Source organism: Pseudomonas sp. (assembly GCF_002796985.1).
Lineage (GTDB): Bacteria > Pseudomonadota > Gammaproteobacteria > Pseudomonadales > Pseudomonadaceae > Pseudomonas.
Window position 1 is genome coordinate 230,687 of the sequence record NZ_PEKX01000004.1, and the last position, 112,935, is coordinate 343,621.

Sequence of the window (112,935 nt, forward strand, 5' to 3'; positions counted from 1 at the left end):
CGCTCATGCCCGGCGATGGCCAGCGACAGCGGGCCCTGCGGCCCATCCGATGGTGGCGCGGTACGTACCAGCAGCTCGGGGCGGTGCTCGGGGCCGGCGACAGTGAATTCCCCGGCGGACGAGTACACCGTGGCCATCAGCGATGTGTCGGCCGGCGCCTGTTCCAGCGCTGTACGCAGGGCCGCGCGGATTTCCCCGTCGGCATGGCTCTGGCCGAACAGCCGCTGCGAGGCATTGCGCAGGCGCTCCAGGTGCAGGTCCAGGCCGCGAATGCCGCCGCCACGCACCTGCATGGCAGTGAAATGGGCGTAGCCGGCGAAGGCCAGCGGTGCGAGGTCGTCTGCGCTGGCGGGCTGGGCGTTGCGTTGGGTGATGTAGGGATGGATGGCGGCTGACATGGCGTTGGCTTCCTCTGCTCGGTGTTTCACTGCCTGGATATCTGCATATCCAGCATCAAGTGGAATCACTATCGGCCTTTGACAAAGCCAGGAGAAACGAGTATTTCTCGACGGATCATCAAGCAGGATTTGAAGATCGATGAGCCGCTCATTTCCCGGCGTCCGCTCCCTGCGCACCTTCGAGGCCGCCGGCCGCCACCTGAATTTCACTCGCGCAGCGGAAGAAATCGGCCTGACGCCAGCAGCGGTCAGCCACCAGATCAAGGAGCTGGAAGACCAGCTCGGTCTCGTGCTTTTCGTGCGCACCAGCCGCAGCATCCAGCTCACTCCCGGCGGCGCGCTGCTGCTGGAGGCGGCAGCGGAATCCCTCGGGCTGTTGCACCGCGCCACTGTGCGGGCGCGTCGGCTATCGCGGACCTCCGAACAGCTGCGGGTTTCGCTGACAGCGCGTTTCGCTACCCACTGGCTGCTACCGCGCCTGCCAAAGTTCCGCGCGCTGCATCCGGGGCTGAAGCTCAGCTTCGATGTCAGCGACGAGCTGCGCGACTTTGCCGTCGACGACATCGACCTCGCCATCCGCTTCGGCAGCGGGCGCTATCCGGGCCTGCTGGCCGAGCGCCTGTTCGATACCCAGATAGTCCCCGTGTGCTGCCCGAGCCTGCTGGAAGACGGGCCGCCACTGCGCGAGCCGCGCGATCTGCAGGCCCACACGCTGTGCCATGTAGTCTGCGAGACCGAAGGCGCGGCCTGGCCGGACTGGTCGCGCTGGATGGCGGCGGCCGGCGTAGCAGACTTCGACGCCAGCGGCTGCGTCACCTTCGAGGACACCAGCCACGTGGTGCAGGCGGTGCTCGAAGGCGGCGCGGTCGGGCTGGCCGACCACGCCATGGTCGCCCGCGAGCTGGAACAGGGCCTGCTGGTGCAGCCGTTCGAGCTGGGCGTGCGGGTTGCCGAGGACTACGCCTACAACCTGGTCTACCCGCAGGCCAGCGTGGACGACCCGCGCGTCAAAGCCTTCCGTGAGTGGATTCTCGGGGAAATGGCCGTTTGAGTTGGCGGTGCTATTCATCCACAGAGGTATTGTCGTAGGAACTATCCTGTTTACGCTGTGCGACGACAGAATCCGGGCTCTCCGGGTTCGGATTGCTCGGCGTACCGATGGGGAATATTCACGCATGACAGACAACATCGACACCGCCGCAGCCTTTGGCGCACCCAAGGCGACCGCCCAGGAAGGCCGACTCGGCTATCTGCCGGTCGCCCTGTTCGGCTCGGTCATGGGGTTGGCGGGGTTGTCCTCCGCCTGGAAGCTGGCCACGCTGGTCTATGGTGCGCCGCATTGGGTGTCCCAGGCCATCGGTCTGCTGGCGCTGCTGGCTTTCGTTGCCGTCGGCATCGCCTATGCGATCAAGGCCGTCACCGGGCCGCAGGCGGTGAAGGCCGAATTCCTCCATCCCATCGCCGGCAACCTGTTCGGTACGCTGTTCATCAGCCTGTTGCTGCTCCCCATTCCCCTGGTCGATTACAGCCTGCTGCTGGCGCGCGCAGCCTGGCTGATCGGTACGGCGGGCATGCTGCCCTTCGCCTGGCTGATCATTTCCCGCTGGCTCAGCCAACGCCAGCAGGCCGCCCATGCCACGCCGGCCTGGATAGTCCCGGTGGTGGGGCTGGCGGACATCCCGCTGGCGGTGCCGCTGCTGCAATGGCCAGGTGCCGCTGACCTTGCCTTCTTTTCCCTCGCGGTGGCGCTGTTCTTCGCCGTGCCGCTGTTCACCCTGATCCTGTCGCGGCTGCTGTTCGAGGAGCCCATCGGCGTTGGCTTGCAGCCTTCCCTGCTGATTCTCCTGGCGCCCTTCGCCGTAGGCTTTTCGGCCTACGTCAGCATCGTCGGCGAGATCGACCGCTTCGCCAGCGCGCTGTACATGCTCAGCCTGTTCATGCTCGCGGTGCTCGCCGGGCGCCTGCGCCACCTGGCGCGCAACTGCCCGTTTCGCCTGGCCTGGTGGTCGGTCGGTTTCCCGCTGGCTGCGGCAGCCGGTTGCGCGCTGCGCTACGCCGGCCATGCGCCGGGGCCATTCACCGATGGTGTGGCGCTGTTCCTGCTGGCCGCCGCGACGGTCGTCATCCTCGGCATGGGCCTGCGCACGCTGATCGGCGTGGCGACGGGCCAGTTGCGCAACCTCGCCACCTGAGTCACGCGGCTTGCCATTGGCGACGAATCCTGCGAAAACGCACGCCCTCGCGGCGCTCGTGCCGCAGCCGCCTCACCGGAGAACGCCATGAGCAGCGAACTGCAGATCGAAGATATCGTCGTCGGCGACGGCAAGGCCGTGGTCAAGGGCGCCCTGATCACCACCCAGTACAAGGGCACGCTGGAAGACGGCACTGTCTTCGACTCGTCCTGGGACAAGGGCCGCCCGTTCCAGTGCGTGATCGGTACCGGCCGCGTCATCAAGGGCTGGGATATCGGCCTGATGGGCATGCAGGTCGGCGGCAAACGCAAGCTCTTCGTGCCCGCGCACCTGGCCTACGGTGAGCGCCAGGTCGGCGCGCACATCCAGCCCAACTCTAACCTGCTGTTCGAGATCGAGTTGCTGGAAGTCCTTACCCGCGACGACTGATCCCTCTGTTCAGGTTCAGGCCGGCACGGTTTCCACGCTGCGCCGCAGCGCCAGGATCGCCGTCGGCCCCTGGGCCTTGCGGGTGAACCAGAACACCCGGCTCACGCCACGGGTGATCGCCACGTAGGCCAGGCGCAACTGCTCGTCGTGCTGGGCCTGGTCGTAACTGCTGGTGAAGAAGCCGCAAGCCGCGTACAGCGCGCTGCGCAGCGGGTGTTTCTCCGGCGGCGCGCAGTCGTCGACGATGATCGCCACTTCCGCCTGCAGACCCTTGGCGCGATGGATGGTCATGCCCTTCACCGGCAGTTTGCGGTCCAGCTCGCCGAGGATCGTCTGCAGGGTTTCATTGCGCCGGCTGAGCAGCAGCACGGCGGTCTTCTCCCGCGAGCCGCGCGCGGCAACGTGCTCGCATTGCTTGCGGATCTCTTCAAGCAGGAGCGGCAGGCTGTTGCGTGCATCGAAGCGCTGCACCAGCTTCACCCCGTGGTCGCCCGCCTCTGCCGTCTTGAACGCGCGACAGGTCTTGGCCTGTTTGTTGGCCACGCCTGCCAGCACCCGCTCGCCATCGCGGATCACCGGGTCGATGCTCCGGTAGTTGGTTTCCAGCAGCAGCACGCGGCTCTTGCGCCGGCCCTTGCTGGGAAAATGCCGGTCGAAGTCCATGAACAGCTCCGGCGAGCTGCCGCGCCAGGCGTAGATGGACTGCCAGTCATCCCCGATGGCCATCAGGCTGACCGCTTCGCCGCGCTTGGCGAGGTCGCGGTGCAGCGCCTGCAGCCATTGCACGATCTGCGGCGAGACGTCCTGGAACTCGTCGATCAGCAGGTGCTGGAACGGTGCCAGGGCCTCGGCCGGCAGCTTGCCGTCGCCGAGTTGGTCGGTCAGGCGCTGGAAGGCCAGGTTGAAGGTCAGCAGGCCCTGCTCCTGCAAGGCAGCGTCGAAGGCCGCCCAGAACAGTTGCAGCGCCTCGATGAACTGGCGCTCGCGTGGCGGGCAAGCGAGCCTCGATGGCTGCAACTGGTCAATGCGCAGGCCGATGCTCTCGATGAAGCCGGACTGGGCGTAGAAGGCCTCGAACAGCGGCAGCGCGGTGAATTCGCCGGCCAGTTTGAAGGCATCCAGCGGCGCCTTGCCGATGCGTGGCGGCTTGCCGTCTTCGCCGGCTTCCGGCGGTGGCGGCAGTTCCAGCAACTGGTGCACCAGAACGCGGAACGCCGGCTGGTCGGCGTAGCACTGCTGGTAGACCTGCTTGAGCAGGCGCTGCTGCGCCGGGCGCAGGCGGCCGGCGAGCAAGGGGTTGTCCAGCTCGCTGGCGGGGTCGCGATCGTCCAGTTGCTCGAACCAGCGCGGGTTCTTCAGCGCGACTTTCGCCAGGGTGCCCATGGCCGAGTGGAAGGTGCGCACGCACTGCCGCGCCTGCGCCGCATCGAGCGGATGGCCCCAGTAGCCGAGCACTTTCACCAACTGCTCGCGCAGCTGTGCGCAGGAGGCGTTGGTGAAGGAAATCACCGTCACCTTCTCGGCATCTATCCCTAAGTGGCAGAGCAGGTAGACCACACGCAAAACCAGCGTGGTGGACTTGCCGGAACCGGCGCCAGCGAAGATGCGGGTCAGCGGCTCGGGCGCGAGGATCATCGCCCACTGCTCGTCCGACGGCAGGCTGACTATGCCGTGGGCGGCGGCCTGGGCCACGCGCTGGCGCATATCGAGGGCGTGCTGCTCATCCGGCGCGCTGGCGGTGCCGTAGATGCCAGCAGCGGCCGGAGTGCGCGGGCGCTTGGGCGCCAGCGCGGCGCCGTCCTTTTTGGCCTTGGCGCCGCGCTTGGCCGGCGCCTTGGTTTCGTTCCTCGCCTTGCCCTTCGCCTTGCCGCGCGAGCCGGCCTTGGGCTGCGCCGCTTCGCGCTCGGCGCGCAGGTATTCGGTGGTACGGGGGAAATAACGCGCAAGGGCTTCGGCAACCAGCCGCTTGTAGCGTTCGACAGCAGACTCCATGGGCCCTACCAGATCATGTACGACGTTGAATCATAAGCGGTTTGCGACAGTGACAGGCAATCCATCCGGCGGTTCCGCAACAGCCTTGAAAATTGATAACCATTAGCAATTGGATTAGAGTCGGGCTCCCGCTTTTCCCGGCCACGCCGCCCCTACGGATGACCCCATGTTCGAACTGGAAAATGTCAGTTTCAGCGTCCCCGGTCGCACCCTCCTGCAACCGCTGAGCCTGCAACTGGCCGACGGCAACATGATCGGCCTGATCGGCCACAACGGTTCGGGCAAGTCCACCCTGCTCAAGCTGCTGGCTCGCCAGCAACAGGCCAGCGGCGGCAGCATCCGCCTGGACGGCAAGCCGCTGCAGGACTGGGGTCATCGCGATTTCGCGCGCCAGGTGGCGTACCTGCCGCAGCAACTGCCGCAAACCGACGGCCTGACCGTGCGTGAACTGGTCGCCTTCGGCCGCTATCCGTGGCACGGCGCGCTGGGCCGGGTCACCGGCGAGGACCGCCAGCAGATCGACCGCGCGCTGGACCTCACCGACACCCTCGCCTTCGCCGACCGCCCGGTGGACCTGCTCTCCGGCGGCGAACGCCAGCGCGTCTGGCTGGCGATGCTGCTGGCGCAGAACAGCCGCTACCTGCTGCTGGACGAGCCGACCTCGGCGCTGGACATCGCCCACCAGGTGGAAGTGCTCTCCCGCGTCCACGAACTCAGCCGCGAGCTGGGCCTGGGCGTGCTGGTGGTGCTGCACGACATCAACATGGCGGCGCGCTATTGCGACCACCTGATCGCTCTGCACGGCGGTCGCCTGCTGGCCCAGGGAACCCCTGCCGAGCTGATGCGCGGGGAGACGCTGGAGAATATCTACGGAATTCCCATGGGCGTGCTGAACAACCCGGTGGACGGGTCGCCGATCAGTTACCTACGCTGAGCCCCGCTCCAACAGGAACACGACGTGCCGTGCGGGTTCGCGAGCAAGCTCGCTCCTACCAGTGGCCCCGCAGCGGAGTGCTTGTGCTCTTCGTAGGAGCGAGCTTGCTCGCGAATCGCACTCTGCCGCCCTGCTCGGCGAGCCCTTGCGCAGGATGGCGTGGAGCGTAGCGATACCCATCGATCGATTCCCACGTACCGACAGCATGGGTATCGCAAGCTCCACCCATCCTACGTTCATGCTCCGCCTTGACGCTGGTGGGCGTTAGAGATCGCTCGGCTCCGGCGGCGGCTCATCGATCAAGGGGCAGTTGTCGCAATGGCCGATGGTGCCCAGCCGGTAGCGAATGCAGCAGGTCCGCCGCTGCCGCCATAGTCCGTCCGGCCGCTGCTCGCACGAAACCTCGACATACTGGATCGGCTTGAACAGCGGGTTGCGCGTACCGTCCGGGCGGCGTTCGCTCTCCAGCAATTCGCGGCCGTGGCCGAGCAGCGGGGCCAGCGGCGGCAGCCTGGCCATCTCGCCAATGAACCACTCGAAGTAGTTGCCGGCGTTGCTCCAGAGCACCTTGGGCGACAGGCGCGCCTCGGCAGCCAAGGCCTGGATGAAGGGTTGCAGGTGGCCTTCCAGCAGATGGGCGAAGCGCTGGAACGGATCGCCCGGCGGCGCGGCGAAAGGCTCGCCCTCCCCCGGCAGCTTGAATGCCTCGGGAATGTCCTGGGCATCCAGCACCACTTCCACCTCATCGAACGCCAGCGGCAGCGTGCGGCCGAGCACCAGCGCGGCAGCCACCACCGGTGGAATGAGGCGCACCAGGTACCACTTGGACCACTGCGAAGCCAGCGCGCGTCGGTCGCCATCAGCGTGCGGCGGGTCGAAGCGGCGTAGCACGCTGTCGAGCATCTCCCGTTCCAGCAAGACGCGCGCCGGGATCGAAGGACGGGGGTCGTCGCGGGTCACCAGCACTTCGCGGTAGCTGGCGAACTCGCCGAAATACAAAGGTGCGAGGGCTGCGATCACCGACAGCCCTCAGCCATTTCGGGAAGCGCTGTCAGCACAGGCCGCAGCGCTCGAAGAAGGTTTCCCGGCTCTGCACCATCAGCGCGGCGCGCTTGTGCGGGAAGTTGAATTCCTTTTCGCGCCAGAAGCCCAGGCGCTGCATGTGGCCGATCATCCTGGCGTTGTCGGCGCGCGGCTCGGCGACGATGCGCTGGGTGCGCGGGTCGTCCAGCAGCAGGTAGTGGACCAGGGCGGTCATCCAGCTTTCCACCTTGTGCGGGCCGCGATGGCTTTCCTCGCCCACCAGCATGTGAATACCACGGTCGTAATCACCCACTTCGTAGAACGGCGCGATGCGGTCTTCCTTGGCCCAGTAGGCTTCGTAGTAGGCGAAGGGCTCGTCGTCGATGCAGCCGATCAGGGTGGTGGTGTGCGGGTCGGCGGCGGCTTTTTCCAGGTAGGCGCGGTGCTGTTCCAGGGTGCCGCCTTCCTGCCAGAACTCCAGCACGCGCGGGCTGTTCTGCCAGCGGCTGAAGCGCTCCAGGTCCAGTTCGATGTCCAGGGTGCGCAGGGAAATCCACTGACCCAGCTTCACGTCGAAGCGGCGATAGACCTCGCCCTGCGGCTTGGGCGCACGCAGCGGGTGACGGCGACCACCGCTCATGCGATAGACCTGCGGGTAGTTGGCGCTGGCCAAACCCTTGTGCCAGGCGGCTCCCAGCTGCCAGAAAGCAGCACGCTCGATCTGCAGGCGCCCGCCGACTTCATCGAGGCTCACCAGCCCTTGCTCGAATACTTCGACCGGAACGTTGGCGGCGGCGAACTGCATGCGCTCGCTCTGCGCATCGCCAGCGAAGGTCCAGTAGGCCAGCGCCCACAGCGCTTCCAGGGTTGCAACGGAAGTCAGCTGCCAGCACTCGCCTTCGCGTTGCGCACTCAGCAGCGGCTGGCCGTCGAGCAGCAGGGTCAGGCCTTGGGTGCCGTGGTCGGCGGAGAGCTTGCGGCCATCGGGCAACGGCAGCGAATTGAGTTGGGACATGGAGGGCAACCTTTCGTGAATGCAACGACCCCGCTCGTATGACGAGCAGGGTCGGCAGAAATTTAGGCGGCCCGGCAGCGGGCTTTGATAACCGCGGCCGGGCCCTGCGGATCAGGCGCTTTCCGCGGTCAGCGGGCGTGTCGGCTTGTGCGCGGCTTCGTGCAGCGGCAGGTGCTCGAACATCGACGCGGCGATTTCCTGCGCGCGCATCGGCAGCACCGACAGCAGCGTGTCGCTCAGGCCGTGGCTGTCCTGGGTGAAGCCCTGCAGGTAGATGCCGGCATGCAGACGCTCATCCGCCCGTACGCGGTAGTCGCGGCCCACTTCGAAGTCGCCCAGGTAGTCCTGCAGCGGTGCGAGCAGTTCGCGATGGGATTTGCGCTCGTAGCCGGTGGCGAGGATCACCGCGTCGTAGCGGTGGGTTTCCACCGCGCCAGTGGCGCTGTCGCGCAGGGTCAGCTCGATGCCATCGGCGTCGGCCTTGGCGACTTCCACGTTGCGCCGGCAGAGGAAGGCGTGACGATCCACGCCGGCCACTTTCTGGCGGTAGAAGATGCCGTAGATGCGCTCGATCAGGTCGAGGTCGACCACCGAGTAATTGGTGTTGTGGAACTCCTGGATCAGCTTCTCGCGTTCGGCCTTGGGCTCGTTGAACACCAGGTCGGTGTAGCGCGGGGCGAAGATCTCGTTGACGAACGGGCTGTCGTCGGCCGGCTTGAGCACTGCCGCACGCAGGACCATATCGACCTGCACCGAGGGGAAGCTGTCGTTCAGGTCGATGAAGGCCTCGGCCGCGCTCTGGCCTCCGCCGATCACCGCGATGCGCATCGGCTCGTTCTGGTTGCAGCGCTGCTTGGCGATGCACTCCAGGTAGCGGGCATGGTGGAACACTCGCGGGTCGTCACGCAGGTGGCTGAAGGCCGACGGGAAGCGCGGCGTGCCGCCGGTGCTGACTACCACGCTGCGCGCCAGGCGGAAGCGTTCGTGACCACGGGCGTCGGTGGAGAGCACCTTGACCAGCTCGATGCCGTCCGGGCCCTGCACCGGCTCGACGCGGCTGACGGTCTCGCCGCACACGCGCTGCTCGGCAAACTGCTCGCTGACCCAGCGCAGGTAGTCGTTGTACTCCATGCGGCACGGGTAGAAGGTGCCCAGGTTGGTGAAGTCGATCAGCCGGCCCATGGCGTGCAGGTAGTTGACGAAGCTGTAGGGGCTGGTGGGGTTGCGCAGGGTCGCCAGGTCCTTGAGGAAGGAAATCTGCAGCTCGCTCTGCGCCACCAGGGTGTTGCCGTGCCAGCGGTAGTCGGCCTGCTTGTCGAGGAACAGTGCGTGGTAGTGGCGGCCCTCGCGTCGCGCCTGCTCCTGCAGGGCGATCGCCAGCGCCAGGTTGGAGGGGCCGAAACCGATGCCGAGCACGTCGTAGGTCGGGGTGATCATCTGGGTCATGGTGCCAATGTCCTGTATCGCGATGGCCGTGGGGCATAACGACGCGGGTGGCGGCGGCTTACTGCACTGCCCTGCCAGGAGTGCCCCGCCGATTGGCGGCCGGCACTCGTTCCTGCGTGTTGCCCATGATTTGCGCTGTCGATAGCGCGTTATCTGGAGAGACGAGACAGGCTTGGGGAAATTTAGAATGATTCTCACTAAGCCATGAAAATTTCAGAATGACAGGTGGAATCAGCGCTTGAAATCAGCGTGTGGGCCGCGTGGGACTAAATCCCGGCGCGAACCGTACGTCTGTGCAGATAAGCAGTTGGCTTGTGCCGTGCGGTTCGCGAGCAGGCTCGCTCCTACGCAGAGCACTCCGAGCGTCCTTGTAGGAGCGAGCTTGCTCGCGAACCCGCCCAGCGCCGGCCTTGCCGGCGAATTGCGAGGCTGGCCTTCTGCCCTGGCCGCCCCAGCCTTCAGGCGCAGCCGGCAAAGCTTCATCGCCTTGACGATGGGCTTCTCCACCCTGTCGCGGGAGGTGCCCAGGGTGTCGGCGATCTCGCCAAGGCTGCGATTGAGCTACCGGCCCCGCTCCTTGTCACAACGGAGGAACGCGCTTTCCACCTCGTCGGCATCCTATGAAAAACAGTCGCGGCGGTAGGCGCCTGCTGACAGTCGGAGTCAGGCTTATTTATAATCACTCGCATCAACGCGAAAAAGAAAGTGTGAGATCGGCCGCAAATGGCCTTACCGAGATCCCTGATGACCAGCTCCCCCACCCCGTTCGACGATGACCGCATCAGCGCCGAAGCTGCGCACTGGTGCGCGCGTCTGCACGACGAAGCGTGCAGCGATGCCGAGCGCGCCGAGTTCGCGCAATGGCTCGCCCTCGATGCGCGGCACGAGGTCGAATACCAGGCGATGCTGGAGATCTGGCAGCTCTCGGAACGGCTGCCACCGACGCCACAAATGACCCCGGCACCGATAGCACCGACGCCATTGAGCGACCGTCGCCCCCGCAGCAGCGTTCGCCGCCCGCGCAGTGGCAAGCGCATCGCCGCCGTGGCCGCTGGCGTGCTGGTGGCCATCGGCGCGCTGTGGTCAGCGGGCTGGTCCGCCGGCTGGCTTCCCTCGAAGGTTGGCTACTACGCCGCGCAGCCTGGCGCGCGCAAGGTTCAGTTGGCCGACGGTTCGAAGGTCGAGCTCAACAGCAATTCGCAACTGGTTTTCGCCGACTTCCGTGACCGTCGCAGTGCCTGGCTGAAAAGCGGCGGCGAGGCGTATTTCCAGGTGGCACACGACACCCTGCAACCCTTCTCGGTCTACACCGACAACGGCAGCGTGCGGGTCACCGGTACGCGCTTCAACGTCTGGACCGACCCGCAGCAGATGCTGGTCACGCTGCTCGAAGGTTCGGTAGTGGTCAGCCCGCCGGGCAGCGTCGACGGCAACAGCGCCCAGCTCACGCCGGGCATGCAGGCGCGCTACAACCGGGACAGCCAGCGCATCGAACTGGCCCAGGTCGCGCCCGCCGGCGCCATCGCCTGGATCGACGGCAAGCTGGTGATCGATGACCTGACGCTGCAGTCCGCGATCCCGCTGATCAACCGCTACCTCAAGCAGCCGGTGTTCGCAGGCGACGCCACCGTCGCCGCCATGCGCATCGGCGGCATCTACCGCACCGACGACCTGCAGGCACTGGTGGATTCACTGCCCAAGGTCCTGCCGCTGGAACTGCGCAAGGACAACCAGGGGCGCACCGTACTCGCCAGCCGGTACGCGCAGCTCTAGGGCGCGCGGGGCATCCGGAAACTGGCGTGCCGTGCGGGTTCGCGAGCAAGCTCGCTCCTACAGCCTCACCCTGACCTCGGAATGCTCTTCGTAGGAGCGAGCTTGCTCGCGAATTCCGACGCGGCGGAATTTGCGGTCACCGGCAAGCACCGCTCGCCAGCGCGTGTCAGCTAGCGCTTTCTTATTTGCGACAAATTCGCAAATTCTCTTCAGTTTTCTTCCGCCTCGTTCGTCTTGATAGGAACGATTCGGATTTGCCGATGATTTCCTGATTCGCGCGCCGTCTCGTCCCGTTTTACGGCTTGCCCCCTGGCAGGCCGGGTCCAGGAAAAGACGATGCCAACACCCGCGCCAAGCGCCTTTCGCGAGATGCTCAAACTGCTGCGGCCGCACTGGCTGCCGCTGACCGCCGCCACCCTGCTGGGAATTCTCGGCGGCTCTGCCATCACTGCGCTGCTCGCCACCATCAACTTCGGATTGCATTCTGATGGCGGCCTGCCCGCCGGCCTGCTGCTGGGTTTTGCCGGGCTGTGCGTGCTGGCGCTGCTGGGCTCGATCATTTCCGACATGGGCACCAACTACGTCGGCCAGCACGTGATCGCGCGGCTGCGCAAGGACCTGGGCAGCAAGATCATCTCCGCGCCCATCGAGCAGATCGAACGCTACCGCAGCCACCGGCTGATCCCGGTACTGACCCACGACATCGACACCATCAGCGACTTCGCCTTCGCCTTCGCGCCGCTGGCGGTCGCGCTGACCACCACACTCGGCTGCCTGGGGTACCTGGCCTGGCTGTCGCCGCCGATGTTCCTCACCACCGCCATCGCCATCGTCGTCGGCAGCGCCGTGCAGTACATCGCGCGGGCCAAGGGCATCAAGGGCTTCTTCGAGGCTCGGGACAAGGAAGACGAGCTGCAGAAGCACTACCGCGCCATCGCCGAGGGCGCCAAGGAGCTGCGCATCAGCCGCCCGCGCCGCTTCCAGCACTACAGCGAACGCCTGCAGGGCACCGCCGACGAGATCTGCGACATCCAGCTGCGCTCGATCAACCTGTTCAACGTCGCCAAGGGCTTCGGCTCGACGCTGTTCTTCATCGTCATCGGCGTGGCGCTGGCCTACCAGTCGCTGTGGCCGAGCACTGACCAGGCCACCCTGTCCGGTTTCATCCTGGTGCTGCTGTACATGAAAGGCCCGCTGGAAGGCCTGATCGGCCAACTGCCGGTGGTAACCCGCGCCCAGGTCGCGTTCCGCCGGATTGCCGAGCTGTCGGTGCGCTTTTCCTCGCCGGAACCGAATCTGCTGCTGGCCGATGACGGTCGCCAGCCGCTGGACTTCCAGTCCATCGAATTGCGCGACCTGGCCTACCACTACCCCACCGACGACGGCTCCCGTGGCTTCGGCGTCGGCCCGCTGAACCTGAAGGTCAGCCGAGGCGAAATCCTTTTCATCGCCGGCGAGAACGGCTGTGGCAAGACGACGATGATCAAGCTGCTGCTCGGCCTCTATGCCCCGCGCGATGGCGAGTTGCTGCTCAACGGCGAGCCGGTGACCGACGCCGGCCGCGACGATTACCGCCAGCTGTTCACCACCATCTTCGCTGACTACTTCCTCTTCGAGGACCTGCTCAAGGGCAGCCAGGACATCCCGGCCGAAGCCGGCCGCTACCTGGAGCGCCTGGAGATCGCCCACAAGGTCAGCCTGCAGGGCCAGGAGTTCTCCACCACGGACCTTTCTACCGGCCAGCGCAAGCGCCTGGCGCTGGTGCAGGCCTGGCTGGAGAAACGCCCGGTGCTGGTGTTCGACGAATGGGCGGCGGACCAGGACCCGGAATTCCGCCGGATCTTCTACACCGAGCTGCTGCCCGAGCTGCGCGCCCAGGGCAAGACGCTGATCGTGATCTCCCACGACGACCGCTATTTCGACGTCGCCGACCGCCTGCTGCGCATGCGCGCCGGGCAGATCGTGGAAATCGAAGACCACCGCACCACAGCGGGTTCCGGCATAGCCATGCATTGACGGCCCCGCGGCCTGGATGGCCGCTCTTGCAGCAGGCCGTCACTCAGCAACAGAAAAGATCGAACGAATTCTTCCGGTTTTTCCCGACCGGCGCGTCACACAAAGCTGAATCATTCTTATTAGAAACTGCATTACAAGATCATGCCTTCAAGGTAATAGGAGCTAACAAAGTGAGTCGCACCCGTACTGCGCTGCAATCCCCGCACAAGGTGAAGCCTCTGGCGCGCCTGGTCCGCGCCACCGCCCTGGGGATGGTCCTGGCGGCTTCCGCCGTCGAGGCCGCCCCGGTCCGCATCGACATCCCGGCCCAGTCCCTGGCCTCCGCGCTCACCAGCCTGGGTGCGCAGTCGAACCTGCAGATCGTCTTCAACCAGAGCCAGGTGCAGAAGTTGCGCACCCCCGGCGTACGCGGCGAAATGGAGCCCACCCAGGCGCTGGAACGCCTGCTGCAGGGCACCGGCATCCAGTACCAGGTCGAAGGCAGCCGCGTGACCCTGCTGGGCGCCGACTCCGCCAGCGGCGACACCCTGAACCTGTCCGCGCAGGTCATCACCGGCGCCATCGAAGGCGAAGACAGCTACGTGCCGCGCACCTCCAACAGCGGCAGCAAGACCGACACCCCGCTGCTGGAAATCCCCCAGTCGATCTCGGTGGTCACCCGCAAGCAGATGGACGCCCAGGGCGCCCAGACCGTGACCGAAGCCCTGCGCTACGTGCCCGGCGTCAAGGTGGAAGCCTATGGCCTGGACCCGAAAGGCTTCGACTGGATGTACATTCGCGGCTTCAACGCCCAGGCCACCAGCGACTACCTCAACGGCCTGCGCCAGCAGAACAACAGCTACGCCTTCTTTCGCAGCGAGCCCTACGCCTTCGAGCGCATCGATGTGGTCCGTGGCCCGTCTTCCAGCCTGTTCGGCATGGGTGACGCCGGCGGCATCGTCAACCGTGTGAGCAAGAAGCCCACCGCCAACCACATCAACGAAGTCGAACTGACCGGCGGCAACCACGACCGCAAACAGGGCCAGTTCGACCTCGGCGGCGCGCTGGACGAGCAGAACCAGTTCCTCTACCGCGTCGTGGGCCTGGCGCGCGACGCCAATACCCAGGCCGAGTATGACGACGGCCATGAGGTCGAGGACGACCGCTACTACATCGCCCCGTCCTTCACCTGGGCGCCGGACGAAGACACCAGCCTGACCGTGCTCACCGACTTCCTGCGCGACCGCAACTCCGGCTCGATCTTCGACTACAGCGTCAACGGCCACCCCACCGGCACCCTGCTGGGCGACCACAACTACAACCACTTCGACCAGGACCAGTACACCCTGGGCTACGAGTTCCGCCATCGCTTCAACGACACCTGGGAATTCCGCCAGAACGCGCGCTACGGCCAGGTCGACCTGATCTTCAACAACCTGCTGCCGCAACTGCAGGTGGGCCGGAACATCATCCGCACTGCGGACCGCTTCGACCAGCACATGGACACCTTCAACCTGGACAACCAGTTGCAGGCCAACTTCGACACCGGCTCCGTCAAGCACACCCTGCTGATGGGCACGGACTACAGCTGGCAGGACGCCAATATCGCCCGCTGGCGCACCCTCGGCCCGTCGCTGAACCTGGATAACCCGGTGTATGGCCAGAGCGTGCCGCGCCCGACCAAGGGCACCACCCTCCCCGGCCAGGCCATCGACTACGACCAGAACATCGAGCAGATCGGCGCCTACCTGCAGGATCAGGTCAAATTCGACGACCACTGGATCCTCACCGCCGGCGGCCGCTACGACTACGTGCGTAATGACCTGGACAACCACGTCGGCGCCCACAGCATGCAGAAGGACAACGCCTTCACCGGCCGCGTCGGCCTGACCTACCTGACCGACTTCGGCCTGGCGCCCTATGTCAGTTACTCCGAGTCCTTCGTGCCCAACACCGGCATCAGCTCCGACGGCAGCGCCTTCAAGGCCAGCGAAGCCCACCAGTACGAAGCCGGCGTGAAGTTCCAGCCGGACGAAACCCTGCTGATCACCCTGGCCGCCTACGAGCTGACCAAGGAAAACATCCTCACCAACCAGTTGAATGCCAACGGCGTGCCCACCGGCTTCAGCGAGCCCACCGGCGAGCAGCGTTCGCGCGGCATCGAGGCCGAGCTGAAAGCCAAGCTGGACCAGAACTGGGACCTGCTGGCGTCGTACACCTACACCAAGGCCAAGATCACCCAGAGCAACGACGCCAACGAGGGCAACCGCCCAGCCAACGTGCCCGAGCACATGGCCAACGGCTGGCTGAATTACACCTTCCACGAAGGCGCGGTCGACGGCCTCTCCATCGGCGGCGGCGTGCGCTACACCGGCTCGCTGTACGGCAACAACGCCAACACCTACCACGTCGACAACTACACCCTGTTCGACGCCGGCGTGAGCTACCCGCTGAACAAGAACGTGACCCTCTCGGTGAACGCCCAGAACCTGCTGGACGAGGAATATGCCGCGACCTGCGACAGCCCGATCTCCTGCTACCCGGGCCTGCGCCGCACCGTCATGACCAGCGTGAAGTACAGCTGGTAAGGCACAGGCGGAGACGGCCCGCGCCGGCTTCGCCTGTACTTTCCGGGCTCCCTGTTCGCAGGGGGCCTTTTGTTGTTTCTAGAGCAGGTTGCTTCAAGACCCTGTTGTTTCAGAAGCCTGTCGTTCCACGCGAGGAGTAGTGCATGTCCCTCACCCGTCGCCACCTGTTGCAGGGGTTCGCCCTTGGCGGGCTGGCCTGCGCTTCCGGCCTGCCGGTATTCGCTGGCGAGCGCCTGACGCGCATCGTCGCGCTCAACTGGGTGGCCGCCGAGACGCTGCTGACCCTGGGCGTGCCGCCCCTGGCGATCTCCGACGACCACTACTACCGCGTACGCATGCCCACTCAGCCGCTGCCCGAAAGCGTGCGCGACGTGGGGCCGTACTGGGAACCGAACCTCGAACTGATCCAGCAGCTGCAACCGCAACTGATCCTCAGCGACCCGATGACGCCGACGCTGGAGCGCCGTCTCAACGGCATCGCTCCCACCGAGCGCGTGGCCATCTACCCGGCCGTCAACGGCGCCTGGCGCGCCACCACCGAGTTCATGAGCGACCTGGCGCGGCGTCTCGGCGTCGAGCAGGTTGCCGCTGATTACATCGCCGCCGGTGAACGACGCCTGGCGGAACTGCGCGCCAAGCTGGCGAGCCGACCGCAGCCGCCAGTGTGCGTCGCCGTGCTCAACCAGGACGGTCGCCACGCCGCCGTCTATGGCAAGAACAGCATGGTGCAGGACGTGCTCGACCGCCTCGGCATCGAGAATGCCTGGCAAGGGCCCGTCGGCCCGGTGGGGCTGGCCATGGTCAGCATCGAGCGGCTGGCGGAGCGCCCGGACGCGCACCTGGTCTACGTCGACATTCCCACCACGTCCGCACGCCTGCAAAGCCTGCGGCAGCCCAACGACCTCTGGGCCAACCTGCCCGCCGTGCGCCAGGGCCACACCCTGACGCTGCAGCGCTTCTACCCCTACGCCGGTGCCGCTTCGGTGCTCGACCTCGCCGAACGCATCGCGGCCTACCTGGACAGCGCCACGGAGCTCGCCCATGCCTGAATCGACTCTCGGCCTCACCGCGCCGCGTAGCCGCCTGCCGCTGGGCCCGGCGATCTGCACGCTGCTGCTGGCGATCCTCGCCGCACTGCTGGTATTTCACGGCCTGCAGGGCGCCCTGCCCCGCGACCTGTGGTGGCAGGCGCTGTGGTCGCCGGACCTGGACGACGTGCGTCAGGTGCTGCTGCACTTCAGCTTCTTCCCGCGCCTGGCGGTGAGCCTGATGGCCGGCGCCGCGCTGGCCCTGGCTGGCACACTGTTCCAGCAGATCCTGCGCAATCCGCTGGCGGAGCCGGTGACCCTCGGCGTCTCCGCCGGTGCCAACCTCGCCCTGTCGGCTGCCACCATCTTCGCCCCGACCCTGCTGGTACATGGCCTTGAAGCCGTCACCCTGACCGGCGCGGCGCTGGCGGCCTGCCTGCTGTTCGCCTTCGCCTGGGGTCGCACGCTGTCGCCGCTGCGCTTCATCCTTGCGGGCATGGTCATCAGCCTTTACTGCGTGTCGCTCAACGCGCTGCTGGTGCTGTTCAACCACGACTACCTCATCGACCTGCTGCTCTGGCAGGCCGGCTCGCTGAACCAGAGCGGCTGGGACGGCGCGCTCTATCTCGCGCCGCGCCTGGCGGTGGCGATGGTCATCGCTCTGCTGATGGTGCGCCCGCTGGCGGCGCTGGGGCTGGAGGAAGAAGGCGCAGCCGCGGTGGGTGTGAACCTGCTGCGCACCCGTGTAATGGGCCTGGCCGTCGCCGTGGCGCTGAGCGCGTTCGTCACCAGCGCCGTGGGCATGCTGGCTTTCGTCGGTCTGGCCGCTCCGGCGATTGCCCGCCTGTGCGGGGCGCGCACGCTCAAGCAACGGTTGATCTGGGCGCCGTTGCTGGGTGCCGCACTGCTTTGCGTGGTGGACCAGATCGCCCGCGAGTTGTCGCGCTTCGCCGGGGAAATCCCCGCCGGCATCCTCACCGGCATCTTCAGCGTGCCGCTGCTGCTGTGGCTGCTCAGCCGCCAGCGCAGCGGCGGCATCGTCCCGCGCCCGGCACCGGCCAAGCCGCAGCGGGAGCATCCTTGGCGGCTGATCTTCGGGATGACGGCTGTGCTGGCCCTGCTGACGCTGCCCGCCATCTACTTCGCGGTGGACGCCAATGGCTGGCACTGGGGCGACGCCGGGCTGAGCGACGCCATCCTGCAATGGCGCCTGCCGCGCGTGCTTGGCTCGTTGGCCGCCGGCGCCATGCTTGCCGTGGCCGGCCTGCTGGTGCAGCGCCTGACCGGCAACCCCATGGCGAGCCCGGAAGTGCTCGGCGCCACCTCCGGTTCGGCGATTGCCGTGCTAGTGCTGTTCCTGGTGATGCCGCAGCCGCAGGCCTACATGGTCCCGGCAGCCAGCATCGGCGCACTGCTTACCCTCGGCCTGCTGCTGTGGTTCGCCTGGCGCAAGACCTTCAATGCCGAGCGCCTGCTGCTCACCGGCGTGTGCCTGACCACGCTGTTGCACTCGCTGAGCACGCTGCTGCTGGCCAGCGGCGACCCGCGCATGACCGCGATGATGAGCTGGATGACCGGCTCGACCTATCAGGTGGATGTGATCTCGGCGAGTACCGGGCTGGTGGTCGGTGCGCTGATGATTGGCGTCAGCCTGCTGCTGGCTCGCCCGCTGGACCTGCTGACGCTGGGCAATGGCACGGCGAGCGCGCTCGGGCTGCGGCTGCGTGCCAGCCACCTGGCGATCCTGCTGACCGCCGCGGTGCTCACCGCCACGGCGACCATCATCGTCGGCCCGCTGAGCTTCGTCGGCCTGATCGGCCCGCACATCGCCCGCCACCTCGGCGTGCGCCGCGCCGCGCCGCAGTTGCTGCTGAGCGCAGTGGCCGGGGCGCTGATCATGGTCGTGGCGGACTGGCTGGGGCGCAACATCGCCTATCCCTGGCCGGTGTCGGCGGGATTGCTGGCGGCGTTCATCGGCTGCCCGTACTTCCTCTGGCTGATGCATCGGGAGCGGCGGGGGTGAGCCTGTGCCTGCGATTGCGCGGACGTTGTCCACGGATCGCGGGCATTGGTTCCGCGCCCTACCGGTCCTGCCGGTGAGCGCGGGACTTATTTTGTGGGAACTGGCCACATCTGCGACCGCCCGAGCGCCGAGCCTTTTCGGACGCAGTTCGCGACGCGTTCTTCGTAGGAGCGAGCTTGCTCGCGAACCGAGTTTCCCCGCCGCTCCAGCGCAGGGAGGGTTCGCGAGCAAGCTCGCTCCTACAGGGTCTGCATCGCGTGGGAATCAGGCTTCCTGCAACGCGCGGGGTCGGTTGCTGCGGTCTTCTGCGTCGGTAGAAACGGCCTGCTGCAGCTGGAAGTCGAACTCGATCTCGGCGAAGCGCCCTTCCACACCGCGGGCATCAGCGGCCGCCGCGTCCTCGACGAAACGCACCTCGCCGATCAGCCCGTCGCGGGTCGCGTAGGCGAAGTCGTCCCACAGGTACTGGTCGCCCGCGAGGTTGATCTGCGTGGTCAGGTGGCGATGCCCCGGCGCGGAGATGAAGAAGTGGATGTGCGCCGGGCGCTGGCCGTGGCGACCGAGCTGGTTCAGCAGCTCCTGGGTCGGGCCGTCCGGCGGGCAGCCGTAGCCGCTGGGCAGGATGCTGCGGGCTTTGTAACGGCCTTCCGCGTCGGTAACGATGCGCCGGCGCAGGTTGAACTCGGATTGGGTGCTGTCGAAGTAGGAGTAGGTCCCGTTGGTGTTCGCGTGCCAGAGATCGACCACGGCGCCGGCCAGCGGCTTGCCCTGCGGGTCGAACACGCGGCCGGAGAGGAACATTACGGTGCCCGCATCCTTGCCATCGTCCATCCGCGCTTCGCCTTCGGACAGCGGTGCGCCGGCCACGTACAGCGGGCCTTCGATGGTACGCGGGGTGCCGCCGCCGATGCCGGCGGCTTCATCCTGGGCATCCAGCAGCAGGTCGAGGTAGTGCTCGACGCCGAGGCCAGCGACGACCAAGCCGGCTTCCTGGCGGGAGCCGAGACGGTTGAGGTAGTCCACCGCTTTCCAGAACTCGTCGGGGGTGACGTTCATGTCTTCGATGAGCTTGGCAGTGTCCTGCAGGATACGCAGGACGAGGTTCTTCACGCGCGGGTTGCCCGCATCGTTCAGGGCGCCGCTGGCTTCTTCGAAGAACTTCTGGATGTCGGCAGTCTGGGAAATCTTCAGGGTCACGATGCTTACCTCGTTCTTGTTGTTCTGGGGCGACAGAGACTCAGCTCGCGCAGCGCACGGCCTCACGGTCGACGCGGTGGAACACGCGGTTGAAGTACACCAGGCTGTCCTGGCTCTCGCGCACGGCAACCTTTTCCAGTTCAACGAACATCACGGTGTGGGAGCCGACTTCCTTGCAGTCACTGATGCGCCCCTCCAGGCTCACCAGCGCCTGGCGCAGCACCGGCAGGCCGGCGTAGCCGTCGTCCCAGAGGTCCCAGGCGAAGCGTTCTTCCATGGACACCTTGGTCATCCCGGCAAAATGCTTGGCCAGGTCTTCCTGCTCGCCGCACAGCACGTTGACGCACAGGTGGCCGTTGCTGCGGAACACGTCATGGGTGGCGCTGCCACGATTGACGCAGACCAGCACGGTGGGCGGCGAGTCGGTGACCGAGCAGACCGCGCTGGCGGTGATGCCGCAGCGGCCTTCCGGGCCGTTGGTGGTGATGATGTTCACCGCCGCCGGCAGTTGCGCCATGGCGTTGCGGAAGTCGATCTGGGTCTGGCTGAGGGTGTTGGCCATTTCTTCGCTCCTATGTTCTGGAGTGCATGTGCTGAGGTGGCCGGCACGCCCGGCCTTTCTTGTATGGGGCCAGCGTAGGGCAGCTCGCAGAGGCGTTATATTCAGACGATCACCACGCCAGAGGGTGATGGCCGCTAGTCATGTAGGTGGTTTCTTTATCGTCAGCATCAGCGAGTATGGGTATGCTCCGGGCCATGCCATTGCGGCGACCGGGGGAACGCCCGGCGTACGCGGCCTACGTGCAGCTCTACAACGATAAAAAAAGAAAGTGGCAAGCCTGATGGAAGCTCGAAAACCCGTGGTCTACATCGTCGACGACGATAAGGACCTGCGCACCTCCCTCGCCTGGCTGCTCGAATCGGTCAGCATCGAATCGCTGTGTTTCGGCGGCGCCGAGGAGTTCCTGCGCGAATACGACCCCAAGCTCCCCGCCTGCCTGGTGCTCGACGTGCGCATGCCCGAGACCAGCGGCTTCCAGCTGCAGGAGATGCTCAACGGCAAGGGCATCAACCTGCCGACCATCTTCGTCACCGCCCACGGCGATATCCCGATGTCGGTGAAGGCGATGAAGAACGGCGCGCTGGATTTCGTCGAGAAGCCCTACAACCCGCAGCAGATGCTCGATCGCATCCAGGCGGCGCTGAAAAGCGCGGTGCAGGTGCACGCGGGCCAGGAGCAGAAGCAGAACCTGCAGCACAAGCTCGACCTGCTTACCGGGCGGGAACGGGAAGTCCTGATGATGGTGGTGGACGGCAAGGCCAGCAAGATCATCGCCCGCGAGCTGAACATCAGCGTCAAGACGGTCGATGTGCACCGCACCAAGATCAAGGAAAAGATGGGCGTGAGCAGCATCGCCATGCTGGTGCGCGAAGTGCTCAACGTGCCGGTGGAAGAGTCGCGCCCCTGAGCGGGGCGCGTTCCTTTTCGGTCAATCAATCTGTCGGTCAGTCGACGCGCTCGCCGCACAGGTCGAGGGCGAACAGGCGCTCCACGTCCGCAGCCGGCAGGCCGCAACCGAGCAGGCTGAACAGCTTGCCCAGCGCCGCTTCGCGGGTCATGCCGCCACCGGACACCAGCCCGGCGTCGCGCAGGCGGCTGCCGGCGGCGTAGACATCGAAAGCCACATGCCCTTGCGGGCACTGGCTGATTGCCGCCAGCACCACGCCGCGAGCGCGGGCCTCGCGCAGCGCGGCCAGCAGGTCTTCGTTGTCCGAAGGGCCCGTGCCACTGCCAAAGCATTCCAGCAGCAGCGCCTGAACGCCGCTACCCAGCAGCGCGCGCAGGTGCTCGGCGCGCAGGCCGGGGAACAGCGGCAGCACCGCGAGGTTCACCGGCTGGCGCGGCTGGCGGTAACCCAGCTCGGCGGGCAGCGATTCCGCGCGCTCGCCATTACGCTCGCGCGGTAGCACGGCGAAAGCATCGAAAGCGTCGCTGCGCAGCTTGGTAACGCGGGCGCCATGCATCAGCCCGCCATTGAAATACAGCCAGACGCCCGGCTCGACGCCGGCTTCCAGCGCCTTCAGTGCACCCAGCAGGTTGCCCGGCGCATCGCTGCCCGGCGCGCCCATGGGCTGCATGGAGCCGGTCAGCACCACGGGAACGTCCAGGCCCAGCAGCAGGAACGACAGCGCGGCGGCGCTGTAGGCCAGGGTGTCGGTGCCGTGCAGCACCAGAACGCCGTCATGACCGCCCTGCTCCACCGCATTGACGATGGCGTCGCGCATGGCCAGCCAGTTGGCCTGGGTCATGTTGGCGCTGTCGAGCAGCGGCGCCAGTTCGGCGAAGGCCCAGTCGAGGCGAATCTCGCCGTGGCCCTGCAGTTGTTCGCGCATGCGCGCTTCGAATCCGCCAGCCGGCGCCAGGCCTTCGGCGGTCTGCAGCATGCCGATGGTGCCGCCGGTATAGAGGACGAAGAGGTTCTTCACGCGACGCATGCCAGTGCTCTTGTAGGAAAGTTCACAGGATAAACCGCGAGGCCGGGAGAAGTCCCGGCCTCGCGTGTCAGACCTTGGTCCGAGGTGGACTAGGTCAGAGGTGGATCAGCCCTGAGCCGGCAGGCTGCCGTGGGCCGGCGCGGTGGCATTGATCTTGTGGGCGTCACGCCAGGCATCGTGGTCGATGTCCAGGTCGGCGAACTTGGCGGCGTCGAACACCGGGCGCTCGATGCCGGCAGCACGCTGCTCGTCGTAGTCGCGCATCACGCGCAGGCCGGTCTTGATCAGCATCGCCAGGGCGACCAGGTTGACGAAGGCCAGGCAGGTCATGGTGATGTCAGCGAAGGCGAACACGGTGCCCAGGTTCTGCATCGAGCCCCAGAGGATCAGGCCCAGCACCAGCACACGGAAGGCGATCAGCGCGGAACGGCTGCGGCCGACGATGAACTGCAGGGCGTTCTCGCCGAGGTAGTAGTTGTAGGTGATGCAGGTGAACACGAACAGCGACAGCGCGACGCTGACGAAGATGCGGCCCCAGTCACCGACCACGGCGGCCAGCGAGTTCTGCGTCAGGGTGATGCCGTCGCCTTCGAAGCCGGGGGTGTAGAAGCCCGAGAGCAGGATCAGCAGCGCGGTGCAGGTGCAGATGACGAAGGTATCGAGGAACACGCTGAACGCCTGGACCACGCCCTGCGACGCCGGGTGACGCACGGCAGCGACGGCGGCCACGTTCGGCGCACTGCCCAGGCCGGCTTCGTTGGCGAACACGCCACGTTTCACGCCCATCACGATGGCCGCGCCCAGCAGGCCGGCGAAGGCCGGTTCCAGGCCGAAGGCGCTCTTGACGATGGTGGTCAGCATGCCCGGTACCAGTTCGATCTGGGTGACGATCACGTACAGGGTCACGGCGATGTAGGCCAGGGTCTTGACCGGCACCAGCAGGTCGGAGACCGAGGCAATGCGCTGGATGCCGCCGAAGAACACGATGGCCAGCAGCACGGCCAGGGCGATGCCCGAGTACAGCACCGGGATGTCGAAGGCGTTCTGCAGCGAGTGGGTCACGGTGAAGGCTTGCAGGCCGTTGAAGGCGAAACCGTAGGTGACCAGCAGCAGGACCGCGAAGGTCATGGCCATCCAGCGCAGCTTCAGGCCGTGCTGGATGTAGTAGGCCGGGCCGCCACGGTACAGGCCGTTGCCGTCACTGCGCTTGTAGACCTGGGCCAGGGTGCACTCGAAGAAGCTGCTGGACATGCCCACCAGCGCGGTGACCCACATCCAGAACACGGCGCCAGGGCCGCCCAGGGTCACGGCGATGCCGACACCGGCGATGTTACCGGCGCCCACGCGACCGGCCAGCGACAGCATCAGGGCCTGGAACGAACTCAGCTGGCCAGCCTGGCCGCGGATCGACTCCTTGAACACGCCGAACATGTGGCCGAAGTGGCGGAACTGGACGAAACGGGAACGGATGGTGAAATAGGTACCGAGTCCGACGATAAGGACGATGAGGACTTTTCCGGAGAGGAAATCGTTGATCGCGTCGAGCATGTGCTGGGGCCTCGATTGTTATTGTGGGAGCACGGACCGGGGGCTGGCCCGCTCACTGGGGGCGCATGGTTGCTCCCGAAGCGTCCCGAAACAATTTCGCGGCTTGCTACGAATTGATGCGACCTGACGCTATACTGGCGCCAGTCGCATCACTTGGACCTGGCACGAATGTCCGAAAATCTCGGCCCCAACCTCAAGCTGCTTTGCGCCCACTACCGCTCTATCTCGGAGGTCTGTCGCAAGCTGGCAATCAACCGCGCGCAGTTCAACAAGTACCTTGGCGGGCAGAGCCAGCCGACGGCGTACAACCTGAAGCGCATCGGCGACTTCTTCGGCGTCGAGGATTACGAGCTGCAACTGCCGCCGGAGCAGTTCGCCCGCCTGATCGGTGCGCGCGGCACTTCGCCGACCAACGTACAGCGCGACGACCCGCTGCTGGAGATGCTCCGCCCGCTGCGCGACCACGCGGGCAACCTGTCGCGCTACTGCGGCTACTACTTCGAGTATTCCAACTGCATGTCGGTGCCCGGCTCGATCCTGCTCTCGCTGGTGCACCTGTACGAGCAGGACGGCAACTTCCTCTTCGAGCGCCAGGAACGCCAGGAGCGCTCCAGCAGCACCGATGTGCAGGCCGAGGACTGGGTGCGCTGCCGCTACCTGGGCGCGGCCTTCCAGTTGCAGGACCGGGTGTTCCTGATGGACTACGAGTCGCTCACCGTCAACGAGATGAGCCAGACCATCCTCATCCCCAGCTTCAAGAGCCGCATCACCCGCCTGAACGGCCTGAAGACCGGCGTCTCCAGCGGCGACCGCCGCACCCCGGCGTGCACCCGCGTGGTCTGGGAATACCTGGGCCCGGAGATCAACCGGATCAACGCCTACCGCCAGGTGAAGCTGTACCAGCCGGACGATCCGCGCATCGATGACGACGTGCGCCAGCGCCTGCAGGTCGGGCCGATCCGCCATGGGCTGTTCGAAATCGAATAACGCCGGCTTTTCGTAGGAGATTCGATGCCTACCCCAGCGCCGGTCTCGCCGACGGGCCTCCAACGTAGGATGTGGTGGAGTGCAGCGCTACCCATGCTGTCGGTGCCCGGAATCGATGGGTATCGCTTCGCTCCACGCCATCCTGCGACGTGTTTCTCCTGACATTTCCGTGAAAGGCGACACCCTTCAATCAAACGCCGCAAACGCCTCCAGCTCGTGTAGTGCGCAGGCTACTTCCTCCGGCTCTGCAACCACGCCGCCGCCAGCCCGCTGCCGCAGATCACCGCGATACCCAGCAGCGCCGACGGCTCCGGCGTATGGCCGAAGATCACCAAACCCAGCAGCCCGGCGAAGACGATCTGGCAGTAGCTGAACGGCGCCAGCAGCGCCGGCGCGGCATGCTTGAAGGCCTGGGTGAGGAACAGGTGTGCGGTCATCCCGCAGGTGCCCAGGGCCAGCATCATCAGCCCGTGGACCAACCCCGGCCATTGCCAGAAGAACGGCACCAGCGCGCTGACGATCAGGGTGTTGCACAACCCGGCGAAGAAGTTGCTGGTGGTCGGGCTGTCCACCTGGCTGAGATTGCGCGTCAGCAACTGATAGAAGCTGAAGCACAGCGCCGAGCCGAACGGCAGCAACACCGCCGGGGTGAACAGGTCACCGCCGGGGTGGACGATGATCAGCACCCCGACGAACCCCACCAGCACCGCCGCCCACTGGCCGCCGCTGACGCGCTCCCCCAGCAGTGGCACCGACAGTGCAGTCACCAGCAACGGCGCCAGGAAGTTCACCGAAGTCGCCTCGGCCAGCGGGATGTACTGCAGGCCCGTGGTGAACAGGAAGCTGGTCCCCAGCAAACACAATGCCCGCGCCGTCTGCAGGAACGGGTGGCGAGTACGCAGCACGGCCAGGCCGGCGCGCGGCAGGAAGATGCCCGCCATCAGCAGCGTGTGCACCACATAGCGGGCCCACACCACCATGACGATGGGATAGATGCTCGCCAGGTACTTGGACAGCGCGTCATGGCTGGAGAACAGGAAGGTCGCCAGGACGATGAGCAGGATGCCCTTGAAGGGCTGGTGGACGCCGGACAACGGCGATTGGCTGGTACTCATCGGCTTACGGGATCACTAGGCAGAAAGGTTCGCGCACGAAGCTCGACAGCCTAGCAAGTTGCGCCGGAGAAAGAATCCACCGCACGGCCACGCCTGGACCTCGCGGGTCCGCTGCAAGGCCGCGCGCTGAAATCCCCCACAAAAATGTTCCATCCCGTTAATTCCCATTCGAACAGCCTGCACTTGCGCCTCCGGCGAATTGCGGTAGCTCAAGCGGGTGTACCGCCATGACCCCGCGGCTGCCTCGATTCAGGAATATCCCGCCACACCGACCACCCGTCGCCTCACCGCTCCTCTCAGTCGATCTGCCCCTCCCCCCTTCGACTATTCCTCAAAGGCAGGCGGCATCCGGCCGTTCGCCCAATCGCAGGAGATGAACGATGAACTATGTCGATGGCTTCCTCGTACCGGTCCCCACGGCCAAGCGCGAGCGCTACATCGAGGTCGCCCGCAAGGCGGCGGCGATGTTCAGGGAATATGGCGCGCTCGGCGTCGTCGAGTGCTGGGGCAACGACGTGCCCGAGGGCAAGGTCACCTCCTTCCCCATGGCGGTGAAGCTCAAGGAAGACGAGACCGTGGTGTTCTCCTGGATCACCTGGCCCAGCAAAGAGGCGCGGGACGTGGGCATGAAGAAGTTCATGGAGGACCCACGGATGAAGAGCGAGTTCAGCGACATGCCCTTTGACGGGCAGCGCATGATCTTCGGCGGCTTCGAGACAATCGTCCAGGCCTGACGCCGCTCTGCTTTTCGCAGGACCGAGGGGGACGCCTAGTCCTTGCTCGCGAACCGCCTGACTTCCTGGTCGCCGGCCAGCGGGGTTCGCGAGCAAGCTCGCTCCTACAGAATCCTGCAATTCCTCCGCAACAAATCCCTCACGAATGCGCATTTCCGTATCACGTCAGCAATTTTCAAGCACAGGGCGACGACCGGACGGCGTCGTACCTGAACGCTTCAGATAATCCACATTTCCTCTGTTTTCTACACATTTCGCCGACTTAACTCTCTTATTAGTGACTTTTACAGCCTGCGCGACACCCAGGAAACCCGCCAAAGCGATACCCAAACCAATTGCGACACATCATTTAGTGTTAGACATTCATTTCTGTATCATTTAAAAAGATAGCCATGGCCAAGGCCGTCCCACGAACAAGACAAAAGGCTGGAGACACAGCATGTACGCACAACTGGTTGAGACCGGCGTGAAGCGCATCAAGGCGCTGGAGGAGATGTCCCCCGAGGAACGCGCCTTCCAGGAAAAGATCGACGCCGAGGTGAAGATCGAAGCGAAGAACTGGATGCCTGACGCCTACCGCCAGACGCTGATCCGGCAGATTTCCCAGCACGCTCATTCCGAGATCGTCGGCATGTTGCCCGAGGGCAACTGGGTGACCCGCGCGCCGACCCTCAAGCGCAAGCTGCAGTTGATGGCGAAGATCCAGGACGAAGCCGGCCACGGCCTCTACCTCTACAGCGCCATGGAAACCCTGGGCGCCGACCGTGACGCCGAGATCGCCAAGCTGCATTCGGGCAAGGCCAAGTACTCGAGCATCTTCAACTACCCGACGCTGAACTGGGCCGACATGGGCGCGGTGGGCTGGCTGGTGGATGGCGCCGCCATCGTCAACCAGGTGGTACTCCAGCGCACCTCCTACGGCCCCTACTCGCGCGCAATGATCCGCATCTGCAAGGAAGAGAGCTTCCACCAGCGCCAGGGCTACGAAATCCTTTTGACCATGATGCGCCACGGCAACCAGGCGCAGAAGGACATGGTCCAGGACGCCATCAACCGCCTCTGGTGGCCGGCCCTGATGATGTTCGGCCCGAGCGACGCCGACTCCCCCAACAGCGCCCAGTCCATGGCCTGGAAGATCAAGCGGCAGAGCAACGACGAGCTGCGCCAGCGCTTCGTCGACCAGACCGTGCCGCAGCTCGAACTGCTCGGCTGCACCGCCCCGGACCCGGACCTGAAGTGGAACGAGGAACGCGGCCACTACGACTTCGGCGACATCCAGTGGGAAGAGTTCTACGAAGTGCTCAAGGGCAACGGCCCGTGCAACACCGAGCGCGTCGCCACTCGCCGCAAGGCCATCGAGGACGGCGCCTGGGTCCGCGAAGCCGCGGTCGCCTATGCCCGCAAACAACAACAGAAACAGGACGCTGCCTGAGCCGCGAGGAGAGAGAAGTCATGTCCGAGTGGACCCTTTTTGAAGTGTTTGTGCGCAGCAAGCATGGCCTGAACCACAAGCACGTTGGCAGCGTCCACGCCGCCGACGCCGCCATGGCCATCGAGAACGCCCGCGAGCTGTACACCCGCCGCAACGAAGGCGTGAGCCTTTGGGTCGTGCCCTCCGCGCTGATCACCGCCTCCTCCCCCGACGAGAAGGACCCACTGTTCGACCCTTCGCAGGACAAGGTCTACCGCCACGCCAGCTTCTACGAGCTGCCGCCCGAAGTCGGCCACATGTGAGATCGCGTGCATGAATCCGCATAACGACAAGATCGAATACCTGCTGCGCCTCGCCGACAGCGCCCTGATCCAGGGCCAGCGCCTGTGCGAATGGTGCGGCCACGCCCCGGCGCTGGAAGAAGAACTGGCGCTGATGAACGTCGGCCTCGACCTCGTGGGCCAGGCGCGCAACTGGTACGAGTACGCCGTGGAACTGCTGGACGACGGCCGCGACGCCGACGCCCTGGCCTTCCGCCGCGACGAGCGCGCCTTCCGCAACCTGCTGCTGGTGGAGCAGCCCAACGGCGACTTCGCCGTGACCATCACCAAGCAGTTCCTCTATGACGCCTGGCACTTCCATGTGCTGCACGCCCTGAGCGCTTCCAGCGACGAGCGCATTGCCGCCATCGCCGCCAAGGGCCTGAAGGAAGTCACCTACCACCTGCGCCGCTCCGGCGAATGGATGCAGCGCCTGGGCGACGGCACCGAGCAAAGCCATGCGCGCATGCTCGCGGCGATCCCGCAGGTGTGGCGCTTCACCGTCGAACTGTGCCCCCCTCAAGAGCAGGCCGACGACATCGAGCAGCGCCTGTTCGCCGAAGGCGTCGCGCCGAACCCGGAAGAACTCGCCGCCGCGTGGAAAGCCAAGGTCGCCGACATCTTCGCCGCCGCGACCCTGCCGCTGCCCGAACCTGCGGTGAACTTCTACCTCAGTGGCCGTCGCGGCGTGCACACCGAGCACCTGGGCATTCTCCTGGCCGAGATGCAGTTCCTCCAGCGAGCCTACCCCGATGCGACCTGGTGAGCTGATTACCAGCGACCGCGGCGCGCGCGCCGGCACGGCTGACGACCTCAGCCGCGCCTGGAACGTGCTCGGCGCGGTGATGGACCCGGAAGTGCCGGTGGTCAGCGTGGTCGAGCTGGGCATCGTGCGCGGGCTGGACTGGCAGGACGGGCACATTCACGTAGTGGTCACCCCGACCTACTCCGGCTGCCCGGCCACCGAGGTCATCGAGCAGGACATCCAGCACGCCCTGGAGCACGCCGGCTTCGCCGCGCCGCAACTGGAGCGCCGGCTGAACCCGGCCTGGACCACCGACTGGATCAGCGACAGCGGCCGCGAAGCCTTGCGCGTCTACGGCATCGCCCCGCCGGCCGGCAGCACCAGCAAGCGCAGCCTGCTCGGCGAGAGCCCGGAAGTCTGCTGCCCGCAGTGCGGCAGCGCGCACACCGAGCTGCTCAGCGAGTTCGGCTCCACCGCCTGCAAGGCGCTGTACCGCTGCGTCGACTGCCGCGAGCCGTTCGATTACTTCAAGTGCATCTGAGCGGCGCCGCCGCCGGAGAAGAACAATGAGCAAGTTCCACAGCCTGAAAATCAAGGAAGTGCGCGCGGAAACCCGCGACGCCGTGTCCATCGCCTTCGACGTCCCGGCGGATCTGGCCGACAGCTTCCGCTTCCAGCATGGCCAGCACCTGGTCATGCGCACCCAGCTCGACGGCGAGGAAGTGCGCCGCTCCTACTCCATCTGCAGCGGCGTGAATGACGGCGAACTGCGCGTGGCGATCAAGCGCGTGCCGGGCGGGCGCTTCTCCGCCTATGCCAACGAAGCACTGAAGGTCGGCGCCAGCCTGGAAGTCATGCCGCCGGCCGGGCACTTCAATGTGGAGCTGGACCCGGTGCGCCATGGCAACTACCTGGCGGTCGCCGCCGGCAGCGGCATCACGCCGATCCTGTCGATCGTCAAGACCACCCTGGAAACCGAGCCGAACAGCCGCGTCACCCTGCTCTACGGCAACCGCTCCAGCAACGCCGCGATGTTCCGCGAGCAGCTCGAAGACCTGAAGAACCGCTACCTGCAGCGCCTCAACCTGATTTTCGTGTTCAGCCGCGAACAGCAGGACGTCGACCTCTACAACGGCCGCATCGACGCCGACAAGTGCGGCCAGCTGTTCAGCCGCTGGCTCGACGTGAAGAGCCTCGACGCCGCCTTCATCTGCGGCCCGCAGGCGATGACCGAGACCGTGCGTGACCAGCTCAAGGGCAACGGCATGCCGGCCGAGCGTATCCACTTCGAACTGTTCGCCGCCGCTGGCAGCGAGAGCAAGCGCGAAGCCCGCCAGGCCGCCGCCGCGATCGACAGCGCGAAGAGCCAGGTCACCGTCATCAGCGACGGCCGCGAGCTGTCCTTCGAGCTGGCCCGCAACAGCGTCAGCGTGCTCGACGCCGGCAACGAACACGGTGCCGAACTGCCCTACTCCTGCAAGGCCGGCGTGTGCTCGACCTGCAAGTGCAAGGTGGTTTCCGGCGAGGTGGAGATGGACAGCAACTTCGCCCTGGAGGACTACGAAGTGGCCGCTGGCTACGTGCTGAGCTGCCAGGCGTATCCGATCAGCGACAGCGTGGTGCTCGACTTCGACCAGCTCTGATTTCGCTTTTCGTAGGAGCGAGCTTGCTCGCGAACCGCACTCTGCCGATATCCCGGCATGAAGCGGACCCCTGATCGCGGACGGAGTCCGCTCCTACGCGGAGATCAGCATACGTAGGAGCGGACTCCGTCCGCGATGGCCCCACCCCACGACGAATCGTTCATGTTTCACCGCCAACACCCCACAAGGACCCTGGCGGACCTTATCCGGCGGCCTAGCCCCGCCACCTAACTGTGCATCCAAAGAATGCGCCGCCGACGCCCACCCGGCGCGGCGGTCACCGGCACCCGCCGGCCCCCTTGTGTAGCGATCCGGAGGACAACAACCATGGCCCAAGAGCCTATCCTGCAAAGTTTCATCGGCGGCCGCTGGGTCGGCCAGCATGGCGCCCAGGCGCTGCGTAGCGCGCTCAACGGCCAGACGGTGGCGCGCACCCACGAAGAGGCGCTGGACTTCGCCGAAGCTGTCGCCCACGCCCGCGAGCAAGGCTTGAAAGAGCTGATGTCCATGGACTTCCAGCAGCGCGCCCAGCGCCTGAAGGCCCTGGCGCTGTACCTGACCGAGCGCAAGGAACAGCTCTACGAGATATCCCGCCACAGCGGCGCTACCCGCGCCGACAGCTGGATCGATATCGAAGGCGGCGCCGGCACCCTGTTCGCCTACGCCGGCGTCGGCGGCCGCGAGCTGCCCTCGGGCAACGTCGTCCACGAAGGCCCGGCCATGTCGCTTGGCAAGACCGGCAGGTTCGCCGGCAGCCACATCCTGGTGCCGCGCGGCGGCATCGCCGTGCACATCAACGCCTTCAACTTCCCCATCTGGGGGATGCTGGAGAAGTTCGCGCCGAGCTTCCTCGCCGGCATGCCGTGCATCGTCAAACCGGCCACCGCCACCAGCTACATCACCGAAGCCGCCGTGCGCGTGATGCACGAATCCGGCCTGCTGCCGGCTGGCAGCCTGCAGCTGATCATCGGCGGCACCGGCGACCTGCTCGACCGCCTGCAAGGCCAGGACGTGGTGACCTTCACCGGTTCGGCCGACACCGCCGCCAAGCTGCGCGTGAACCCCAACCTGATCCGCAATTCGGTGCCGTTCAACGCCGAGGCGGACTCGCTGAACTGCGCCATCCTCGCCCCCGACGTCACCCCCGACGACGAGGAGTTCGACCTCTTCGTCAAGGAAGTGGCCCGCGAGATGACCACCAAGGCCGGGCAGAAATGCACCGCCATCCGCCGCGCCATCGTTCCCGCCAAGCACATCGACGCCGTAGCCGAGCGCCTGCAGGCCCGACTGGCCAAGGTCGTGGTCGGCGACCCGTCGGTGGAAGGCGTGAAGATGGGTTCGCTCGCCTCCCACGCCCAGCAGGCCGACGTCGCCGAGCGCGTGGAAGCCCTGCTGAAGTCCAGCGAGCTGGTCTTCGGCGCCAAGGATGGCTTCGCCCCGCGCGGTGAAGGTGTCAACGAAGGTGCGTTCTTCGCTCCGACCCTGCTGCGCAGCCGTGACCCGCACGCCGAAGGCGGCGCCCACGACATCGAGGCCTTCGGCCCGGTGAGCACCCTGATGGCCTACGACGACCTCGACGAAGCCGTGGCCCTGGCCGCCCGCGGCAAGGGCAGCCTGGTGGCCAGCCTGATCACCCGCGACCCGCAGGTGGCGGCCAAGGTCGTCCCGGCCATGGGCGCGCTGCACGGTCGCCTGCACCTCCTCGACCGCGAATCCGCCGCCGAATCCACCGGCCACGGCTCGCCGCTGCCGGTGCTCAAGCACGGCGGCCCAGGTCGCGCCGGTGGTGGGGAAGAACTCGGCGGCCTGCGCGCGGTGAAGCACTACCTGCAGCGCACCGCCGTGCAGGGCTCGCCGAGCATGCTGATGGCGGTCACTGGCGAGTACGTGCGCGGCGCCAAGGTCTACGAGACCGAGGTGCACCCGTTCCGTCGCTACTTCGACGAACTGCAGATCGGCGAATCGCTGCTGACCCATCGCCGCACCGTCACCGAGGCCGACCTGGTCAACTTCGGCTGCCTGTCGGGCGATCACTTCTACATGCACTTCGATGAGCTTGCGGCCAAGGACTCGCAGTTCGGCAAGCGCATCGCCCACGGCTACTTCGTGCTTTCGGCAGCGGCCGGCCTGTTCGTTTCCCCCGGCGTCGGCCCGGTGCTGGCCAACTACGGCCTGGACACTCTGCGCTTCATCAACCCGGTGGGCATCGGCGACACCATCCAGGCGCGCCTGACCTGCAAGCGCAAGATCGACCAGGGCAAGAAGAGCCCCAAGGGCGAGCCGCAGGGCGTGGTGGCCTGGGACGTGGAAGTCACCAACCAGCTCGGCGAGCTGGTGGCCAGCTACGACATCCTGACCCTGGTGCTCAAGCGCGCGTGATGCGCTGAGCGCAGCGACTCCCGTGTCACCCTCGACCGGCCTTCGGGCCGGTTTTTTATGCCCGCTGACGATCAGGATCACCGGTAGGCGCTCTGACAGCCGGACACCATTACGCCCTGTTTCGTAGGAGCGGACGTTTCCCGGAGTCTGTTACCAGCCCGCGGGCGATGCACTCTGACAGCACCCGCCCCCTGGGTTTTCCGCAAAGAAAAACGGCGCCCAAAGGCGCCGTTCTTCCTGCTGCATCAGCCGATCAGAGCGCCGACCAACCGTCCATCTGACCACCCAGATCAGCGGAGTGCTCGGACAGCAGCGCGGCGTAGCCGCTGATGTGCTCGTGGCTGAGCTCCATCACCGGGTAGGCCAGGACCTGCCAGGGCAGCTTGTCGTTGCCGTCGTACTCGGAGTACGCCACTTTCTGCCCGTTCTGCAGCAGCATGATGGCGAAGTCCAGGGCGGACTGCTCATCCGGGAAGATCACCGCGAACTCCACCTCATGCTCGAGGGAGAGGTCTTCGCCGTCTTCCTGCAGGGCCCACAGGGCATCGCCGATTTCGTCTTCCGGGAAAAGCTGCTTGTCGCGGCTCATGTCACTGCTCCAATTCGATGAACAAAGTGCCCGGTGTGGGCATTCCCGCGCAGGATACCCGTCCTGCATGACAGATGCCGGAAAATCTCGCCGGCACCATCGCCTTTCGTGATGTTCACCATCACGGCGTTTCACTTCCAGCCTTGCCGGCACCGCGCGACGATGCAGCCATCGGGCCTGCGCCCTGCCACATCGAGCCTGCGACCATGCCCAACTCCATGCCCACCCCCATGCAAAGCCTAGACGCGGCCTACCGCATCACCTACATCACGCTGGACGAGGTGCAACTGCACTTCGAAACCGAAATCGCCGTACCCGACGAAGACGGCGGCCTCGCCCTGCTTCGCGCCGCCACGCCGCCGGCCGAACGCCGGGCGCTGCGTGAGCTGATCTGCGAGCAACCGGTTCTTGTAGCGTAGACCCTCGAAAGCCATTGTCCCGCGTGTGCGGGGCAATGGCTTGAGGCTTCCACCCTCACGCCTGCAATTGATTACCGATCGGCAAAGTACGGATACGTTTGCCGGTCGCCGCGAACAGCGCGTTGGCCAGTGCCGGCGCCAGGGGAGGAACGCCCGGTTCACCGACGCCGGTCGGCGGCTCGGCCGACGGCACGATGTGCACTTCCACTACCGGCATCTCATTGATGCGCAGGACCTGGAAGTCGTGGAAGTTGGACTGGTCGACCTTGCCGTCGGTAAGCGTGATGGCGCTGTGCAGCGCCGCCGACAGGGCGAAACCGATACCGCCTTCCATCTGCGCCTTGATCACGTCCGGGTTGATCGCCAGGCCGCAATCCACCGCGCAGACCACGCGATCCACCTTGAAGCTCTTGTCTGCCTTGTAGGTCACTTCCACCACCTGGGCGACGAAGCTGCCGAACGACTCGTGCACCGCGATGCCCCGGCCGCGCTGCTCGCCCTCCTTGCCCTTCGCCAGCGGTGCCAGCCAGTTCGCCCGCTGCGCCACCAGCTCCAGCGCGCCGCGATGACGCGGGTGCTTCTCCAGCAGCTTGCGGCGGAACTGATACGGGTCCTGCCTGGCGGCAATGGCCGCTTCGTCGATCAGCGTCTCGGTGGAGAACGCCGTGTGGGTATGCCCCACCGAGCGCCACCACTGGGTCGGCACCGTGACGTTTTCCGCCAGCGCCTGCTCGATGCGCAGGTTGGGCACGGCATAAGGCAGGTCGTCCGCGCCCTCGACGGCGATCTTGTCGACACCGTCCTTGACCATGAACTTCTCGAACGGCGTGCCGACGATGAAGGATTGCCCCACCAGCCGCTGCTCCCAGCCCACCAGGTTGCCCTGGGCATCCACCGCCAGCCGTGCGCGGTGCAGGAAAGCCGGGCGGTAGTAACCGGCGCGGGTGTCGTCTTCGCGGGTCCAGACCATCTTGATCGGCACCTTCACGCCCTGCTCGCGGGCCGCCTTGGCGATGGCGACCGCCTCCAGCACGTAGTCCGAATGCGGATTGGCGCGGCGACCGAAGCTGCCGCCGGCATACAACTGGGTGATGCTCACCTGCTCGGGCGGCATGCCCAGTAGCTGCGCCACGGACATCTGGTCGCCGGTCTGCCACTGCTCGCCGTTCCAGATCTGGCAGCCGTCGTCCTTGAGGAACACCACGCAGTTCAGCGGCTCCATGGCGGCATGGGCGAGATAGGGGAACTGGTATTCCGCCTCGATCAGGTGCGCCGGCTTCTCCAGCGCCTTTGCGATATCGCCTTCGTTGCGCGCCACCAGGCCGGGCTTGCTGGCCATGTCGCGGTACTGGGCAAAGATTTCCTGGCTGCCCATCTTGAAGGCCTTGCTCTCGTCCCACTCGACCTGCAGCGCGTCACGGCCCTGGCGCGCGGCCCAGGTATTCTTCGCCAGCACCGCGACGCCGGCGAAACGCCGCTCGCTGCCGGGGAACTGCACCACGTCGACCACACCGGGCACGGCCTTGGCCTTGCTCGCGTCGACTTTCGCCGGCACGCCGCCGAAGCGCGGCGGGTGGGCGACCACGGCCACCAGCATGTCGGGCAGGTGCACGTCCTGGGTGAACTGCGCGGTGCCGTCGGTCTTCGAGGGGCTGTCCTTGCGTGGCAGCTTCACCTGGCCGATCAGCTTGAAGTCCTTCGGGTCCTTGAGTTTTACCTCCGCTGGCACCGGTTGCTTCGCTGCCGCCTCGGCCAGTTCGCCGAAACCGGCCTTGCGCCCGGAAGCCGGATGGGTGACGACGCCGTCATGCACTTCGATCTGCTCGGCAGGCACCTTCCACTGCTCCGCCGCCGCCCCGACCAGCATGGCGCGGGCACTGGCGCCAGCCTTGCGCATCTGCTCGAAGGAGTTGGCCATGGCATTGCTGCCACCGGTGCCCTGCAGGTTGCCGAAGGCCAGGTTGGCGTAGCGCTTGGCGTCGGCCGGTGCGCCTTCGACTTGCACGTGGCTCCAGTCGGCGTCCAGTTCCTCGGCCACCAGGGTGGCCAGGCCGGTGTAGCTGCCCTGGCCCATTTCCACATGTTTGGCGATCACGGTGACGGTGCCGTCCGGGGCGATCCGTACGAAAGCGTTGGCCTCGAAATCGCTCGCCGCCTGGGCATCACCCAGCTTGCCCAGCAGCGGCGCGAAATAGATGCCCAGGGCCAGGCCGCCGGCGCCCCGCAGGAAGCTGCGGCGGCTGACGTTGAGGATGCTGCCGGGCTGCGCCGGCTGTTCGTCGGTACGGGGTTCGAGCATGACTTCAGTCCTCAAGCCAGGGTCTGGGCGGCGTCGTGGATGGCCGCGCGGATCCGCGCATAGGTGGCGCAACGGCAGATGTTGCCGCTCATGGCGGCGTCGATGTCGGCGTCGCTGGGCTGCTTGTTCGAAGCCAGCAGCGCGGTGGCCGACATGATCTGCCCGGACTGGCAGTAGCCGCACTGCACCACGTCGAGCTTGCGCCAGGCTTCCTGCACGGCCTTGCCGGCAGCCTGCTCGGCCACCGCCTCGATGGTGGTGATCTTCTTGCCGGCTACCGCCGCCAGCGGGGTAACGCAGGAGCGCGTCGGCTGGCCGTCGATATGCACGGTGCAGGCGCCGCACAGCGCCATGCCGCAGCCGTACTTGGTGCCGGTCAGCCCTGCAACGTCGCGTATGGCCCAGAGCAGCGGCATCTCGCCGGGGGCGTCGAGCTCGTGGTCCTTGCCATTCAGGTTCACGGTAATCATCAGGGATTTCACCTCTTCATGCGGGTGATGGAATGGAGGCGAAGCACAGCGGCTCCGACACGCAATGGATTCAGCCTAGGCGCAGGCGCCGGCAGGTGTCGCGACGATACGCGAGGAAGGCGCCGAGCGGTTTGCCTGGTTCTCTTGAGGCTTGCCTGATACTGCGCAGGGTGTGGTCTGTGCCGGCGGTGAGCTATCGCGGACGGAGCCCGCTCCTACACGGTGGTTACCGGGAGCGTAGGAGCGGACTCCGTCCGCGATCTTTGCCAGGCCGCGCCGAGGCTCAGACACAGGTTCGCGCGCACAAAAAAGCCACTCCGAAGAGTGGCTTTCTCGACTACGGATGACCGATCACTCCGGCATCTTCATCACCACACGGCCGCCGCCCGGGCAGGTTTCCATGTAGTAGTTGGCGTCGCGGTACTGGGCGAAGTCGAACACCCGGTCGATGCTCGGCTTGAGCAACTGGTCGGCGGTCATCTGGTTGATCGCGGTCAGCGCCCGTTGCACGGCTTCGTCGTTGCGGGTCAGGCCAATCTCCGGTTGCCCGGTGAAGTCCAGCACGCAGTGACGGTAGAACTGCAGGTGTTTCTTGAACGCCGCGCAGGCCGGGAAGGCTGCATCATTGCCGCCATTGATGCCGTACAGGATCAGCTTGCCGCGCTGCGCGGCCACGTCGCCCAGCAGTTTCATCTGCGGGCCGGCGCACTGGTCGAGGACGATCTCCACGCCTTCACCCTTGGTGAAGCGCTCGACTTCCAGCACCAGGTCCTGCTCCTCGGTGTAGATGATCTTGTCCGCCCCCAGGCCCTTGAGAAACTCGCGGGTTTCCTCGTGGCTGGTGGTGGCGATCACCTGAGCGCCGAGCGCCTTGGCCAGTTGCACCGCCTGCGGGGCGAGACAATGCCCGGCCTCGGTAATCAGCACGCGCTGGCCGGGCTTGATCTGCGCCAACTCCACCAGGGCGAAGTAGGAATACAGCAGGCCGGTATAGTGCACGGCGGCTTCGACCGGGCTCAGCACCTCGGGATAACGGGTCAGCGAGGTGCGCGGCACGATGACGTGGTCGCCCCAGGCCGGGTACAGGTTCGGCGAATTCGCCGGGAAACTGGCCACCGCCATGCCGGGCTCGAGGTCTTCCACGCCCTCGCCCACGGCTTCGACGATGCCGGAAAGTTCATAGCCGATGCCCGCCGGCAGCTTGGCCTGATCCGGGGCGAGGTTCTGCCGCCAGAGCACATCGCGCCAACTGACGCCCAGTGCCTGGGTACGGACCAGCACTTCACCCGGCCCCGGCTGCGGGGTCGGCATTTCCTCGATCTTCAGGACCGAGGCGTCACCGAACTGGTGGAAACGGATCATGCGGGACATCACATACCTCGCCTTAGTAGTGCTCATAGCCACGGACTCTATCCGGGCTTTAGGGGTGACGCCACCGTTCACCATTGATAATTGACATAAACGCCGATGATTCGAGAAGCAGCAAAACCCTCGTACGACGTGGCCGCGAGGCTCTGCGCCGGGGCTGCCGAGGTCGCCTGGGCGATTGCACTCCTACAGCATCGGACCACACCGCCGTGGCGAGATTCTCATTAAAAAAGTGGAAATTGATCAAGGACTTATCTGACAGACTTGACTCAGGGCACGCTCGGCCCCACTTTTCCCCCATCGCCAGGGAGTCCCTATGAACCGCAACGACCTCCGCAAGGTTGACCTCAACCTGTTGATCGTTTTCGAGACGCTGATGCATGAGCGCAGCGTGACCCGCGCCGCCGAGAAGCTGTTCCTCGGCCAGCCGGCGATCAGTGCGGCCCTGGCGCGCCTGCGCGGTCTGTTCGACGATCCGCTGTTCGTCCGCACCGGGCGCAGCATGGAGCCCACGGCGCGGGCGCAGGAAATCTTCGGCCACCTCTCGCCGGCGCTGGACTCCATCTCCACCGCCCTGAGCCGCGCCGCCGACTTCGACCCGGCCACCAGCAAGGCGGTGTTCCGCATCGGCCTGTCCGATGACGTGGAGTTCGGCCTGCTGCCACCGCTGCTGCGCCGCCTGCGTTCCGAAGCGCCGGGCATCACCCTGGTGGTGCGCCGCGCCAACTACCTGCTGATGCCGCAATTGCTGTCGTCCGGGGAAATCTCCGTAGGCGTGAGCTACACCGACGAGCTGCCGGCCAACGCCAAGCGCAAGACCCTGCGCCGCAGCACCTGGAAGATCCTGCGCGCCGACTCGATTCCCGGCGCGCTGACCCTCGATGACTACTGCGCGCGCCCGCACGCGCTGGTGTCCTATGCCGGCGACCTGGACGGCTTCGTCGACCAGACCCTCGCCGAGATGGACCGCAAGCGCCAGGTAGTGCTGGCCGTGCCGCAGTTCGTCGGCCTCGCCCAGTTGCTGGCCGGCACCGACATCATCGCCACCGTGCCCGAATACGTGGCCCTGGCCCTCACCGCCGCCGGCGGCCTGCGCGCCGAGGAGCCGCCCTTCCCCACGCGCCTGGCCGAGCTGTCCATGGTCTGGCGCGGCGCCCAGGACCAGGACCCGGCCGAGCGCTGGCTGCGCTCGCGCATCACCATGTTCGTGGGTGATCCGGACAGCCTTTGACACCGCCCTACGTAACTTGACCTTGTAGGAGCGAGCTTGCTCGCGAACCCGCATGGCACGGTGCATGGGTTGAAATACTTCGCGAGCAAGCTCGCTCCTACGAAGAGCCTCGTTGGCAGGGCCCCAGGGCGTAGGGCGCATAACCTGGAGCAGGTTATCCGCCGGCACCAACGCGGCGGATAACAGCCGGCGCGTTATCCGCCCTGCGTGACTCCCCCTGTAGGAGCGAGCTTGCTCGCGAACCCGCATGGCACGGTGCATGGGTTGAAATACTTCGCGAGCAAGCTCGCTCCTACGAAGAGCCTCGTTGGCAGGGCCCCAGGACGTAGGGCGCATAACCTGGAACAGGTTATCCGCCGGCAACGACGCGGCGGATAACGCCCAAGGCGTTATCCGCCCTACGTGACTCCCCCTGTAGGAGCGAGCTTGCTCGCGAACCGCCCCAGCACCGGCGCCGCAGGAAAATCCGTTCGCGAGCAAGCTCGCTCCTACGAAGAGCTTCGTTGGCAGGGCCCCAGGGCGTAGGGCGCATAATCTGGAACAGGTTATCCGCCGGCAACGACGCGGCGGATAACGCCCAAGGCGTTATGCGCCCTACGCGACGCCCTTCCGGGCAATCCCCGTGCCCACTCCTTCTATCTATTCGTACACATAGTGCAAAAGCATTTATCACTGGGCGTGATAATCAAAATCTGCTCGTTCGATTAGTTCCCAGGCGCCCCCTTGCGCAGACTCCGCTCCATCAGAAATCCCAAAACCAATTAGATCGCCGGAGTCTTTTCCATGGAGCGAAATCTGAACACCTTGCGTATTCCGTTGGCGTTGGCCGCCGTGCTGGTTCTCAGCGCCTGCGGCAAGGGCCAGGAGGCGGCCCAGAACATGGCCGCCCCCAAGGTCAGCGTGGCGGACGTCATCGAACAACCGATCAACGAATGGGACGAGTTCACCGGCCGCCTGGAGGCTCCGGAGTCCGTCGAACTGCGCCCGCGCGTCTCCGGCTACATCGACCGCGTCGCCTTCCGTGAAGGCGCGCTGGTGAAGAAAGGCGACCTGCTGTTCCAGATCGACCCACGGCCGTTCCAGGCCGAGGTGCATCGCCTGGAAGCCCAGCTGCAACAGGCCCGCGCCAACCAGACCCGCACCGTCAACGAAGATGCTCGTGGCGTGCGCCTGCGCGCCACCAACGCCATTTCCGCGGAACTCGCCGACGCTCGCACCGCCGCCGCCACCGAGGCGAAAGCGGTGGTCGCCGCGACCCAGGCGGAGCTGGACAATGCCCGCCTGAACCTGTCGTTCACCCAGATCACCGCGCCCATCGACGGCCGCGTCTCGCGCGCCGAAGTCACAGCCGGCAACCTGGTGAACAGCGGCGAAAGCGTGCTGACCACCCTGGTCTCCACCGACAAGGTCTACGCCTACTTCGACGCCGACGAGCGCGTCTACCTCAAGTATGTCGACCTCGCCCGCAAGGGCGGCCCGGACGCCCGTGGCAGCAGCCCGGTGTACCTGGGCCTGACCGGCGAGGACGGTTTCCCCCACCAGGGCCGGCTGGACTTCCTCGACAACCAGGTCAACCCCAAGACCGGCACCATCCGTGGCCGCGCCGTGTTCGACAACGCCGCCAACCAGTTCACCCCCGGCCTTTACGCCCGCATCAAGCTGGTCGGCAGCGGCACCTACCCCGCCGCGCTGATCAAGGACGAAGCGGTCGGCACGGACCTGGGCAAGAAATTCGTGCTGGTGCTCGACAAGGACAGCAAGGTGCAATACCGCGGCATCGAGCTGGGCCCGAAACTCGAAGGTCTGCGCATCGTCCGCTCGGGCCTGGTGAAGGGTGACCGCATCGTCGTCAACGGCCTGCAACGGGTTCGCCCGGGTGCCCAGGTCGACGCCCAGGGCGTGGAGATGGCCAGCAAGGAAACCCTCGCCAACCTCGAAAGCCAGCGTCGCGCGCTGGAAAGCATCGAGGCGCCGAAGGTCGCCGAGAAATCCGCCAGGCCGGACGCGCCGCGCGGCTGACCCCAACCCGTAATCCATGAACTGACGTACCAGGCCCTGTCCCACCAGGGCCTTGGGTGACCTTTGTCCCGGGTTTGGCGAACCGCAGCGTTCGCGACAGGAACCAGCCATGAATTTTTCCCAGTTCTTCATCCAGCGGCCGATCTTCGCTGCCGTGCTTTCGCTGATCATTCTGATCGGCGGGGCCATCTCGCTGTTCCAGCTACCGATCAGCGAATACCCCGAAGTGGTCCCGCCCACCGTGGTGGTGCGCGCCAACTTCCCCGGCGCCAACCCCAAGGTGATCGGCGAAACCGTCGCCGCGCCGCTGGAACAGGCCATCACCGGCGTCGAGAACATGCTCTACATGTCCTCGCAGTCCACCGCCGACGGCAAGATGACCCTGACCATCACCTTCGCCCTGGGCACCGACCTGGACAACGCGCAGGTGCAGGTGCAGAACCGCGTCACCCGTACGCAGCCCAAGCTGCCCGAGGAAGTCACGCGGATCGGCATCACCGTCGACAAGGCCTCGCCCGACCTGACCATGGTCGTGCACCTGACCTCGCCGGATAACCGCTACGACATGCTCTACCTGTCCAACTACGCCATCCTCAACATCAAGGATGAGCTGGCGCGCCTGGACGGTGTGGGCGACGTGCAGCTGTTCGGCATGGGCGACTACTCCCTGCGCGTCTGGCTGGACCCGAACAAGGTCGCCTCGCGCAACCTGACCGCCACCGACGTGGTCGCGGCGATCCGCGAGCAGAACCGCCAGGTCGCCGCCGGTTCCCTCGGCGCCCCGCCGTCGCCGAGCGACACCAGCTTCCAGCTGTCGATCAACACCCAGGGTCGCCTGGTCACCGAGGAAGAGTTCGAGAACATCATCATCCGCAGCGGCCCGGACGGCGAGATCACCCGCCTGAAAGACATCGCCCGCGTCGAACTCGGCTCCAGCCAGTACGCCCTGCGTTCGCTGCTGGACAACCAGCCGGCGGTCGCCATCCCGATCTTCCAGCGTCCCGGTTCCAACGCCATCGCCATCTCCAACCTGGTGCGCGAGAAGATGGCCGAGCTGAAGAAGGACTTCCCCCAGGGCGTGGACTATTCCATCGTCTACGACCCGACCATCTTCGTCCGTGGCTCCATCGAAGCCGTGGTGCACACCCTGTTCGAAGCGCTGATCCTGGTGGTGCTGGTGGTCGTGCTGTTCCTGCAGACCTGGCGCGCCTCGATCATCCCGCTGGCCGCCGTGCCGGTGTCGCTGATCGGCACCTTCGCGGTGATGCACTTCTTCGGCTTCTCGCTCAACGCGCTGTCGCTGTTCGGCCTGGTGCTGGCCATCGGCATCGTGGTGGACGACGCCATCGTCGTGGTGGAAAACGTCGAACGGAACATCGGACTGGGCCTCACCCCCATCGAGGCGACCAAGCGCGCCATGAAGGAAGTGACCGGGCCGATCATCGCCACCGCGCTGGTGCTGTGCGCCGTGTTCATCCCCACCGCGTTCATCTCCGGCCTCACCGGGCAGTTCTACCGGCAGTTCGCTCTGACCATCGCGATCTCCACGGTGATCTCCGCGTTCAACTCGCTGACCCTGTCGCCCGCGCTGGCCGCCGTGCTGCTCAAGGGGCACCACGAGCCGAAGGACCGCTTCTCGGTGCTGCTGGACAAGCTGCTGGGCAGCTGGTTGTTCCGCCCGTTCAACCGCTTCTTCGACCGCGCCAGCCACGGCTATGTCGGCACCGTGAGCCGCGTGCTGCGTGGCAGCTCCATTGCACTGATCCTCTATGCGGGGCTGATCGGCCTGACCTACCTGGGCTTCTCCAGTACCCCGACCGGCTTCGTGCCGCAGCAGGACAAGCAGTACCTGGTGGCCTTCGCGCAACTGCCCGACGCCGCCACGCTGGACCGTACCGAAGCGGTGATCAAGCGCATGTCGGAAATCGCCGGCAAGCACCCGGGCATCGAGCACACCGTGTCCTTCCCTGGCCTGTCGATCAACGGCTTCACCAACAGCCCCAACAGCGGCATCGTCTTCACCCCGCTCAAGGACTTCAGCGAGCGCAAGGGGCCGGGCATGTCGGCCAACGAGATCGCCGCCGAGCTGAACAAGCAGTTCGCGGATATCCAGGACGCCTACATCGCCATCTTCCCGCCGCCGCCGGTACAGGGGCTGGGCACCATCGGCGGCTTCCGCCTGCAGATCGAGGACCGTGGCAACGCCGGTTACGAGGAGCTCTACGCGCAAACCCAGAACATCCTCAACAAGGCCCGCGCGCTGCCGGAGCTGAACCCCATGTCGGTGTTCACCAGCTACCAGGTGAACGTGCCGCAGGTGGATGCCGCCATCGACCGCGAGAAGGCCAAGACCCACGGCGTGGCGATCAGCGATATCTTCGACACTCTGCAGGTCTACCTCGGCTCGCTGTACGCGAACGACTTCAACCGCTTCGGCCGCACCTACCAGGTGAACGTCCAGGGCGAGCAGCAGTTCCGTCTCGAACCCGAGCAGATCGGCCAGCTGAAGGTGCGCAACAACCTGGGTGAAATGGTGCCGCTGGCCACCTTCATCAAGATCAGCGACACCTCCGGTCCCGACCGCGTGATGCACTACAACGGCTTCATTACCGCCGAGATCAACGGCGCCGCCGCACCGGGCTACAGCTCCGGCCAGGCCGAGGCCGCCATCGAGCGCCTGCTCAAGCAGGAGCTGCCCAATGGCATGACCTACGAATGGACCGAGCTGACCTACCAGCAGATCCTCGCCGGTAACTCCGCGATCTACGTGTTCCCGCTCTGCGTGCTGCTCGCCTTCCTGGTGCTGGCTGCGCTGTACGAGAGCTGGGGCCTGCCACTGGCGGTGATCCTGATCGTGCCGATGACCCTGCTGTCGGCCATTGCGGGCGTGATCCTGTCTGGTGGCGACAACAACATCTTCACCCAGATCGGCCTGATCGTACTGGTGGGCCTGGCGTGCAAGAACGCGATCCTGATCGTCGAGTTCGCCAAGGACAAGCAGGACGAAGGCATGGACCGCCTGAGCGCGGTACTGGAAGCCTGCCGCCTGCGTCTGCGGCCGATCCTGATGACCTCCATCGCCTTCATCATGGGTGTGGTACCGCTGGTGCTGTCGTCCGGCGCCGGCGCCGAAATGCGCCATGCCATGGGTGTCGCGGTGTTCTCCGGGATGCTCGGCGTGACCTTCTTCGGCCTGCTGCTGACCCCGGTGTTCTATGTGCTGATCCGCCGCTTCATGGAAGAGCGTGAAGCGAAGAAACAAGCGCGTGCCGCCCTGAGCCACACGACCCATAACGAGGCCCACCAGGCATGAGCGTCATGACCATGAATGCTGTGAGCAAGAATGCCGTGAAACTGTTCGTCCCCTCCCTGCTCGCGCTGGCCCTCAGCGCGTGCATGGTCGGCCCTGACTACCAGAAGCCGGACACCGCGCCGGCCCAGCTGGACGGCAACGCCCAGGTGCAGAACTACGACCGCAGCCGTTACGAAGACGCCTGGTGGAAGCAATTCGACGACCCGGTACTGACCCAGTTGGTCGACCAATCACTCCAGGAAAACCGCGAGCTGCGCGTGGCCTATGCCCGCGTGCTGGCTTCGCGAGCGATCCGCGACGACGTCGCCAACAACCGTTTCCCTACCGTCACCAGCCGCGCCGAAGGCCAGGTCGGCAAAGGCCAGGTGCCCGGCCAGACCGAGGACCGGGTCAACCAGGAGCGCTACGACCTGGGCCTGGACATGATCTGGGAAGTCGACCTGTTCGGCCGTGTGCGCCGCCAGCTGGAATCCAGCGACGCGCAGAGCGAAGCCATCGTCGCCGACCTGCAGCAGTTGCAGGTCAGCCTGATCGCCGAGCTGGCCGACGCCTACGGGCAACTGCGTGGCGCGCAACTGCGCGAAAGCATTGCCAGGAGCAACCTGGAGAACCAGCGCGAATCCCGCGACCTGACCATTCAGCTGCGTGACGCTGGCGTGGGTAACGAGCTGGACGTGCAGCGCGCCGAAGCGCGCCTGGCCGCCACCGAAGCCAGCGTGCCGCAACTGCAGGCCGAAGAAGTGCGCCAGCGCAACCGCATCGCCACCCTCCTCGGCCAGCGCCCGGATGCACTGACCGTCGACCTGGCGCCGAAGAAACTGCCGGCCATCGCCAAGGCCCTGCCGATTGGCGACCCCGGCGAGCTGCTGCGCCGCCGTCCGGACATCGCCTCCGCCGAGCGCCGCCTGGCGGCCGCCACCGCGGACGTGGGCGTGGCCACCGCCGACCTGTTCCCGAAGGTCAGCCTCGGCGGCTTCCTCGGCTACACCGCCGGCCGTGGCTCGCAGATCGGTTCGTCCGCCGCCAGCGCCTGGGGCGTGGCCCCGAGCATCACCTGGGCGGCCTTCGACCTGGGCAGCGTGCGGGCCCGCCTGCGCGCTTCCAAGGCGGATGCCGATGGCGCCTTGGCGACCTACGAACAGCAGGTGCTGCTGGCCCTGGAAGAGTCGTCGAACGCCTTCAGCGACTACGGCAAGCGCCAGCAGCGCCTGGTGTCGCTGGTGCGCCAGTCCGAAGCCAGCCGCAACGCCGCGCAGCAAGCCGGCCTGCAATACCGCGAAGGCACCGTGGACTTCCTCAACCTGCTGGACGCCGAGCGCGAACAGTTGGCCGCCGAGGACGCCCAGGCCCTGGCGGAAGTCGACGTGTATCGCGGCATCGTGGCGATTTACAAGGCCCTTGGCGGCGGCTGGCAGCCGACGCCGGCGGCCTGATCGATCCTCCCCGGTCGAGAATTTCTCGACCTTCTGGCCCTGCGGTCTGACGCTCCGGACCGTGGGGCTTTTTTATGTCCGGATGGACAGGTTCTGGCGCAACCCGTCACCTTCTGACGCGGAGGGGCCAGCGCAGAGGGACGTTGGTTCCAGAATCTGTCAGAAACCTAGATACCGATCAGTATTTTCCGATAGCAATCGGAAATAAGCTGAAGCCGGTTCGAATTCAGAATTCACTGACGTCACGAATCAGGGAAATCCGCTCAGTGTCCAGCGCCGAGGTCGACAGTACCCCATCGAAGTCCACCCACGAGGAATTGTGCAAACTGCTGCAATGCGTCCGCCGTGGCGAGGTCATTCACCCCCACCTGAAGGAACTGCTCGTGCATCTTGGATTCGCCGAATACCGCTTCCTGGCGTTGGCACTCACTGACAAGGGCCGGCAACTGGTCGGCCCCTGAAGCTTGGGTTGAACGCTGCGGCCCGCTATGATCCGGACCCGCCTGCCAGGGATCAAAGTTGCTCTACCCGGTCCTGGCCTAAGCTTTATCTATCGGATATTTCAGACAAGGACTCGCCGTGGACGCCACTGCTCATTTCATTCCCCTGGACCCCACGTCCCTCTTCATCACCCTCGGCATCATCGTCTTCGGCATGTTCATGCTGGGCATCGGCTTCACCATCCGCCAGCGCCCGGTGGGTGTGTTCCTGATGTGGGTCGGCACGCTGAGCATGCTGTCGATCATCGCTTACCGCATCTACGTCGCCACCTCGGTCTAGGCCGAGGCACGCCTGAAAACCATCGCGGACGGAGTCCGCTCCTACGATAAGTGAAGGCCCGCGTAGGAGCGGACTCCGTCCGCGATTGGCATCCGACGACTCCGAATCCCCCGCTATCGCGCCATCGCCCGCGCATAGCCTTTGGGCGAGAAGCGCAGGGTCACGCCCAGCATCAACACCACCGACACCGCCAGCAGGATCCAGGAATCCTGGAAGCTGCCGGTGCTGTCGCGCAGCCAGCCGGTGACGTAGGGCACGATGCCGGTGACGATAAAACCGATGCCCTGCACGAAGGCCGCCAGGCGTCCGGCCGCGCCAGCGTCGGCGAGGTGATCCAGGGTCAGGGTGAGGCTCAGGGCGAAACAGGCGCCGAGGCCGTAGCCAATCAGCCCTACCCAAAGGCCCGGCAGATGCAGCGGCGCCGAGATCAGCCCGACGAACCCGGCGAGCTGGATCAGCAGGCACAGGCACAGCCAACCACGGCGATCCAGCGAACCACGGATCAGCAGCGGGATGCTCAGTGCGGCAATCACCTGGAAGATGGTCATCAGGCCGATCAGTTGGCCGCTCGCCTGGGCCGTCCAGCCCAACTGCCGGTAATACACCGGCAGCCACGCCACCATGCTGGTGTAGCCGCCATTGATCAGCCCGAAGTACAGCGCCAGCAGCCAGGCGCGGCGGCTACCGAAGTAGTGCTGGGCCTTCTGCCCTGGCGGCGCGGCCACGGGTGTTTCCCGCGGGCGTGCCACGGTCCACAGCAGCAGGCCGACGATGGCCAGTAGCAGCCAGGCACCCAGGCCGTCCTGCCAGCGTTGGAAGTGCTCCGAGACCACCGGCGCCAGCACCGCCGCGCTGCCGCCGCCAGCCATCAGCGACGCCGAGTAAAGGCCCATGGCGGACGGCACCTTGTGCGGGAACCAGCGCTTGATCACCCCTGGCACAAACGCCTGAATCACCGCCACACCACAGCCCGCCAGCACCGCGCTGGCGATCAGGGCGAAGCCGCTGTCCAGCAGCAGCCGCCAGAAGCACGCCGCGCCGATGGCCAGCAGGCCGAGCACCATACCCCGGCTCTCGCCCAGGCGCGGGCCGACCCAGGGCAGGCCCAGGGCGAACAGGCCCATGCACAGCACCGGCAGCACCGTGAGCATCGACAGGCCCTGGAAACCAAGGCCGGTGGCCTCGTGGATATCCGCCAGCAGCGGGCCGATGGACGTGAGGATCGGCCGCAGGTTGATGCCCAGCGCGACGATCACCAGCAGGCCGATCCAGCCGGCGTGGCTGTTGCTCTGTTCTGCCGGCAGGGCCATGCCACGGCTCACGAACGCTGCTCCTGCCAATACTCGTACAGCCCGTTCTCGTCGCCGGGACGCAAGGCGCGCAGCGACACGGCCTGCCATTGCGGCGGCTGGGTCATCTGCTGGTACACGGTGGCGGTCGACAGCCCGAACGGCTCGCCATCGTCGTTGGAATAGGCGAAGTACGCGCCCTCCACGCCGCACAAGTGCATGGCCGCCAGGCACATCGGGCACGGGTGGCCGCTGGCGTAGATCACGCAGCCGTCCAGGCGCGAGGAGCCCAGCACCGCCGAGGCGCGGCGGATCGCCAGCAGTTCGGCGTGGGCGGTAGGGTCGAGATCCAGGTGGATGGCGTTGGCGGCGCGGGCGATCACCCGGCCGTCCTTGACCAGCACGGCGCCGAACGGGCGGCCGCCGGCCTGGATGTTGTCGCGGGCCAGTTGCAGGGCCTCGCGCATGAAGACTTCGTGTGACATGGCAGTTTCCAATCGATCAATGCGCGCCGGCGATTTCCAGCATCCTGGCGATGGTGGTCTGGTTGCGCTGGCGGGCGTGTTGCAGCGGCGTGATGCCGTCGTTGTCGGCCAGGTTCAGGTTCGCCCCGGCTTCTATGAGTTGTTTCACGATGGCCTGGTGGCGCGGGCCGCCGTCGCTGAGCAGGATGGCTTCGAGCAGGCCGGTCCAGCCCAGCTTGTTGACGTGATCGGGATCGACGCCGGCCTTGAGCAGAGTCGCCACCACTTCCACATGGCCGCGCTCGCAGGCCGGGATCAGCGCCGTGCCGCCATAGCGGTTGGTGCTGCGCAGGTCGGCGCCGTGGGCCAGGGTCAGCTGGAGGATTTCCAGGTGTCCCGCCGCACCGGCCAGCAGGTAGGCGCTGTCGTGGATACGGTTCTGCCGGTTGACGTCGGCGCCAGCAGCCACCAGCAGCCGCGCAACTTCCACGCGGTTGTGGGCGGTGGCCAGCAACAGCGGCGTGTTGCCCTGCGCGTCGGTCACATCCACCGGTACGCCGCGCTTGAGCAGGGCCGTCACTTCAGCTTCGCGGCCTTCGCTGGCGGCACCCAGCAGTGCGTCCGCCGCAGCGCGGCTGCTCACGTCTTCGGTCTGAACAGTCGGCATGTCCATTGGCGCTCCCCCGTGACGGCTGTGGTGCCGCGACTCACGCTCGGATAAATGAAGAGGGGCAGTATGACGAAGGGATCTTCTATGCTGAAATTAAATAGAAACATGACTTTCAGTGGGAATCACAATGCTTGACCCGAACCTGCTGCGCAGCTTCGTGATGGTGGTGGATGCCGGCAATTTCACCCGCGCCGCCGAGTTGCTGCACCTCACCCAGTCCACCGTCAGCCAGCAGATCCTCCGCCTGGAACAAAGCCTGGACTGCCGATTGCTGGACCGCAGCCAGCGCCAGGTGCTGCCCACCGAACAGGGCGAACAGCTGCTGGGCTACGCGCGGCGCATCCTCGAACTGGGCTCGGAGGCACGCGAGGCACTGAGCAGCGAGCACAGCGAAGGCGTGCTGCGCCTGGGCATGCCCGAGGACTTCGCCGGCGAGCGGATGATGCCGCTGCTGGCGGCCTTCAGCGCGGAACGCCCGAGGCTGCGCCTGGAAGTCTCCAGCGGCCTCAGCCAGGAACTGCTGCGCCAGTACCGCAGCGGCGAGCTGGACCTGGCGCTGGTCAAGCAATGGGGCGCGGACAGCGACTGCCTCGCCCACTGGCCCGAACCCCTGGCCTGGCAGGACAGCGCCGCCACCCCCGCCGCCGCGCGTGATCCGCTGCCACTGGTGGTGTTCCCGCTGGGTGCGCTGTATCGCCAGGAGATGATCCACGCCCTGGAGGCCAGCGGCCGGCGCTGGCGCATCAGCTACAGCAGCGCCAGCCTGGCGAGCCTGTCAGCGGCGGTGGCGGCGGGCATGGGCGTCAGCCTGCTGCCCCTGCGCGGCCGCCACGAAGGCCACCGCGTGCTGACCGCTGAAGATGGCTTCGCGCCCATCGAGGGGCTGGAACTGGCGCTCTACGCCCGCCCGGAACTGGGCAGCGCCGGACGCAGACTGTGCGACCAACTGCGCGAACTGTGCGCGCAGCTCGCAGCGATTGCGCCGGAAACTGAAGGGCTCAGGCCGGAACGCTGAGACGGTCGAGGAACTGTTCGGCCGGCACCGGCTTGCCGAGCAGGAAGCCCTGCAGCGAATCGCAGCCCAGGCGGGTCAGGAAGTTCTGCTGGCCGGAGGTTTCCACCCCTTCGGCAACGATCCGCAAGTCCAGCGCCTGGCCGAGGGCGACGATCGCCGAGACGATGGCGGCGTCGTCGCTGTCCTGCTCCAGATCGCGGACGAAACCGCGGTCGATCTTCAGCTCGTTGGCCGGCAGGCGCTTGAGGTAAAGCAGGCTGGAGTAGCCGGTGCCGAAGTCGTCGATGGACAGGTCCACGCCCATGTCCGACAGCCTGCCGAGGATTTCCAGGCTGGAATCGGCGTCGCGCATGGCGGTAGTTTCGGTGATCTCCAGGGTCAGGCAGCGTGCCGGCAACTGGTGGCGCTCCAGCGCGTCGGCCACCGTCTGCACCAGCGCGGCATGGCAGAACTGCAGCGCCGAGAGGTTCACCGCCACCCGCCAGCTTTCGCGACCTTGCAGGTACCACAGGCGCATTTGCCGGCAAGCCTCGTCCAGTACCCAGTCACCGATGGGGATGATCAGCCCGGTACGCTCGGCCAGGGCAATGAAGGTGTCGGGCATCAGCAACCCGCGCTGCGGGTGCTCCCAGCGCAGCAGCGCCTCGGCGCCGATGGGCTCGCCGCTGGCGGCGAACTTGGGCTGGTAATGCAGGGTGAATTCCCGCCGTTCCAGGGCTGCGCGCAGGTCATGCAGCAGTTGCAGATGGTTGCGCGCATTGGTGTTCATCGACTGCTCGAAGAAGCTGTAGCCGTTCTTGCCATTGCCCTTGGCGTGGTACATGGCGGCGTCGGCGTTGCGCAGCAGTTCGTGCTGGCTGGCGCCGTCGCCGGGATAGACCACGATGCCGATGCTGGCGGCGATGCGCAGTTCCTGCCCGGCAACCAGGAACGGCTGGGCCAGCAGGCTGATCTGCTGCCCGGCGACGGTCACTGCGTCCTCGGCCTCGGCCAGTTCGGCAAGCACCACGAATTCGTCGCCGCCAATGCGCGCCACGGTGTCTTCGCTGCGCAGGCTGTCGCGCAGGCGCTGGGCCACGGCCTTGAGCAGCAGGTCGCCGACGTGGTGGCCGAAGGCGTCGTTGACCGGTTTGAAGCCGTCCAGGTCGAGGAACATCAGCGCGAAATGCCCGCCGCCGCGCTGCACCTTGCCGATCATCTGTTCGATACGGTCTTCCAGCAGGATGCGGTTGGGCAGGCGCGTGAGGTTGTCATGCAAGGCGAGCTGGGTCAGTTCCTGGTTGGCCTGGGCCAGCGACGAGGTGAGCTGCGCGGTGCGTGATTCCAGGCGCGCATCCAGCACCGAAGTGAGCAGTGCAATACCGATCACCGTCAGGGTGACGATGATGATCAGCAGCGCCAGCCAGCCGCTGTCCAGGCCGCTGGGGGATGCGCCGCAGAAGCTGCCTTCGGGAAAGCGCGCGGCGGCCATGCCGGTGTAGTGCATGCCGACGATGGCCACGCCCATCACCAGCGCGGCTCCACCACGGACCAGACGCACGTAGGGAGTGTTCTGCCGCAGCTTGAAGGCGATCCACAAGGCGGCGCCGGAAGCCGCCACGGCGATCACCAGCGACAGGCCGAACAGCATCGGGTCGTAGTCGATACCCGGCTGCATCAGCATCGCGTACATGCCCAGGTAGTGCATGCAACTGATCCCCGCGCCCATGGCCAGCGCACCGCAAACCAGTTGCCAGAACGGCAGGCGGTCCTGGCTGACCAGCGCCAGGGCGAAGCCCGAGCTGAGCACGGCAATGGCCAGCGACAGCAGCGTCAGGGTGAGGTCGTAGCCCAGCGGGATGGGCAGGCTGAAGGCGAGCATGCCGATGAAGTGCATCGACCACACGCCGATGCCCATGGCCACCCCGCCGCCGCCGACCCACAACAGCACCGGCCAGCCGCGGGTGGTCGCGATGCGCCCGGCCAGGTCCAGGGCCGTGTAGGACGCCAGCATGGCGACGCACAGCGAAATCAGGACAAGGGAGGGATCGTAACTACCGGTAAGCATGGGGGCTCTCTGATGGACTCAAGCACTGATGGCCGCACGCAGTTCATGCGCGCAAAAGTCCGGGATTCTATCGAAATCCCCTGCCCCGCAACTACTGGCCAGTGGCCCTGTTCGTCGCCAATTTCGCACCATCGTCCTGTTTCAGGCAGTCCTGGGCCATCCCCCGGCAATTGCGTGCCCAGAGGAAAACCTGCTCACGCTGTCCCGCCGGGTCGTAGTAGGCCAATTGCAACCGCTCCGGGCTGAAGGCCAGCCGCGCGAACCCGTGCTGCTCAACGGCGAACAGCGTGCCATCGGCCGGAGCGCCCGGCCTGATCCCATCGAGGGTCTGACCGCCGCCGCCGGACACCAGCCAGGCCGGTTCGCCGGGGCGGACGATGACCTCCTGGTTGTGCTCGTGGCCCGACAGGTAGAGGTCCACGCCACTGTGCTGCATCGCTGGCAACAGCTGTTGCAGCAACTCCTGATCATCGCCGTGCTTGCCGCCACTGCTGCGGATCGCGTGGTGGGCCACCACCATCTTCCACAACGGCGCCGGGCCCGGCCGGGCGAAGGCCGTCTGCAGGAAGCCCGCCTGGCGCTGACGGCCGGCGGCGTCCTCGGAAGTATCCAGGAACACCACGCGCAGCAAGGGGCGGCCCTCGGCCTCGCCGAAATCGCGCGCATAAAAAGGCTCGGGCATCTGCCAACGAGCGGAGCCCGCGGCCTTGCGGGCGTAGTCCAGCTCGACGGCAGCCGAATCGGGATAGTCGTGATTGCCCAGCACCGCATAGAACGGCACATGGCTGAGCCAGTGTCCGTGATACACGCGTTCGAACTTGAGCTGCCACTCCGGGTCGTCGAGGCCCGACAGGGCCTTGCCGTAGAAGTTGTCGCCCAGCAGCAAGACCATGTTCAGCCCGCCTTCCTGCTCGGCCACGCGCTCCATGCCTTCGGCCACGCGCCATTGCTGCAGGTTGCCGCTGCCCTGGTCGCCCAGCGCCAGCAGGGTTATCTGCGAGGGGCTCTGGCCCGGCACGGGCGTATAGGGCGACGGCGGAACCAGCACCATGAAGCCGGCCAGGCACGCCGCCACCACGACCAGTACCACAAGGGCCAACAGCAGGTAGCGCCGGCGATAGCGGCGCGCAGGGGGAGCACTGGGGTGAGGCAGGTGAACGGACATGGCGACCCCTGGGGAGTACCGGGCGAGGGTCGCAGTGAATCACCGCGAAGGTTAATTCCGCGTTAACGAAATGTCGCCTATACATGCTGGCATTCTCTTGCACCGACGGAACCTGCCATGCCCCAGCGCCGCCACCTTGTCCTGCTGCTCCTGCTCGGTGGCCTGCTGTTCTTCTGCGCGCTGGGCAACCACCAGTTGCAGGGCTCCACCGAGCCACGAGTGGCGGGCATCGCGATGGAAATGCACCTCGACCGGGACTGGGTGACGCCGCGCCTGAACGGCCAAGCATTCCTGGAAAAGCCGCCACTGAGCCTGTGGCTGGACGTCGCCGCCATCCGCCTGTTCGGCCCGACCGCCCTGGCCGTGCGGCTGGCCTCGGCGTTCGCCGGGCTGTTTTGCGTGCTGCTGCTTTACGGCACGCTCCGGCGTGTTGGTCGACCCACCACGCTGGCGCTGCTCGCCTCGCTCATGCTGATGACCCTGGCGAGCTTCTGGGCCAATGCCCGCCAGGTCGGCGAGGACGCCCTGCTCAGCCTGGGGGTGACGTTGGCGCTGCTGTCCTTCCTGCAAGCCTGGCTCAAGCCACCGGGCCGCCCGCGTGATTGGCTGCTGTTCGCCGTGGGGATTGCCCTCTCTACCCTGAGCAAAGGCGTGCTGGGCCTGGCGTTGCCGGGCGTGGTGATTTTCGCCTGCCTGCTCTGGGACAGCCTGGCGCGGCGCCGGCTGGAAGTCTCCGCCTGGCTGCGACCGCTGTTGTGGACGCTGCCGGGCCTGTTGCCGCTGCTGGCCTGGCTGCTGCTGCTCGACCACGACGGCGGCAGCGCAGCGCTGCAGGAAATCCTCTGGACCAACAGTGTCGGGCGCTTCAGCGGCTCGTTCAGCGAGGCTGGGCATTTCGAGCCCTTCTACTACTACCTGGTGCGCCTGCCGCAGGCCTTCCTGCCGTGGAATATCCTGCTCTACCTGGGCCTCTGGTATTTCCGCAAACGCCTGGCGCGGGACCGCTATCTGCTGTTCTTCTGCCTGTGGCTGGCGGCGCAGTTCGCCCTGCTCACCCTCGCCTCGAGCAAGCGCATGGTCTACCTGATGGCACTGGCCCCGGCAGCGGCGGTGATCGCCGCCGAGTACAGCCATGTTTTCCTGCCGCACTGGCACGCACAGGCGTCGCGGTGGATGCGTGGAGTCGCTTTGTTCCTGGCACTGCTGGTGCCCACCTGTTACCTGGGCTACGCAATCTGGATCGAACCGCGCGCCGACCAGAAGGAGTCCTTCCTGCCGTTGACCGAACGCATCCGCCAGCACCAGATGGCCGGGCGCCAGGTCGCCCTGTTCCAGCCCAGCGAGCGCCTGGCCGGCGCCAGCGTGTTCTACAGCCGCAGCCTGCTGCCGGCCCTGCAGACCCGCGAGGAGCTGACCGCCTACCTCAACCAGCCGGACCAACACATCGCCCTGCTGGAAAGCGAGAGCGTGCCGCAGGCACCCCTGAGCGTGCTGCAGCACTTCCGCGTGGGCGAGCGCGACTACTACTTCGTCGGCCAGCAGTAGCCGGGAGACAGATCCCCGCTCTGGGGCTACTGCTCAGGACTCTCGGAGGAGGCACTGTTCCTCGCCAACTGAGGCGCCTCTTCGGGTTGCAGGCAGCCTTCGGCCATCCCGGTGCAGGAGCGAGCCCAGGTGAAAGGGTGCGCCTGACCACCATCGGCATCGTAGTAGACCACCTGCGCCTGCCCGGACGTGAAGGCCAGCCGCGCAAAGCCATGCCGGCGCTCGGCGAGCATCACATGGGAATCCGGCGACTTGGGCGGCTGCGCCCTGGCTCTCGTCGTATCGAGTTCGTTGCCGCCACCACCGGAGATCAGCCAGGCAGGCTCTCCCGGGTGCAGGATCACCTGCTGGTTGTGCTCATGGGCGGAGAGGTAGATGTCCACCGCGCTCTGCTGCATGGCCGGCAACAGCAGGTCCATCAGCGGCTGGTTGTTGCCCCGATCGCCGCCGGCGCGTATCGCATGGTGCGCAACCACCATCTTCCAGATCGGTGCGGCCCCGGGCTTGGCGAAGGACTCCCGCAGGAATTGCGCCTGGCGCTGCAGGCCGGCGGCGTCCTGGGAGCTGTCGAGGAACACCACGCGCAGCAGCGGGCGCCCGTCCACTTCACCAAAATCCTGCGTGTAGTACCGATCGGGCATCTTCCAGCGACCGGAACCCAGGCCACGCCGGCCGTACTCCAGCTCCACGGCAGCGGAATCGAAGTCGTGATTGCCAAGTACTGCATAGAACGGCACACGCCCAAGCCAGTCGCCCCGATAGACGCGCTCGAACTTGAGCTGCCAGGCAGAATCGCCGACGCCCGACAGGTCCGGGCCATAGAAGTTATCGCCCAGCAACATCACCATGTTCAGCCCGCCGACGCTTTCCGCAACCCGCTCCATGCCCCGTGCCACGCGCCATTGCTGCAGGTTACCGGTGCCCTGGTCCCCCAGTGCCAGAAGCGTGACCTGCGCAGGATTCTGCCCGGATAGCGGCGTGTAAGGCGATGGCGGCACGAAGGCCTGGAAGCCGACCAGGCAGGCCACGATCCCGAGTAGTGCGGCCAAGATAAGCCACAAGGAGCGCAAAGGCCGTTTACGTGGCTTCTGGAAAAACAGACCTGGAGTATTGCTGAACATGCCACCCCTCCTGGGGATTTTGCGTACAAAAAGTCGGCGCAGTGAATCATCGTGCGCAGAAATTTCGCACTCACGGACACCGCCTGAATCTGCAGGCTTTTCTGATATCCAACGGAAATTTCCATGTCTCTTTACCGCCACCTCCTCGTACTGCTCCTACTCGGCGGCCTCCTGTTCTTCTTCGGACTGGGCAACCACCAATTGCACGAATCCACCGAGCCCAGAGTCGCGGGCATCGCCATGCAGATGTATCTGGACGGGGATTGGGTGATGCCACGCCTGAACGGCATGCCTTTCCTGGAAAAGCCGCCGTTGAGCCTGTGGCTGGACGTCACCGCCCTGCATCTGGTCGGCCCGACGCCATTGGCCGTTCGCCTGACCTCGGCGTTCTCCGGCCTGTTCTGCGTGCTGCTGCTCTACGGCGCGCTGCGGCGCGTCAGCCGCGCCCCTGGGCTGGCGCTGCTGGCGGCGCTGATGCTGATGACCCTGGGAAGTTTCTGGGGCAACGTGCGCCAGGTGGGCGAGGACGCCTTGCTCACCCTTGGCGTGACCCTGGCGCTGCTGTCGTTCCTGCAGGCGTGGCTCGAACCGCCGGGCCGCACACTGCACTGGCTGGGATTTGCCACAGGCATCACCATCGCCACTTTGACCAAGGGCATGCTGGGCCTGGCGCTGCCGGGCGTGGTGATTTTCGCCTGCCTGTCCTGGGACAGCCTCGCGCGGCGCCGCCTCGATATCACCCACTGGCTCCGCCCGCTGCTGTGGACGCTGCTGGGCCTGGTACCGTTGCTGATCTGGCTGTTGTTCCTCTACCGCGCGGGCGGCAGCGCGGCCCTCAAGGAAATCCTCCTGACCAACAGCGTTGGGCGTTTCGACGGCTCGTTCACCGAGGCCGGGCACTACGAGCCTTTCTACTACTACCTGGCACGCCTCCCGGAAGCCTTCCTGCCCTGGAACCTGCTGCTCTACCTGGGGCTATGGCGCCTGCGCAAACGGCTGGCCGGCGACCGCTACCTGCTGTTCTTCTATCTCTGGCTGGCCGCGCAGTTCGCGCTGCTCACCCTCGCCTCCAGCAAGCGCATGGTCTACCTGACATCGCTGGCGCCGGCCGCCGCGGTCATCGCCGCCGAGTGCGCCAGGGAGCTGCTGCAGCGCTGGCGCACCCGCCATGGCGATCCTGCGGCCTGGATTCGCCACCTTGGCCTGGGCCTGGCACTGGTGATTCCGGCCTGCTATCTGGGCTACGCGCAATGGGGCGCTCCGCGTGTCGACCAACGTGAGTCCTTCCTGCCGTTGACCGAGCAGATACGCCAGCACCAGCAAGCCGGGCGCAAGGTCATGCTGTTCCAGCCCAGCGAGCGCCTGGCGGGTGCCAGCGTGTTCTATACCCGTAGCGTGCTGCCGGAGCTCAAGACCACCGAGGAGCTGGTGGCCTTCGTGAGCCAGGCAGATGCCAACGTTGCCGTACTGGAGAGCCAGTCTCCTCCCCAGGCACCGCTGAAGGTGCTGCAACGCTTCAGCGTCGGCTCGCGTGACTACTACTTCGTCGGCCGGCAACCCGCGCAAGATTGACCCAAAGCCGCCCCTCTCGGCCGAGAGGGGCTACCCTTGCTGCATCGCCACCGCCCGCACAGGAGCCGCTTCCCTTGGCGAAGCAACCTTCGATCCTCACCTTGCCCTTCCGCCGCCTGGCCAACCCCTACACCCGCTACCGCTACGCCGCCTGGATCCACTGTGTGCGCGTCGGCCTGGCGCTGCTCGCCTCGATGCTGCTGACCAGCGCGCTGAAGCTGCCCCATGGCCTGTGGGCCTCGGTGACGGTGCTGGTGGTGATGGGCGGGCTGGTGCACCAGGGGACGATTCGCGGCAAATCCTACGAGCGGGTCATGGGCACGCTGGTAGGCGCAGCACTGGGCCTCTGCGTGATCGCGGTCTATGACCAGACGCGATCGCTCACCCTCACCTACCTGCTGATGTCGATCCTCGGCGCCGCCTCGGCCTTCTACGCGATCCGCCGGCCCGGCTATGTGGCGCTACTGGCGGGGATCACGATGTGCATCGTCGCCGGCCCCGGCGAGACCGGTTTCACCGAAGGGTTGTGGCGTTCGGCCAACGTACTGATCGGCGTCGCCGTGGCCCTGGCGTTCTCGCAGATCTACCCGTTGCGCGCGGTCTACGTCTGGCGCTACCTGCTCTCGGACAACCTGCGGGCCTGCGCGCGGATGTACGGGCAGCTCTCCTCCAACCACGACTTCACCGCCGAGCATTTCGCCCGCCAGCTGGAGGAGCTGGACCACCGTCTGGTGGCGTCACGCGCGCACCTGGGGCCGGTATCACGGGAGACCGGCATGCCGCTGCGCGAGCTGGAGATGCTGCAGCGCATCCACCGCGCCATCATGGGCACCCTGGAATCGCTGATCGCCTCCCGGCAGTTCGCCGCGCAGGCCGGGGAGATAGAACCGGTGCCGGCCAGTCTCGACACGCACCGGCAGATCATCGGCCGCTTGTTGCTGCAATCGGCCCATGCCTTGAAGTTCAGCCGCACCAGCAAGCTGGTGCAGGCCTGCCAGGGCCTGGAAAGCCTGCCGATGCGGCCGCACAACCTGACCGACTCCTTCGAGAAGCAGGGGTTCTACTGGCTCACCCTGCGCCTCTACGAGCAGGTGGAGATGCTCTCGGAAAAACTCGCCAGCACCTCCGAACACTGGAACATCCAGAGCCGCGACCGGGCCTGAGCCCGGCCGCGCTGCTCTCATCAAGCGCCTATCAGGCGCCGAAACCGCCGTCGATAGTCAGGCTGGCACCGGTGATATAGCCAGCTTCCGGGCCCGCCAGGTAGGCGACGAAGGCGGCGATTTCTTCCGCGCGGCCATAACGCCCTACCGCCATCAGGTCCATCAGCGAGGCCGCGAAGTCGCTGTCGGCGGGGTTCATGTCGGTGTCCACCGGGCCGGGCTGCACGTTGTTCACGGTGATGCCGCGCGGGCCGAGGTCGCGAGCGAGGCCCTTGGTCAGGCCGACGATGGCCGACTTGCTCATGGCATAGACCGCGCCACCGCCGAAGGGCATGCGGTCGGCGTTGGTGCTGCCGATGGTGATGATGCGCCCGCCCTGCCCCATGTGCCGCGCGGCGGCCTGGGTGGCGACGAAGACACTGCGCACGTTCACCGCCAGGGTGCGGTCGAGGTCTTCCAGGCTGAACTCTTCCACCGGGGCGATGGCCAGCACGCCGGCGTTGTTCACCAGGATGTCGATGCCGCCCAGGCGCTGGGCGGCAGTATCGATGGCCTGTTGCACCGACGCTGCATCGCCGCTGTCGGCTTTCAGCGCCAGGGCGCGGCCGCCGGCGGCTTCGATGCTGGCGGCGAGGTCTTCGGCCTTCTGCGCCGAGCTGACGTAAGTGAAGGCCACGGCGGCGCCTTCGCGGGCCAGGCGCTGCACGATGGCGGCGCCGATGCCGCGGGAACCGCCCTGGACGAAAGCGACTTTACCGGTGAGCGGCTTCGAGGTGGAGGGCGAGGTGGTTTGCGTGGTGGTCATTTCGTGTCTCCAGGAATCTGGTGGGGGAGTCAGTTCGACGGGGCCAGTTTCGCGCTCGCACTCCTGACCCGGTAGCCAGTAATCGCTATATTCAGTCGATACCAAACGTACGGAATACCCCCATGGAAAGCCTGATCAGTATCGAATGCTTCGTTCGCAGCGCCGAGGCGGGCAGCTTCGCCGCTGCCGCTCGACGCCTGGGCCTGACGCCAGCGGCGGTGAGCAAGAACGTGGCGCGGCTGGAGAGCAACCTGGGTGTACGGCTGTTCCAGCGTAGTACCCGCAGCCTGGCCCTGACCGAATCCGGCGAACGGTTTCTCGACGAAGCCAGCGGCGGCCTGGCCAGCCTGCAGAGCGCCATCGCCAATCTGGCCAGCGCCGATGGCCAGCCCAGCGGCATGTTGAAGGTGAGCATGGGGCTGGTATTCGGCCGCGACTACATCCTGCCGCTGCTGGGGGATTTCCTCGGGCGCTACCCGGCGATCCGCCCGGACTGGCACTTCGACAACCGCCAGGTCGACCTCATCGCCGAGGGCTTCGACGCGGCCATCGGCGGCGGCTTCGAGCTACCGCCCGGCATGGTGGCGCGCAAGCTGAGCCCGGCGCACCTGGTGCTGCTGGCCTCGCCGGCCTACCTCGCCGGGCGCCCGGCGATCCGCTACCCGTCGGACCTGCCCAGCCACGACGGCATCCGCATTCGCTCGCCGCAGACCGGCCGCGTGCGCCCCTGGCCGCTGACCAATCGCCAACAGGCCCAGGCACCCATCGCGCTGAAGGAACGCATGACCTTCAGTGACCCGGAGGCCGCGTGCGTCGCCGCGCTGATGGGCCTGGGCGTCACCCTGGTAAGCATGCAGCATGCGGTGCCCTACCTGGACGACGGGCGCCTGGTGCGCGTACTGCCGGAGTGGTACGTGGACGCCGGCAACACCGCGCTCTACTACGCCGCGCAGAAACTGCTGCCAGCCAAGACGCGGGTGTTTGTCGACTATGTGATCGAGCACTTCCGCAAACACGCACTGGACCAACGCTTCAGTGCGCTGTGAAACACAACCACTCGCGCACCTTGCTCGGGATCGACGGCTGCACCAGGACCGCCAGGCGCTGAGCGCCCCATGAAAAAGCCCCGCCTGGGCGGGGCTTTTTCATGGGGCGGGTTCACCGGAAACGGCTCAGCCGCAGGAGACCTGCTTCACCACCTGGTTCCCGTCGACATCGATATTCAGGCGCTGCGAGTTGTACTCCATGGTCACCGGCTGGTGCGGGGTGAGCACGCGAGCGACGCTAGCACCGGCATCGCGGCGGGCTTCCTCGGTCAGGGTCGGGGTGATGACCTTGCCGACGATCGCCTGCACCGCCTTGGCGTTGCAGGTGCCGGTCATGGCAGCCGGGTTGTCCGCCGCCGGTTGGGTGGCATCGGACGAGGAATCCTTGGAGCTGCAGCCAGCCAGCGTGGCGACTGCCAGAAGCGGCAGCAGCGCGCGCTTCAAGGACAAGGGGTTCAAGGGCATGAAAGGTCTCCCTGGTTCTTCTGGAAAGTTCTGAAAAAACGCGAAAGGCGCCACCTTACCAGCCCAACGGCTGCGGCGGCGCGCCGGATGTATTGCAAGCTGATGCACGAAATGCCCGTCGCAGAGCCGTACAGCGCCATTTACACAACCTTTACACCGGCGGCGTTACGATTCGTTCAAGGCAGATGTCTCATAGATACCGGAATCCTCGCCGGGTTCCTCAGGAGGTGCATCATGCTTCGCCGTCTCCCCCAGGTTGCCCTGTTTTGCGCCGGCCTTGCCCTCGCCGGCCAGGCCGCGGCCAACAGCAACACCGATGCCGCCGCGATTGGCGCCGTGGTCGGTGCCGTGGTCGGGGGTGCAGTGGTCGCCGGGTCACAACCCGCTCCGGCCCCCTATTACGCACCGCCGCCCCCGGTGGCCTATTACCCGCCGCCACCGGTGTACTACCAGCCGGTGCCGGTCTACCAACCCGTCTACCAGCCGGTCTACCGCCCGGTCGTGGTGGTGCCCGGCCCGCGCTACTACGGCCCGCCCCGCTACTATGGCCCGCCGCGCTATTACGGACCGGGCTACTACGGTCCGCCCGGCCACTATCGTCACTGGTAAACAAAAGACCCCGCTTTCGAGCGGGGTCTTTTCATTCAGGCGGTCAGCCGGATACTCCCGGCCAGCTCCTCGAACAAGGTCACTACCGCTCGCAACGCACGGCAGTCCGGGCGGGTCAGCAGCCACAGGTGGGTGCTGCAACCAGGCAGTTCCGATTCCAGCACTTGCAATCCATCGCCGGGGCGCAGCAGGAACGCCGGCAGCGCTGCCAGGCCAAGCCCGGCGCGGCAGAGATCGAGCACCGAGAGCATGCTGTTGCAGCGATAGGCCGGCACCACCGCCGGAAACGCCTGACGCCGCCAGGCGACGCTGGAGTGGTCGGGAAGAAATTCGTCCGGGGCGATCCAGCTCAGCTCCTGCCACGGACGCTCGCCCTGCTCGGCGAGGTAGTCGCGGTGGGCGCAGAGCATGTAATGCACCTCGCCCAGGTTGCGTCCGACCAGATGTTCCGGTGGCGCGCTGGTCAGGCGCAGGGCGATGTCGGCGTCACGGCGGCTGAGGTTGGCGAAGGCGTTGGAGGTCGTCAGCTCCAGATTCAGCGCTGGGTAGCGCTTCATGAAGCGTGCCAGGGCTGGCAGCAGCAGACCTTGCAGTACCGTATCAGAGCAGGTCAGGCGCACCGTGCCGCTGAGCACGTCATGCCCCTGCTCCAGACCCAGGCGTGCCGCCTCCAGCGCCTGTTCGGCCAGTTCTGCCTGGGTCGCCAGTTGCTGCGCGGTCGCCGTCGCCAGGTAGCCGTTGCGGCCCTTCTCGAACAGCGCGGTGCCCAGCGCCTTCTCCAGCCGGCGCACTGCGCGGAACACGGTGGAGACGTCTACCTCCAGCAATTCCGCAGCACGCGCAAGGCTGCCACCGCGCACCAGGGCCAGCACCAGGGCGAGATCGGCGTATTCCAATCGGTATTGCATTGACGCACTCCAAGGTTGCGCAACCGCCCATTTTCGATTGCGCTTGCGCAACTATAAATTGCTGCCCATGGGCTCGCCAATGGGCCACGACGCCAGGGGGAACAAAGCATGGGAAAACGTCGTAAAGCACTGCGGATCGGCCTGATCGGCGACCGCGACAGCCGCGTCACCGCCCATTGGGCGATTCCCCTGGCCCTGCAACAATCGCTGCTGCCACATTCGGGCACCTTGCGAGTGGACTGGCTGGATACCCCGCGCCTCGCCGCAGGCCTGGAGCTGGAAGCGTACTCGGGCTTCTGGGGCATCCCCGGCAGCCCCTACCTGAGCACCGAAGGCGCCCTGCGGGCGATCACCTTCGCCCGCGAAAACCGGGTGCCTTTCCTCGGCACCTGCGGCGGCTTCCAGCACGCCCTGCTGGAACGCGCCCGCAATGTCCTCGGCTGGAGCGACGCGGCCCACGCAGAGATGGACCCGGAAGCGGCCCGTCCGGTGGTTCATGCACTGCCCTGTTCGCTGGTGGAAGTCAGCGAGACCATCCGCCTGGTGCCTGGCTCGCACCTGGCGGCGATCTATGGCCTGCCGGAGATCCGCGAAGGTTATCGGTGCAGCTATGGGGTGAACCCGGCGTTCCAGGACGAATTGTTCGGCGATTCGCTGCGCGCCTGCGCCCATGGCGAGGACGGCAGCATTCGCGCGCTGGAGGCGACCGACCATCCGTTCTTCGTCGCCACCCTGTTCCAGCCCGAGCGCAAGGCGCTGGCCGGTATCGCCGTGCCGCTGGCCGAAGCGCTGTTGTCCGCCGCCTTTCGCCAACAATCCAGCCGAGAATCCAGCCGCCAATCCAGTCCAGTGTCCAGTCCAGAACCCAGCCGCATCGGGAGCCCCGCATGATCGCCAGCACGCCGCAACCACCCTACTACGCCGTGACCTTCACCTCCTACCGCACCGAGCAGGAGGAAGGCTACGGCACCACCGCCGAACGCATGCTGGAACTGGCCGCACAGCAGGATGGATTCCTCGGCGTCGAGTCCGCCCGTGGCACCGATGGACTGGGCATCACCGTGTCGTACTGGCGCGACGAAGCGGCCATCCGCCACTGGAAGCAGCAGGCCGAGCACCGCATGGCCCAGCAGGCCGGCCGCCGCGACTGGTACAGCGCCTTCCGCGTGCGCATCAGCCGGGTCGAGCGCGAGTACGGCTTCGAACGCTGAGCGACCCGTACTGGCCCAGACACGACATGCCGGGTTCGATGCCCGGCGCACATCGTCTAGGCTGGTCCCCATTGAGCAAGGGGGACCGACGCATGCACCGACAAGCCAGTGAACTGCAGGCCGCCTACCTGGGCGAAGTCCGCGGTGAGAACTTCTTCCTCGGCCTGGCCGAGCAACTGCCGGAGGGGGCCGCCTCGATGCTCCTGCTGGCACGCCTGGAGCGCCAGACCAGCTTGCGCATGGCGCGCCTGCTACAGCGCCACGGCCTGCCGCTGGGCGACACCGCGCATGCCGCCGCACAGGGTCGCCAGCGCGCCGCCGACTGGCTCGGGCTCGACTGGCCACAGACCCTGGAAAAGCTCGAAGTGCTGGTGGAGCCCTACGTCCAGCGCTACGACAGCCTGGCTGCCCTGGGCGACGACGATGACCGCGACATCCTCGACGACTTCGCCGAGCACGAAAGGGCCCTGCTGGAATTCACCCGTCTCGCCCGCGAAGGCCAGATGAATGCGGCGAAAGCCACCATCACCCGCCTGCTGGCCGTCCCGGCCTGAACCTGACAGGGAGTTCGTCCATGGCGCTATCACCCTTCCACCTGGCCATCCCGGTCTACGATCTGGCCCTGGCCCGGCGCTTCTACGGCGAAGTGTTCGGCCTCAGCGAGGGGCGCAGCAGCGCCCAGTGGGTGGACTTCGACTTCTTCGGCCACCAGTTGGTGATTCACGAACATCCACGCACGGCGAACCAGGAAGCGGCACACACCAACGCCGTGGACGGCCACGACGTGCCGGTGCCGCACTTCGGCGTGGTGCTGCCGTGGGAGGACTGGGAGCGATTGGCGCAGCGGCTGCGCGAGCGCGGCACACAGTTCGTCATCGAGCCCCACGTGCGCTTCCAGGGCCAGGTGGGCGAACAGGCCACGCTGTTCCTCTTCGACCCCTGCGGCAATGCCCTGGAGTTCAAGGCTTTCAAGGACATCGGCCAGTTGTTCGCCCGCTGAAAGTGCCGATCGTCCTTGATGGAATTTGCCTTCACTCCTAATGGAAATATCCTACATCGACATTCCCTAGCCATTCCTAGGATGGCGCCCGTCTCCCCCGTTCACCCCAAGGTGACCCGACGTGCGCCCTCTCTGCTGGCTTCCTCTCTATCTGCTCTGCACCCTGGCTTCGCCAGTGGTGCTGGCCGATGATCTCGATGCGCCCGACTGGCGCCGCTACGGAGCGGCCGCCGTCGACCAGACATTCCTGCCCACCGGCCATTCGGCGCGCGCAGGTACCTCCCGGCAATTCACGCGACCACGAGCAGGCAACCGTTACGGCACCACGCTGCCCGTTGCACGCAGCGCAGCCGGCAGAGCGGATACCTCGCGCATCATCGCCCGCGCCTACGAGCTGATCGGCACGCCCTACCGCTGGGGCGGCCAGACCGAGGAAGACGGCTTCGACTGCAGCGGGCTGCTGGTCTACCTCTACCGCAGCATTGCCCACCGCAAGCTGCCACGCACTACCCACTCGATGATCGCCCAGCGCCACAACGCAGTGGAGCGTGACGAGTTGCAGCCCGGCGATGCGGTGTTCTTCAACCATAACGGCGAAGGCGGTACCAGCCATGTCGGCCTGTACATCGGCGATGACCGCTTCATCCACGCCCCGAGCACCGGCAAGAGCATTCGCATCGACTCGCTGGACAACAGCTACTGGCGGCGCAGCTACACCACCGCGCGGCGCTTCAGTGGCTGAAGCGATAGAAAGCGAACACGGGTCACTACCCGAGGCGGCAATCAGAAAATGCCTACATGGTTTTGCAGATTCCCCACGTTCATCCGACACGAGAGATTCCTAAGATGGCGCCCCGTTTCACTACCTAGTCACACGATGTACCCAAGATGCGTTTCCTCACCCTGCTGAGCACGACCCTGTTGCTCACCCTGACCGTCCCTCTCGCCGAAGCCCGTGAACTGAAGCGCCCGCCGCTCCACAAGGCGACTTCCAGCCTGTCGCGCCTGGCCCACGACAAGGCGGTCAATCGCAATAACGTCCGCCTGCACCAGGAAGCGAAGCGTCCGCAGCGTTCCGGCGGGCACAAGACGACGATGGCCAGCAACTCGCGAGTCGTGGCTCGGGCCCGTCAACTGATCGGCGTGCCCTACCGCCATGGCGGCACCAGCGTGGCAAACGGATTCGATTGCAGTGGGCTGCTGGTCTACCTGTTCCGCACCGAGGCCGGCATGAAGCTACCGCGCACAACGGGCCAGATGATCGACAGCGACAGCCAGCGCGTCCGTCGCGGCGAGCTCAAGCCCGGCGATGCGGTGTTCTTCAACCGCAATGGTCGCGGCAACGTCAGCCATGTCGGGTTGTACATCGGCAACAACCAGTTCATCCACGCGCCCAGCAGCGGCGAAAGAATCCGCATGGACTCGCTGGACAACAGCTACTGGGAACGCAGCTTCACCACCGCCCGCCGCTTCAACGGCTGATCCTTCCTTCCGACACCGGACACCCCCTGACAATGCCCAGCCTGCTGGTCGAGATAGTGCGCTACACGCAAGAGTGCTTCCCTGGCTGGGCCGAATGCCGCCTGGTCGATGCCGGCGGGCGCGACTGGCGTTTCCTCAAGCCACGCGCACAGCTGAGAACCGGTAGCCCGGACGACAGCCTGCCCGCCATCGGGCGGATCGATTGCCTGGTGCTCGAACGCCAGGATGGCACGGCGCTGGTGAGCACCGCGCAGCCGCGTGGCATCAAGTCGCTGGAGGGGGAAAACCGCTTCCGCATTCCCCTCAGCGCACTGATCGAAGACTGACCCGAACGCCGCCGGTTCAGTCCCGCGCCGCCTGCCCTTCCTCGGCGATTTTCGCCGCATCCCAGCCGCCGCCCAGTGCGGCGATCAGCTGCACGCTGGCGGTCAGCCGGTTGCCGGTCAGGGTCAGCAACGTGCGCTCGTTGGACAGCGCGCTGGTCTGGGTAGTGACCACGTTGCTGTAGTCGATGGTGCCGGCCTTGTACTGGTTGGTGGTCAGGCGCAGTGCTTCACGGGCGGAGTCCAGCGCTTCCTGCTGCACGCCGCTTTCCTCTTCCAGCACCTTGAGCTGGACCATGTAGTCCTCGACCTCGCGGAAGCTGTCCAGCACGGTCTGCCGGTAGCTGGCCACGGTCTGGTCGTAGCTCGCCTCGGCCTGTTCCACCTGGGAGGCGATCAGCCCGCCGTCGAACAGCGTCATGGCGAACTGCGGGCCGATGGACCAGTAGCGGTTGGGCGTTTCGATCCAGTTCTGGAAGCTGCCGCTGCGGTAACCGCCGGCGGCGGTAAGGGTCAGGTCGGGGAACCAGGCCGCCTTGGCCACGCCGATCTTGGCGTTGGCGGCGATCACCTTGCGCTCGGCGGAAGCCACGTCCGGGCGGCGTTGCAACAGTTCCGACGGCAGCAGCCCCGGCACATTCGGCAGGCCCGGCACGCCTTCGACGACGGCCAGGCTGAACTGCGCCGGCGGCACGCCGACCAGCACGGCGATGGCGTGTTCCAGCTGGGCGCGCTGGTACTTCAGGTCGATGGCCTGGGCCTCGGTGCTCTTCAGCTGAGTGCGCGCCTGGGCCACGTCGGCCTTGGTGACGATGCCGGCGTTGTACTGGTTCTCGGTGAGCTTGAGCGAACGCTGGTAGGCGCTGACGGTGTCGTTGAGCAGCTTGATCTGCTGGTCCATGACCCGCAGTTGCAGGTAGTCCTGGGTCAGCTCCGACTGCAGCGACAGGCGTGAGGCGGCGAGATCCGCAGCGCTGGCATCCATGCTCGCGGTGTCGGACTCCAGCTGGCGGCGCAGCTTGCCCCACAGGTCCAGCTCCCAGCTCACGCCGAGGCTGGCGTCATAGCTGTTGGAGATACCCCCGCCGCCACCGCTGGCGACCGTGGAGCCGTCCGGCAGGCGAACGCTGCCGCCGCTGCCGGTGCCCTGGCCGGAGCGGGTCTTGCCGGTATCGGCGCTGATGGTGGGGAAGAACGACGAGCGCGCGCCCTTGGCCAGCGCCTGGGCCTGACGGTAGGACGCGACGGATTGCGCCAGGGTCTGGTTGGCAGCCACCAGGCGGGCCTGCAAATCATTGAGCGCGGCGTCGCCATACAGCGCCCACCAGGCGCCGTGGTTGAAACCGTCCTGCGGCTTCGCCAGCTGCCAGCCCTCACCCTCCTTGAAGCTGGCGGGCACCGTCAGCTCGGGGCGCTGGTAGTCCGGGCCGATGGTGCAGCCAGCCAGGGCCACGGCCAGCGCCAGGCCTGCCAGGGGAGTGAGGAAGGAACGGGGGCGGATCATAGCGGTGTCTCCAGGGCGCCGTCGGTGCGCACGCCGCGCTTCTGGTTGACCCAATGGCGCAGGCGGTCGAGGTAGAGGTAGACGACGGGGGTGGTGTACAGGGTCAGCAACTGGCTGCCGATCAGGCCGCCGACGATGGTCATGCCCAGCGGGCGGCGCAGCGCGGCGTCGCCGCCGATGCCGAAGATCAGCGGCAGCGCGCCGAGGATGGCCGCCAGGGTGGTCATCATGATCGGCCGGAAGCGCTTCATCGCCGCCTCCAGAATCGCGTCCCGAGGTGACAGGCCCTGGGTGCGCTCGGCGTCCAGGGCGAAGTCGATCATCATGATGGCGTTCTTCTTGACGATGCCGATCAGCAGGATCACCCCGATCAGCGCGATCAGCGACAGCTCGGTGCGGAACAGCATCAGCGTGAGCAGTGCGCCAACGCCCGCAGAGGGCAGCGTCGAGAGGATGGTCAGCGGGTGCACGTAGCTCTCGTAGAGGATGCCCAGCACGATGTACACCGACACCAGCGCCAGCAGGATCAGCCAGGGCATGTCGTTCTGCGTGTCCTGCACCGCGCCGGCGTTGCCTTCGAAGGTGGCCTGGATTTCCATCGGCAGGTGGATGGGCTCCACCGCCGCCAGGATCGCGTCACGGGCCGGGCCGATCTGCGCGCCCTGGGCGAGGTTGAAGGAGAAGGTGGTGGCGGCGAACTGGCCCTGGTGGTTGACCTCCAGCGGTGCGCGGCTCGGCTCGATGTGGGTGAAGGCCGAGAGCGGGATGCGCTGCCCCTCACTGTTGATCACGTAGACCTGGCGCAGCTCCTCGGGCGTCTCCTGGTACGGCTGGGCGACTTCCATCACCACGTGGTACTGGTTCAGCGGGTTGAAGATGGTCGAGACCTGGCGCTGGCCGTAGGAGTTGTTCAGCACCGCATCCACCTCGGCGACGTTCACCCCCAGGCTCGCCGCGCGGTCGCGGTCGATCACCAGGCGGCTCTGCACGCCCTTGTCCTGGGCGTCGCTGTTCACATCGACGATCTGCGGCACCTTGTTCATCGCCGCCTCGACCTTGGGCGCCCATTCGCGCAGCAGGGTCAGGTCGTCGCTGCGCAGGGTGAAGTCGTACTGCGCATTGCCCTGGCGGCCACCGATGCGCACGTCCTGGCCGGCGACCAGGAACAGGTTGGCGCCGGGGACTTGCGCCAGCTTCTTGCGCAGGCGGTTGACGATGGCCTCGGCGGAGTCGCGCTCGCTGATGTCCTTGAGGGTGACGAAGAACGAGCCGGTGTTGCTCGACTGCCACTTGCCGCCGCCGACGAAGCCCACCACGTTCTCCACGCCCGGATCTTCGGAAAGGATCTTGCGGAACTCGGCCATCTTCTTGTCCAGCGCCTGGAACGAGATGCTCTGGTCGGCCACCGCGAAGCCGCGCAGGCGCCCGGAATCCTGCTGCGGCAGGAAGCCCTTGGGCACCACCACGAACAGGTAGAGGTTCAGCGCGATGCAGCCGAGCATGATCATCACCATCAGCCGCGAGTGCTCCAGCGCCCAGCTCAGGCTGGCGCGGTAGCGCTGCATGAAGGCAACGAAGTAACGGTTGCTCTGGCGCTCCACCGAGGCCTTCTTCGGCCCCCGCTCCATGGGTTTGAGCAGGCGCGCGCAGAGCATCGGCGTCAGCGTCAGGGAGACCACCAGCGACACCAGGATGGCCGCCGCCAGGGTCACCGAGAATTCGCGGAACAGCCGCCCGGTGATGCCGCCCATCAGCAGCAGCGGGATGAACACCGCCACCAGCGACAGGGTCATCGACAGCACGGTGAAACTCACCTCTCGTGCCCCGCGAATGGCGGCCTGGATCGGCGGGTCGCCCTCCTCGATGCGCCTCGCGATGTTCTCCACCACCACGATGGCGTCGTCCACCACGAAGCCGGTGGCGATGATCAGCGCCATCAACGACAGGTTGTTCAGCGAGAAGCCGCACAAGTACATGACCGCGAAAGTGCCCACCAGCGACACCGGCACTGCCAGGCTGGGAATCAGCGTGGCGCGGCCGTTGCGCAGGAACAGGTAGACCACCAGGATCACCAGCACCACGGAGATCATCAGGGTCAGCTCGGCCTCCTCCAGCGAGGAGCGGATCGACGGGCTGCGGTCGTCCATCACCGACAGCTTCACCTGCGGGCCAAGCACGTCCTGGATGATCGGCAACTGCTCGTGGATGGCGTCGGTGGCCTCGATGATGTTGGCGCCAGGCTGGCGGGTGATGATCAACAGCACCGCCGGCAGGTCGTCGGAGAAGCCGGCGTTACGCACGTCCTCCACCGAGTCGGTGACCTTGGCCACGTCCTTCAGGCGTACCGCCGCGCCGGTCTCGGCGTTGTAGTGAACGATCAGCGGGGCGTATTCGCTGGCCTTGCGCAACTGGTCGTTGGAGTCCACCTGCCAGTGCCGCTCGCCGAACTCCAGCGAGCCCTTGGGGCCGTCGGCGTTGGTGTTGTTGATTGCCGTGCGCACGGTGTCCAGGGAGATGCCGTACTGGCTGAGCTGGTCCGGGTTCACATCGACCCGCACCGCCGGCAGCGAGGAGCCGCCGATGCTCACCTGCCCCACGCCTTTCACCTGTGCGAGCTTGGGCGAGACGATGGTCGAGGCCAGGTCGTACATCTGCCCGCGGGTATAGGTATCCGAGGTCAGCGTGAGGATCATGATCGGCATGTCCGACGGGTTCGCCTTGCGGTACGTCGGGTTGTTCGGCATGCCCGAAGGCAGCAGGCTCATGGCCGCGTTGATCGCCGACTGCACCTCGCGCGCGGCGCCGTCGATGTCCTTGGACAGGTCGAACTGGATGATGATGGTGGTGTTGCCCAGGGAGCTGCTGGAGGTCATGTCGGTGACCCCGGCGATGCGCCCCAGCGAGCGTTCCAGCGGCGTCGCCACCGTGGAGGCCATGGTTTCCGGGCTGGCGCCAGGCAACGAGGCCTGCACCAGAATGGTCGGGAAATCGACGTTGGGCAGCGGCGCCACCGGTAGCAGGCTGAACGACAGCACGCCGGCCAGCAGCAGCGCCAGGGTCAGCAGGCAGGTGGCGACTGGGCGCAGGATGAACAGGCGAGACAGGCCGCCCATCAGCCACGCTCCGCCGGGTCGATGCTGTTCACGTCCAGGCCATGGCGACCACGCCAGGCAGCCCAGCGCGCCGCGAGGCGGTCGAAGTACAGGTAGATCACCGGCGTGGTGAACAGCGTCAGCAGCTGGCTCACCAGCAGGCCGCCGACCATGGTCACGCCCAGCGGCTGGCGCAACTCGGCGCCGGCACCGCCGGCAAGCATCAGCGGCAGTGCACCGAGCAATGCAGCCATGGTGGTCATCAGGATCGGCCGGAAGCGCAACAGGCACGCCTGGTAGATCGCCTCATGGGGCGGCTTGCCCTCGTTGCGTTCGGCGTCCAGGGCGAAGTCGATCATCATGATCGCGTTCTTCTTGACGATGCCGATCAAGAGGATGATGCCGATGATCGCCACGATGCCGATGTCCTGCCCCGAGAGCATCAGCGCCAGCAGCGCGCCGACGCCCGCCGAGGGCAGCGTGGAGAGGATGGTCACGGGGTGGATGAAGCTCTCGTAGAGGATGCCCAGCACGATGTACATGGTGACGATGGAGGCCAGCACCAGCAGCAGGGTGTTGGACAGCGAAGCCTCGAACGCCTGAGCCGCACCACGGAAGCTGCCTTGCAGGCTGACGGGCATTTCCATCTGCGCCTCGACCTCGCGGATCGCCTGCACCGCCTCGCCGAGGGCGACGCCCTTGGCCAGGTTGAAGGAGATGGTCGCGGCCGGGAACTGGGCGATGTGGTTGACCGCCAGCAGGGTGTGGCGCTCCTCGACCTTGGCCAGGCTCGACAGGCGTACCTGGGTGCCGTCGCCGGACGGCACGTAGAGGTTTTCCAGCGACTGCGGGCCGATCTGGAATTCCGGCGCCACTTCCAGCACCACGCGGTACTGCGTGGCCTGGGTGAAGATGGTCGAGATCAGCCGCTGGCCGAAGGCGTTGTACAGCACGCTGTCGATGTTCGACAGGCTCACGCCCAGGCGCGAGGCGGTGTCGCGATCGATGTTGATGTAGGCCTGCAGGCCCTTGTCCTGCCAGTCGGTGGCCACGTCGGCCAGCTCCGGCAGTTGCTGCAGACGGTCCACCAGGCGCGGCACCCAGTCGGCGAGCACTTCCGGGTCGGCGTCCTGCAGGGTGAACTGGTACTGCGTGCGGGCGATGCGGTCTTCGATGGTCAGGTCCTGCACCGGCTGCATGTACAGCTTGATGCCGGCGATCTGGTCGAGCTCCGGCTGCAGGCGGTGGATCACCTCGCTGGCGGTCACGTCGCGCTCGGCGTGGGGCTTGAGGTTGATCAGCAGGCGTCCGGTATTGAGCGTGGCGTTGGTGCCGTCGACGCCGATGAACGAAGACAGGCTTTCCACCGCCGGGTCCTGCAGCACGATCTTCGCCAGGTCCTGCTGGCGGGAAGCCATGGACTGGAAGGAGATCGACTGCGGCGCTTCGGCGATGCCCTGGATCACCCCGGTGTCCTGCACCGGGAAGAAGCCCTTGGGCATGAAGAGGTACAGCGCCGCGGTGAGCACCACGGTGCCGATGGCTACCAGCAGCGTCAGGCCCTGGTGGCGCAGCACCACGCGCAGGGCGGCGGCGTAGCGCTCGATCATGTTGTCGATGAAGCGCCCGGCGGCGCGGGCAAAGCGCCCTTCCTTCTCCGGCTCGACATGGCGCAGCAGCTTGGCGCTGAGCATCGGCGTCAGGGTCAGGGAGACGAAGCCGGAAATCAGAATCGCCACCGCCAGGGTGATGGCGAATTCGCGGAACAGCCGGCCGGCCACGTCGCCCATGAACAGCAGCGGGATCAGCACGGCGATCAGCGAGAAGGTCAGCGAGATGATGGTGAAGCCGATCTGCTTGGAGCCCTTGAGCGCGGCCTCCAGCGGCGGGTCGCCCTTTTCCAGGTAGCGCGCGATGTTCTCCACCATGACGATGGCGTCGTCGACGACGAAGCCGGTGGCGATGGTCAGCGCCATCAGCGTCAGGTTGTTGATCGAGAAGCCGGCCAGGTACATCACGCCGAAGGTGCCGATCAGCGACAGCGGTACGGCGAAGCTGGGGATCAGCGTCGCGGAGATATTGCGCAGGAACAGGAAGGTGACCATCACCACCAGGCAGACGGCCAGGAACAGCTCGAACTGCACGTCCGCCACCGAGGCACGGATGGTCGTGGTGCGGTCGGTGAGCACCGTCACTTCGAGGCTGCCCGGCAGGGTCGCCTGCAACTGCGGGAGCATCTTCTTGATGCTGTCGACCACTTCGATGACGTTGGCGCCCGGCTGGCGCTGGATGTTCAGCACCACCGCCGGCGAGGTGTTGGCCCAGGCGGCGAGGCGCACGTTCTCGGCATCGTCTTCCACGCTCGCCACGTCTCGCACGCGCAGCGGCGAGCCGTTCTTGTAGGCGATGATCAGGTCGCGGTAGGCGTCGGCGGACTTGAGCTGGTCGTTGGCGTCCAGGGTCGAGGAGCGCGTCGGGCCGTCGAAGCTGCCCTTGGGGCCATTGAGGTTGTTGTTGGTGACGGTGGTCTGCAGGTCCTGCAGGCTCAGCCCGGCAGCCGCCAGGGCACCGGGGTTGGCGCGGATGCGCACGGCCGGACGCTGGCCGCCGCTGATGCTGACCAGTCCGACGCCGGAAATCTGCGAAATCTTCTGCGCAAGGCGCGTGTCCACCAGGTCCTGGATCTGCGGCAGCGGCATGTCCGGGGACATCACCGCCAAGGTCAGGATCGGTGCATCCGCCGGGTTCACCTTGCTGTACACCGGCTGGTTCGGCAGGTCCTTGGGCAGCAGGCTCTGCGCGGTGTTGATCGCCGCCTGGACTTCCTGCTCGGCGACGTCGAGGTTGATCTGCAGGCTGAACTGCAGGGTGATCACCGAGGCGCCGCCGGAGCTGGTGGAGGACATCTCGTTCAAGCCGGGAATCTGCCCCAGCTGGTTCTCCAGCGGCGCGGTGACCGAGGAGGTCATGATGTCCGGGCTGGCGCCGGGGTACAGGGTCACGACCTGGATGGTCGGGTAGTCCACCTCCGGCAACGCCGAAATCGGCAGGAAACGGTAGGAGATGATCCCCGACAGCAGAATCGCCACCATCAACAGCGTGGTGGCGACCGGCCGCAGGATAAACAGGCGGGACGGGTTCATTCGCTCTTACCGCTGTCCTGGGCCGGGCTGCTCTGGCCAGGGTTGTCCGAACCGAACGGCTTGGCGGTGGACTTGTCGCCCTCAACGCCTGCGGCCGCGCGGGCTTTCTCGTCAGAGCTGGCGATGTTCATGCGGGTGCCGTCGCGCAGGCGGTCGGTGCCTTCGACGACGACGCGATCGCCTTCCTTCAGGCCCTCGGTGACGACCACGCGCTCGCTCTCGCTGGTGCCCAGCGTTACCAGCTGGCGCTTGGCCTTGCTCTCCTCACCGACCAGATAGACGTAGGTGCCATCGTTGCCGCGCTGCACGGCGTTGGCCGGGATGGTCAGCACGCCCGGCAGCGTCTCGGCGAGCAGGCGTACGTTGACGAACTGGTTGGGGAACAGCTTGTGGTCGTCGTTCGCGAAACCGGCCTTGAGCTTGACGGTGCCGGTGGTGGTGTCGATCTGGTTGTCCAGGGTCTTCAGCACGCCGGTGGCCAGGGTCTGGTTCTGGTTGCGGTCCATGGCCTGCACCGGCACCGGCTGGTTGCCGTAAAGCTCGCGGGCGACGGTGCCCAGTTGTTGCTGCGGCAGGCTGAACACCACGGAGATCGGCTTGACCTGGGTGATGACCACCAGTGGCGTGGTGTCGCCGGAGGTGACGAGGTTGCCCACGTCCACCTGGCGCAGGCCGACACGGCCGGAGATGGGTGCGCGCACCTGGGTGAATTCGAGGTTGAGCTTGGCGTCGGCGACCTGGCCCTGGTTGGTCTTCAGGGTGCCTTCGAACTGACGTACCTGGGCTTCCTGGGTGTCCAGGGTCTGCTTGGCGATGGAGTCTTCGGCGTACAGGCCCTTGTAGCGGGCCAGGTCGATCTGCGCGTTCTTCAGTTGCGCCTGGTTCTGCAGCAGCGTGCCCTGGGCCTGGTCCAGCGCGGCCTGGAACGGACGCGGGTCGATCACCGCAAGGACGTCGCCGGCCTTCACTTCCTGGCCTTCCTGGAACGGCACCTTGACCAGCTGACCGCTGACCCGCGCGCGGACGTTGACGGTGTTGTAAGCCGTCACCGTGCCCAGCGCGTGGTAGTGCACCGGCAGGTCGCCCTTGGTCACCGGCGCGACGCTGACGGTCACCGCCGTGCCGCCCTGCCCCGCGGCCATCTGCCCCGGCGCCGGTCGCCCGCCGCGCCCGCCCTGGGCCGCCGGCGCCCCGGACGACGTCGAGTGCAGCCACATGATCAGCCCCACCACGGCGGCAAACAGCAGCGCGGTGATGAGCCAGGGGCGCAGCGTGCGAAGTTTCGAGGGCGATCCGTTGCTTGCAGTCATGGGGCTTCGTCTTGTTGAAAAGGGGCTTGGCGCGAAAAAGTGAGAATAGCGAGGCTGAACGATAAGCACAGCAAGGCCACAGGCAAAGTCTCTTTACCCGCTATTTACCTTTGATTTACCGGGAGTTACGAATTACCGGGGCATTGCGACCCGGATTGGCCGGCAGGGTTCCCGACCTGACGGACCGACCCTGGCGGGTCGGCCCGGCTTTCTCACGAAAGCAGCCGCGTCATCAGGCCAGGGCGGCGATGGCGGCGGCGTAGTTCGGCTCGTCGGCGATCTCGCCCACCAGCTCGCTGTGCAGCACCTTGTTCTGCTCGTCCAGCACGACAACGGCGCGGGCGGCCAGGCCGGCCAGCGGGCCGTCAGCGATGGCCACGCCGTAGTTGGCGAGGAATTCACGACCACGCAGGGTGGACAGGTTGACTACGTTCTCCAGGCCTTCGGCGCCGCAGAAGCGCGCCTGGGCGAACGGCAGGTCAGCGGAGATGCACAGCACCACGGTGTTGGCCAGCTTGCTCGCCTCGGCGTTGAACTTGCGCACGGAGGTAGCGCAGGTCGGGGTGTCGACGCTGGGGAAGATGTTCAGCACCTTGCGCTTGCCGGCGTAGGCTTCCAGGGTGACGTCGGACAGGTTGCCGGCGACCAGCGACAGGGCCGGAGCCTGCTCGCCTTTGCTCGGCAGCTTGCCGTCGACGGAAACCGGGTTGCCCTTGAGGGTGACTTGAGCCATTGCTTGGGTCCTTCTATGAGGGGTGGCCGCGCTGGCGGGGTGCCAGCGCAGCCGGAGGATTCGGGGCCGGGGCAGATGCTAGCACGTCTTTCCCGAGTGCAATGCTCGGGCATGCATCTAGCCCTGCAGGATCGACAGCCCTTACCCTGCCCCTGGCTAGGCACCACGCTCTTCAGGGACTGGGGGAAGCGCAAACATGGAAACCGTCGGGCGTCAGTGGGGTCCGGCGTGAGGGCTGTTCGCGAGCAAGCTCGCTCCTACAGGGGACTCCCGACGTAGGGCGCATAATCCGGAACGGATTATCCGCCGATGACCCCGCGGCGGACAACGCTGGCGCGTTATGCGCCCTACGATCTGCGTTCTTCACCTTAACCCTGGCTGCACCTATCTCCCGGTGTTCTATCTCACCCAAGCACGACTCAGACGAACGGCTGGTCCTGAAACCCGCGCGGCAGGCGCTGGCTGCCCGGCATGGCGGCCAGACGTTTTTCCCAGAAACTGCGCCAGTCGTTGTGCACGGCTTCGCCGCGAGCCTTGCGCTGGGCGCGCCGCGCGGCGTTGCGCGCATCGCGGCGGGCGTCCTTGTAGACCTCGGTATTACGGCAGCTGCGGCATTTCACCCGGTTCAGCTCGCTGGTGGACTCCAGGTGCTTGCCTGCATGCCCGCAGGCCAGGTGCCCCTTGACCTTGTAGTGAGTGACCATCGCGGATTCTCCCTGTCCGGCAAGCGCACCCTCGCCGTGTGGCTGTGCCGCAGCCAGGCAATCGGTGCGTGCCGGGGACTACGACGTTCAGGGAGTTGGACGAGGCGCAGCGTTGCAGGGTTCGAAATTTCTGCCGTGACGCCTCACTCGTCCAGGTGGCAGACGCAGCACAGCTTGTTGCCGTCCAGGTCGCGCACATAGGCGCCGTAGTAGGTCGGCGAGTAATTCAGGCGCAGGCCGGGCGGCCCTTCGTCGATGCCGCCCAGTTGCACGGCGCGGGCATGGAAGCTGTCCACCTGATGCCGCGTGCGCGCCTCGAAGGCCACCAGGCTGCCATTGCCGATGCTGGCCGGCTGGCCGTCGATGGGTTGGTAGACGCAGAACACCACGTCGCTGTCCGGGTGGGCGAAAATCACTCGCTCCGGCTCATGGCGGTGCGCCTTGAGGACGATCCCCAGCGCGCCGAGCACCCTGCCGTAGAAGTCGATGGCGCGCGGCAGGTCGTTGGTGCCGACGGTGATATGGCTGAACATGCCGCGCGCCCTCCTTCTTCTGTTACCGGTTCAGGTTTCCGAACTCAGTTTCCGGCATGGGCGCGCTCGATGGCGGCCATGTCCAGCTTCTTCATGCCCATCACCGCCTGCAGCGTGCGGCTGGCCTTCACCGGGTCGCGGTCGGCGACCATGTCACCAACGTGGCGCGGGCAGATCTGCCAGGACACTCCGTAGCGATCCTTCAGCCAGCCACAGACCTGCGCCTCCTCCGGGCCGTCGGCGCCGAGCTTGTCCCAGAAGTGGTCGATCTCCTTCTGGCTGTCGCACATCACCTGCAGCGATAGCGCCTCGGTGAACTTGAAGGTCGGCCCGCCGTTCAGGGCGATGAAGGTCTGGCCGTCCAGCACGAACTCCACCGTCAGTACCGAGCCGGGCTCGCCGCCGTGGCGCTCCTTCTCGGCCTCGGGGTAATAGGCAGTCTGGACGATCCGTGAGTTGGGGAAGATCGCTGTGTAGAACTCGGCCGCTTCCTCGGCCTTGCCATCGAACCACAGGCAGGGGGTGACGCGTTGCAGGCTGGACATGGTGAATCTCCTGATTCGCGCGCGGTCGGCATGACCGGCTGCAGCTTGGTCGCCTGGGCGACGACGGAATCGACAAGTCTAGGCGGACTTTCGTGCGGCACCGGACGGCCGGTCGAGCGGCATGCAAAGGTGCCAACCCAATCGCCGGACAAAAAAAGGGCACCCGAAGGTACCCTTTTCGTCTTGCCCGGATCAGCGCCCAGCCCCGTGCCTGGTGCAGCTTAGTAGGATGGCGTGGAGCGGAGCGCCATCCTACAAATAGTGCTCGGCCATCCCTCCAGCAGTGGACGCGTGCAAGCGAAATCGACTTTGCTCGATCAGCGCCCTGCCACCGCCCTGGCCCGTGCCTGGTGCAGCTTCTTGTAGCTGTCGATCAGCCGCAGGTGCTTGTCGAGGCCTTCGAGCTTCATGTTGGTCGGCGTCAGGCCGTAAAAACGCACGCTGCCATCCAGCGAACCCAGCACCGCGTCCATGCGCTCGTTGCCGAACATGCGGCGGAAGTTGGCCTCGAAGTCGGCCATCTCCAGTTCCTCGTCCAGCTGCACTTCCAGCGCCGCGCTGAGCGCCTGGTAGAACAGCCCGCGCTCGGCGGTGTTGTCGTTGTACTGGAGGAACTGCTCCACCAGCTCCTTGGCAGTCTCGAAGCGCTTCGCCACGAGGTTGATCAGCAGCTTGAGTTCGAGGATGGTCAGCTGGCCCCAGACCGTGTTGTCGTCGAATTCGATGCCGATCAGCGTGGTGATGTCGGTGTACTCGTCCACCTCGCAGGCTTCCAGGCGCTTGAGCAGCGACTTGAGGCGGACGATGTTCAGGCTGTGCAGGTTGAGGATGTCGGCGCGGAACGCCAGCGCCTTGTTGGTGTTGTCCCAGATGAGGTCTTCCACCGGATAGATCTCCGAATAACCCGGTACCAGGATGCGGCAGGCCGTGGCGCCCAGGTGCTCGTACACCGCCATGTAGACCTCCTTGCCCTGCTCTTCGAGGATGCCGAACAGGGTCTTAGCTTCCTGGACGTTGGACCCCTCTCTGTCACTGGAGCCGCCCTGGCCGGAGAAGTCCCACTCGACGAAGTCGTAATCGGCCTTGGCGCTGAAGAAGCGCCACGACACCACGCCGCTGGAGTCGATGAAGTGCTCGACGAAGTTGTTCGGCTCGCTCAGCGCCTGGCTTTCGAAGGTCGGCCGCGGCAGGTCGTTGAGGCCCTCGAAGCTGCGGCCCTGGAGCAGCTCGGTGAGGCTGCGCTCCAGCGCCACTTCCAGGCTCGGGTGGGCGCCGAAGGAGGCGAACACACCACCGGTGCGCGGGTTCATCAGCGTCACGCACATCACCGGGAACTCACCGCCCAGCGACGCATCCTTGACCAGCACCGGGAAGCCCTGCTCCTCCAGGCCCTTGATCCCCGCAACGATGCCCGGGTACTTGGCCAGCACCTCCTGCGGCACGTCCGGCAGCGCCAATTCGCCCTCGAGGATTTCGCGCTTCACCGCGCGCTCGAAGATTTCCGACAGGCACTGCACCTGCGCCTCGGCCAGGGTGTTGCCGGCGCTCATGCCGTTGGAGAGGTAGAGGTTCTCGATCAGGTTGGACGGGAAGTACACCGTCTCGCCATCGGACTGGCGCACGAACGGCAGCGAGCAGATACCGCGCTCGGTATTGCCCGAGTTGGTGTCGTAGAGGTGCGAGCCGCGCAAGTCACCGTCCGGGTTGTAGACCTCCAGGCAGTACTCGTCGAGGATTTCCTCCGGCAGCGCATCCTTCGGGCCCGGCTGGAACCAGCGCTCATCGGGGTAATGCACGAACGGCGCGTTGGCGATCTCCTCGCCCCAGAACTGGTCGTTGTAGAAGAAGTTGCAGTTCAGTCGCTCGATGAACTCGCCCAGCGCCGAGGCCAGCGCGCTCTCCTTGGTGGCGCCCTTGCCATTGGTGAAGCACATCGGCGACTGCGCGTCGCGGATGTGCAGCGACCAGACGTTGGGCACGATGTTGCGCCACGAGGCGATCTCGATCTTCATGCCCAGGCCGGCGAGGATTTCCGACAGGTTGGCGATGGTCTGCTCCAGCGGCAGGTCCTTGCCCTGGATATAGGTGCTGGCGCCGGCAACGGTGCTCGGCATCAGCAGCGCCTGGGCGTCGGCATCGAGGTTTTCCACCTCCTCGATGATGAAGTCCGGGCCGGTCTGCACCACCTTCTTCACGGTGCAGCGGTCGATGGAGCGCAGGATGCCCTGGCGGTCCTTCTCGGAGATGTCCGCCGGCAGTTCTACCTGGATCTTGAAGATCTGCTTGTAGCGATTTTCCGGGTCGACGATGTTGTTCTGCGACAGGCGGATATTGTCGGTGGGGATGTCGCGGGTCTGGCAGTAGAGCTTGACGAAGTAAGCCGCGCACAACGCCGAGGAAGCCAGGAAGTAGTCGAACGGCCCCGGTGCCGAGCCATCGCCCTTGTAGCGGATAGGCTGGTCGGCGATCACCGTGAAGTCGTCGAACTTGGCTTCGAGTCGGAGGTTGTCGAGAAAATTGACCTTGATTTCCATGCGGGCATTACCACGAAAAAGTAGAAAACGAACTGGCCGGCATTATCCGGACAAAAGCGCCCTCGGGATATCCCGACGTGCCCGGCACCGGTCGGGAAGCCTGCTTTCACCGCCGATGCGCAATCGACGCGCGGTCGGGCACGGGCAGCCGGCGCGGCCGCCCTTGGGGTAAGATGCGCGGCTTTTGCGTCGCCCAGGCGCTCGTCCACGAGGAATCCACCGTGCTCACCTCCCAGGTCATCATCATCGGCGCCGGCGCCGCGGGACTGATGTGCGCCATGAGCGCCGCCGCGCGCGGTCGTCAGGTATTGCTGATCGACCACGCCAACAAGGCCGGCAAGAAGATCCTCATGTCCGGTGGCGGGCGCTGCAACTTCACCAATATGTATTGCGAGCCGGTCAACTTCCTCTCGCACAACCCGCACTTCTGCAAGTCCGCGCTGGCCCGTTTCACCCAGTGGGACTTCATCGCCCTGGTGGCCAAGCACGGCGTGCCCTACCACGAGAAGAAACTCGGCCAGCTGTTCTGCGATAACAAGTCCAGCGACATCCTCGGCCTGCTGCTGGACGAGTGCGAACAAGTCGGCGTCGACCTGCGCCTGGACACCTCGGTGATCGAGATTGCCCGCCTCGACGAAGGCGGCTACCAGTTGCAGACCAGCCTCGGCCTGGTGCGTTGCGAATCCCTGGTGATCGCCACCGGCGGCCTGTCCATCCCGACCCTCGGCGCCACCGGCTTTGGCTACCAGATCGCCCGCCAGTTCGGCCACAGTGTGCTGCCGACCCGCGCCGGCCTGGTGCCCTTCACCCTCACCGACCCGCAGCTCAAGGCCCTGTGCACCGAGCTGTCCGGCACCTCGGTGGAGGACTGCCGGGTCAGCTGCAACGGCCAGAGCTTCGTCGAGAACATCCTGTTCACCCACCGCGGTCTCAGCGGCCCGGCGATCCTGCAGATTTCCTCCTACTGGCAGCCCGGCGACACCATCAGCATCGACCTGCTGCCGCGCATCGACCTGCCCGTCTGGCTTGCCGAGCAGCAGCGCGAGCGCCCCAACAGCGAGCTGAAGACGCTGCTGGGCGAGCTGTTCACCAAGAAGATGGCCGGCCTGCTGGCCGAGCAGTGGTTCGTCTCCAAACCGATGAAGCAGTACACGCCGGCCGAGCTCAAGGCGATCGCCGAGCGCCTGGGCGACTGGCAACTGGTGCCGGCCGGTACCGAGGGCTACCGCACGGCGGAAGTCACCCTCGGCGGCGTCGACACGCGTGAGGTATCGTCCAAGACCCTGGAATCGCTGAAATCCCCCGGCCTGTACTTCGTAGGCGAAGTGCTGGACGTCACCGGCCACCTGGGCGGCTTCAACTTCCAGTGGGCCTGGGCCTCGGGTTACGCGGCGGCGCAGTTCGTCTAGGGCCGGCGGCCCGCGCACACCGCCCCCTGGGCCAGCTCGATCGCGGACAGAGTCCGCTCCCAAGCGAGTCACCCAGCACCGATATTCCCTGGGGCGCCATCGTTCTGCTCGCGCCCCCGCGTCACGTCGGGCATCCGGTGTAATGCATTCGCGAGCAAGCTCGCTCCTACAAGCTCCCTATCCGCTCGGAGCCGACCTGCGAGCCAGCGCGAGCAACTGAGCGCTTTCCTGTAGGAGCGAGCTTGCTCGCGAACCGCCCAGTTCCTGCGCAGCCACGGCATCGCCGAAAGCGATATAGACACGGTGTGGACTGCCATCGCCCTGCACACCACGCCTGACATCCCGCAGCACAGGAAACTGGAGATCGCCCTGGTCATCGCCCGGGTGGAAATGGACGTGCTGGGCATCGCCTACCAGCAGTTCCCCGCCGCCCAGCGCAACGCCGTGGTCGCCGCCCGCCCACGCGGCGGGCAGTTCAAGCAGGACATCCTCCAGGCCTTCTACGACGGCATCAAAGGCAAACCGGAATCCACCTTTGGCAATGTGAAAGCCGACGTGCTGGCGATGAAGGACGCGGACTTCGTGCGCGGCAACTTCTGCGAGGCGATCCTGAATTCCGACTGGGCCAGCTAAGGCTTCACAGACAGCGGCGCGCCCAGCACACCGGGCTCGCCCAGCAACTGCGCCAGCCACTGCATGAATACCCGCACTCGCTGCGGCAGGCGGCGGTGGGCGTAGAGCAGGGAGATTTCCATGGGCGGCAGCGCAATGTGCTCCAGCACCGGCACCAGCCGCCCCGCTTCCAGGTCATCGAGCACGCCATGGATCGGCACCTGGATGATCCCCAGCCCGCCCATGGCCGCGCTTTCGTAGGCCTCGGCGTTGTTCACCGACAGCGCCCCGCCCATCGGCACGTAACGCACCTCGCCCTGATGCAGGTACTCGAAGCCCGGCGGCCGCGCCCCCAGCACCGTCACGTAGTGGATCAGCTGATGCCCGGCGAGGTCGTCCAGCGACTGCGGCACGCCGTGCTCGGCGAGATAGGACGGACTGGCGCAGGTCACCTGCGGGAACTGCCCTAGGCTGCGCGCCACCACCGACGGATCGTTCACCGAACCGACCCGCACCACGCAATCGAACCCCTCGCGCACCAGGTCAACGCGCCGGTCAGTGCAGCTCACTTCCAGCGCCAGCGCCGGGTGCCGCACAAGGAATTCGCCCAGGCGCGGCATCACCAGCTTGCGCGCCATCACCGTCGGCATGTCCACCCGCAGGCGGCCACCGAGGGCTTCATCGTTCTGGCGGAACAGCCCCTGCAATTCGTCCAGCTGAGCCAGCATGTCCTTGCTGCGCTCGTAGAGCACCAGGCCATCCTGGGTTGCGGTGACACGCCGGGTAGTGCGGGGCAGCAGACGCGTGCCGAGTAGTTCTTCCAGCGCCTGGATGTGCTCGGACACGGTGGAGCGCGGCAGGCCGAGCTGCTCGCCGGCCTGGGTGAAGCTGGCCAGCTCGGTGACGCGGACGAAGGTGCGCAGCAGGTCGGGGCGGATCATGGGATGGCCCAATCATTGTTCGGCAGTGTCGACCAGTATTTCCGATTCCTGCTGGTTTATCACCAGCCAATCGAACAATAAGCTTCCCCTCAATCCCATCCACACCCACTCCCCGCAAAAACAGGAAGCCCGCCATGACCCGCAAGATCGCTCTCATCACAGGCGCCAGCCGTGGCCTTGGCCGCAACGCCGCCCTGCACCTCGCCGCCGCCGGCGTCGACATCATCGGCACCTACCGCAGCCAGGCTGAAGAAGCCCACGCCGTCACCACCGAGATCGAGCAGCACGGCGGCCGCGCGGTGATGCTGCAACTGGACGTGGCCGACAGCGCCAGCTTCGCCGCCTTCGCCGAACAGGTCCGCGCCATCCTCGGTGAAACGTTCGGCCGTGAGCACTTCGACTTCCTGGTGAACAATGCCGGCATCGGCCTCCACGCCAGCTTCGCCGAGACCACCGAGGAGCAGTTCGACCAGTTGCTGAACATCCAGCTCAAGGGCCCGTTCTTCCTGACCCAGAAGCTGCTGCCGCTGATCGCCGACGGCGGCCGCATCCTCAACGTCTCCAGCGGCCTGACCCGTTTCGCCCTGCCCGGCTACGCCGCCTACGCCACCATGAAAGGCGCGATGGAAACCCTGACCAAGTACCAGGCGAAGGAACTGGGCGCGCGCGGCATCGCCGTGAACATCCTCGCCCCTGGCGCCATCGAGACTGATTTTGGCGGCGGTCTGGTGCGTGACAACGCCGAGCTGAACCAGCAGATCGCCAGTAACACCGCCCTGGGCCGCGTCGGCCTGCCGGACGACATCGGCGCGGTGATCGCCACCCTGCTCTCCGACGGCGGCCGCTGGATCAACGGCCAGCGTGTGGAGGCTTCGGGCGGCATGTTCCTCTGATGCACTCGGCGGCAAGACCCGAGCGTAGGAGCGGACTCCGTCCGCGCTAGGTCCGCATCTCGACGGAAGCCAATCGCGGACGGAGTCCGCACCTACGCACCCTGTCAGCTCAGTGATTACTTGAGCCGGCGCTCGGCGGCGATCTCCGGCAGGTCGGTGCGGCGCAGGTAGGTGAGCAGCGCTTCGTTGAGGTTCAGGCGGTCGTGGATGTTCTGCTCGACGAGGATCTGCAGGCACTCGCGGCTGAGGGTCATCACTGCGCCGCTCTTGAGTGCCCAGACGAACTCGCAGGCCGGGCGGATGCTGTCCTCGGCCACGTCCATGCCGAAGGAGTCCTCGCTGAAGCGGACGATGTACTTGCCGGTCTTGAGATTGAAACCGACGAAGCCGGCCAGCCCGTCGGCGGCGTCGCAGATATCGCTGGAACTGATGGCCATGCTGCCCCCTGGATTTGTTCTGTTATGGATTCGCACGCAGGAGGTCCCCGCTTCTGCGAGCGGGTGAATTTCGAATTCTGACAGCCTCGCCGGCGCCTGCTCAGGGGCCGGTTGTCGCACCCGGTACTGAGCGCCGTTCCAGTCGCGGAATGACGTGCGCTGATAGCGATCGCGGATGTTGTCCGCGATGGCCATGCCCTCGCACCCAGGCCTCTGCAGAGGAGTGCCGTTCGCGAGCAAGCTCGCTCCTACGCAGAGCCGTGCAGGTGAGCCCTGACACTTGTAGGAGCGAGCTTGCTCGCGAAGCTTTCAGGCGCCCTGGGTCAGGTGCCTGGCAATCGCCTGGCGAATCGGCGGCAGGTTCTGCGCCAGGCGCAGGCCGGCGTTGCGCAGCAGGCGCACCGGCGGGCGCGGGTCGGTGTACATGCCGACGATCAACCGGGTGGCCTGGTACAGCGGCCAGGTCGCCAGGCGGTGGGCCATGGCATAACGACGCAGCGGCCAGGTGCCGCCGATATCACCGCCGCGGCGATGGGTCGCGAGGATTTCGTTGCCCAGCCGACGCTGGCTCTGCAGACCGAAGTTGAAGCCGTGCGCGGTGACCGGGTGCATGCCCACGGCGGCATCGCCGATCAGCGCGCTGCGCGGGCCGACGAAGCGGTCCGAGTACACGCCCACCAGCGGGTAGCTGTGCCGCGGGCCGAGCAGTTGCATGCCACCCAGGCGGCGGTCGAAGCGGCGCTCCATCTCGTGGGCGAAGGCTTTCTCGTCCAACTCCAGCAGCGGCGCCATCTCGCGCTGCGGCAGGGTCAGTACCACCGAGGACCGGTCGCCATTGATCGGCAGCAGCGCCAGGGTCTGGCCGTAGCCGAACCATTCCCAGGCGACGTTGTGGTGCGGTTTCTCGTGGGCCATGCGGCAGACCATCATGGTCTTGCCGAAGTCTTCCATATGCGCGCCGATGCCGAGCATGCGGCGGGTCTCGGAGAAGCGGCTGTCGGCCGCCACTAGCAGGCGCGCATGGACGCGACTGTCGTCGTCCAGGGTCAGCGACACACCATCCTGCTGCACCTGCAGCGTGCGCAGCGCGCGGCCACAGACCAGTGAGACATCCGCGCACTCGTGAACCGCATCGAAGGCGGCACGGCGGATCGTCTGGTTGGACACGAAGTAACCCAGTTGCTCCGCGCCAGCCTGCTCGGCCTCGATACGCAGGGTGAACAGCGAGGGGCCATTGAGCACCTGGGCATCACGCAGCGGCGAGACTTCCTCCGGGGCGATCCGCGACCACATCCCCAGGCGCTGCAGTTCGGCGCGGGAGGCGTGGGTCAGGGCGATCTCCCGGCCGTCCTCGGCGGGCTCGGACACGGCGGTCAGCGGCTGGCGGTCGATCAGCAGGATCGACAGGCCGTTGCCCGACAGCGAGCGGGCCAGGCAGAGCCCGGCGGGGCCGGCGCCGACGATGGCGATGTCCACGTGCATGGGTGACTCCTTTCGCGGGGATTGGGCGGTCCCGGAGTCTAGGCTGGCCCATGGCCGGTTTCGTTGCCGTGGATCAGTGGCCCACGGCGAATACCTCCAAATAGACAGCCTCTAGATCGACAACCGCACGCCTCGCTGCGGGTCGGTCAGCGCGGGGGACTTGGGCAGGGGCCGCAGCCCTTCGGGAGGGGTCATGAGTAGAAAGTCGCTTGCGGCAGTTGCTGGTTCAGCGCCCAGTCGCCCAGCTCGCGGACCTTGTAGTCCACCGGGTCGTGCAGGGTCTGGGTGCGCAGGTTGCGCCAGTAGCGGTCGATGCGCAGCGCGGCGTGGGTGGAGCGCGCGCCGGTGACCTCGAACAGACGGTTGCAGATATCCAGGCCGTTGCGGGTCGCCGCAACCTTGGCAGTGGCGATGGCCACCGCCAGCCGCCCGCGTTCCTCGGCGTCCAGCGCGGCGCCCCTGCTCCAGGCTTCATCGAGCAACTGCGCGGCGCGGCGCACCAGCAGGCGGGTGCTTTCCAGGCCGACCCAGAACTCGCCGTAGTGCGCCAGTACGTAAGGGTCTTCGCTAACGCTGGCGACACCGGCACGGAACCACGGGCGGGCTTCCTTGAGCGTGTACTGCCGCGCCTCTTCGAATGCGCCTTCGGCGATGCCGAGGAAGACGTGGGTGAAGATCAGTTGGGCGATCAGCGGGCGCAGGCAGGCGAACGGCGTGCTCAGTGGGCCCGGATCGAGCAGCAGCTCGCTCTCCTCCACCCGCACGCGCTCGAAGGTAGCGCTGCCGCTGTCGGTCTGGCGCTGGCCCATGTTGTCCCAGTCGTGGGCCAGGCTGATGCCGCTGCGCGCGGTGGGAATGGCGGCGATCAGCAGCTTGCCGCCCTCGCCGTCCAGCGCCGAGGCGATGAGCATTTCCGAATCCAGCGCGCCGGAGCAGAAGCTCTTGCGCCCGGAAAACTCGCGCCAGCCGGCGAAGGTGCGCGACACGGTGCGGGTATCCAGCGGGTTGAGTGCGTTGCCCCAGAACCATTGGTTGCGCGCGGTCAGCTCGAACCACGGCTGCCACTGCTCGGGGCGGGAGAACAGGCGCACGGTGGCCAGCATCAAATGCTGGAAGCCGAACACGTGGGCGATGGAGCTGTCGACCACGGCGAACTGGCGGACGATGTCCAGCGTGGTGCTCCAGTCGGCGCCCAGGCCGCCGTACTCGCTGGGGATGATCAGCGACAGCAGGCCACTCTGGCGCAACGCGTCGCGCTCGGCCTTCGGCGTACCGCCACGGATATCGCGCTCGGCGGCGGTTTCGGCGAAACCGGCGGCCAGGCGCTGGGCAACTTGCCCAGGGGTCAGTGCTGTCTGACCGGGTGTCTGTGCGTCGAGCCGCGTATTGGCGTTCACGCTCGCTTCCTCTTCATTGGATTCAGGGGCATTCGATTCAGGGCGCGCCAGGCGCCTGCCCGACGCTTTGGTGGGCCGGCTCAGCCGTCCTTGCGCTCGTGCAGTACGTCGTTGCCGATCATTTCGCCGAAGGGCTCGGTGAGGTTGGTCTCGCAGCGCCCGGCGAGGGTGTCCGGCACGGCCTGGGTGAGCCCTGGGTGCGCAAGGGGCAATAGGTTCCGCCAGAAACGGCGACCACATTGATGGGACGGCTCATGGGTTTTCCCGGTTGACTGTTGCGCGAGGTACAGAGGCCTTGAGCAAGGGCCGTACCACCCCCGAGCGGGCCGTAACAACCAGGAAATATGCGATTTCAGGGCACTTCGGCGGGGTTTGCCGAGTGCCTCGTGTCACTCAGGCAACAGCGCTGCTGATCGACTGCTGCCAGGGCAACAGCCGGGCATCAGTGGGCGGGGACTTCGCGCAAGCCGTGGGAGATGTCCAGCCCTTCCAGCTCCGCCACATATTCAGCGGTGGTCAGCAGGCCGACGCAGGCCGTCGCGCCGCGCTGACGCAATTGCCCGGCGGCCAGCTTGCGCGCCAACGCCACCGCCGCCATGCAGGGGATGTTCGGGCCGTGGTCCTGCTGCGCGAGGATTTCCCAGCACAGCGCCAGGGGGTTGCCGTCGCCATCGACACCCTGCAACTGGACGAACATACCGCTGCGCCCATCGCCCAGCGGCTCCATCGCCACGGCCATGCGGTGCAGGCCGGCACCCAGGCGCGAGGCGTCCTTCAGCAGCCCGGCGCGCACCAGCCAGGACAGGCCCCAGGTGCCGAACTGGGTGAGTCCCAGGCCGAGGCCGGCGGAGAAACGCACGTCCTGCACGCCGGGGTAGCGCTGCGGGAACAGGTCGAGGTCCGGCACGTCACAATGCGCCAGCCAGCGTTGCCCCAGCGGCGCGGGAAAACGATGGCGGTTCAGGCCCTGCCAGCCGTGCACATTCTGCCAGCGGCCATGGCGCCACTGGCGCAGTGGTTTCCCGCAGTAGCCCAGCACGGCGGCCACGGTGGCCTGCCCGGGAATCTTCGCCGAGGAGCTGATGCCATGGTGGATGCTGTCCAGCCGCTGGAAGCGCGGCAGCAGTTCGTCGATCACCGAGGCGGCCAGCGCGGGCACCGAACTGGCCCCGCTGCACACCAGCACCCCGGCGCTGCGCGCGGCGCGATCGAGTTCGTGGATGCCGCAGACGAACTGACGAGCATCGGCCAGGTCGATGTAATGCGCGCGGGCGCCGATGGCGGCACGGGCGACGCGATAATCCTGCCCCTGGAAAGGCCCGGCAGTGGAGATCACCAGGTCGACCTTGAGCTCGTTGAGGCGGCCGGCCAGCGTCGGCTGGTTCATGTCCAGGCACACCGCCTCACCGCCCACCTGCGCGGCCAGTTCATTGGCGCGGCGCTGGTCGCGCCCGCCGACCAATACGCGGATACCTTCGATGCCACTGAGGCGACGCACGATCAGGCTGCCGAAGTTGCCGTAACCGCCCAGCACCAGTACCCGAAATTTCCGTTCCATTCCCACTGACCCTGTTGCTCCCTGACTGCTGCTGGCTGTGCCAGCTCTTTCATCCCGGCTTTGCGCCGCCGTGGCGGAGCAGATTGTCCTCCAGCGGCCACCAACTGGCGCGGGAGTCGACGTAGTAATGTGCTTCGAGCTTTGTCCGCACCGGCTCGTCCAGGGTTCCCGCACGCACCCGCAAAGCTTCCGGCAGCGCATCGCGGGCGCTGTAGATCGGCGAACCGCAGATGCGGCAGAACACCCGTCTCTTTTCCGGCGTGGCGCGGTACTCGGCCAGCGCCGACTCGCCACTGAGCAGGTGGAACGCCGAGCGCGCCACCGGGACATTGGTGGCGAACGGCCCGCCCTGTGCCTTGCGACATTGGCCGCAATGGCAAACCTGGATCGGCGCCAGCTCACCGCTGATCTCGTAGCGCACCGCGCCACACAGACAACCACCCGAATGCATGCCTTGCTCCCTCTTCCGGTTTCGCGGAGCGAAGCAGTCTAGATCAGGCACGGTTACCTGCACCACCGTGCGTAGGAGCAACTGTCTTCTCCTGGGATGTCCTTGCCTGCACGTCCCCTCACCCCCGCCCTCTCCCCTTGGGAGAGGGAGCCGTCCGTGCCAGTTGAAACCATGATCTCCCCCTGCACCGAACGGTCCCCTCTCCCCTTGGGAGAGGGTTAGGGTGAGGGCGAACCCGAGCGTAGGACTTTCACTAACGGAGCAGTTCTTCACCTGCCCAACCCAGCGGATAGAGCAGTTCCTCCTTGTAACCGGCCCACACCCGCACGGCTGCGGGGAAGCTCGCGTCCAGCGCGGCATCGCCGCTGTCCACCAGCAGGGGGCGGCCTTCGAGGGTACCTAGTTTGCGCTTGGTGGCGATCACCCGCAGCCTCTCGATGCCGATGGCCCGCAGCACGCGCGGGCTGATCTGCTGGTTGCCACGGCCGAGGATATGCCCCTGCCCACCGATAGCCGTCACCAGCAGGAAGGCCGGGTAGCCATTCACCAGGTCGAACAACTGTGCCTCGGTGACGTCTCGGGCGATCACTTCGCCGTTCTCGATGACATCGACGCCCAGCAGCGTGGTATCCAGGTGCAGGTCGGCAGCCAGGCCGTGCAGCGTCGAGCCGGGCCCGAAGACGTAGCGCACGTCATCCTCCCAGCTGTCTTCCAGCCAGGCGGCGAGATCGGCCAGCACCAGCTCTTCGGTCTCCATGCCAGCCTGTTTCACGTGCTGCATGAAGTGGCCTTCCTCGGGCACCGTCAGTTCGGCGTACCAGCGCGCGGCGACACGGCCTTCGCGCAGGGCCGCTTCGTCGAGGTCGCGCACCTCGCCCTGGGTCAGCCGCACCAGGCCGCCGTCCACCAACCGCCGCGCCAGCTCCCCGGCAGCGCGTGGGCTGATGGTGTAGACCCCGGAATGGATCTTCACCCCGGCAGGAATACCCAGCACCGGCTGGCCTTCGCGGGCCACCTCGGCGACGTCGCGCGCGGTGCCGTCGCCGCCGGCGAAGAGGATCAGCGCCACACCGGCCTCCTGCAGCGCCTGCACGGCGTGCCGGGTATCCGCAGCACTGCTTTGCTCCTGCTCCAACGCGCCCACCTGGCGATGGGCAAAGCCCATGTCTGCCAGCAGGTCAGCGCCCATCGGGCCGGGGAAGGTGAGGAACTCCAGGCGCTCGCGCACCGGCAGCAGGTGCTCCAGGGCGACCCGTGTGCGCTCCGCCGCCCGCGGCTCGGCGCCGCGCGCCAAGGCCAGCTCGGCCACGCCATCGCTGCCCTTGAGAGCGGTCGGCCCACCGATACCGGCCAGCGGATTGATGATCAGCCCAATGCGAATCCTGTCCATACTCAACCTCGAGGGAAACTTCTTCGAACCACCGGCGCAATGCCGGGTCGGACCAGGGAAGCGGCAATTCCACTCACTATAACGACAAGCAAACGACCGGGGACTTCGCGATTGGCACGCAATCTGCGAGGGCGTTACGGTCGTCTGTCTTCGGTGACGGAAATTCGGCGCGGCCACCCGCGCCTCTGTCACCGGGGTTTCATCTGATCTGCCTAGACTGCAACGCACTGATGTAGAGGAGATTGGCCATGAGCCTGCAAACCCAACGTGAACCCACCCCCCGCCCCAACCCGCGTCAGCCGCAGCAACCGGTCGGCGGCTCGATCATCGATGCCCAGGGCCGCGAAGTGCCGATCACCGAGGACATGATCCAGCGCGCCTGCCAGGAACTGGACAAGACCTGCGAGCCAACGCGCCGCTGATTCCCAGTACAGCCGGCGCGGCCGCCCTACTCCCCGACCCGGTTGGCGCCCAGCGCGGTCAGCAGGCTTTCCAGGCGCGGCGAGTCGCCCTGGATGTCCACCCACAGCCCGGTGATCTCGCGGCGCGGCGGGTAGTGCTTGCGCAGCGCGTCGAAGGCCGCGCGCCGGGCATGGGTGTCACCCAACAGGCTGCGGCGGAAGTTGGCGTCATCGCTGCGCGGGTCGTACACCGCACGGCAAAGCATGGCCAGCGCCCAGTCCGGGTCGCACTCTTCCTTCAGGCTCAGTTCGGCCAGCCATTGCGCGGGCAGCAGGTCATCGAGATCAACTGCCGGCTCGCACTGCTGCCAGGCGCAGAACGCCTCGTAGATCTGCGCCGTACCGCGCAGCTTGCCGTCCAGGCTGTAGCCGGCGATGTGCGGGGTGGCGATGCGGCAGCGCTGGGCCAGTTGCACATTCACTTCCGGCTCGCCTTCCCAGACGTCCAGCGCCACGTCGATATCCGCGCCAGATTCCAGGTGGATGCGCAGCGCCGTGTTGTCGACCACGCCGCCCCGGCTGGCGTTGATCAGCCAGGTGCCGGGGCGCAGCGCCTTGAGGCGCTGCGCATCGATCAGGTGGCGGGTCGGGTTTTCACCGTCGCGGGTCAGCGGCGTATGCAGGCTGATCACGTCGCACTCGCGCAGTACTTCTTCCAGGCTGCGGAAGTCACCGCCTTCGACGGCGGAGCGGGGCGGGTCGCAGACGCGCACGTCCCAGCCCAGGCCGCGCAGCACATCCACCAGGCGACCACCGACCTGCCCGGCGCCGATCACGCCATAGCGGCGTTCGGAAAGCTTGGCGCCGTGCACTTCGGCCAGCGCCAGCAGGCTGCCCAGCACCCAGTCCACCACGCCGCGAGCGTTGCAGCCCGGCGCGCTGGACCAGGCAATGCCGGCCTCGGCGAAGTAGTCGAGGGCCAGGTGATCGGTGCCGATGGTGCAGGTGCCGACGAACTTTACCCGGCTGCCTTCGAGCAGCTCGCGGCTGACGTCGGTGACCGAGCGCACCAGCAGGACTTCGGCATCGCCCAGGGCGGCGCGGTCGATGCCGCGTCCGGGCAGGCGACGGATATCGCCATGGGCGCCGAAGAAGGCTTCGACCAGGGGAATGTTTTCATCGGCAAGGATACGCATGGGCTGACTCCAGAAATCGGCTGCGGCTACTTTACCAGCGAGTTGGGCCATGGGCGCGATCGCGAGCATGGGCGCTATTACCTGAAGTCCCGCGCGCAGGGCCTGCCCTCTCCCCCCGCCCTGGCTGCGCGCCCCGCTCCGAAGGGAGAGGGAGCCATCCGGCGCTCTCGGATAGCCATGTAGGGCGCATAACCTGGAACAGGTTATCCGCCGATACCTTCAAGGCGGATAACGCTGACGCGTTATCCGCCCTACGTCAGCGCCGATCGTTCACCCCTGCGCGCGGTCCCGCGCAGCTCACGCAAGACTTCCTGACTGGGGCAGACAACCCTTAAACTGGCCGGCTTCCCGCCCATTTCTACTGCCAAGGAAAGCCGTGACCAGCCTCACCCAGCCCGTCTCCCGCGGACGGCGCACCGCCACCGAACTCAAGGAACTGCTGACCCTCGCCGCGCCGATCATGATCGGCCAACTGGCGACCGCCGCGATGGGCTTCGTCGATGCGGTGATGGCCGGCAGCGTCGGGCCACGCGACCTGGCGGCGGTGGCGCTGGGCAACTCGATCTGGATTCCGGTGTTCCTGCTGATGACCGGCACGCTGCTCGCCACCACTGCCAAGGTGGCCCAGCGCTATGGTGCGGGCGACCAGGCCGGCACCGGCCCGCTGGTGCGCCAGGCGCTGTGGCTGGCACTGCTGATCGGCCCGCTGGCGGGGGCGACGCTGTGGCTGCTGTCCGAGCCGGTGCTGCGGGCAATGAAGGTAGAGGAAGCGCTGATCGAGCCCAGCTGCTTCTACCTGCGCGGCATCGCCTGCGGCCTGCCGGCTGTGGCGCTGTACCACGTGCTGCGCTGCTTCAGCGACGGCCTGGGGCGCACCCGGCCAAGCATGGTGCTGGGCATCTGCGGGCTGATGCTGAACATCCCGATCAACTACGTGCTGATCTACGGCCACCTGGGCTTCCCGGCCCTGGGCGGCCCCGGCTGCGGCTGGGCCACCGGTTCGGTAATGTGGTTCATGCTGCTGGGCATGCTGGCCTGGGTGAACTGGGCCAAGGTCTACAAGCCGAGCCAGTTGTTCAGCCACTGGGAACTGCCGCAGCCGAAGGTGATCGGCAGCCTGGTGGCAGTCGGCCTGCCGATTGGCATTGCGGTGTTCGCCGAGTCCAGCATCTTCTCGGTGATCGCCCTGCTGATCGGCGAGCTGGGCGAGAAGGTCGTGGCGGGCCACCAGGTGGCGCTGAACTTCAGCGCGCTGGTGTTCATGATCCCCTATTCGCTGGCGATGGCCGTGACCGTGCGCATCGGCCAGTCACTGGGCGCCGGCGCACCACGCGATGCGCGCTTCGCCGCTGGCGTTGGCATGGGCGCGGCGCTCGCCTATGCGTGCATTTCCGCCAGCGGCATGCTGCTGATGCGCGAGCACATTGCCGGGCTCTATACCCAGGACCCGGAGGTACTGGCGCTGGCCGCCACGCTGCTGGTGTTCTCGGCGCTGTTCCAGTTCTCCGACGCCGTGCAGGTCACCGCCGCTGGCGCCCTGCGCGGCTACCAGGACACCCGCGCGACCATGATCATGACCCTGTTCGCCTACTGGGGTATCGGCCTGCCGGTGGGCTACAGCCTCGGCTTGACTGACTGGCTGCAGCAACCCACCGGCCCGCGCGGCCTGTGGGAAGGCCTGATCGTCGGCCTGACCTGTGCAGCGGTGATGCTGTGCATCCGCCTGTCGCGCAGCGCCAAGCGGCAGATCGTGCTCAACAGGATACGAACGGCGGGGTAATCCCCATGACACAGAAAAGCCGCCCAAGGGCGGCTTTTTCGTCTGCTAATCTCACAGGAAAAACACCACGTAGGATGGCGTGGAGCGCAGCGATACCCTTCCTACGAACGACGAGGTCCCTGTAGGAGCGAGCTTGCTCGCGAACCGCTTGACGCCAGTGCCTGCGGAAAATCCGTTCGCGAGCAAGCTCGCTCCTACAAAAGCAAAAAAGCCGCCCTTGGGCGGCTTTCCTGTTTCGAATCGAGGGCTCAGTCAGTGACCAACGCCGGCTTCGGCCGACTGCTCAGGGTGGTGCCCACCGAGGCGACGATGATCGCGCCGATGGCGATCCATTGGTGCGAAGTCAGTTGCTCGCCGAGGAAGAACAGGCCGGACAGTGCGCCGAACGCCGGCTCGATGCTCATCAGGGTGCCGAAGGTACGTGCCGGCAGGCGGGTCAGCGCGATCATTTCCAGGGTGTAGGGCAAGGCGCTGGAGAGGATCGCCACCCCCAGCAGCGCCGGGAACAGGCTGATATCGAACAGCGCCATACCGCTGTGCGCCAGGCCAATGGGCGCCACGCAGATCGCCGCGATGCTGATGCCCAATGCCGCGCCCTGCGCGCCCAGGTCATTGCCGGCGCGCTGGCCGAAGATGATGTAGAGCCCCCAGCAAACACCCGCTCCCAGCGCCAGCGCGGCGCCCTTGGGGTCGATGCCGTTGCCGAAGTCGGCGATCGGCAACAGCAGGCCCAGGCCGACCACCGCGATGGCGATCCACAGGAAGTCGATCGGCTTGCGCGAATAGAACAGCGCCACCGCCAGCGGCCCGGTGAACTCCAGGGCCACGGCGACCCCCAGCGGGATGGTCTGAAGCGCCATGTAGAAAGTCAGGTTCATCAGGCCCAGGGTCACGCCGTAGATGAACAGCGGCTTGAGCGGCTTGCCACGCAGCGAGACGCGCCACGGGCGCAGGATCGCCAGCAGGATAATCGCCGCGAAGATCAGCCGCATGGCGGTCACGCCTTCGGCGCCGAGCACCGGGAACAGGCTCTTGGCGACCGACGCGCCGGTCTGGATCGAAGCCATGGAGACGATCAGGATGAGGATGGGAAAAACGGCAGTAATAAAACGAGAGCGAGGCATGGTGCGGACCTGGACAGGCGTTGCAACGGTGGAAAAATCTTGATTGACTGTTATGCGCAACATAATGCGCAAAAAGGCCAGAATGAGCAATATACTGCCCACCACCATCGAGCGCCCCAGCGTGCTGGTTCACGTCGCCGATAACGTGAAGACGCACCGCCGCGGCGCCAGTCTCAGCCAGGAAGCACTGGCCAAGGCGTCGGGCGTCAGCCGGCGGATGCTGGTCGGCATCGAGAGCGGCGACACCAACGTCAGCCTCGCCACCCTCGACCGCATCGCCGCCGCCCTGCATGTCACCTTCGCCGATCTGGTCCGCCCGCCGTCCACCGGCGGCCTTTCCCGCGTCGACGCCGTCGCCTGGGGCGGCGAGCAGGCCGACAGCCGCGGCACCCTCCTCGCCAGCACCCCCGCCTCTCGGCAGGCCGAACTCTGGCACTGGGCGCTCGCGCCCGGCGATAGCTACAACGCAGAACCGGACGCCGAAGGCTGGTACGACATGGCCTATGTGATCGAAGGCCGGCTGACCATCGTTCTCGCCGAAGGGACGGTGGAGGTCGAGGCTGGCGGATTCCATGTGTTCAAGAGCAACCAGCCGTTTTCCTACCAGAACCATGGGGATGTGCTGGTGCGGTTTGTGCGGAACGTTGTGAACTGAGCTTTCACGTTCGGTGTGTATGCGCCGCATCGGCGCGTGCTGAAACTTCTTCTTTCGCCCCCTCGGGCGAGTCACTTTCTCAAACGCCAGAAAGTAACCAAAGGGCTTGCCCCTCCATCCGGTTTTTCGCTTGGGGCGAAAAATACCCTCGTTGAATCGAAGTTTCAGGGGCACGCTGCGAAGGGCCATCCCTGGCCCATCGCAGCTCTCGCGACATCCATGTCGCTCAACCCCTGAAACTCCGATCCAACGAGACCTCCTGAAAGGGGCCGTCCGGAGTGCGCGGACGTTTCTCTGGAAATCCTCGAGAACCAAAGAACAAGGCCTGCATCAAGCGGGCCTTCATCATTAGTACGCAGGGTGCATAACCCGGAACGGGTTATCCATCGATGCCAGCACGGCGGATAACGATGGCGCATATGCGCCCTACGGTTTGTGCCGTGAGGTTCGCGAGCAAGGACTAGGCGTCCCCCTTGGTCCTACAGAGAGCCCCACTTGTCAGACCAGCACCAACAAAAAAGGCCCGCACTAAGCGGGCCCTTCTTACTCACACCAGCGGTCAGCTACCCTGCGGCATCTCCCCCCGCGCCAGGCGCGCATTGATGTCGGCAATCACTGCCGGCAGTTCGGCGATGGTGTCGATCAGGTAGTGCGGGCGCGAGCCCTCGAACATCTGGCCGATGCGGCGGCGTTCCTGGTCCAGCTTCTCCGCCGGCAGCGCCTTGTACTGCTCGTAGGTCAGGCCCAGGGCGTTGCCCGAGCAGGTCAGCGCGACGGTCCACATGCCGGCGCTGCGGCCTTCGAGGATGCCCGGCCAGGTGTCGTCGACCTTCACGCAGGCCGCCACGTCGTTGATGCCCAGGGCGATCACGTTGGCCAGCGCCTGTGCCGGGTGCGGGCGGCCGTTGGGCACTTCATCGGTCGCCACCACATGGTCGGCGACGTAGCCGTTGGTTTTGGCCAGGGCGACGACCTTCTCCATCACCACCGCCGGGTAGCCGGAGCAGGAACCGATCTTCAGCCCGCCTTTGCGCAGGGTGGCGATGGCGTCCAGTGCGCCGGGAATCAGCGCCGAGTGCTCGGCGATCTTCTCGATCTGCAGCGGCATGAAGCGCTCATAGATGGCGGTGACGTCATCGTCGGTGGGCAGGTGGCCGAAAGCGGCGCGGTAGCGTTCGCCGATGGCCGGAATGTCGCACAGGGTGCGGATGTGGTCCCACTTGCCCATGCCCATCGGGCCACGGGCTTCTTCCAGGCTGACCTGCACGCCGAACTCGGCGAAGGCCTCGACGAAGATCTGGGTCGGCGCGAAGGAGCCGAAGTCGACCACGGTGCCGGCCCAGTCGAGGATGACGGCTTGCAGTTGCTGGGGTTGCTGGTAATTCATGGCGTTCAATCCTGTGAGAATTCGGGCGGGCGTCAGATTTCGAAGACTTCCATTTCCTTCAGCGTCTCGGCGATGGCCGCGACGGCGGCGCGCATGCCGCTGGCGTCGACCTGACCGATGCAACCGACGCGGAAGGTTTCCACCTGGGTCAGCTTGCCCGGGTAGAGGATGAAGCCCTTCTCGCGCACCCGGCCGTAGAACTCGGTGAAGGTGTAGCGAGCGTCACGCGGGGCATGGAAGGTGACGATGATCGGCGCCTGGATCTCCGCCGGCAGGAAGCTGCGGAATCCCAGCTCGGCCATCTCCGCCAGCAGAGTCTGGCAATTGTTTGCGTAACGCTGATGACGGGCCGCGAGACCGCCCTCTTCCTCGTACTGGCTCAGCGCTTCGTGCAGCGCGGCGACCACATGGGTCGGCGGGGTGAATCGCCACTGGCCGGTCTTGGCCATGTAGGCGTGCTGGTCCTGCAGGTCCATGGACAGCGAGTGGCAGTTGCCGGCGCTGGCATTCAGGGCGGTACTGCGGGCGAAGACGAAGCCCATGCCCGGCACGCCTTCCAGGCACTTGCCGGAGGCGGCGATCAGCGCGTCGAAGGGAATGTCGCGGGCATCGATATCCAGTGCGCCGAAGGAACTCATGGCATCGATGATCAGGCGCTTGCCGTGGGACTCGATGACCTTGGCGATGTCGGCCAGCGGGTTGAGGATGCCGGTGCTGGTTTCGCAGTGGATCAGCGCGACGTGGGTGACGCTCGGGTCTGCGCTGAGCAGGCGGTCGACATCGGCGGCGGTGGTCGGCACGTCTTCTTCGGTTTCGAAGGTGCTGAATTCGCGGCCGATCACCTGGCAGATCTTCGCCAGGCGTTTGCCGTAGGCGCCGTTGATCAGCACCAGCACCTTGCCGTCACGCGGCACCAGGGTGCCGATGGCGGCTTCGACGGAGAAGGTGCCGCTGCCCTGCAGCGGTACGCAGGTATGGGTCGCTTCGCCGTGGATGATCGCCAGCAGGCGCTTGCAGACGTCGGCGGTCAGGTCGTTGAAGTCGCGGTCCCAGGAGCCCCAGTCGACCATCATGGCGCGACGGGTGCGGGGGGACGTGGTCAGCGGACCGGGAGTCAGCAGAATGGGGGCTCGCTCGGCAGTGCTCATGCTCGATTCCTCTATTTTTGGGAACGTCGTCAGGGCGGAATTCGGTTGGGCCGGGCGGGTTCGTCGCGGCCTGGGCATAACTTGCCGACGGGGAAGATATCGTTCAAATTGTTTATCACGATGCACTGCATAAGCCGGACATATACCTCATGAACCTCTTCCAGCTCCGCGCCTTCGACGCCGTCGCCCGCGAACGCAGCTTCACCCGCGCCGCCGAGCGCCTGTTCATCAGCCAACCGGCCGTGACCGGGCATGTGAAAGCGCTGGAAGAGCACTACCAGGTCAACCTGTTCCGTCGCACCGCACGGGGCGTGGAGCTGACAGAAGATGGCGTGCGACTCTCAGCGATCAGTCGCACATTGTTCGCCCTGGCGGAGGAAGCCGAGGCCATGCTCGACGCCAGCCGCGAGCTGGTGACCGGGCGCATCGAAGTGGCCGCTGACGGCCCGCACCTGGTGATGCCGATGCTCGCCCGGCTGCGCGCGCGCTACCCCGGCATCACCGTCAACCTGCGCCTGGGCAACGCGCAGGAAACCCTCGCCGCGCTGATGGACGAACACGTCGACATCGCCGTGCTGACCGAGGTGGAGCCACGCGCCGGGCTGTTCCTGCGCGAGCTGGTGGAGTCGCGCATCTGTGCCCTGGTGCCGGCCAGCCATGCCTGGAGCGAGCACGCTGGCGAGCTGCCCCTGGGCGAGCTGGACCAGCAGATCATGGTGCTGCGCGAGCCGGACTCCATCACCCGCCGTACCTTCGATACGGCCTGTTCGGCACAGTCGGTCGCACCCCGCGTGCTGCTGGAGCTGGACAGCCGCGAGGCGGTGACCGAAGCGGTGGCGGCGGAGCTGGGGATCGGCATCGTGTCGTCGCTGGAGGTCAGCCCGGACCCACGGGTGAAGGCAATTCCGCTGGGTGGCGATGGGCTGCTCAACCGCCATGCCATCGGCTGCCTGGAGCGGAGACGGGGGTTAAGGGTGGTGAGTGCGTTTCTGGAGTTGGCGGAGGGATGACGGAACGTTCGGAGGGATGCGGTTCGCGAGCAAGCTCGCTCCTACAGGTCGGCCGTGAGTCGAGGGGCATTTCGTAGGAGCGAGCTTGCTCGCGAACAGCCGCCCTACTCCACCGGCAAATCTTCCTTCACCAGATCGAGAAAGGTCGCCACGATCCGCCGGGTGCTCTGCTCGCGCAGGCATACCAATGTCTCGCTCATGCGCCAGTGACAGTCGAGGATCGGCAGCGCATGCACCCGCGCATCCGCCCCAAGCTCTGCGGCCGAAACCACGCCGACACCAATCCCCACCGCCACCGCTTCCAGCGATGCCTCACGGCCTTCCACCTCGATGGCCGGGCGGATGCGCAGGCCGGCGCGGGCCATTTCCGCTTCGAGCATCTGCCGGGTCACCGAGCCCTGCTCCCGTAGCACCAGCGGCGTGTCGTCGAGGTCGGCCAGTTCGATGGATTCGCGCCCGGCCCAGGGATGGCTGCGGCCGACGAAGGCAACGATGGGATCGCTGCGCAGGGTGAAGGTCAGCAGTCGCTCGTCCTGTACCTCGCGGCCCAGCAGCGCCAGGTCCGCTTGATAGTCGAACAGGCGCTGCAGGGACTCGTCGGTGTTGCCCGTTTCCAGCTTCACGCGGATGCCCGGATGGCGCTGGCAGAAGCGCGCGATCTGCGGCAGCACGTGCACCGGCGCATCCACTGCCAGGGTCAGGCTGCCGGTCTGCAGCGCGCTGGATTCCTGCAATAGCTCCTGGGCCTCGGCCTCGATCACGAACAGCCGCTGGGTCACCGCCAGCAGGCGTTCGCCCAGTTCTGTCAGGCGCACCGAGCGCTTGTTTCGGTGGAACAGCAGCACGCCATAGCGCTCCTCCAGCTTGCGCACCTGGTCGGACACCGCCGGCTGGGTGAGGAACAGGCGCTCGGCGGCACGGGTGAAGCTGCCGTGCACGGCGACCGCGTGGAAGGCCTTGAGCTGAGCGTGGGAAACGGACATGGGCGCGCCTCTGCGGGAAGGTTCTGACCGACTTTCCGCCATCGGACGGAAAGCGACTACGAGGTCATTCGCACGAAACACTAGCGTCATGGCCCGTCGACATACAAGCCCAGCTTATTTTTGAAATCTGATAAATCGATTTCAGTTATTTATCCGAACTTGTTTCCATCCCTCCACCGCCGCTGAACCCGAAGTGTTCAGCGAAGGCACAGAACAGCTCCAACGCTTCTGACCCGCACCGCAAAGACGGTGCGACGTGCTCCTACAAGAAGAACAAGAAAGGCGTTCCCCACTGACTGCCGGCACATACAACAACAACGAGGTCAGATCATGCTCAACCCTCACGGCACCGCTTCGCCGCGCTCCTCGATCTCACGCTGGAAATGGCAGATATTCGCCATTACCTGGCTGGCCTACGCGGCCTTCTATTTCACCCGCAAAGCCTTCTCGGTCGCCAAGCTCGGCATCGCCGAAGACCCCAGCTTCCACCTCGACAAGATCGCGATGGCCAACCTCGACGCCATCTACCTCACCGCCTACGCCGTGGGCCAGTTCACCTGGGGCGTATTTGCCGACCGCTACGGCCCGCGCGTGGTGGTGTTCGGCGGCCTGCTGATCTCGGCCGCCGCCGCGCTGGTGATGGGCAGCTTCGCCACCCTGCCGATCTTCGCCACCTGCATGGTGGTCCAGGGCCTGGCGCAGTCCACCGGCTGGTCGGGGCTGTGCAAGAACATCGGCAGCTTCTTCGCCACCCACGAACGGGGTCGCGTGCTCGGCCTGTGGAGCACCTGCTACGCCTTCGGCGGGCTGGTCGCCTCGCCCTTCGCCGGCTGGTGGGCTTACGAGGTGTTCGGCACCTGGCATGCGGCCTTCTATTCCACCGCCGCCGTGGTCGGTGGAGTCGCCATCCTGTTCCTGCTGCTGCAACGCAACCGCCCGCAGGACGTTGGCCTGCCGCCGGTTGAGGCCGATGTGCAGCAACCCGAGGCGGTGAACTACGCCGGCTTCAAGCATGAAGGCGAGAACGGCAAATCCCTGCGCATCCTCGGCAAGGTGCTGCGCAACCGCACGGTGCTGACCCTGGGGCTGGCCTACTTTCTGCTCAAGCCGGCGCGCTACGCGATCCTGCTGTGGGGCCCGGTGATCGTCTACGAACGCATGCCCGGCCTGGGCAAGGTGGGTGCGGCGATCCTGCCGTCGGCCTTCGAGGTCGCCGGGCTGCTCGGGCCGATCCTGATCGGCTATGCCTCCGACCGCATCTTCGGCGCACGGCGCATGCCCGCCTGCGTGATCAGCCTGCTCGGCCTGACGGTGTGCCTGGCGCTGTTCGTCCCGGCCATGCAGACCGGTAGCAGCCTGCTGGTGCTGGCCCTGCTGTTCATGATGGGCCTGACCCTGTACGGACCGGACTCGATGATCAGCGGCTCCGCCGCCGTGGACTTCGGCACCGGCGAGGCGGCCGGCACCGCGGCAGGCTTCGTCAACGGCTGCGGCTCCATCGGCGCGATCCTCGGTGGCCTGCTGCCCGGCTACTTCGATACCTACACCGTGTTCATCGGCTTCACCGTCACCGCGCTGATCGCCGCCGGCATCCTCATTCCGCACTGGAACAGCCGCCCGGAAGCCACCGAGCAGCAGCCAGACACCAGCGACCAATCCCGGCTGAACGCACGCCCCGTGCGTTCCTGAGTCCTGCTTACCCCTCACCGGCCGGCTGAGGGAATGGGCGAGGCGCCCCGCGCACCTCGCCCTTTTTTCGTTTGCTGTACACATCCGGAACCACGGATGGGCTTGTGCCATGAGTCGCGCATTAATAATATTGATTATCATTTAAAAAATATTCCGGCTGGACATCCTTGTGAGCACTTCCAACCTCGACGCGGTCTTCCTGGCCCAGCGCCTGCCTTTGCTGCGCACGCTCGTCCGGATGGTGAAGAACCCGAGCATCGCCGAAGACCTGGTGCAGGAAACCTACCTGCGCGTCGCCCGCACCCTGCTGGAACGGCGCATCGACCACCTGGAACCCTTCCTCTTCCAGACCGGCCGCAACCTCGCCCTGGACCACCTGCGCCACCTGCGCATGCAGTCGCGGACCCTGCTCGAGGATGTGCCTTTCGACGTGGTGCAGGCCGTGCCTGCTCCGGGCTCCAGCGCCGAGGATCAACTGCATGCGGAAAAGTTGCTGGAACGCCTGGGCGCCACCCTCGGGCAACTGAGCGAGCGCCAGCAGCGCATCTTCATCCTCAGCCGCCTGCATGGCTGTGGCTACGCGGAGATCGCCGAGCAACTCGACGTCTCGCCCAGCACGGTGCAGAAGGAGCTGAAGCTGATCATGGCGATCTGCGTCGGACTGCTCAGCCGCCTCGAGGGAACGGTATGACCGACTACCGTTCCGCAGCCGATTCGACAACAATGCGCGGCTCGCACTCCCCAGACCGCCCCGAGGACCGTCCCTTGCCCCACTCCACGCCGCCCGATGAGCAAGCGATGGCCGAAGCCCTCGACTGGCTGATCCTCGAGGACGACATGGACGCCGCTACCCGCGAGCGCTTCGACGCCTGGCTTGCCGCCAGCGCAGGCAATGCGCGGGCTTACCAGCGGGTGCGCGATGCCTGGCAGTCGCCGTTGCTGCCAGTCGCCGCTGCGCATCTGGAGATAAAACGGGCGCAGGAAACGGTCCGCCCGCGGCATCATCGTCGACGTTTCTGGAAACCGCTCGCCACCGCCGCCGCCCTGGTGCTCGCAGTGGGTGTCGTGGTGCAGGGCGACCTGCTGACGCGCCTGCGCGCCGACCACCTCACCGCCGTCGGCGAGCGGCAGAAAGTCCGGTTGGCCGATGGCTCGAACGTGTTGCTCAACACCGATACCGCGCTCTCCAGCCGGGTCGATGATCAACAGCGCGTCGCCCGCCTCTACCGCGGCGAAGCCTTCTTCGACGTGGCCCACGACCGCAGCCGCCCCTTCGAGGTGGAAGCCGGGCCGGTGCAGGTCACGGTTCGCGGCACCGCGTTCGCCGTGCGTTACCTGGGCAACGAGGCGGAAGTCAGCGTGCAGCGCGGCGAAGTGGACCTGCGCACGCGGCTGGACGACGCCCGCGTCAGCCTCGGCGCCGGCGACAGCATCCGCGTCGGCCCGCAAGGCTTCGGCGAGCGCCAGCACGGCGCCGAAGCCGATGCCCAGCTGGCCTGGGTGAAGGGCCGCCTGGTGTTCGAGAACTGCCCGCTCAGCCAGGTGCTGGCCGAACTGCGCCGCTACTACCCCGGCTGGATCGTCAACACCAACGAGCGCCTGGACAACGTCAGCGTCACCGGAAACTGGCGCCTGGACGACCCACTGGGCGTGGCCCGTTCGCTGGCACAGATCACCTCCGCCGAGCTGCACGAATACCCGAAACTGCTGATCCTCAATTGACCTGCTCCCACTGAACAGAAAGTTTTTTTACGCGATTTGAAAGGCCCGTTCGTTTAGTCAGAAGCCAATGCAATAGATTCGCATTTACGAATGCGAACAAAGACTGACTAAGAGAGCCCCTCGATGACCCTTGCTTCTTCGCGTGCCCCGCTGCGCCGGCTGTCCGCGCCGGCCAGCATTTCGCTGCTCGCCCTGTCCATCGGCCTTGCCAGCCTGCCGGCCACTTCCGCCATCGCCGCCGAAGCCAGCCAGACCCAGGCCGGCTACCGCTTCGACATCGCCCGCCAACCGCTGCCCCAGGCACTCAACGCGTTCAGCGCGGTGACGGGCTGGCAGGTCGGAGTGGCCGGCGACCTGGCTGACGGCGTGGAATCCCCTGGCGTCAGCGGCCGTCTGCCAGCCGAGCGCGCGTTGAAGTCCCTGCTCGGCGGCACTGGCCTCAGCGTGCGCCAGCTCGGCCCGCGCAACGTGGTGCTGGAGCGCAACCTCTCCTCCGTTGCCGAGATGCAGCCGCTCACCGTCACCGCCACCCGCCAGGCGCAGAGCGTCACCTCGGTACCGAGCACGGTCAACGTGGTGGGCCGCGAAGAGCTGGACCGCAAGAACGTCAACACCATCAAGGAACTGGTGCGCGACATGCCCGGCGTTTCCGTCGGCGGCACCGGCAACCGCGCCGGCATCACCGGCTACAACATCCGCGGCATCGACGGCGACCGCGTGCTGACGCAGATCGATGGCGTCGAGATTCCCAACAGCTTCTTCAACGGCCCCTACGCGCAGACCGAACGCAACTACGTCGACCCGGAAATCATCAAGCGCGTGGAAGTGCTGCGCGGCCCCGCCTCTGCCCTTTACGGCAGCAATGCCATCGGCGGCGCGGTGAGCTACTTCACCCTCGACCCGGACGACATCATCAAGGATGGCCAGGACGTCGGCGCACGCCTGAAGACCGGCTACAGCTCCGCCGACGACAGCTGGCTGACCTCCGCCACCGTCGCCGGCCGCCACGATGCCTTCGACGGCCTGCTGCACCTGAGCCAGCGCAACGGCCACGAGACCGAGTCCTACGGCAGCACCGGCGGCACCGGTCTGTCCCGCACCGAAGCCAACCCCGAAGACGTCCGCACTACCAACGTGCTGGCCAAGCTGGGCTGGAACTACGCCGAAGGCAGCCGTTTCGGCCTGGTCTACGAGAAGTACAAGGACGACGTCGACACCGACCAGAAGAGCGCCTACGGCGGCCCGTACTTCAATGGCGCGCCGACCATCCCGGACAGCATGCTGCCCGGCGGCATGTACCAGTGGCGCACCGGCAACGACACCATCACCCGCGAGCGCTTTGGCCTTGAGCACCAGATGCTGCTGGACAGCGCGGTGGCCGATCACCTGAAGTGGAGCTTCAACTACCAGATCGCCAAGACCGACCAGAGCACCGACGAGTTCTACTACCCCATGACCCGCAAGGTGCTGCGCACCCGCGAGACGCAGTACAAGGAACGCCAGTGGGTGCTCGACCTGCAGATGGACAAGGCCTTCGCCCTGGGCGACACCGACCACCTGCTGACCTACGGCACCACGCTCAAGCGCCAGAAAGTCACCGGCTACCGTGAAGGCGACGCCACCTGCCTGGCGGTGAGCCGCACCTGCACCGTCGTTGGCGCGCCCAGCCCGGTCGCCTCCGACCACCTGACCCGCAGCAGCGACTTTCCCGACCCGACCATCGACACCTACGCGCTCTTCGCCCAGGACGAGATCCGCTGGAACGACTGGACCTTCCTGCCCGGCCTGCGCTACGACCATACCCGCCTGAACCCGCACATCACCGAGGAGTTCCTGCGCACCGTCGACCAGAGCGGCGAAGGCGAGGTCAGCGGCGAAGACAAGAGCTGGCACCAGCTCTCGCCCAAGCTCGGCGTAACTTACGCGTTCAACGACAACTACCTGTGGTACGGGCAGTACGCCCAGGGCTTCCGTACCCCGACCGCCAAGGCGCTCTACGGTCGCTTCGACAACCCCACCACCGGCTACCGCGTGGAGCCCAACCCGGACCTGGACCCGGAACGCAGCCAGAGCTACGAGACTGGCCTGCGCGGCCACTTCGAGGAAGGCTCATTCGACGTCGCGGCCTTCTATAACAAGTACCGCGACTTCATCAACGAAGACGCCATCACCCCCGGCTACTCCGAACCGACCTTCACCAGCAACAACATCAAGCACGCCATCATCAAGGGCGTGGAGCTCAAGGGGCGCCTGGAACTGGGTGCCTTCGGCGCGCCGCAGGGCCTCTACACCAAGGGCTCGGTGGCCTATGCCTATGGCCGCAACAAGGACACTGGCGAGCCGATCAACAGCGTCAACCCGCTCACCGGCGTGTTCGGCCTGGGCTACGACGAACAGGCCGGCCGCTACGGCGCCCTGCTCGACTGGACCCTGGTCAAGCGCAAGAACCGCGTCGACGACAGCCAGTTCAACGCCCCCGATGGCACCAGCAGCCAGTTCAAGACACCGGGCTTCGGCATCCTCGACCTGACCGGCTACTACCAGTTGACCGACGACCTGACCCTCAACGCAGGGCTCTACAACCTCACCGACAAGAAGTACTGGCTGTGGGATGACGTGCGCGGCTACGACGGCGTCGGCGAAGCCTCGGTACTGGCCCCGGCCAACCTCGACCGCCTGACCCAGCCGGGCCGCAACTTCGCGATCAACCTGGTGTGGGATATCTAGAGCGCAGACACGCAACTCCGCTGTCTGCAATGTTCGCGAGCAAGCTCGCTCCTACAGAAAGCGCCATACCTGTAGGAGCGAGCTTGCTCGCGAACCCGCCCCGGCAACACCCCTTGCCCCCCGACAATCTTTACGCATTCCCCGAACTCGTTCGTCTCGTCTGTAAAGACCTGTAATTTCAAGGAATTGGACATGACCACCCTGGAACTTCCCGCGCTGCGCTCGCAGCGTCTGAACGCGCTGACCCACACCTCCCACGAGCGTCTCGACCATGCCGTGAAGGCCCGCGAGCCTTTCTCCAACCGCGAGCGCTTCGCCCGCTTCGTGGTCGCCCAGTACCTGTTCCAGTCCGAGCTGCAAGCCCTGTATCAGGATGCCGAACTGAGCAAGATCTTCCCCGACCTGCCGCAGCGTTGCCGTGCCGAACAGGCTCGCCTGGACCTCGCCGACCTCGACACCGAAGTGCCCGCCCCGGTCGCCGGTGCCATCAGCCAGCCAAGCCAGGCCCACGCCCTGGGCTGGCTGTTCGTCTCCGAAGGCTCCAAGCTCGGCGCCGCCTTCCTGATCAAGCGCGTCGCCGCGCTGGGCCTGGACGAGAACACCGGCGCCCGCCACCTGGGCGAGCCCGAAGGCGGCCGCGCCGAAGGCTGGAAAAGCTTCACCCGTACCCTCGACGGCCTGGAGCTGAGCGACACCGAAGAGCGCGAAGCCGAGGCCGGTGCCATCGCCGCTTTCGAGCGTTTCACCCAACTGCTGCAACACAGCTACGACAGTGCTCCCGCCACCGTCTGAAGCCATCCAGCGCGCGCCGGTCGAGCCGGCGCGCGCCAAGCCTTTCGGCCCGGCCCGCTCACGGCTGGCAAGGCTGGTCTTTGCGCTGCTGGCATACGCCAGCCTGGGCGTGGGCATGGTGGGGTTGGTGGTACCGGGACTGCCGACCACCGAATTCGTCCTGCTCGCTGCCTGGGCTGCGTCGAAGAGTTCACCGCGTCTGTCCGCCTGGCTGGAAAACCACCGGCTGTTCGGACCCATCCTGCACAACTGGCGCAATGGCCGCGCCGTGGCCCGCCGCGCGAAGATCAGCGTCAGCCTGGCGATGCTCGCCGCCCTGGCAATCATGCTGATCACCCTGCCCCACGGCCTGTGGTTGTACGCAGTGATTCTCGGCATGGCGGTTGGCAACCTGTGGATCTGGTCGCGCCCGGATACGCCCAGGCCGTAGCCAGGGCGCGGTAGCGGATTTATGCTGGAGGTCCGATTCCGCACTCTTGTCACGAGCCATGAACCAGCCCACCAGCAAAGTCGACGCCGTCCTCGCCGAAGCCCAGCGCCGCCGCGAAACCAGCTACCGCGAAAAAGCCCTGAAGATGTATCCCTGGATCTGCGGCCGCTGCGCCCGCGAATTCAGCGGCGTGCGCCTGCGCGAACTGACCGTGCACCACCGCGACCACAACCACGACAACAACCCCGAAGACGGCTCCAACTGGGAGCTGCTCTGCCTGTTCTGCCACGACAACGAGCATCAGCGGCAGGTGGACCTGCACTACCAGACCGGCAATGACGCGGGCGCGACAGGGCCGAAGGTCACCCACAAGGGGTTGGCCGGGCTGGCGGACCTGCTGAAGAAGAAGGACGGCGGGGAGGCCTGAGACCACCCGTGAATTCCGGGCGCATCCGCACCCCCGCACACAAACCGTCACCTGAGGGCCCACTCGCTGTAGGAGCGACTGTCGTCTTCCGGGAAGTCCGTGCCTGCGAATACCCTCACCCCAGCCCTCTCCCAGAGGGAGAGGGGGTAGATCGTGCCGGCTGACGCTGTAGTTTCATCCTGCACCGAACGGTCCCCTCTCCCTTCGGAGCGGGGCGCGCAGCCAGGGTTAGGGAGAGGGCAGACCCCGTGCAAGATTCAAGGTAGGAGCGGACTCCGTCCGCGATAGGTCCGCATCGCGCCGGAAACCATCGCGGACGGAGTCCGCTCCTACGCAAGCCACGCTCCTGCGTTGGTTGATCAGCGCAGCCCGGCAACGATCTCCAGCGAGCGCAGGCGCAGCTCGTGGTCGTAGATGTCGCTGGTGAAGATGATCTCGTCCACACCGGTCTGCTCCAGCAGGACTTCCAGGCGGCTGCGCACCTTCTCAGGACCGCCGATCACCGCCAGGCCGAAGAAATTCCCCACCGCGTCCTGCTCATGGGGCAGCCACAGGCCGGCCATGCTCTTCACGGGTGGTCTCTGCTTCAGGCTGTCGCCACGGATCAGCGCCAGCACACGCTGGAAGGCCGTCGTCGCCAGGTACTCGGCTTCCTCATCGGTCGGCGCGGCCACCAGTGGCACGCCGATCATGGCGTAGGGCTTGTCGAGCACCGCCGAGGGCTGGAAGTTCTCGCGGTAGATACGCAGCGCGTCATGCAGATAGCGCGGCGCGAAGTGCGAGGCAAAGGCGTAGGGCAGCCCCTTTTGCGCGGCCAGATGCGCACTGAACAGGCTGGAACCCAGCAGCCAGATCGGCACGTTGGTGCCCTCCCCCGGAATCGCCAGTAGCGACTGCTGCGAACGACGCGGGCCAAGGAGCATTTCCAGCTCGGCCACTTGTTCGGGGAAGTCCGCGCCATCGCCCAGGCGATCGCGGCGCAGCGCGCGCATGGTCGCCTGGTCGGCGCCGGGCGCGCGGCCCAGGCCCAGGTCGATGCGGCCGGGATAAAGGGTTTCCAGGGTGCCGAAGTTCTCCGCCACCACCAGCGGCGGATGGTTGGGCAGCATCACCCCGCCGGAGCCGACGCGGATGCGATCGGTCTTGCCGGCGATGTGGCCGATCAGCACGGCGGTGGCCGAGCTGGCGATGCCGTCCATGTTGTGGTGCTCCGCCAGCCAGTAGCGGCTGAAGCCCAGTTTCTCGACGTGACGGGCCACCGCGACAGCGTTGTTCAACGCCTCGGCAGCGGTGCCCTGATCGCGCACGGGCACCAGGTCGAGCATGGAGAAGGCAGTATCTGACAGGGACTTCATAGGCACTCCGATTCGGGTCACACTGGCGCCGCCTGAAGCGGCGCGGTGGACATGACTTTGAGCGTGACTCTATCGGTGCCCGCCGGGCCTGGCCACTCGTCGGGATCGATAGTATTCATGACTGCCAGTAATACAGCCCATGACACAAGGACGTTCCATGGTTCGCAAGGTTCTGCTTTCAGCGCTTTTCACCCTGCTTGTGAGCGCCGTGGCGGTGCAGTGGTTCTACATCGACTATCTGAAGCAACGACACGAAATCCGCCGCCAGCTCAGCTCCCACCTGCATGCCATTCAGATGTTGCAGGTCGCCCGCGAAGCCGCAGATCGAGACAACACCACGCGCAACGCACGACGCTCGATGATCATTGCCCAACAACTGGAAATCGCTCGGCTGGAACAATTGAGCAAGGACAGCGGCGTGGCTCTCAACGACCAGGCGCGTCAGATACTCGATCGTGTCGAACGCTATCGCAGCCCACCCGAAGGCACACAGCTGCTAGCGAAGTGACACAACCCTGTCACATCCCTCCGCCACAATCGCCCTTGCGCTGAAGGACCAGCGCCCCATCTCTACGGGAATCCGCCGGCAACCCTCCCCAGGCAACGGCGAAATCCTGTGGCCTACCAAGCAAAAAGCCCGCATCCATGCGGGCTTTTTGCTTGGTCATCGCCAGAAGCTTCAGTCGCGGTTCTTCACCATTTCAAAGAGCTTCAGGCGATCGCTGATTTCCTGCAGGGTGTGGCGGAACGGGTCGTGCCGTTCGCTGTGGGCCGGGTCGACGAAGTTCCACACGATCACTTCGCTGGAGGTCGGCAATTCGTCGCCCTCGTCGGTGGACTTGTCGCACAGGTCGATCAGGTAATCGAAGTGCTGGCCTCGGAATTCGTCGATGGACTTGCTGCGCAGGCCCTCGGCGGAGATCCCGGCGTGCTCCAGCACGTTGCGCGCGCGAGGGTCGATGGCGGTCGGGTGGATACCCGCGCTGAAGGCTTCGAAGTGCGCACCATCGGTGTGCCGCAGCAGCGCTTCGGCCATCGGCGAGCGGGCGTCGTTGGCGACGCAGACGAACAGGACTCGGCGTTTCTCGGTCATTACTACCTCGGCACAGGGGTCGGCTATGCGCCCCTTATACGTCAGGTTTTATGACAGGGCCGTGTCAGCAGCATGAAGGCTCACATACTGGTGTGCACCGCGCCGAAGCTGCCCAGCTCGTAGCCGCCCAGGTTGACGAAGAACAGCTGCTGCTCGCCCGGCCGCTCTTGCGCGGCCCCGAGCCAGAACCGGCCGCGTGCCTGCCGTTGTAGCGTGCAACGGTGGCTGCACTAAGCTTGGGATGTCCGCACGGCCGCGAGCCGCGCCCGCCTTCGTCTGGGAGACGCCATGAAATCGCTACTGATCGCCGTATCGCTGTTGATCGTCGTGCAGCCCGCCGTTGCCGCCATCCCCATGCTCAACTATGACTGCCCCAACGATATCCAGATCCACACCGACGAGGGGGGGCCGGTCTACATCAATGGTCAGGAAGCCAAGGTCACGCAGAGCACCGACAGCACCGTGGTCGCCAAGGGCGAAGGCGTGACCATACAGATCAGCACCAACGACGACGGCACTGTCAGCGTTTCCTACACCGGCCCGGACGGCGACAGCGGCGTTTGCGACCCCGCCGAGGGCGACTGATTCAGTTGTTTGGCGCTCGCCCGAGGCAACGCTGGTAGCGCTCGTCCACGCGCTGGGCGAACCAGGCGGTGGTGAGCTGGCGGGTGATCTTCGGGCTGTGCAGCGTGATGCCCGGCAGCATCGCCCGTGGCATCGGTTTGCCGGCGGAGCGTTCGGCCAGCGCGAAGACCTTGGTGTAAAGCTCCGACTTGGTGAACTCCGGCTTGTCGCCCAGTTCCAGGTCGCGGCGGATGTCCCGCTCGTTCATGCCCAGTTTCGGCCCCAGGGTGCGCACCGCCTTCTCGGTGCTGCCGGCGTCGTAGCTGCCGTAGAGAATCAGGTCGCCATCCAGGGCCAGGGTGATGCCGGTGAGATCCGCCACCACGCGCTGGAACGCGGCGTTGCGGCTGGCGTACCAGCCGGCGTTGAAGTCGGCGAAACGGTACAGCTGGCGCGGGTAGTTCACCGGGTAGCCGAGCAGGTGGGCGATGCCGAAGTACATGCCGCCGCGACGGCTGAACACCTCGCGGC

The 112,935-nt window shown here is 66.1% G+C and carries 102 protein-coding genes (2 of these 102 only partly in view); 54 read left to right on the forward strand and 48 right to left on the reverse strand.

Going from position 1 to position 112,935, the window contains the following annotated elements:
• A protein-coding gene (locus CTR55_RS03960) for an aminotransferase class IV family protein (RefSeq protein WP_296284249.1) crosses the window boundary here: on the reverse strand, positions 1-398 show its 5' portion. Its footprint begins 418 nt before the window's first position; the window shows 398 of its 816 coding nt (coding positions 1-398); the start codon lies at positions 396-398; its stop codon lies off the left edge, out of view.
• A gap of 139 nt (positions 399-537) precedes the next feature.
• Between CTR55_RS03960 and CTR55_RS03965 the strand changes: the two genes are divergently transcribed.
• From CTR55_RS03965 to CTR55_RS03975, 3 genes are all read left to right on the forward strand, one after another.
• Entirely contained in the window at positions 538-1,449 is a 912-nt protein-coding gene (locus tag CTR55_RS03965) for a LysR substrate-binding domain-containing protein (protein WP_296284250.1), read from the forward strand.
• 124 nt (positions 1,450-1,573) lie between these two features.
• Positions 1,574-2,590 (forward strand): SLAC1 anion channel family protein, encoded by a 1,017-nt coding sequence (locus tag CTR55_RS03970; RefSeq protein ID WP_296284251.1) that lies wholly within the window; start codon positions 1,574-1,576, stop codon positions 2,588-2,590.
• Between the two features lie 87 nt (positions 2,591-2,677).
• Positions 2,678-3,019 (forward strand): FKBP-type peptidyl-prolyl cis-trans isomerase, encoded by a 342-nt coding sequence (locus tag CTR55_RS03975; protein ID WP_138215642.1) that lies wholly within the window; start codon positions 2,678-2,680, stop codon positions 3,017-3,019.
• Between the two features lie 15 nt (positions 3,020-3,034).
• Here the strand turns inward: CTR55_RS03975 and CTR55_RS03980 are convergent, their stop codons facing one another.
• Positions 3,035-5,011, reverse strand: a complete 1,977-nt coding sequence (locus tag CTR55_RS03980) for a DEAD/DEAH box helicase (protein WP_296284252.1) — start codon at positions 5,009-5,011, stop codon at positions 3,035-3,037.
• 166 nt (positions 5,012-5,177) lie between these two features.
• On the opposite strand from CTR55_RS03980, the gene CTR55_RS03985 reads away from it, so the two are divergent.
• A complete protein-coding gene (locus CTR55_RS03985) occupies positions 5,178-5,945 on the forward strand; it encodes an ATP-binding cassette domain-containing protein (protein ID WP_296284253.1) in 768 nt (255 codons plus the stop codon).
• 264 nt (positions 5,946-6,209) lie between these two features.
• On the opposite strand, the gene fhuF is transcribed toward CTR55_RS03985, so the two are convergent.
• The 3 genes from fhuF to CTR55_RS04000 form a co-directional block, all read right to left on the reverse strand.
• On the reverse strand, positions 6,210-6,965 hold the full coding sequence (fhuF, locus tag CTR55_RS03990) for a siderophore-iron reductase FhuF (RefSeq protein ID WP_296284254.1): 756 nt from the start codon (positions 6,963-6,965) through the stop codon (positions 6,210-6,212).
• Between the two features lie 31 nt (positions 6,966-6,996).
• Complete coding sequence (locus CTR55_RS03995; RefSeq protein WP_296284255.1) at positions 6,997-7,983, reverse strand: GNAT family N-acetyltransferase; 987 nt, start codon at positions 7,981-7,983, stop codon at positions 6,997-6,999.
• 111 nt (positions 7,984-8,094) lie between these two features.
• The gene (locus CTR55_RS04000; RefSeq protein WP_296284256.1) at positions 8,095-9,429 is read right to left on the reverse strand and encodes a SidA/IucD/PvdA family monooxygenase; all 1,335 of its coding nucleotides are present in this window, start codon (positions 9,427-9,429) and stop codon (positions 8,095-8,097) included.
• 744 nt (positions 9,430-10,173) lie between these two features.
• Between CTR55_RS04000 and CTR55_RS04005 the strand changes: the two genes are divergently transcribed.
• The 5 genes from CTR55_RS04005 to fhuB all read left to right on the forward strand — a co-directional run bounded on the left by CTR55_RS04005 (position 10,174) and on the right by fhuB (position 18,836).
• Positions 10,174-11,202 (forward strand): FecR family protein, encoded by a 1,029-nt coding sequence (locus CTR55_RS04005; RefSeq protein WP_296284257.1) that lies wholly within the window; start codon positions 10,174-10,176, stop codon positions 11,200-11,202.
• Between the two features lie 336 nt (positions 11,203-11,538).
• Positions 11,539-13,218 carry a cyclic peptide export ABC transporter gene (locus tag CTR55_RS04010; RefSeq protein WP_296284258.1) on the forward strand — a complete coding sequence of 560 codons (1,680 nt, stop codon included), beginning with the start codon at positions 11,539-11,541 and terminating at the stop codon, positions 13,216-13,218.
• A gap of 170 nt (positions 13,219-13,388) precedes the next feature.
• Positions 13,389-15,785, forward strand: coding sequence for a TonB-dependent siderophore receptor (locus tag CTR55_RS04015; protein WP_296284259.1), 2,397 nt, complete (start codon positions 13,389-13,391; stop codon positions 15,783-15,785).
• A gap of 143 nt (positions 15,786-15,928) precedes the next feature.
• A complete protein-coding gene (locus CTR55_RS04020) occupies positions 15,929-16,834 on the forward strand; it encodes an ABC transporter substrate-binding protein (protein WP_296284260.1) in 906 nt (301 codons plus the stop codon).
• A complete protein-coding gene (gene fhuB / locus CTR55_RS04025; RefSeq protein WP_296284261.1) occupies positions 16,827-18,836 on the forward strand; it encodes a Fe(3+)-hydroxamate ABC transporter permease FhuB in 2,010 nt (669 codons plus the stop codon). Before CTR55_RS04020 ends, fhuB begins: the two co-directional genes overlap by 8 nt.
• Positions 18,837-19,100: 264 nt before the next feature.
• Here fhuB and catA read toward each other — a convergent pair whose 3' ends face one another.
• Positions 19,101-20,033: a catechol 1,2-dioxygenase gene (catA, locus tag CTR55_RS04030; RefSeq protein ID WP_296284262.1), complete on the reverse strand. Its 933-nt coding sequence runs from the start codon at positions 20,031-20,033 to the stop codon at positions 19,101-19,103.
• Positions 20,034-20,073: 40 nt separating this feature from the next.
• Positions 20,074-20,595, reverse strand: a complete 522-nt coding sequence (hpaC, locus tag CTR55_RS04035; RefSeq protein WP_296284263.1) for a 4-hydroxyphenylacetate 3-monooxygenase, reductase component — start codon at positions 20,593-20,595, stop codon at positions 20,074-20,076.
• A gap of 280 nt (positions 20,596-20,875) precedes the next feature.
• On the opposite strand from hpaC, the gene CTR55_RS04040 reads away from it, so the two are divergent.
• The gene (locus tag CTR55_RS04040; RefSeq protein ID WP_296284264.1) at positions 20,876-21,502 is read left to right on the forward strand and encodes a response regulator; all 627 of its coding nucleotides are present in this window, start codon (positions 20,876-20,878) and stop codon (positions 21,500-21,502) included.
• A gap of 37 nt (positions 21,503-21,539) precedes the next feature.
• On the opposite strand, the gene CTR55_RS04045 is transcribed toward CTR55_RS04040, so the two are convergent.
• Together CTR55_RS04045 and CTR55_RS04050 are read right to left on the reverse strand one after the other, a co-directional pair.
• Positions 21,540-22,529 carry an asparaginase gene (locus CTR55_RS04045; protein ID WP_296284265.1) on the reverse strand — a complete coding sequence of 330 codons (990 nt, stop codon included), beginning with the start codon at positions 22,527-22,529 and terminating at the stop codon, positions 21,540-21,542.
• Between the two features lie 105 nt (positions 22,530-22,634).
• The gene (locus CTR55_RS04050; RefSeq protein WP_296284266.1) at positions 22,635-24,077 is read right to left on the reverse strand and encodes an alanine/glycine:cation symporter family protein; all 1,443 of its coding nucleotides are present in this window, start codon (positions 24,075-24,077) and stop codon (positions 22,635-22,637) included.
• Positions 24,078-24,245: 168 nt separating this feature from the next.
• Between CTR55_RS04050 and CTR55_RS04055 the strand changes: the two genes are divergently transcribed.
• Complete coding sequence (locus CTR55_RS04055; RefSeq protein ID WP_296284267.1) at positions 24,246-25,064, forward strand: helix-turn-helix transcriptional regulator; 819 nt, start codon at positions 24,246-24,248, stop codon at positions 25,062-25,064.
• 230 nt (positions 25,065-25,294) lie between these two features.
• On the opposite strand, the gene CTR55_RS04060 is transcribed toward CTR55_RS04055, so the two are convergent.
• Entirely contained in the window at positions 25,295-26,179 is an 885-nt protein-coding gene (locus CTR55_RS04060) for a DMT family transporter (protein WP_296284268.1), read from the reverse strand.
• Positions 26,180-26,559: 380 nt separating this feature from the next.
• Between CTR55_RS04060 and CTR55_RS04065 the strand changes: the two genes are divergently transcribed.
• The 7 genes from CTR55_RS04065 to paaZ all read left to right on the forward strand — a co-directional run bounded on the left by CTR55_RS04065 (position 26,560) and on the right by paaZ (position 33,432).
• Positions 26,560-26,913, forward strand: coding sequence for a DUF1428 domain-containing protein (locus CTR55_RS04065; protein WP_296284269.1), 354 nt, complete (start codon positions 26,560-26,562; stop codon positions 26,911-26,913).
• 439 nt (positions 26,914-27,352) lie between these two features.
• On the forward strand, positions 27,353-28,345 hold the full coding sequence (gene paaA / locus CTR55_RS04070) for a 1,2-phenylacetyl-CoA epoxidase subunit PaaA (RefSeq protein WP_296284270.1): 993 nt from the start codon (positions 27,353-27,355) through the stop codon (positions 28,343-28,345).
• A gap of 20 nt (positions 28,346-28,365) precedes the next feature.
• Complete coding sequence (gene paaB, locus CTR55_RS04075; RefSeq protein ID WP_017520939.1) at positions 28,366-28,647, forward strand: 1,2-phenylacetyl-CoA epoxidase subunit PaaB; 282 nt, start codon at positions 28,366-28,368, stop codon at positions 28,645-28,647.
• Positions 28,648-28,657: 10 nt separating this feature from the next.
• Entirely contained in the window at positions 28,658-29,431 is a 774-nt protein-coding gene (gene paaC, locus CTR55_RS04080) for a 1,2-phenylacetyl-CoA epoxidase subunit PaaC (RefSeq protein ID WP_296284271.1), read from the forward strand.
• The gene (gene paaD, locus CTR55_RS04085; protein ID WP_296284272.1) at positions 29,418-29,951 is read left to right on the forward strand and encodes a 1,2-phenylacetyl-CoA epoxidase subunit PaaD; all 534 of its coding nucleotides are present in this window, start codon (positions 29,418-29,420) and stop codon (positions 29,949-29,951) included. The genes paaC and paaD overlap by 14 nt, the downstream gene beginning before the upstream one ends.
• A gap of 25 nt (positions 29,952-29,976) precedes the next feature.
• Positions 29,977-31,053 (forward strand): 1,2-phenylacetyl-CoA epoxidase subunit PaaE, encoded by a 1,077-nt coding sequence (gene paaE / locus CTR55_RS04090; RefSeq protein WP_296284273.1) that lies wholly within the window; start codon positions 29,977-29,979, stop codon positions 31,051-31,053.
• Positions 31,054-31,380: 327 nt separating this feature from the next.
• Positions 31,381-33,432 (forward strand): phenylacetic acid degradation bifunctional protein PaaZ, encoded by a 2,052-nt coding sequence (gene paaZ / locus CTR55_RS04095; protein ID WP_296284274.1) that lies wholly within the window; start codon positions 31,381-31,383, stop codon positions 33,430-33,432.
• Positions 33,433-33,685: 253 nt separating this feature from the next.
• Here the strand turns inward: paaZ and CTR55_RS04100 are convergent, their stop codons facing one another.
• The gene (locus CTR55_RS04100) at positions 33,686-34,021 is read right to left on the reverse strand and encodes a ribonuclease E inhibitor RraB (RefSeq protein WP_024762270.1); all 336 of its coding nucleotides are present in this window, start codon (positions 34,019-34,021) and stop codon (positions 33,686-33,688) included.
• A 206-nt stretch (positions 34,022-34,227) separates the two neighbouring features.
• Here CTR55_RS04100 and ptrC point away from each other — a divergent pair, with 206 nt between their 5' ends.
• Positions 34,228-34,440, forward strand: a complete 213-nt coding sequence (ptrC, locus tag CTR55_RS04105; protein WP_296284275.1) for a type III secretion system co-regulatory protein PtrC — start codon at positions 34,228-34,230, stop codon at positions 34,438-34,440.
• A gap of 55 nt (positions 34,441-34,495) precedes the next feature.
• Here ptrC and CTR55_RS04110 read toward each other — a convergent pair whose 3' ends face one another.
• The 3 genes from CTR55_RS04110 to CTR55_RS04120 all read right to left on the reverse strand — a co-directional run bounded on the left by CTR55_RS04110 (position 34,496) and on the right by CTR55_RS04120 (position 38,580).
• Positions 34,496-36,739, reverse strand: coding sequence for a xanthine dehydrogenase family protein molybdopterin-binding subunit (locus CTR55_RS04110; RefSeq protein ID WP_296284276.1), 2,244 nt, complete (start codon positions 36,737-36,739; stop codon positions 34,496-34,498).
• An 11-nt stretch (positions 36,740-36,750) separates the two neighbouring features.
• Positions 36,751-37,209, reverse strand: a complete 459-nt coding sequence (locus CTR55_RS04115; RefSeq protein ID WP_253453838.1) for a (2Fe-2S)-binding protein — start codon at positions 37,207-37,209, stop codon at positions 36,751-36,753.
• Positions 37,210-37,560: 351 nt separating this feature from the next.
• Complete coding sequence (locus CTR55_RS04120; RefSeq protein ID WP_296284277.1) at positions 37,561-38,580, reverse strand: zinc-dependent alcohol dehydrogenase family protein; 1,020 nt, start codon at positions 38,578-38,580, stop codon at positions 37,561-37,563.
• Positions 38,581-38,893: 313 nt separating this feature from the next.
• Between CTR55_RS04120 and CTR55_RS04125 the strand changes: the two genes are divergently transcribed.
• The 6 genes from CTR55_RS04125 (at position 38,894) to CTR55_RS04150 (ending at position 47,353) form a co-directional block, all read left to right on the forward strand.
• Positions 38,894-39,808 (forward strand): LysR family transcriptional regulator, encoded by a 915-nt coding sequence (locus CTR55_RS04125; protein WP_017517481.1) that lies wholly within the window; start codon positions 38,894-38,896, stop codon positions 39,806-39,808.
• A 783-nt stretch (positions 39,809-40,591) separates the two neighbouring features.
• On the forward strand, positions 40,592-41,827 hold the full coding sequence (gene mexE / locus CTR55_RS04130; protein ID WP_296284278.1) for a multidrug efflux RND transporter periplasmic adaptor subunit MexE: 1,236 nt from the start codon (positions 40,592-40,594) through the stop codon (positions 41,825-41,827).
• Positions 41,828-41,936: 109 nt separating this feature from the next.
• Positions 41,937-45,140, forward strand: a complete 3,204-nt coding sequence (locus CTR55_RS04135; protein ID WP_296284279.1) for an efflux RND transporter permease subunit — start codon at positions 41,937-41,939, stop codon at positions 45,138-45,140.
• A gap of 5 nt (positions 45,141-45,145) precedes the next feature.
• A complete protein-coding gene (locus tag CTR55_RS04140) occupies positions 45,146-46,573 on the forward strand; it encodes a TolC family protein (RefSeq protein ID WP_296284280.1) in 1,428 nt (475 codons plus the stop codon).
• Between the two features lie 266 nt (positions 46,574-46,839).
• Entirely contained in the window at positions 46,840-47,034 is a 195-nt protein-coding gene (locus CTR55_RS04145; protein WP_296284281.1) for a hypothetical protein, read from the forward strand.
• 118 nt (positions 47,035-47,152) lie between these two features.
• Positions 47,153-47,353: a hypothetical protein gene (locus CTR55_RS04150; protein WP_296284282.1), complete on the forward strand. Its 201-nt coding sequence runs from the start codon at positions 47,153-47,155 to the stop codon at positions 47,351-47,353.
• A gap of 113 nt (positions 47,354-47,466) precedes the next feature.
• Here the strand turns inward: CTR55_RS04150 and CTR55_RS04155 are convergent, their stop codons facing one another.
• The 3 genes from CTR55_RS04155 to CTR55_RS04165 are packed head-to-tail and all read right to left on the reverse strand — an operon-like array spanning position 47,467 to position 49,779.
• Positions 47,467-48,663 (reverse strand): CynX/NimT family MFS transporter, encoded by a 1,197-nt coding sequence (locus tag CTR55_RS04155; protein ID WP_296284396.1) that lies wholly within the window; start codon positions 48,661-48,663, stop codon positions 47,467-47,469.
• An 8-nt stretch (positions 48,664-48,671) separates the two neighbouring features.
• Positions 48,672-49,127 (reverse strand): nucleoside deaminase, encoded by a 456-nt coding sequence (locus CTR55_RS04160; protein ID WP_296284283.1) that lies wholly within the window; start codon positions 49,125-49,127, stop codon positions 48,672-48,674.
• A gap of 16 nt (positions 49,128-49,143) precedes the next feature.
• Positions 49,144-49,779: an ankyrin repeat domain-containing protein gene (locus CTR55_RS04165; RefSeq protein ID WP_296284284.1), complete on the reverse strand. Its 636-nt coding sequence runs from the start codon at positions 49,777-49,779 to the stop codon at positions 49,144-49,146.
• 124 nt (positions 49,780-49,903) lie between these two features.
• On the opposite strand from CTR55_RS04165, the gene CTR55_RS04170 reads away from it, so the two are divergent.
• Positions 49,904-50,791, forward strand: coding sequence for a LysR substrate-binding domain-containing protein (locus CTR55_RS04170; protein ID WP_296284285.1), 888 nt, complete (start codon positions 49,904-49,906; stop codon positions 50,789-50,791).
• Here the strand turns inward: CTR55_RS04170 and CTR55_RS04175 are convergent.
• Positions 50,775-52,838, reverse strand: coding sequence for an EAL domain-containing protein (locus CTR55_RS04175; protein ID WP_296284286.1), 2,064 nt, complete (start codon positions 52,836-52,838; stop codon positions 50,775-50,777). The two genes, CTR55_RS04170 and CTR55_RS04175, sit on opposite strands and share 17 nt — an antisense overlap.
• A 91-nt stretch (positions 52,839-52,929) precedes the next feature.
• Complete coding sequence (locus tag CTR55_RS04180; protein WP_296284287.1) at positions 52,930-54,003, reverse strand: metallophosphoesterase; 1,074 nt, start codon at positions 54,001-54,003, stop codon at positions 52,930-52,932.
• A 117-nt stretch (positions 54,004-54,120) separates the two neighbouring features.
• Between CTR55_RS04180 and CTR55_RS04185 the strand changes: the two genes are divergently transcribed.
• Positions 54,121-55,548 (forward strand): glycosyltransferase family 39 protein, encoded by a 1,428-nt coding sequence (locus CTR55_RS04185; protein ID WP_296284288.1) that lies wholly within the window; start codon positions 54,121-54,123, stop codon positions 55,546-55,548.
• A 26-nt stretch (positions 55,549-55,574) separates the two neighbouring features.
• On the opposite strand, the gene CTR55_RS04190 is transcribed toward CTR55_RS04185, so the two are convergent.
• Positions 55,575-56,597, reverse strand: a complete 1,023-nt coding sequence (locus CTR55_RS04190) for a metallophosphoesterase (protein WP_296284289.1) — start codon at positions 56,595-56,597, stop codon at positions 55,575-55,577.
• Between the two features lie 195 nt (positions 56,598-56,792).
• Here CTR55_RS04190 and CTR55_RS04195 point away from each other — a divergent pair, with 195 nt between their 5' ends.
• Together CTR55_RS04195 and CTR55_RS04200 are read left to right on the forward strand one after the other, a co-directional pair.
• Positions 56,793-58,241 carry a glycosyltransferase family 39 protein gene (locus tag CTR55_RS04195; RefSeq protein ID WP_296284290.1) on the forward strand — a complete coding sequence of 483 codons (1,449 nt, stop codon included), beginning with the start codon at positions 56,793-56,795 and terminating at the stop codon, positions 58,239-58,241.
• 74 nt (positions 58,242-58,315) lie between these two features.
• Positions 58,316-59,404: an FUSC family protein gene (locus tag CTR55_RS04200; protein WP_296284291.1), complete on the forward strand. Its 1,089-nt coding sequence runs from the start codon at positions 58,316-58,318 to the stop codon at positions 59,402-59,404.
• Positions 59,405-59,435: 31 nt separating this feature from the next.
• On the opposite strand, the gene CTR55_RS04205 is transcribed toward CTR55_RS04200, so the two are convergent.
• Positions 59,436-60,209, reverse strand: coding sequence for a 3-oxoacyl-ACP reductase family protein (locus CTR55_RS04205; protein WP_296284292.1), 774 nt, complete (start codon positions 60,207-60,209; stop codon positions 59,436-59,438).
• A gap of 122 nt (positions 60,210-60,331) precedes the next feature.
• On the opposite strand from CTR55_RS04205, the gene CTR55_RS04210 reads away from it, so the two are divergent.
• Positions 60,332-61,255, forward strand: coding sequence for a LysR family transcriptional regulator (locus CTR55_RS04210; RefSeq protein ID WP_296284293.1), 924 nt, complete (start codon positions 60,332-60,334; stop codon positions 61,253-61,255).
• Between the two features lie 126 nt (positions 61,256-61,381).
• Here the strand turns inward: CTR55_RS04210 and CTR55_RS04215 are convergent, their stop codons facing one another.
• The gene (locus CTR55_RS04215; protein ID WP_296284294.1) at positions 61,382-61,720 is read right to left on the reverse strand and encodes an I78 family peptidase inhibitor; all 339 of its coding nucleotides are present in this window, start codon (positions 61,718-61,720) and stop codon (positions 61,382-61,384) included.
• 234 nt (positions 61,721-61,954) lie between these two features.
• Here CTR55_RS04215 and CTR55_RS04220 point away from each other — a divergent pair, with 234 nt between their 5' ends.
• Positions 61,955-62,329 carry a hypothetical protein gene (locus tag CTR55_RS04220; RefSeq protein ID WP_296284295.1) on the forward strand — a complete coding sequence of 125 codons (375 nt, stop codon included), beginning with the start codon at positions 61,955-61,957 and terminating at the stop codon, positions 62,327-62,329.
• 35 nt (positions 62,330-62,364) lie between these two features.
• Here CTR55_RS04220 and CTR55_RS04225 read toward each other — a convergent pair whose 3' ends face one another.
• Complete coding sequence (locus CTR55_RS04225) at positions 62,365-63,237, reverse strand: LysR family transcriptional regulator (RefSeq protein ID WP_296284296.1); 873 nt, start codon at positions 63,235-63,237, stop codon at positions 62,365-62,367.
• Positions 63,238-63,345: 108 nt separating this feature from the next.
• Between CTR55_RS04225 and CTR55_RS04230 the strand changes: the two genes are divergently transcribed.
• The 7 genes from CTR55_RS04230 (at position 63,346) to CTR55_RS04260 (ending at position 67,256) form a co-directional block, all read left to right on the forward strand.
• On the forward strand, positions 63,346-64,128 hold the full coding sequence (locus tag CTR55_RS04230; RefSeq protein ID WP_296284297.1) for a gamma-glutamyl-gamma-aminobutyrate hydrolase family protein: 783 nt from the start codon (positions 63,346-63,348) through the stop codon (positions 64,126-64,128).
• Positions 64,125-64,448, forward strand: a complete 324-nt coding sequence (locus CTR55_RS04235; protein ID WP_296284298.1) for an antibiotic biosynthesis monooxygenase — start codon at positions 64,125-64,127, stop codon at positions 64,446-64,448. The genes CTR55_RS04230 and CTR55_RS04235 overlap by 4 nt, the downstream gene beginning before the upstream one ends.
• Before the next feature lie 92 nt (positions 64,449-64,540).
• Positions 64,541-65,002 carry a hypothetical protein gene (locus tag CTR55_RS04240; RefSeq protein WP_296284299.1) on the forward strand — a complete coding sequence of 154 codons (462 nt, stop codon included), beginning with the start codon at positions 64,541-64,543 and terminating at the stop codon, positions 65,000-65,002.
• Between the two features lie 20 nt (positions 65,003-65,022).
• Positions 65,023-65,448 carry a VOC family protein gene (locus CTR55_RS04245; RefSeq protein ID WP_296284300.1) on the forward strand — a complete coding sequence of 142 codons (426 nt, stop codon included), beginning with the start codon at positions 65,023-65,025 and terminating at the stop codon, positions 65,446-65,448.
• A gap of 121 nt (positions 65,449-65,569) precedes the next feature.
• Positions 65,570-66,190, forward strand: coding sequence for a C40 family peptidase (locus tag CTR55_RS04250; protein ID WP_296284301.1), 621 nt, complete (start codon positions 65,570-65,572; stop codon positions 66,188-66,190).
• 146 nt (positions 66,191-66,336) lie between these two features.
• The gene (locus CTR55_RS04255) at positions 66,337-66,930 is read left to right on the forward strand and encodes a C40 family peptidase (RefSeq protein ID WP_296284302.1); all 594 of its coding nucleotides are present in this window, start codon (positions 66,337-66,339) and stop codon (positions 66,928-66,930) included.
• Positions 66,931-66,962: 32 nt separating this feature from the next.
• Positions 66,963-67,256, forward strand: a complete 294-nt coding sequence (locus CTR55_RS04260; protein WP_296284303.1) for a hypothetical protein — start codon at positions 66,963-66,965, stop codon at positions 67,254-67,256.
• 16 nt (positions 67,257-67,272) lie between these two features.
• Here the strand turns inward: CTR55_RS04260 and CTR55_RS04265 are convergent, their stop codons facing one another.
• From CTR55_RS04265 to CTR55_RS04305, 9 genes are all read right to left on the reverse strand, one after another.
• Positions 67,273-68,757, reverse strand: a complete 1,485-nt coding sequence (locus CTR55_RS04265; protein WP_296284304.1) for an efflux transporter outer membrane subunit — start codon at positions 68,755-68,757, stop codon at positions 67,273-67,275.
• The gene (locus CTR55_RS04270) at positions 68,754-71,870 is read right to left on the reverse strand and encodes a multidrug efflux RND transporter permease subunit (RefSeq protein ID WP_296284305.1); all 3,117 of its coding nucleotides are present in this window, start codon (positions 71,868-71,870) and stop codon (positions 68,754-68,756) included. The genes CTR55_RS04265 and CTR55_RS04270 overlap by 4 nt, the downstream gene beginning before the upstream one ends.
• The gene (locus tag CTR55_RS04275) at positions 71,870-74,992 is read right to left on the reverse strand and encodes an MdtB/MuxB family multidrug efflux RND transporter permease subunit (protein WP_296284306.1); all 3,123 of its coding nucleotides are present in this window, start codon (positions 74,990-74,992) and stop codon (positions 71,870-71,872) included. Before CTR55_RS04275 ends, CTR55_RS04270 begins: the two co-directional genes overlap by 1 nt.
• Positions 74,989-76,302, reverse strand: coding sequence for an MdtA/MuxA family multidrug efflux RND transporter periplasmic adaptor subunit (locus CTR55_RS04280; protein ID WP_296284307.1), 1,314 nt, complete (start codon positions 76,300-76,302; stop codon positions 74,989-74,991). The genes CTR55_RS04275 and CTR55_RS04280 overlap by 4 nt, the downstream gene beginning before the upstream one ends.
• A gap of 232 nt (positions 76,303-76,534) precedes the next feature.
• A complete protein-coding gene (tpx, locus tag CTR55_RS04285) occupies positions 76,535-77,035 on the reverse strand; it encodes a thiol peroxidase (protein WP_296284308.1) in 501 nt (166 codons plus the stop codon).
• 419 nt (positions 77,036-77,454) lie between these two features.
• The gene (locus tag CTR55_RS04290; protein WP_296284309.1) at positions 77,455-77,739 is read right to left on the reverse strand and encodes a hypothetical protein; all 285 of its coding nucleotides are present in this window, start codon (positions 77,737-77,739) and stop codon (positions 77,455-77,457) included.
• 143 nt (positions 77,740-77,882) lie between these two features.
• Positions 77,883-78,272, reverse strand: a complete 390-nt coding sequence (locus CTR55_RS04295) for a VOC family protein (protein ID WP_296284310.1) — start codon at positions 78,270-78,272, stop codon at positions 77,883-77,885.
• 44 nt (positions 78,273-78,316) lie between these two features.
• Positions 78,317-78,817: a VOC family protein gene (locus tag CTR55_RS04300; protein ID WP_296284311.1), complete on the reverse strand. Its 501-nt coding sequence runs from the start codon at positions 78,815-78,817 to the stop codon at positions 78,317-78,319.
• 317 nt (positions 78,818-79,134) lie between these two features.
• Complete coding sequence (locus CTR55_RS04305; RefSeq protein WP_296284312.1) at positions 79,135-81,351, reverse strand: OsmC domain/YcaO domain-containing protein; 2,217 nt, start codon at positions 81,349-81,351, stop codon at positions 79,135-79,137.
• 221 nt (positions 81,352-81,572) lie between these two features.
• Between CTR55_RS04305 and CTR55_RS04310 the strand changes: the two genes are divergently transcribed.
• Positions 81,573-82,760, forward strand: a complete 1,188-nt coding sequence (locus CTR55_RS04310; protein WP_296284313.1) for an NAD(P)/FAD-dependent oxidoreductase — start codon at positions 81,573-81,575, stop codon at positions 82,758-82,760.
• A gap of 303 nt (positions 82,761-83,063) precedes the next feature.
• Positions 83,064-83,393, forward strand: a complete 330-nt coding sequence (locus tag CTR55_RS04315; protein WP_296284314.1) for a hypothetical protein — start codon at positions 83,064-83,066, stop codon at positions 83,391-83,393.
• Here the strand turns inward: CTR55_RS04315 and CTR55_RS04320 are convergent.
• Positions 83,390-84,313 carry a LysR family transcriptional regulator gene (locus CTR55_RS04320; protein ID WP_296284315.1) on the reverse strand — a complete coding sequence of 308 codons (924 nt, stop codon included), beginning with the start codon at positions 84,311-84,313 and terminating at the stop codon, positions 83,390-83,392. The genes CTR55_RS04315 and CTR55_RS04320 overlap by 4 nt on opposite strands.
• A 134-nt stretch (positions 84,314-84,447) precedes the next feature.
• Between CTR55_RS04320 and CTR55_RS04325 the strand changes: the two genes are divergently transcribed.
• Positions 84,448-85,206, forward strand: a complete 759-nt coding sequence (locus tag CTR55_RS04325; RefSeq protein WP_296284316.1) for an SDR family oxidoreductase — start codon at positions 84,448-84,450, stop codon at positions 85,204-85,206.
• Positions 85,207-85,322: 116 nt separating this feature from the next.
• Here the strand turns inward: CTR55_RS04325 and CTR55_RS04330 are convergent, their stop codons facing one another.
• The 7 genes from CTR55_RS04330 to CTR55_RS04360 form a co-directional block, all read right to left on the reverse strand.
• Positions 85,323-85,643: a DUF2025 family protein gene (locus CTR55_RS04330; RefSeq protein WP_296284317.1), complete on the reverse strand. Its 321-nt coding sequence runs from the start codon at positions 85,641-85,643 to the stop codon at positions 85,323-85,325.
• Between the two features lie 309 nt (positions 85,644-85,952).
• A complete protein-coding gene (ubiM, locus tag CTR55_RS04335) occupies positions 85,953-87,125 on the reverse strand; it encodes a 5-demethoxyubiquinol-8 5-hydroxylase UbiM (protein ID WP_296284318.1) in 1,173 nt (390 codons plus the stop codon).
• 191 nt (positions 87,126-87,316) lie between these two features.
• Positions 87,317-88,474 (reverse strand): acyl-CoA dehydrogenase family protein, encoded by a 1,158-nt coding sequence (locus tag CTR55_RS04340; protein WP_296284397.1) that lies wholly within the window; start codon positions 88,472-88,474, stop codon positions 87,317-87,319.
• A gap of 128 nt (positions 88,475-88,602) precedes the next feature.
• Positions 88,603-88,734: a hypothetical protein gene (locus CTR55_RS04345; RefSeq protein ID WP_296284319.1), complete on the reverse strand. Its 132-nt coding sequence runs from the start codon at positions 88,732-88,734 to the stop codon at positions 88,603-88,605.
• A 230-nt stretch (positions 88,735-88,964) separates the two neighbouring features.
• Positions 88,965-90,080 carry a saccharopine dehydrogenase NADP-binding domain-containing protein gene (locus CTR55_RS04350; protein ID WP_296284320.1) on the reverse strand — a complete coding sequence of 372 codons (1,116 nt, stop codon included), beginning with the start codon at positions 90,078-90,080 and terminating at the stop codon, positions 88,965-88,967.
• A gap of 49 nt (positions 90,081-90,129) precedes the next feature.
• Positions 90,130-90,531: a GFA family protein gene (locus CTR55_RS04355; protein ID WP_296284321.1), complete on the reverse strand. Its 402-nt coding sequence runs from the start codon at positions 90,529-90,531 to the stop codon at positions 90,130-90,132.
• 253 nt (positions 90,532-90,784) lie between these two features.
• The gene (locus CTR55_RS04360; protein ID WP_296284322.1) at positions 90,785-91,921 is read right to left on the reverse strand and encodes an ATP-NAD kinase family protein; all 1,137 of its coding nucleotides are present in this window, start codon (positions 91,919-91,921) and stop codon (positions 90,785-90,787) included.
• A gap of 248 nt (positions 91,922-92,169) precedes the next feature.
• Here CTR55_RS04360 and CTR55_RS04365 point away from each other — a divergent pair, with 248 nt between their 5' ends.
• The gene (locus tag CTR55_RS04365) at positions 92,170-92,343 is read left to right on the forward strand and encodes a PA1571 family protein (RefSeq protein WP_296284323.1); all 174 of its coding nucleotides are present in this window, start codon (positions 92,170-92,172) and stop codon (positions 92,341-92,343) included.
• Between the two features lie 26 nt (positions 92,344-92,369).
• On the opposite strand, the gene pdxB is transcribed toward CTR55_RS04365, so the two are convergent.
• Positions 92,370-93,518, reverse strand: coding sequence for a 4-phosphoerythronate dehydrogenase PdxB (gene pdxB / locus CTR55_RS04370; protein ID WP_296284324.1), 1,149 nt, complete (start codon positions 93,516-93,518; stop codon positions 92,370-92,372).
• A gap of 376 nt (positions 93,519-93,894) precedes the next feature.
• On the opposite strand from pdxB, the gene CTR55_RS04375 reads away from it, so the two are divergent.
• Positions 93,895-95,298: an MATE family efflux transporter gene (locus CTR55_RS04375; protein WP_296284325.1), complete on the forward strand. Its 1,404-nt coding sequence runs from the start codon at positions 93,895-93,897 to the stop codon at positions 95,296-95,298.
• Positions 95,299-95,546: 248 nt separating this feature from the next.
• On the opposite strand, the gene rhtA is transcribed toward CTR55_RS04375, so the two are convergent.
• Entirely contained in the window at positions 95,547-96,422 is an 876-nt protein-coding gene (gene rhtA, locus CTR55_RS04380) for a threonine/homoserine exporter RhtA (RefSeq protein WP_296284326.1), read from the reverse strand.
• Between the two features lie 52 nt (positions 96,423-96,474).
• Between rhtA and CTR55_RS04385 the strand changes: the two genes are divergently transcribed.
• Entirely contained in the window at positions 96,475-97,077 is a 603-nt protein-coding gene (locus CTR55_RS04385; RefSeq protein ID WP_296284327.1) for an XRE family transcriptional regulator, read from the forward strand.
• Positions 97,078-97,636: 559 nt separating this feature from the next.
• Here CTR55_RS04385 and phnX read toward each other — a convergent pair.
• Together phnX and CTR55_RS04395 are read right to left on the reverse strand one after the other, a co-directional pair.
• Positions 97,637-98,464 (reverse strand): phosphonoacetaldehyde hydrolase, encoded by an 828-nt coding sequence (gene phnX, locus CTR55_RS04390; RefSeq protein ID WP_296284328.1) that lies wholly within the window; start codon positions 98,462-98,464, stop codon positions 97,637-97,639.
• Between the two features lie 32 nt (positions 98,465-98,496).
• The gene (locus CTR55_RS04395) at positions 98,497-99,612 is read right to left on the reverse strand and encodes a 2-aminoethylphosphonate--pyruvate transaminase (RefSeq protein ID WP_296284329.1); all 1,116 of its coding nucleotides are present in this window, start codon (positions 99,610-99,612) and stop codon (positions 98,497-98,499) included.
• Positions 99,613-99,761: 149 nt separating this feature from the next.
• On the opposite strand from CTR55_RS04395, the gene CTR55_RS04400 reads away from it, so the two are divergent.
• On the forward strand, positions 99,762-100,622 hold the full coding sequence (locus CTR55_RS04400; RefSeq protein ID WP_296284330.1) for a LysR substrate-binding domain-containing protein: 861 nt from the start codon (positions 99,762-99,764) through the stop codon (positions 100,620-100,622).
• A gap of 104 nt (positions 100,623-100,726) precedes the next feature.
• Here CTR55_RS04400 and CTR55_RS04405 read toward each other — a convergent pair whose 3' ends face one another.
• The gene (locus CTR55_RS04405; RefSeq protein WP_296284331.1) at positions 100,727-101,605 is read right to left on the reverse strand and encodes a LysR substrate-binding domain-containing protein; all 879 of its coding nucleotides are present in this window, start codon (positions 101,603-101,605) and stop codon (positions 100,727-100,729) included.
• Positions 101,606-101,935: 330 nt separating this feature from the next.
• Here CTR55_RS04405 and CTR55_RS04410 point away from each other — a divergent pair, with 330 nt between their 5' ends.
• The 7 genes from CTR55_RS04410 to CTR55_RS04440 all read left to right on the forward strand — a co-directional run bounded on the left by CTR55_RS04410 (position 101,936) and on the right by CTR55_RS04440 (position 109,392).
• Complete coding sequence (locus CTR55_RS04410) at positions 101,936-103,294, forward strand: MFS transporter (RefSeq protein ID WP_296284332.1); 1,359 nt, start codon at positions 101,936-101,938, stop codon at positions 103,292-103,294.
• A gap of 169 nt (positions 103,295-103,463) precedes the next feature.
• Positions 103,464-103,985 (forward strand): sigma-70 family RNA polymerase sigma factor, encoded by a 522-nt coding sequence (locus CTR55_RS04415; protein ID WP_296284333.1) that lies wholly within the window; start codon positions 103,464-103,466, stop codon positions 103,983-103,985.
• Positions 103,986-104,092: 107 nt separating this feature from the next.
• Positions 104,093-105,016, forward strand: coding sequence for a FecR domain-containing protein (locus tag CTR55_RS04420; RefSeq protein WP_296284334.1), 924 nt, complete (start codon positions 104,093-104,095; stop codon positions 105,014-105,016).
• Positions 105,017-105,139: 123 nt separating this feature from the next.
• Positions 105,140-107,743 carry a TonB-dependent receptor gene (locus CTR55_RS04425; protein ID WP_296284335.1) on the forward strand — a complete coding sequence of 868 codons (2,604 nt, stop codon included), beginning with the start codon at positions 105,140-105,142 and terminating at the stop codon, positions 107,741-107,743.
• A gap of 192 nt (positions 107,744-107,935) precedes the next feature.
• On the forward strand, positions 107,936-108,535 hold the full coding sequence (locus tag CTR55_RS04430; RefSeq protein WP_296284336.1) for a biliverdin-producing heme oxygenase: 600 nt from the start codon (positions 107,936-107,938) through the stop codon (positions 108,533-108,535).
• Positions 108,536-108,539: 4 nt separating this feature from the next.
• On the forward strand, positions 108,540-108,965 hold the full coding sequence (locus tag CTR55_RS04435) for a YbaN family protein (RefSeq protein ID WP_296284398.1): 426 nt from the start codon (positions 108,540-108,542) through the stop codon (positions 108,963-108,965).
• Between the two features lie 58 nt (positions 108,966-109,023).
• A complete protein-coding gene (locus tag CTR55_RS04440) occupies positions 109,024-109,392 on the forward strand; it encodes a YajD family HNH nuclease (RefSeq protein WP_296284337.1) in 369 nt (122 codons plus the stop codon).
• A 359-nt stretch (positions 109,393-109,751) separates the two neighbouring features.
• Here CTR55_RS04440 and CTR55_RS04445 read toward each other — a convergent pair whose 3' ends face one another.
• The gene (locus CTR55_RS04445) at positions 109,752-110,747 is read right to left on the reverse strand and encodes an LLM class flavin-dependent oxidoreductase (protein WP_296284338.1); all 996 of its coding nucleotides are present in this window, start codon (positions 110,745-110,747) and stop codon (positions 109,752-109,754) included.
• A 157-nt stretch (positions 110,748-110,904) separates the two neighbouring features.
• Between CTR55_RS04445 and CTR55_RS04450 the strand changes: the two genes are divergently transcribed.
• Positions 110,905-111,255, forward strand: a complete 351-nt coding sequence (locus tag CTR55_RS04450) for a hypothetical protein (RefSeq protein WP_296284339.1) — start codon at positions 110,905-110,907, stop codon at positions 111,253-111,255.
• A 171-nt stretch (positions 111,256-111,426) separates the two neighbouring features.
• Here the strand turns inward: CTR55_RS04450 and CTR55_RS04455 are convergent, their stop codons facing one another.
• Positions 111,427-111,840 (reverse strand): arsenate reductase ArsC, encoded by a 414-nt coding sequence (locus CTR55_RS04455; RefSeq protein WP_296284340.1) that lies wholly within the window; start codon positions 111,838-111,840, stop codon positions 111,427-111,429.
• A 288-nt stretch (positions 111,841-112,128) separates the two neighbouring features.
• Here CTR55_RS04455 and CTR55_RS04460 point away from each other — a divergent pair, with 288 nt between their 5' ends.
• On the forward strand, positions 112,129-112,425 hold the full coding sequence (locus CTR55_RS04460; protein ID WP_296284341.1) for a hypothetical protein: 297 nt from the start codon (positions 112,129-112,131) through the stop codon (positions 112,423-112,425).
• Position 112,426: 1 nt separating this feature from the next.
• Here CTR55_RS04460 and CTR55_RS04465 read toward each other — a convergent pair whose 3' ends face one another.
• A protein-coding gene (locus CTR55_RS04465) for a DUF1615 domain-containing protein (protein ID WP_296284399.1) crosses the window boundary here: on the reverse strand, positions 112,427-112,935 show its 3' portion. It continues 565 nt past the right edge of the window; 509 of the gene's 1,074 nt are visible here — the last part of the coding sequence; its start codon lies off the right edge, out of view; the stop codon is at positions 112,427-112,429.

What these genes read in the sequence shown, in the direction of transcription:
- hpaC (WP_296284263.1), bottom strand. Translation starts at nt 20,595, where the DNA reads ATGGCCAACACCCTCAGCCAGACCCAGATCGACTTCCGCAACGCCATG.
- CTR55_RS04275 (WP_296284306.1), bottom strand. Translation starts at nt 74,992, where the DNA reads ATGAACCCGTCCCGCCTGTTTATCCTGCGGCCGGTCGCCACCACGCTG.
- CTR55_RS04020 (WP_296284260.1), top strand. Translation starts at nt 15,929, where the DNA reads ATGTCCCTCACCCGTCGCCACCTGTTGCAGGGGTTCGCCCTTGGCGGG.
- ptrC (WP_296284275.1), top strand. Translation starts at nt 34,228, where the DNA reads ATGCCCAACTCCATGCCCACCCCCATGCAAAGCCTAGACGCGGCCTAC.
- paaD (WP_296284272.1), top strand. Translation starts at nt 29,418, where the DNA reads ATGCGACCTGGTGAGCTGATTACCAGCGACCGCGGCGCGCGCGCCGGC.
- CTR55_RS04120 (WP_296284277.1), bottom strand. Translation starts at nt 38,580, where the DNA reads ATGTCCCGCATGATCCGTTTCCACCAGTTCGGTGACGCCTCGGTCCTG.
- CTR55_RS04055 (WP_296284267.1), top strand. Translation starts at nt 24,246, where the DNA reads ATGTCCGAAAATCTCGGCCCCAACCTCAAGCTGCTTTGCGCCCACTAC.
- rhtA (WP_296284326.1), bottom strand. Translation starts at nt 96,422, where the DNA reads ATGCCTCGCTCTCGTTTTATTACTGCCGTTTTTCCCATCCTCATCCTG.
- CTR55_RS04170 (WP_296284285.1), top strand. Translation starts at nt 49,904, where the DNA reads ATGCTTGACCCGAACCTGCTGCGCAGCTTCGTGATGGTGGTGGATGCC.
- CTR55_RS04160 (WP_296284283.1), bottom strand. Translation starts at nt 49,127, where the DNA reads ATGTCACACGAAGTCTTCATGCGCGAGGCCCTGCAACTGGCCCGCGAC.
- CTR55_RS04225 (WP_296284296.1), bottom strand. Translation starts at nt 63,237, where the DNA reads ATGCAATACCGATTGGAATACGCCGATCTCGCCCTGGTGCTGGCCCTG.
- CTR55_RS04410 (WP_296284332.1), top strand. Translation starts at nt 101,936, where the DNA reads ATGCTCAACCCTCACGGCACCGCTTCGCCGCGCTCCTCGATCTCACGC.
- CTR55_RS04005 (WP_296284257.1), top strand. Translation starts at nt 10,174, where the DNA reads ATGACCAGCTCCCCCACCCCGTTCGACGATGACCGCATCAGCGCCGAA.
- CTR55_RS04100 (WP_024762270.1), bottom strand. Translation starts at nt 34,021, where the DNA reads ATGAGCCGCGACAAGCAGCTTTTCCCGGAAGACGAAATCGGCGATGCC.
- paaE (WP_296284273.1), top strand. Translation starts at nt 29,977, where the DNA reads ATGAGCAAGTTCCACAGCCTGAAAATCAAGGAAGTGCGCGCGGAAACC.
- CTR55_RS04010 (WP_296284258.1), top strand. Translation starts at nt 11,539, where the DNA reads ATGCCAACACCCGCGCCAAGCGCCTTTCGCGAGATGCTCAAACTGCTG.
- CTR55_RS03985 (WP_296284253.1), top strand. Translation starts at nt 5,178, where the DNA reads ATGTTCGAACTGGAAAATGTCAGTTTCAGCGTCCCCGGTCGCACCCTC.
- CTR55_RS04450 (WP_296284339.1), top strand. Translation starts at nt 110,905, where the DNA reads ATGGTTCGCAAGGTTCTGCTTTCAGCGCTTTTCACCCTGCTTGTGAGC.
- CTR55_RS04140 (WP_296284280.1), top strand. Translation starts at nt 45,146, where the DNA reads ATGACCATGAATGCTGTGAGCAAGAATGCCGTGAAACTGTTCGTCCCC.
- CTR55_RS04135 (WP_296284279.1), top strand. Translation starts at nt 41,937, where the DNA reads ATGAATTTTTCCCAGTTCTTCATCCAGCGGCCGATCTTCGCTGCCGTG.
- CTR55_RS04425 (WP_296284335.1), top strand. Translation starts at nt 105,140, where the DNA reads ATGACCCTTGCTTCTTCGCGTGCCCCGCTGCGCCGGCTGTCCGCGCCG.
- CTR55_RS04455 (WP_296284340.1), bottom strand. Translation starts at nt 111,840, where the DNA reads ATGACCGAGAAACGCCGAGTCCTGTTCGTCTGCGTCGCCAACGACGCC.
- CTR55_RS04045 (WP_296284265.1), bottom strand. Translation starts at nt 22,529, where the DNA reads ATGCGTCGCGTGAAGAACCTCTTCGTCCTCTATACCGGCGGCACCATC.
- paaA (WP_296284270.1), top strand. Translation starts at nt 27,353, where the DNA reads ATGTACGCACAACTGGTTGAGACCGGCGTGAAGCGCATCAAGGCGCTG.
- CTR55_RS04305 (WP_296284312.1), bottom strand. Translation starts at nt 81,351, where the DNA reads ATGGAAATCAAGGTCAATTTTCTCGACAACCTCCGACTCGAAGCCAAG.
- pdxB (WP_296284324.1), bottom strand. Translation starts at nt 93,518, where the DNA reads ATGCGTATCCTTGCCGATGAAAACATTCCCCTGGTCGAAGCCTTCTTC.
- CTR55_RS04245 (WP_296284300.1), top strand. Translation starts at nt 65,023, where the DNA reads ATGGCGCTATCACCCTTCCACCTGGCCATCCCGGTCTACGATCTGGCC.
- ubiM (WP_296284318.1), bottom strand. Translation starts at nt 87,125, where the DNA reads ATGCACGTGGACATCGCCATCGTCGGCGCCGGCCCCGCCGGGCTCTGC.
- CTR55_RS04295 (WP_296284310.1), bottom strand. Translation starts at nt 78,272, where the DNA reads ATGTTCAGCCATATCACCGTCGGCACCAACGACCTGCCGCGCGCCATC.
- CTR55_RS04060 (WP_296284268.1), bottom strand. Translation starts at nt 26,179, where the DNA reads ATGAGTACCAGCCAATCGCCGTTGTCCGGCGTCCACCAGCCCTTCAAG.
- CTR55_RS04430 (WP_296284336.1), top strand. Translation starts at nt 107,936, where the DNA reads ATGACCACCCTGGAACTTCCCGCGCTGCGCTCGCAGCGTCTGAACGCG.
- CTR55_RS04265 (WP_296284304.1), bottom strand. Translation starts at nt 68,757, where the DNA reads ATGATCCGCCCCCGTTCCTTCCTCACTCCCCTGGCAGGCCTGGCGCTG.
- CTR55_RS04050 (WP_296284266.1), bottom strand. Translation starts at nt 24,077, where the DNA reads ATGCTCGACGCGATCAACGATTTCCTCTCCGGAAAAGTCCTCATCGTC.
- CTR55_RS04155 (WP_296284396.1), bottom strand. Translation starts at nt 48,663, where the DNA reads ATGGCCCTGCCGGCAGAACAGAGCAACAGCCACGCCGGCTGGATCGGC.
- CTR55_RS04360 (WP_296284322.1), bottom strand. Translation starts at nt 91,921, where the DNA reads ATGGACAGGATTCGCATTGGGCTGATCATCAATCCGCTGGCCGGTATC.
- CTR55_RS04125 (WP_017517481.1), top strand. Translation starts at nt 38,894, where the DNA reads ATGAACCGCAACGACCTCCGCAAGGTTGACCTCAACCTGTTGATCGTT.
- CTR55_RS04395 (WP_296284329.1), bottom strand. Translation starts at nt 99,612, where the DNA reads ATGAGCACTGCCGAGCGAGCCCCCATTCTGCTGACTCCCGGTCCGCTG.
- CTR55_RS03975 (WP_138215642.1), top strand. Translation starts at nt 2,678, where the DNA reads ATGAGCAGCGAACTGCAGATCGAAGATATCGTCGTCGGCGACGGCAAG.
- CTR55_RS04280 (WP_296284307.1), bottom strand. Translation starts at nt 76,302, where the DNA reads ATGACTGCAAGCAACGGATCGCCCTCGAAACTTCGCACGCTGCGCCCC.
- CTR55_RS04175 (WP_296284286.1), bottom strand. Translation starts at nt 52,838, where the DNA reads ATGCTTACCGGTAGTTACGATCCCTCCCTTGTCCTGATTTCGCTGTGC.
- CTR55_RS03965 (WP_296284250.1), top strand. Translation starts at nt 538, where the DNA reads ATGAGCCGCTCATTTCCCGGCGTCCGCTCCCTGCGCACCTTCGAGGCC.
- CTR55_RS04420 (WP_296284334.1), top strand. Translation starts at nt 104,093, where the DNA reads ATGGCCGAAGCCCTCGACTGGCTGATCCTCGAGGACGACATGGACGCC.
- CTR55_RS04240 (WP_296284299.1), top strand. Translation starts at nt 64,541, where the DNA reads ATGCACCGACAAGCCAGTGAACTGCAGGCCGCCTACCTGGGCGAAGTC.
- CTR55_RS04385 (WP_296284327.1), top strand. Translation starts at nt 96,475, where the DNA reads ATGCGCAACATAATGCGCAAAAAGGCCAGAATGAGCAATATACTGCCC.
- CTR55_RS04270 (WP_296284305.1), bottom strand. Translation starts at nt 71,870, where the DNA reads ATGGGCGGCCTGTCTCGCCTGTTCATCCTGCGCCCAGTCGCCACCTGC.
- CTR55_RS04215 (WP_296284294.1), bottom strand. Translation starts at nt 61,720, where the DNA reads ATGCCCTTGAACCCCTTGTCCTTGAAGCGCGCGCTGCTGCCGCTTCTG.
- CTR55_RS04195 (WP_296284290.1), top strand. Translation starts at nt 56,793, where the DNA reads ATGTCTCTTTACCGCCACCTCCTCGTACTGCTCCTACTCGGCGGCCTC.
- CTR55_RS04205 (WP_296284292.1), bottom strand. Translation starts at nt 60,209, where the DNA reads ATGACCACCACGCAAACCACCTCGCCCTCCACCTCGAAGCCGCTCACC.
- CTR55_RS04000 (WP_296284256.1), bottom strand. Translation starts at nt 9,429, where the DNA reads ATGACCCAGATGATCACCCCGACCTACGACGTGCTCGGCATCGGTTTC.
- CTR55_RS04400 (WP_296284330.1), top strand. Translation starts at nt 99,762, where the DNA reads ATGAACCTCTTCCAGCTCCGCGCCTTCGACGCCGTCGCCCGCGAACGC.
- paaZ (WP_296284274.1), top strand. Translation starts at nt 31,381, where the DNA reads ATGGCCCAAGAGCCTATCCTGCAAAGTTTCATCGGCGGCCGCTGGGTC.
- CTR55_RS04210 (WP_296284293.1), top strand. Translation starts at nt 60,332, where the DNA reads ATGGAAAGCCTGATCAGTATCGAATGCTTCGTTCGCAGCGCCGAGGCG.
- CTR55_RS04185 (WP_296284288.1), top strand. Translation starts at nt 54,121, where the DNA reads ATGCCCCAGCGCCGCCACCTTGTCCTGCTGCTCCTGCTCGGTGGCCTG.
- paaB (WP_017520939.1), top strand. Translation starts at nt 28,366, where the DNA reads ATGTCCGAGTGGACCCTTTTTGAAGTGTTTGTGCGCAGCAAGCATGGC.
- CTR55_RS04440 (WP_296284337.1), top strand. Translation starts at nt 109,024, where the DNA reads ATGAACCAGCCCACCAGCAAAGTCGACGCCGTCCTCGCCGAAGCCCAG.
- CTR55_RS04180 (WP_296284287.1), bottom strand. Translation starts at nt 54,003, where the DNA reads ATGTCCGTTCACCTGCCTCACCCCAGTGCTCCCCCTGCGCGCCGCTAT.
- CTR55_RS03995 (WP_296284255.1), bottom strand. Translation starts at nt 7,983, where the DNA reads ATGTCCCAACTCAATTCGCTGCCGTTGCCCGATGGCCGCAAGCTCTCC.
- phnX (WP_296284328.1), bottom strand. Translation starts at nt 98,464, where the DNA reads ATGAATTACCAGCAACCCCAGCAACTGCAAGCCGTCATCCTCGACTGG.
- CTR55_RS04320 (WP_296284315.1), bottom strand. Translation starts at nt 84,313, where the DNA reads ATGATCCGCCCCGACCTGCTGCGCACCTTCGTCCGCGTCACCGAGCTG.
- fhuB (WP_296284261.1), top strand. Translation starts at nt 16,827, where the DNA reads ATGCCTGAATCGACTCTCGGCCTCACCGCGCCGCGTAGCCGCCTGCCG.
- CTR55_RS03970 (WP_296284251.1), top strand. Translation starts at nt 1,574, where the DNA reads ATGACAGACAACATCGACACCGCCGCAGCCTTTGGCGCACCCAAGGCG.
- CTR55_RS04040 (WP_296284264.1), top strand. Translation starts at nt 20,876, where the DNA reads ATGGAAGCTCGAAAACCCGTGGTCTACATCGTCGACGACGATAAGGAC.
- CTR55_RS04365 (WP_296284323.1), top strand. Translation starts at nt 92,170, where the DNA reads ATGAGCCTGCAAACCCAACGTGAACCCACCCCCCGCCCCAACCCGCGT.
- CTR55_RS04355 (WP_296284321.1), bottom strand. Translation starts at nt 90,531, where the DNA reads ATGCATTCGGGTGGTTGTCTGTGTGGCGCGGTGCGCTACGAGATCAGC.
- CTR55_RS04235 (WP_296284298.1), top strand. Translation starts at nt 64,125, where the DNA reads ATGATCGCCAGCACGCCGCAACCACCCTACTACGCCGTGACCTTCACC.
- CTR55_RS04230 (WP_296284297.1), top strand. Translation starts at nt 63,346, where the DNA reads ATGGGAAAACGTCGTAAAGCACTGCGGATCGGCCTGATCGGCGACCGC.
- CTR55_RS04325 (WP_296284316.1), top strand. Translation starts at nt 84,448, where the DNA reads ATGACCCGCAAGATCGCTCTCATCACAGGCGCCAGCCGTGGCCTTGGC.
- CTR55_RS04255 (WP_296284302.1), top strand. Translation starts at nt 66,337, where the DNA reads ATGCGTTTCCTCACCCTGCTGAGCACGACCCTGTTGCTCACCCTGACC.
- CTR55_RS04110 (WP_296284276.1), bottom strand. Translation starts at nt 36,739, where the DNA reads ATGCTCGAACCCCGTACCGACGAACAGCCGGCGCAGCCCGGCAGCATC.
- CTR55_RS04460 (WP_296284341.1), top strand. Translation starts at nt 112,129, where the DNA reads ATGAAATCGCTACTGATCGCCGTATCGCTGTTGATCGTCGTGCAGCCC.
- CTR55_RS04300 (WP_296284311.1), bottom strand. Translation starts at nt 78,817, where the DNA reads ATGTCCAGCCTGCAACGCGTCACCCCCTGCCTGTGGTTCGATGGCAAG.
- CTR55_RS04405 (WP_296284331.1), bottom strand. Translation starts at nt 101,605, where the DNA reads ATGTCCGTTTCCCACGCTCAGCTCAAGGCCTTCCACGCGGTCGCCGTG.
- tpx (WP_296284308.1), bottom strand. Translation starts at nt 77,035, where the DNA reads ATGGCTCAAGTCACCCTCAAGGGCAACCCGGTTTCCGTCGACGGCAAG.
- CTR55_RS04260 (WP_296284303.1), top strand. Translation starts at nt 66,963, where the DNA reads ATGCCCAGCCTGCTGGTCGAGATAGTGCGCTACACGCAAGAGTGCTTC.
- CTR55_RS04220 (WP_296284295.1), top strand. Translation starts at nt 61,955, where the DNA reads ATGCTTCGCCGTCTCCCCCAGGTTGCCCTGTTTTGCGCCGGCCTTGCC.
- CTR55_RS04445 (WP_296284338.1), bottom strand. Translation starts at nt 110,747, where the DNA reads ATGAAGTCCCTGTCAGATACTGCCTTCTCCATGCTCGACCTGGTGCCC.
- CTR55_RS04350 (WP_296284320.1), bottom strand. Translation starts at nt 90,080, where the DNA reads ATGGAACGGAAATTTCGGGTACTGGTGCTGGGCGGTTACGGCAACTTC.
- CTR55_RS04290 (WP_296284309.1), bottom strand. Translation starts at nt 77,739, where the DNA reads ATGGTCACTCACTACAAGGTCAAGGGGCACCTGGCCTGCGGGCATGCA.
- paaC (WP_296284271.1), top strand. Translation starts at nt 28,658, where the DNA reads ATGAATCCGCATAACGACAAGATCGAATACCTGCTGCGCCTCGCCGAC.
- CTR55_RS04330 (WP_296284317.1), bottom strand. Translation starts at nt 85,643, where the DNA reads ATGGCCATCAGTTCCAGCGATATCTGCGACGCCGCCGACGGGCTGGCC.
- mexE (WP_296284278.1), top strand. Translation starts at nt 40,592, where the DNA reads ATGGAGCGAAATCTGAACACCTTGCGTATTCCGTTGGCGTTGGCCGCC.
- CTR55_RS04065 (WP_296284269.1), top strand. Translation starts at nt 26,560, where the DNA reads ATGAACTATGTCGATGGCTTCCTCGTACCGGTCCCCACGGCCAAGCGC.
- CTR55_RS04115 (WP_253453838.1), bottom strand. Translation starts at nt 37,209, where the DNA reads ATGATTACCGTGAACCTGAATGGCAAGGACCACGAGCTCGACGCCCCC.
- CTR55_RS03980 (WP_296284252.1), bottom strand. Translation starts at nt 5,011, where the DNA reads ATGGAGTCTGCTGTCGAACGCTACAAGCGGCTGGTTGCCGAAGCCCTT.
- CTR55_RS04165 (WP_296284284.1), bottom strand. Translation starts at nt 49,779, where the DNA reads ATGGACATGCCGACTGTTCAGACCGAAGACGTGAGCAGCCGCGCTGCG.